Consider the following 114,452-nt stretch of genomic DNA (forward strand, 5'->3'; position numbering starts at 1 on the left):
TGACCCCCCATCTGATCGCGCTGCTGGAATCGGGCCTTTCCGTGGTGCTGGATTTCCCGGCCAACACGCTGTCGCTACGCAAATGGATGCGGGAAATTGCCGAATCCGCCTCTGTACTACCGCAACTGCATTACCTCGATGTCGCTGACAGCCGCTGTAAGGCCCGTCTGCAGGCCAGAAACGCCGGCGGAAACCATGACTTTGCCGCAACCGACGCGCAGTTCGAGCTGATTAGCCGCTACTTTGAAGCGCCGCAGGCTGAAGAAGGGTTTGAGGTGATAGTGCATTCGTCTGAAGATGAAGGAGAAGAGTAATGGCCGTCAGACTCGCTGCTGTTGAAGAGGTTGAACAGTTGTGGAATATACGTAATCAAGCACTGCGCGCCGGATGTAAGGGTGTCTATTCTGCCGAAGCATTACGGGCTTGGACACCAGAACAGATGCCAGAAGGATATCGTCAGGCGGTGCTCAACAACCCCTTCTTTGTCATTGATGATCCTACGAAGAGCTTCCCCGTGGCGACCGGCTTTCTGGACCTGGCAGAAAACAGCATCGAAGCCATCTTCACCCTGCCGGCGTATTGGGGAAAAGGTTATGCAGCGGAGATCGTCACCGCCTTAAAGCAGGAGGCAATAAAGCGTGGCATCAGGAAATTGACGCTCTCTTCCACACCAAACGCCCTGAGCTTCTATCAAAAACAGGGATTCACATTAGTTAAAGAAACCGTCTATCACTCGGCCAGCGCGGGCGCTCTGCCCTGCATTGATATGGTGATCAACATATGATGCCTTTAGGGAAATATCGTCAGTTTGACCTTAATGAACCCTTTGTGGCGACGCTGGGAGGATTTACCCCGCTCCTTTCTGTGGACGAAAAAAAAGGAGCCCTAAGGCTCCTCTTATCGCAGCAAACACACTTACATGTGTTTGATCATTGCGTCACCAAACTCTGAAGATTTCAGCAGCTTAGCGCCATCCATCAGACGCTCAAAGTCATAGGTCACGGTTTTGGCAGCGATTGCGCCTTCCATGCCTTTAACGATCAGGTCTGCGGCTTCGAACCATTCCATGTGACGCAGCATCATTTCTGCGGACAGGATCACTGAACCTGGGTTCACTTTATCCTGACCAGCGTACTTAGGTGCGGTGCCGTGGGTCGCTTCGAACAGTGCACACTCGTCACCGATGTTTGCACCAGGCGCAATACCGATACCGCCAACCTGCGCCGCCAGGGCGTCGGAGATGTAGTCACCGTTCAGGTTCATACAGGCAATAACGTCATACTCAGCCGGACGCAGCAGGATCTGCTGCAGGAACGCATCGGCGATCACGTCTTTTACAACGATCTCTTTACCAGTGTTCGGGTTCTTGATCTTCATCCACGGGCCGCCGTCGATCAGCTCACCGCCAAACTCTTCCTTCACCAGCTGATAGCCCCAATCCTTGAAGGCACCTTCGGTGAACTTCATGATGTTGCCTTTGTGAACCAGCGTCAGCGAGTCACGATCGTTGGTGATTGCGTATTCGATGGCAGCGCGAACAAGGCGTTTGGTGCCTTCTTCTGAACACGGCTTAACGCCGATACCGCACTGCTCTGGGAAGCGAATTTTCTTCACGCCCATTTCATCACGCAGGAACTTGATCACTTTATCCGCTTCTGCAGAACCGGCTTTCCACTCGATACCCGCATAGATATCTTCGGAGTTCTCACGGAAGATGACCATATCGGTCTCTTCTGGACGCTTAACCGGACTTGGTGTGCCGGTGTAATAACGCACCGGACGCAGGCAGATGTAGAGATCAAGCTGCTGGCGCAGAGCCACGTTCAGGGAACGAATACCGCCGCCGACTGGGGTGGTCAGTGGGCCTTTGATCGCCACGCGGTACTCTTTGATCAGGTCCAGCGTCTCTTCTGGCAACCAAACGTCCGGGCCGTAGAGCTCTACCGATTTTTCACCGGTGTAAATTTCCATCCAGGAAATTTTACGCTCACCGTTATAAGCTTTCTGCACAGCGGCATCGACAACTTTGATCATCACTGGAGAAACGTCCACACCAATACCGTCACCTTCAATGAAAGGGATGATAGGGTTGTTAGGTACGTTCAGTTTTCCATTCGCCAGGGTGATTTTCTGACCTTCCGCCGGAACAACTACTTTGCTTTCCATTAACCTCTCCTTCGAGCGCTTTTTTTGTTAATGATTTGTAAGATGCGCGTCAATACTACTTGAATATTCACGTCGCGCCAATCATCTCCGGATTGCGGTATAATGCGCTCATGGTTTTAAAGTGCAAAGCATATGCGAAAATCTTCCGTTAAGAATCACCGCGTTAAACGATTCAGCCCGTCCTCTAGCGCCCGTCAGGTCGATAAAGGTCCACGCCGTGTCATTATTTTTAACAAACCTTTTGATGTGCTGCCCCAGTTCAGCGATGAAGCGGGACGAAGTACGTTGAAGGATTTCATCCCGGTGGCCGGTGTTTACGCCGCAGGACGCCTGGACCGCGACAGCGAAGGGCTGATGGTGCTGACCAACGACGGCGCGCTGCAGGCCACGCTGACTCAGCCCGGAAAACGCACCGGGAAAATTTATTATGTTCAGGTGGAAGGCATCCCCGATATCAGCCATATTCAGGCGCTGCGGGATGGCGTTAATCTGAAAGATGGCCCGACCCTGCCCGCCGGCGCAGAGTTAGTGGCCGAACCGGAGTGGTTATGGCCGCGTAATCCACCGATCCGCGAGCGAAAAGCCATTCCCACCAGTTGGTTAAAGATCACCTTATACGAAGGGCGTAATCGCCAGGTCAGAAGGATGACCGCGCAGATTGGCTTCCCTACCCTGCGCTTGATTCGTTTTGCGATGGGCACGCAGCTGCTGCAGGATTTACCGCCGGGCGAATGGCGAGACGTCACCGCCGAATTTCCTCTTTGAGCCACTTAAGCCATTACCAGCAAGGAGTCAGCCATGTTCAAACCCCACGTCACCGTGGCCACCGTTGTGCAAGCCGAAGGGCAATTTTTAGTGGTGGAAGAGATGGTAAGAGGACGCGCGACCTGGAATCAGCCTGCCGGTCATCTGGAAGCTAACGAAACCCTGCTGCAGGCCGCGGTGCGCGAGCTGTATGAAGAGACGGGGCTGGAAGGCGTTCCGCAGGCGTTTTTACGCCTGCATCAATGGATCGCGCCGGATAATACGCCGTTTTTACGCTTTCTGTTCTCGCTGGATTTACCGAACGTGCTGCCGACTTACCCGCAGGATCGCGATATCGATCGCTGCTGGTGGCTGCCACCGGACGAGATCCTCAACGCGAAAAAGCTCCGTTCTCCGCTGGTTGCGGAAAGTATCCGGATTTATCAGCAAGGGCCGCGCTATCCACTGGAGGTGCTAAGCGCGTTTCAGTGGCCATTTAGCGAGGATGCGCCCGCGGCAGACGCGTGGTAGAATATGCCGCAATTTTACAGGGCAGCCTTTAACTGCCACTAAAGTCGGGTATTTCTCATGTCTCTAAGCCAGAAAAAAGTGATCGTCGGTATGTCCGGCGGTGTTGACTCCTCGGTTTCCGCCTGGTTACTGCAACAGCAGGGCTATCAGGTTGAAGGCCTGTTTATGAAAAACTGGGAAGAGGACGACGGTGAGGAATACTGTACCGCCGCGGAAGATTTGGCCGATGCGCAGGCGGTCTGCGACAAATTAGGTATCTACCTGCATACGGTAAACTTTGCTGCCGAATACTGGGATAACGTCTTTGAGCACTTCCTGGAAGAGTACAAAGCCGGACGCACGCCTAACCCGGATATTCTTTGCAACAAAGAGATCAAATTCAAAGCCTTCCTCGAGTTTGCCGCCGAAGATTTGGGCGCCGACTTTATCGCCACCGGTCACTATGTTCGTCGCCAGGATGTCGATGGCAAAAGCCGTCTGCTGCGCGGCCTGGACGACAACAAAGACCAGAGCTACTTCCTCTACACCCTTGGCCACGAGCAGATCGCGCAGAGCCTGTTCCCGGTGGGCGAACTGGCTAAACCGGAAGTGCGCCGCCTTGCCGAAGAACTTGAGCTGATCACCGCGAAGAAAAAAGATTCGACCGGCATCTGCTTTATCGGCGAGCGCAAATTCCGTGACTTCCTGGGCCGCTACTTACCGGCTCAGCCAGGTCCGATTTTAAATGCCGAAGGAGAAGTGGTCGGTGAACATCAGGGCCTGATGTACCATACGTTGGGACAGCGTAAAGGTTTGGGTATTGGCGGCACCAAAGCCGGCAGCGAAGAACCCTGGTACGTGGTCGATAAAGATGTCGCCAATAACATCCTGGTGGTGGCACAGGGCCATGAACATCCGCGCCTGATGTCTGTTGGCCTGGTGGCACAACAGCTGCACTGGGTGGACCGCGAAATCCTCACGGCGCCGTTGCGTTGCACGGTCAAAACCCGTTACCGCCAGGCCGATATTCCTTGCACCGTGACGCCATTAGGCGAAGATCGGATTGAAGTCCGCTTCGACGAGCCTGTTGCCGCTGTCACACCGGGCCAGTCTGCGGTGTTTTACCTTGATGAAATCTGCCTGGGTGGTGGGATTATCGAAGCACGCATGCCGCTGCTTTAAGCGCACGCTGCCCCTGAGAATGATATCAGCATACTGGCGTAACCCCTGAACAAGGGGATTTACAGGAGTTACCGTGGCGAAGAATTATTACGATATTACGCTGGCCCTCGCGGGCATCTGCCAGTCTGCTCATCTGGTCCAGCAACTGGCGCATCAGGGCCATTGTCCGGCAGAGCCGCTGAAAACCTCGCTGCAAAGCGTGGTCGATCTTAACCCGGCATCCACGCTGGCGATTTATGGCAATGATGAAGCGAATCTGCGCTTCGGTCTTGAGTCGCTGCTGGCGGTGTTAAACAGCAGCAGCCGCCACGGTGCCGGTGCCGAACTGACCCGCTATACGCTGAGTATGATGGTGCTTGAGCGTAAGCTCAGCGCCAATAAAACCGCGCTGAACGACCTTTCTCAGCGCGTCAGCCAGTTAGATCGCCAGTTGGCGCACTATGATTTAGATTCCGACACGCTGCTGAGCGCCATGGCGGCCATTTATGTCGATGTGATTAGCCCGCTCGGTCCACGCATTCAGGTTACCGGCTCGCCCGCCGTGTTGCAGAATGCGCAGATCCAGAGCAAAGTCCGCGCCACCCTGCTTGCCGGCATCCGTTCTGCGGTACTCTGGCACCAGGTCGGCGGCGGTCGCCTGCAGTTAATGTTTTCACGTAATCGCCTCGCCGCTGAGGCGAAGCAAATGCTGTCCCGTATGCCCGAGTCTTCACTCTAATTTGTTAACCGATCCAGGAGTTGCACTGATGGAATTATCCTCTCTGACTGCCGTCTCACCCGTTGATGGCCGTTATGGCGACAAAATCACCCCGTTACGTGGCATTTTCAGCGAATTTGGCCTGCTGAAATTCCGCGTGGAAGTGGAAGTTCGCTGGTTACAGAAACTGGCCGCCTGCGCAGAGATCAAGGAAGTTCCTGCATTTGATGCCGACGCAAACGCTTTCCTCGATGCGATTGTCAGCAATTTTAGCGTGGAAGATGCAGCGCGCATCAAAACCATCGAACGCACCACCAACCATGATGTGAAAGCGGTTGAGTACTTCCTGAAAGAGAAGGTGGAGCCAAACGCCGCGCTGCATGCGGTTTCTGAGTTCATCCACTTCGCCTGTACCTCTGAAGACATCAACAACCTGTCTCACGCACTGATGCTGGAAACCGCACGCCGCGAAGTGATTGTGCCCTACTGGACCCAGATCATCACCGCCGTGAAAGACCTGGCCGTACAGTACCGCGATATTCCTCTGCTTTCCCGTACCCACGGTCAGCCGGCCACGCCGTCTACGCTGGGTAAAGAGATGGCGAACGTGGCCTACCGTTTCGAGCGTCAGCTTCGTCAGCTGGAACGCATTGAAATGCTGGGTAAAATCAACGGCGCTGTCGGTAACTACAACGCGCACATTGTCGCTTACCCGGAAGTGGACTGGCATGAACTGAGCGAAAGCTTTGTCACCGGCCTGGGCATCACCTGGAATCCGTACACCACGCAGATCGAGCCGCACGACTATATTGCCGAGCTGTTTGACTGCATGGCGCGCTTCAACACCATCCTGATCGACTTCGATCGTGATGTCTGGGGTTATATCGCCCTGAACCATTTCAAGCAGAAAACCATCGCTGGCGAAATCGGTTCTTCCACCATGCCGCATAAAGTTAACCCGATTGACTTCGAAAACTCAGAAGGCAACCTGGGTCTGGCCAATGCCATGATGCAGCACCTGGCAAGCAAACTGCCGGTTTCACGCTGGCAGCGCGACCTGACTGACTCCACCGTGCTGCGTAACCTCGGCGTGGGTGTCGGCTATGCGGTGATCGCTTATCAGTCGACGCTGAAAGGCATCTCTAAGCTGGAAGTGAATCGTGACCGTCTGCTGGACGAGCTGGATCACAACTGGGAAGTGCTGGCCGAGCCAATTCAGACCGTGATGCGCCGCTATGGCATTGAAAAGCCGTATGAAAAGCTGAAAGAGCTGACCCGTGGCAAGCGTGTGGATGCCGCCGGAATGAAAGCGTTTATTGACAGCCTGGCGCTGCCGGAAGAAGAGAAAACCCGCCTGAAACTGATGACCCCGGCTAACTACATTGGCCGTGCGATTCAGATGGTCGACGACCTGAAGTAATACTGCCTCGCGGGCCGGCGCTAGTCGGCCCGCGTTAACCTGCTGTTTATCTGCTTTCACCTATACTCTGCAAAGACTTATAACAAGGCTCTGGGGCCGTAACACTGTCAGACAGAAAGGATAAATTATGCGCGTACTGGTTGTGGAAGATAATCAACTGCTTCGTCACCATCTCGCCGTACAGTTGCGGGATATGGGCCATCAGGTTGATGCCGCTGAAGATGCGAAAGAAGCCGACTATTTCCTCAACGAACACACGCCTGATATCACTCTGGTTGACTTAGGCCTGCCCGATGAAGATGGCATGGCGCTGATCCGCCGCTGGCGCAGCGAAGATGTTAAGCAACCGATTCTGGTGCTGACCGCGCGTGAAGGCTGGCAGGCAAAGGTAGAAGCGCTGGAAGCCGGTGCCGATGATTACGTCACCAAACCTTTCCATATTGAAGAAGTGGTTGCCCGCATGCAGGCGCTGATGCGCCGTAACAGCGGTCTGGCCTCACAAATTATTTCGTTAGCGCCTTTCCAGGTCGACCTCTCACGCCGTGAGCTGACCATTAACGACACCCAAATTAAGCTGACCGCGTTTGAATACACCATCATCGAAACGCTGATCCGCAATGCAGGCAAAGTGGTCAGCAAAGATTCGCTGATGCTGCAGCTCTATCCGGATGCTGAACTGCGTGAAAGCCATACCATCGATGTCCTGATGGGCCGTCTGCGCAAGAAAATGCAGGCTGAACATCCGCTGGATGTGATCACCACCGTGCGCGGTCAGGGCTACAGGTTCGATTTGTAAACAGATGCCAGATTTCCGCCCAAAAACGCCCTTCTCGCTCCGCGCCCGCTTCCTGGTGGCTACTGCTGCCGTGGTGCTGATCCTGTCACTTTCCTACGGGATGGTGGCGGTGGTCGGCTACGTAATGAGCTTCGATAAGAACACCTACCGGGTGATGCGCGGTGAAAGTAACCTGTTCTTCACCCTTGCGCAGTGGCAGGACGGTAAATTAACCATCGCCCAGCCAGAGCGGGTTTCGTTGAATTTCCCGACGCTGGTGTATATCTATAACGAGAAAGGCAAGCTGCTGTGGCAACTGCGCGACGTGCCGGAAATCCGCAATAAGATTAAGCGCGAATGGCTGAAAAGTTCGGATTTCTACGAGATCGATACCGACAACAGCACCAGTCGGGAAGCGTTGGGAAATAATACCGAAGCGCAGAATAAACTGACCGCTTACGACGATGATAATAACGACACCTTCACCCACTCGGTGGCGGTTAACCGTTATGATGCGACGCCGAACCTGCCTGCGCTGACCATTGTGGTGGTCGATACCATTCCGCAGGAGTTGCAGCATTCAGACGTGGTCTGGTCATGGTTCAGTTATGTGCTGTTGGTGAACCTGCTGCTGGTGATCCCCCTGTTATGGCTGGCCGCGCACTGGAGTCTGCGCCCGATCGGCACGCTGGCGGCGCAGGTTCGCGAGCTGGAAGGTGGCACGCGCGACACGCTGGATCCCCGCCCGCCTCAGGAATTGAAAAGCCTGGTGCGCAACCTCAACCTGCTGTTGGATAACGAGCGTCAGCGTTACACCCGCTATCGCACCACGCTCAGTGATTTAACTCACAGTCTGAAAACCCCGTTGGCGGTGCTGCAAACCACCCTGCGCTCGCTGCGTGGCGGTCAGAATCTGTCGATTGAGCAGGCCGAGCCGATTATGCTTGAGCAGATCAGTCGTATTTCACAACAGATTGGTTATTACCTGCACCGCGCCAGTATGCAGGCCGATCACAACGTGCTGAAGCGCGAACTGCATTCGGTTCCGGCGCTGCTGGACAGCCTGTGCTCGGCGCTGAATAAGGTTTATCAGCGTAAAGGCGTAGTGCTTACCTTGGATATCTCCCCTGAACTGACCTTTGTTGGCGAACATAACGATTTGATGGAAGTGATGGGCAACGTGCTGGATAACGCCTGCAAATATTGCCTGGAATTTGTCGAAATCAGCGTGCGTCAGACCGACGAAGAGCTGCATCTTATCGTTGAGGATGACGGTCCAGGCATCCCTGAAAGCAAACGGGACATGATCTTTATCCGCGGACAGCGAGCCGACACCCTGCGTCCAGGCCAGGGTCTGGGTTTAGCGGTAGCGAGAGATATTCTTGAGCAGTATGCCGGTGACATTGTCGCCTCCACCAGCGAGTTGGGTGGCGCGCGGATGGAAGTGATATTCCGGCGTCAGGAAGTCTTACACACCGACGAATAGTGACGACCGCCGCTTCCCTGAGCAGTGCCGAGCAAATGGGTTACCCCGACCCCGCCCGGCACTGTTATAATCGATTAAATTCAGCGTTTCAGGAACTCCCTTCATGGATTATCAACTCGATCTCAACTGCGCAGATTTTATTCAGCGTTACTGGCAGAAACGTCCGGTAGTGCTTAAGCGTGGCTTTAAAAATTTCGTTGACCCAATCTCCCCGGACGAACTGGCCGGGCTGGCGATGGAAAACGAAGTCGACAGCCGTCTGGTCAGCCATCAGGACGGAAAATGGCAGGTCAGCCACGGCCCGTTTGAGAGTTTTGATCACCTTGGTGAGAACAACTGGTCGCTGCTGGTACAGGCTGTCGATCACTGGCACGAGCCGTCTGCCGCGCTGATGCGCCCGTTCAGTTTCCTGCCTGACTGGCGTACCGACGATCTGATGATCTCCTTCTCGGTCCCTGGCGGCGGTGTGGGTCCCCACTTCGATCAGTACGACGTGTTTATTATTCAGGGCACCGGCCGCCGTCGCTGGCGCGTGGGCGATAAGGTGCCGTTAAAACAGCATTGCCCGCACCCTGACCTGCTGCAGGTTGAGCCGTTCGACGCGATCATTGATGAAGAAATGGAGCCCGGCGACATTCTGTATATTCCGCCAGGATTCCCGCATGAAGGCTACTCGCTGGAAAACGCCATCAACTACTCTGTTGGCTTCCGTGCGCCGAGCGGACGTGAACTGATCAGCGGCTTCGCTGACTATGCTATCGCCCGTGAGTTGGGCAGCCACCGCTTCAGCGATCCGGATGTGCCGGCACGTGAACACAAAGCTGAGATCCTGCCCGAAGAACTGGAAGGCATCCGCGCGATGATGATCGACGTGATCAACCAGCCGGAGCAATTCAACCAGTGGTTCGGTGAGTTTATTTCGCAATCGCGCCATGAGCTGGATGTGGCCCCGCCAGAACCGCCGTATCAGCCAGATGAGATTTACGATGCGCTGCAACAGGGTGATAAGTTATCGCGCCTTGGCGGTCTGCGCGTGCTGACCATCGGCTCTGCGGTGTTTGTGAACGGTGAGCAGATGGAATCTCCTCATCATGCAGCCCTGACCGCCATTGCTAACCTGCATCAGCTTGGCGCAGAGGACCTGGCCGAAGCGCTGGACGATCCGTCGTTCCTCGCCCAGCTGGCGGCGCTGGTCAACAGCGGTTACTGGTATTTCAGCGACGAAGAATAGTAGACAGCCCAGAATCTCAGGGCGTCTCAAAGACAAAAAGGCCGATCTCGCATCGGCCTTATTTATTATTTATTTCGCTTTTTCTGCCGTTAGCGCCGCGATGCGCATAATGACCGTCACCGCTTTTTCCATATTATCCAGCGAGGCAAACTCGTGCTTGCCGTGATAGTTATAACCGCCGGTAAACAGGTTCGGGCACGGTAATCCCATAAAGGATAACGCCGCGCCATCGGTGCCGCCGCGGATCGGCTTCACGTCCGGTTCGATATCGCACTCGCGCATCGCCTGCAGCGCCAGTTCGACAATATGTGGATGGGCCTCAACCTTCTCGCGCATATTGAAGTAGCTATCATCAATTTGAACGTCTATGCAGCAACCCGCCTGCAGATTTTTGCTTTGCGTTGCCGCAAGATCCCTTATCAACTGCTTACGTGCGGTGAAGCTTTCAAAATCAAAATCACGGATGATGTAGTGCAGCTCGGCTTTATCCACGCTGCCCTTGATGTTGTGCAGATGGTAAAAACCTTCATAGCCCGACGTGTGTTCCGGCACTTCTTTTTCCGGCATCGCCGCATGGAAGCGCATCGCCAAATCCAGCGCATTCACCATCACGTTTTTAGCGGTGCCGGGATGAACGTTATTGCCGGTAATTTTTACCGTGGCGGAAGCCGCGTTAAAGTTCTCAAATTCGAACTCGCCCATTCCGCCGCCATCCACGGTGTAACCCCATTCCGCGCCAAAGGCCGCTACATCAAAACAGCTGGTGCCTTTACCGATCTCTTCGTCTGGCGTAAAGGCCACGCGGATTTTACCGTGCGGAATATTCCCGGCTTTCAGCCGCGCCAGCGCCGTCATAATTTCGGCAACGCCGGCTTTGTCATCAGCGCCTAACAGGGTTTTACCGTCGGTGGTGATCAGCGTATGGCCAATCAGGCTGTGCAATACCGGGAACATCACGGGCGACAGAATTTCATCGCCGATGCCGAGGGCAATATCGCCGCCGCGATAATTTTCGACGATTTGCGGATTAACGTGTTTCGCGGTGAAGTCCGGCGAGGTGTCCATATGCGAAATAAAGCCAATCGTCGGCACGTCCCAGTCGACATTCGCGGGGAGCGTCGCCATCACAATGCCGTGATCGCTGAGCGTAATGTCGCTGAGCCCCAGGCTTGTCAGCTCCGCCTGCAGCACACGCGCCAGCTGCCACTGTCCTTCGGTGCTCGGCACCTGACGTGCGGCGCCTTTCGATTGCGTGTCATAAGAAACATAGTTTAAGAAGCGATCGAGTAAGTTATTCATCTGCCGTCCCTCTGAATGCGAATGCGTAGTATGTGAAACCTCACCCATCAGAATATTGCTCCAGGTCACTACTGCAGCAAGTTACCCGGCTGTTGTTGCCTTCTGACGGTATTTTAGTGGGTTTTGGGATAGTGGATCAGGCTTTGGAAGTGAACCACCCGATCGGTTTCATTGCGATAGCTGTGCGGACAGTCGGCCTGGAAGCGTAACCCTTCCCCGGTCTGCAAACTGTGCCAGCGATCGTTAACCTGCAGCGCTAGCCTGCCGCTGAGCACGATCACATGTTCAATCACCCCGTGGTCATGGGCCGAAGAGTCGCTGGACGCGCCCGCCGCCAGCTCGACGGCCAACATATCAAATCCCAACTGCGGATCGAAAGGAAACACCGGTGTGACCTGCATATTGCCGCTGTGTTGCTGCCAGCTGGCAATGGAGCCACTGCGTTGCACCTCTGCTGAAGATGGCGGCGTGGTGGCGGTCATAAAAAGTGAAAAAGGGACGTTAAAGCCGGTGGCGATTTTCCACAGCGTGGCCACTGTCGGGCTGGATTCGCCGCGCTCTATCTGCCCGAGCATGGCTTTACTGACGCCAGTCTGCTCCGCCGCCATCGTCAGGCTCCATTCGCGCGACGTTCGCAGTGATTTCAACGTGTGTCCAAGGTCGGGTTCCATCATTCCTCCAGTCAGTCCGGGGCTCAGTATAGCGCTTGTACGTTATAACGCACAGTGGTAGCGTGTGCGTTATAACGTACAAACAGGAACCTGCCATGCGCCCGCCGTTTTCCTTTCAGCATCTGACCTTCCCGGCCGTCGTGGCCGGTTTTGTTGCCGTTCTGGTGGGCTATACCAGTTCAGCGGCGATCATTTTTCAGGCCGCCGGTGCCGCCGGTGCCTCTGAGCTGCAAATCGGTGGCTGGCTAAGTATGCTCGGCCTGGCGATGGGCGTGACGTCACTGGGACTGTCGCTTTACTACCGCGCGCCGATTCTGACCGCCTGGTCAACGCCCGGCGCGGCGTTGCTGGTGACCAGTCTGCCAGGCACGCCGATTGCGCAAGCGATTGGCATCTTCATATTCGCTTCAGGGCTGATTTTCCTGTGCGGCGTGACGGGCCTGTTTGCGCGGCTGATGAACTATATCCCGCAGGCGATTTCTGCCGCGATGCTCGCCGGGATCCTGCTGCGGTTTGGTCTGGATGCCTTTGGCGCGCTGAAGCTTAACTTTCCGCTGACCGCCAGCATGTGTCTGGCGTACCTGCTGGCAAAGCGCTATCTGCCCCGCTATGCCATCGTGCTGACGCTGGTCGCCGGCCTGCTGATCGCCGGGTTCAGCGGTGAGATCCACTTCTCCCATCAGCCGTTGCGCTTTGCCCTGCCGCAATTTATTGCCCCAGAGTTTAGCCTCTCAACGCTGCTCGGCATTGGCATCCCGTTTTTTGTGGTGACCATGGCGTCACAGAATGCGCCGGGCATTGCCACCCTCAAAGCCGCCGGTTACCAGGTACCCATTTCCCCGTTGATGAGTTGGACCGGCCTGGCCTCGCTGCTTCTGGCACCTTTTGGCGGATTCTCGGTGTGTATTGCCGCGATCACCGCCGCGATTTGTATGGGGCCTGATGTGCATCCCGATCCTCAGCGGCGATACTGGGGTGCGGCCTGCGCCGGCTTTTTCTACCTGATGGCAGGATTATTTGGCGCCGCGATTGGACAGTTATTCAGCGCCCTGCCGCCGGCATTGATCCACACCATCGCCGGACTGGCGCTGCTGGGGACCATCGCTGGCAGTTTGCAACGCGCCCTTGCCGACGAGAAACAGCGGGAAGCGGCGGTGATCGCTTTCCTGATCACCGCGTCCGGGCTGAGTTTGCTTGGTGTCGGAGCCGCGTTCTGGGGCCTGGTGGGTGGCGTGATCACCCATCTGATCCTTTCTCTGCCGAAGAAAAAGCCCGTTGAGGTATAGTAGTTATCCCCGAGCGAGTGGTGGCAGCACGATGAAAAAGAAAGACTTTGTGACTCAGGATTTGCTGAGCAAAATCTATCAGCAACACGATCCGGCGCAGCGTAAGCTGCCGCCAGAGCGACAGCTGGCGGAAGAGTATGGCGTGTCGCGCTTTACCATCCGCCAGGCGCTGGAGAAGCTGGTGAGCATTGGCGTGGTCAATGTGGTGCAGGGATCGGGCATCTATATCAGCGAGCGCGCCCGCACCGATCCCCTGGTCTATAACTCGATCACCGAAAAGCGTTTCGACCAGATTGGCTTTAAGCTGATCAGCCTGCATAAAAAACTGCCGGATAAAGACGAACGTCAGGTGTTTGGCCTGGCGGCAGACGCGTGGATTTGGCAGTTTTGCCGGGTACGTTACGTGGATAATGTGCGCACGCAGATTGAGGTTTCGAAACTGCCGGTGGCGGATTTTCCGGATCTCAACCAGCACATTATTGAGAGTTCACTGCAGAAATACGTTTTGAGTCGCGGGTTCCGCATTTCGCATCTGCTGACCAGTTATCAGGCGATTGTGGTCAGTAAAGAGCAGGCAGCGTTGCTCACCTGCAAAAAAGGCATTCCGGCGATGCAGATCAACAGCCGGGGAATTCTGGAAGGCGGCCGCGTATTTGAGATCAGCGAGGTGGTGGATATCCATTACCACTGCACCTACGTCATCCCGTTCAATCACGACAGCCTGACCTTCCGCCAGTCTTCGGGTTAAGGCGTATGCATGGCGCCATTGGGTAAGCGGCTCTGCGTCCATTCATGCGCGCGATACGCTACCGGAAACGCTTCTGCGGCCTGTTGTTCAAAGCCCACCCCAATGCCCGGCCGGTCAATCGGATAGAGATAGCCCTGCTCCGCCTGTGCTGCCTGTGGGAAGACTTTCAGCGTATTGGCACCATACGGATTGAATTCCTGAATCGCGGCGTTATGCAGGTGGATATTCAGATGGGTATTCACCGCCGCGCCAATTGGCGTCATATCCGGCGGCCCATGCCAGGCCAGTCGTACGCCAAATGCCTGACAGAGCACCGCCAGTTTCAGCGCCGGGGTGATTCCGCCCAGTTGAGAGACGTGGCAGCGGATAAAATCAATGCGACGGTTAACCACTAAGTCGTGCCATTCGGCCGGATTGTTAAACAATTCACCCAGCGCCAGCGGCACGCAGGAATGGGCACGCACCTGCTCCAGCCAGCCGGATTGCTGAGGCGAGACAATATCTTCGATAAAGTACGGCTGATAAGGTTCAACGGCTTTAGCAAACTGGATCGCCTGCTGTGGGAACAGGCGTTCGTGGACGTCGTGCAGAATATGGAAGCGATTGCCGTACTTTTCCCGCAGCGCCTTAAACATCGCCACGGTGTTGGCCATATATTCATCCTGATCGTAGTAAGCGCCTGGCGTGGGCTGTCGGGTGCTGTGCATCCCTTCCGGCGTGCCGCCGTAAAAGCCAAGCTGGCAGCGAATATGACGATGACCGTCGGCGAGTAATGTATCGATCTGGGGATAGAGGCCTTCCAGCGTTTCCGCCGACGCGTGGCTGTAAACAGCGATGGCATCTTTCGATTTCCCGCCGAAGAGCTGATAAAGCGGCATACCGGCCAGCTGCCCTTTGATATCCCACAGCGCCATATCCACGCCAGAGACCGCATTGTTGATCACCGGACCATTCCGCCAGTAGGCATTCACCATCATCATCTGCCACAAATCTTCAATGGCATTGGCATCGCGGCCAATCAGCAATGGCTTAAGATAGTCATCCACCATGGTTTTCACCGCCAGTGGGCGTTGCTGGAAGGTTGCGCAGCCATAACCAATGATATTTTTATCGGTGGTCACACGGACCACAATCAAATTATGGCGGTCAGGTTTAGTGATAAAACATTCAATATTTTTAATCAGCGTGGGTGACATTAAAATAGGCTCCGGTCTGGATCAGGTGGTCACTGAAGAGGTTTACCCCGGTTAATGTGCAGTACTATGAAGCTATTTATCGGCTGGCGTAAACCCTTTTTTTCGTCTGTTTTTTTTGGTCTGAAAAGCGTCAATATTATCGCCAAAAACCAGACCAATTATTGATTAGCCTGACTTTTAACGCCTGCTGATGGCGAACTGTGAGCTGAATCAACATTTATTGGTTTGTTTTAGGTTGAGGGTTTCTCTACTATTTCGCCTGGAATATCAGATCGTTTCAGGAGCAGGCTTCATGGGAATTACCGCGACAAGTCAAAAGATAATAGAGCTGGTAGGGGGTGCCGGAAATATAAATAAAGTCTGGCACTGCATGACCCGTCTGCGTTTTGATCTGGTTGATAAGAGCAAAATACGCCAGGCCGATATTAAGGCGTTACCGGGAGTATTAGGCGCACAGATTCAGAGCGATCAGTTTCAGATCATTATCGGGCCGAAGGTCAATGAGTGGTATCAGGCGATTTTGCCTCAGGTGTCGCCGGATGCCGATCGACCAGCCGCCGCGGGAAAAGCCAGAAAAGGGCTGATTTCGCTATTTATGGATACGGTTTCGGGGGTATTTGGTCCGATTGTACCGGCCATCGCGGGTGCCGGGATGATCAAAGGTTTGCTGGCAGGATTGATTGCCCTGAAGGTGATTTCAGCCAGCAGCGATACGGTGGTGGTCATTGATTTGATTGCCAGCGGCGTGTTCTATTTTCTGCCGTTTTTCCTGGCGATTTCAGCCGCGAAGATGTTCAAAACCAACGAGTATCTGGCTGCGGCGGTTGCGGCCTGTCTGATGTATCCCTCGCTGATTGACGCAGCGAAAGCGTTGGCCAGCCATGCACCCGGCGCGGTGGACACCATTTACTTCCTCAACGTGGTGCCGGTATCGGTGTTTAATTACGCCTCCAGCGTGATCCCGATTATTTTCTCTGTGCTGGCGCTCAGTTATATCCATCGTTGGGTCGACCGGTTTATGCCGGACGTACTAAAAACGGTTTTCACCCCGACATTGACGCTGTTTATTGCTGCATTAGTCGCGCTGGTGGTGATTGGACCAATGGGCATCTGGCTGGGCAAGCTGTTGGCCTGGTTTATCGAAGGGTTATTTGGCATTTCGGCAAGCTTCGCGGGTCTGGTGGTCGGTGCCATTCGCCCGGTAGCGATTCTGACGGGAATGCATCACGCCATGACGCCGATTGCGTTGCAGAACTTTACCGATCGCGGCTATGACATGTTGATGCCAATGATGTTTATGGCAAACATGGCGATAGCCGGCGCGACATTCGCTATCTGGCTGCATTGCAAGACGCGTCAGGAGAAGTCCGTGGTGCTTTCTGCAGCGATATCAGCGTTATTGGGGATTACCGAGCCGGCGCTGTTTGGGGTGTTAACGCGTTATAAGAAAGCCTTTATCGCTGCCACCATTGCCAGTTCATTAGCCTCGGCCTTTATCGCCTTCTTCGGCGTGCGGTTATACGGTTATATCCTGTCGAGCATCTTCAGTTTGCCCGCCTACATCGGTCCCTATTTCGTTTTCGCCTTGATGGGCGTGGCGATAGCGTTGGTGTTGTCGTTTACGCTGACGATGTTGTTGGTCAGGAATAAACCATCGGAGAGTGCTGAGCAGGTGGTTGAGAGCGAGGCGTGATGGGGTTTTGGAGTTGAGGTTATGGGTGAGTGCGGTGGCACGGTGTCAGCACAGGTCAAAACCGGTTCCGGGGGTAAGGCGTCAGCATAGAGTGCCTTATCCGAGGCGCCGTAAATACATCCCTGTAGGCTTGGCTGCGGCATCCCTGCCGCAGACACTCGGCTAAGGCACTCTATGCCGCCACCCAATAGCATTGGTGTCGGTGGCTGTATTCGTGGACGCACAGATCAAGACCAGCTCGGTGGCACGGCATTGCTGCAGTGTTTCCCAGACGCACAATTCCAAAGTATGCCGCTGTAAACGGTTTTGACGTGTGCATCCCCATTTAAACAGGTGACACTGAAGCGTCGAGGAAGGGAGAGAAGGTTGATAGCGAGTCTTCGGCGACAGGGATGTCGCCGCTGAGCCCCCAGGGATGGGTTTACGGCGTCTTTGCGTTCAACCTTCTCTCCCTGACCGGGATACCGGGCCGCAAAGACGACTTACCATCCCCCAGCGACAAGCTCAACTGAACCTGCCGCCCGAACACCCAGACGACTTACTCACCCGCCTTCCCCACAGCCCCGGCTAATTACCGCGCGATTTTCGCCAGCAGATTGTGCACAAACTTCGGCACGACTTCACTCGCTAAACCGTAGTCTTTTTCTTCGAACTCACTGCCGACCTGGCTGGGCTCGAGGTTCAGCTCGACGGTATGCGCGCCCTGCAATTTGGCTTCGTGAACGAAACCTGCGGCGGGGTAAACGTGGCCTGATGTTCCGATGGCGACGAAATAGTCGGCCTCGCTCAATGCCGCGTAAATCTCGACCATCTGTAATGGCATCTCGCCAAACCAGACGACGTGGGGACGCAATACTGACGGGAACTGGCAACAATGACAGCGATCTTCTGGCTTAACGTCATCACCCCAATGCAGGATCTGCCCGCTGGTGGCACAACGCACTTTCAGCAACTCACCGTGCATGTGGATCACGTGACTGTTCCCTGCACGCTCATGCAGGTTGTCGATATTCTGCGTCACCAACAGGAAATGATCGCCCAACGCGGCTTCCAGTTCCGCCAGCGCTTCGTGGGCGGCGTTCGGCTGGATCTCCGGCTGTTGCAACTGACGACGGCGGGCATTGTAGAAGTCTTGCACTTTTTGCGGATCGCGCGCAAAACCTTCCGGCGTGGCCACATCTTCGACTTTATGATCTTCCCATAAGCCATCGGCCGCGCGGAAAGTCCGGATACCCGACTCGGCAGAAATACCTGCGCCGGTCAACACCACCACGCGTGGCAATGGATGTTGGGCTATCTCAATATTGCGATCGCGCTCAAAAATACGCTGACGAAAACGCTGGTGCACCTGGCGTCGGGTCTTCTTGTATCGCGCCAGACGCAGTCGGCGACGGGGAGTTCGCATCATAATTTCTCTATTCCTTAACGTGCAGGAATGCGGCACCGCGCATTCCACCTGCGTCTCCGTGACGCGCCTTTTCAAACCTCGGTGGTTTGGCAACCGGCAGCAGATGAGGGCTTACCTTCTCTGCCAGGCCGTCATACAGCGCGTCGAAATTGGACAATCCCCCCCCCAGTACCACCAGATGCGGGTCTACCAGCGTCAGCAGGTTACCCAGACAAACGGCCAGCAACTCCCGGTATCGGTCGGTATGGGCGATGGCTTGCGGATCTCCCTGATAATAGCGGGAGATAATCTCGGGTGCACTGAGAGCCTGCTGATTATGCAGCTGCCAGAGGCGGGAAAATCCCGAGCCCGACAGCCAGGAGTCAATGCACCCCGTCTTGCCACAGCCACATCGCGGCTGCACTACGTTTTGTCCCAGCACGTCCAGCGCATCAATCGGCAAACGCGTGTGGCCAAACTCGCCCACCACGTAATTGCGCCCGGTTAACGGCTTGCCGTCAACAATCAGTCCGCCGCCAACGCCAGTGCCAAGGATCAGCCCCATCACCACCGGATAGGCCTGAAACTCTTCATCCCAGGCTTCCGAGAGGGCAAAACAGTTGGCATCGTTATCGATGCGCACATCGCGACCCAGCCGTTGCGAGAGATCGGCCTGCAAGGTTCTGCCCGTCGCGGCGGGCACGTTGGCGGTAAACAGCGTGCCATCGTCCGGCACCGGGATCCCCGGCACGCCAATGCCCACGCTGCCCCGTTGACCACAAAAGGCATCGGCTTCTTCCGTTAGCGCAACCAGCAGATCCACCAGCGCCTGATAGTCGTCTTTTGGCGTGACGACCCGCTTAGTCCAGACCTGCTGAAGCTGAAGGTTATACACCCCCAGCGCAATCTTGCTGCCGCCAACGTCAAAACCGTAATACATGCTGTTATTGTCCGCTCAGTACACGCGCCGGGTCGATTTTGCTCGCCCGCCGTGCGGGATACCAACTGGCAATCAGACTCAGCACCAGCGAGGTGACCAACACGATAGCCACATCTGACCAGTGCACTTCTGATGGCAGGAAGTCGATAAAGTAGATATCGCCGGACAGGAAATGATAGCCGGTTAAGGTTTCAATTCCGCGAATCAGCGGCGTGAGGTTGAATGCCGCCAGCACGCCAACCACCACGCCACTGACGCTGCCGACCAGCCCGGCCATCAGGCCATACCAGACAAATATAGCGCGGATCAGGCCATCCTTCGCCCCGAGCGTGCGCAATACCGCAATGTCGCCACTCTTATCCTTCACCGCCATCACCAGCGTTGAAACGATGTTGAAACAGGCCACGCCAATCACCAGCACCATCGCCAGATACATAATGGCGCGGATCATCTGGATATCGCGATACATGTAGCCATAGGTGCCAATCCAGCTGCGGATATAGACGTAAGAATGCGTCACTTCACCGGCATCACGCACCAGCTTTTGCGCGGCAAACGGGTCGCTCATCTTCAGCGCAATGCCCGTGACGTTGTCACCCATGCCTAAATATTGCTGCGCATCGCCCAGTGGAACCAATGCCAGGCTGTGATCCAACATGCCGCTGAGCGCTAAAATGCCGCTCACCTGCAAACGTACGCGCTTCGGTTGCAGCAGCTTATGCTCGGGATCGCTGTTGGGGATCATGATGGTCAACCAGTCGCCCTGCTTAACCTTCAGGCTGGTCGCCACGCCCTGACCAAGAATGATTTGCTGTTTGCCGGCGCTGAAACTCTGCCAGGCATTGTTCTGCACATACTTCGGCAACGCGCTCAGGTTGTTTTCCTGCTGAGGATCGACGCCCTTCACCTGAACCGCCTGCAGCTTCGCGCCGCTTTCAATCAGCCCGGTGAAGTTGATGTACGGTGCAGCCGCAGCGATGCCTTTCACCTGCTCCACCTTCGGCAGCAGTTGCTGCCAGCCGGTAAAGGGCTGATTGACCGGCTCGATTTCGCCATGCGGCACTACCGCCAGGATACGGTTATTCAGCTCGCGCTCGAAACCGTTCATCGCACTCAGACCCACGATCAGTACCGCCACGCCCAGCGCAATACCGACGGTGGAAATCACCGAGATCAACGACACCATGCCGCTACGGCGACGCCCACGGCTGAACCGCAGGCCAAGAAGAAGAGAAAGATTGCCCGCCATTACGCCTTCCCTGCCAGTAACACGTCTCCGCTTAGCTGGCCGTCACGCATCTCCATCTGGCGGTTAAGCCGCTTCGCAAGATGTAAATCGTGGGTTACCACCAGGAAAGCCGTGCCCTGACGCACGTTCAGTTCGCCCAGCAGATCGAAAATGGCATCCGCGTTGCGGGCATCCAGATTACCGGTGGGCTCATCCGCCAGCACCAGGCGCGGATTGTTCACCAGCGCACGGGCGATGGCCACACGCTGACGCTCGCCGCCGGAAAGCTCGGACGGACGGTGTTTCGCACGCTTATCCAGACCCACGGCCGTCAGCATCTCCATCGCTTTGGCTTCGGCCTCGGCTTTGCCCACTTTGCCAATCAGCAGCGGCATCGCCACGTTTTCCATCGCCGTAAAGTCCGGCAACAGATGGTGGAACTGGTAAATAAAGCCCAGCTCGCGGTTACGCAGTTCAGCCTTCGCCGAGGAGCTCATGCCGTTAAGGGATTTGCCGTTAAACACCACATCGCCAGAGGTGGGCGTATCCAGCCCGCCCAGCAGATGCATCAGGGTGCTTTTACCGGAGCCGGAGCTGCCGACAATCGCCATCATCTCGCCAGGGGCCACGCTGAAGGAGACATTGCGCAGCACATCCGTCTGGACGCTGCCTTCCTGATAGCGTTTGCACAGGTCATTGCACTGCAACAGAATCGGGTTACTCATAACGTAAAGCCTCAGCGGGTTGTACGGCGGCGGCGCGCCATGAAGGATACAGCGTGGAAAGCAGCGCCACGACCATCGCCGTTACCACAATGGTGATCACTTGCGGAATGGAAATTTCTACCGGCAGCGCCGCGCCATCAAGGAACGCGCCAATCAACGGCATCAGGTTATTCAGCTGGCTGGCTAACAGCACGCCGAGCAGCGCGCCCAGCACCGAGCCGACAATGCCTGCGGTGGCACCCTGCACCATAAACACCATCACAATTTGCCGGCGGGTTAAGCCCTGGGTTTGCAGGATCGCCACTTCGCCCTGCTTCTCCATGATCAGCAGTCCCAGCGAGGTGATGATGTTAAAGGCTGCCACGGCGACGATCAGGCTCAGCAGCAGGCCCATCATGTTTTTCTCCATGCGCACCGCCTGGAACAGCTCGCCTTTACGCTCGCGCCAGTCTTTCCATACCAACCCTTCCGGCAGCTTTTGCTGGCTGAGGCTGTCAACCTGCAGCGGCTTATCCAGCCACAGACGCCAGCCGGTGATGTTGCCCGCCGGATAACGCATCAGTCTTGAGGCATCCTGCTGATTTACCAGAATCTGATAACCGTCCACCTCACTGTTGGCGGCGAAGGTGCCCACCACGGTAAACAGACGCTGGCTCGGCAAGCGGCCCATCGGCGTGAACTGGCTGGCAGAAGGCACCATCAGACGCAGCTCTTCACCGCGCTTCACGCCCAGCTGGGTCGCCAGCTGTTCACCAATGATCACGTTATATTTGCCGGGTTGCAGATCGGTCTGCTTGACGTTCACCAGATAAGGCGAAAGGGGATCCGGTTCATCCGGGTTGATGCCCAGCATCACGCCTACACCGACGCTGCGGGCGCTTTGCAGCACCACATCCCCGGTGGTCAGCGGCGTAATTTTCTTCGTTCCTTGCAGCTTGAGGCTGTCAGCCGGCAGCTGTTGCGGATTGATCGAGCCTTTGTCGCTGGTAATCAGCGCCTGAGGCATCAAATTGAGGGTGCTCTTCTCGAGCTCATGCTCAAAACCGTTCATCACCGATAACACGGTGACCAGCGCCAGCACGCCAAGCGTGATGCCGATGGCGGAGAGCCAGGAAACAAACCGGCCGAAGCGGTCTGAAGCTCGTCCACGCATATAGCGCAGACCGATAAATAACGCGACAGGTTGATACATGTAATCCGTCTTCTGGCAAAGCGTTGGCAAAAAGTGATCGAAGATAATAAAGGTTAGCCCGGCGTTATGGAACCTCTAAGCCGCTGACTGTGCAGCTTTGTTTTGTCAGCAACGGCAACAATGGCCCTCATCACCGCGATATCGCACAAAAAACAGCCGCTAATTGCTCAATTGTCAGACGTGAATCGGCTTACACTACTATTAACCCCTCTCAAAAAGAGGTAATACGTTAAGTGCAATATCGCCGTAGAGTCAGCCCAGGAGTGGTAAAAATGTCTAAATATCCTAAAGGCAGCATTGTCAGGCACAAAACCGGCGACATTAAAGGCATGGTAGTGAACGTGTTCGAACAGGGCGATTCACCCGCGGGTTACTACGTAAAGTGGGATGACGGCAACCACAGCTATCACGGTGAAAAAGAGCTGATCTGGGCAAACATTGACCGACCTAAGATGCACTACACCCAACAATCGCCGAAATAGAGGTATACTCCGGTTAGCTGAAGGGGAACACGGTTCCCTGCTCTCCATTTTGCGAAGAGACCGTCTGACTGATTATGCCTGAACACATTCGTTACACCCTGCCCGTAAAAGCAGGTGACCAGCGCCAGTTAGGTCAACTGACCGGTGCCGCCTGTGCGGTGGAATGCGCTGAAATCATCGAACGCCATCCTGGCCCGGTGATATTAATCGCCCCCGACATGCAAAATGCCCTCCGCCTGTATGATGAGATCAAACAGTTTACCGACGAGCCGGTGATGAGCCTGGCCGACTGGGAAACGCTGCCTTTTGACAGTTTCTCACCGCATCAGGACATTATTTCCTCACGCCTTTCCACGCTCTACCAGTTGCCGATGATGGAACGCGGTGTGCTGATCCTGCCGGTGAATACGCTGTTGCAGCGGGTTTGTCCGCACAGCTTCCTGCACGGGCACGCGCTGGTGATGAAGAAAGGCCAGCGGCTGTCGCGCGATACCTTGCGCAGCCAGCTTGAACAGGCCGGTTACCGTCACGTCGATCAGGTGATGGAACATGGCGAATACGCCACCCGTGGCGCGCTGCTGGATCTCTATCCGATGGGCAGCGATCAGCCCTACCGCATCGACTTCTTTGATGACGAGATCGACAGCCTGCGCTTGTTCGACGTCGACAGCCAGCGCACGCTGGAAGAGGTTCCGGCGGTCAACCTGCTGCCGGCGCATGAATTCCCGACCGACAAAGCGGCGATTGAGCTGTTCCGCACCCAGTGGCGCGAACATTTCGAGGTGCGCCGCGAGTCCGAACACATCTATCAGCAGGTGAGCAAAGGCACGCTGCCGACCGGCATTGAGTACTGGCAGCCGCTGTTCTTCGATCAGCCGTTACCGGCGCTGTTCAGCTATCTGCCGGAAAACACCCTGCTGGTGAACACCGGCGATCTGGAAGTCAGCGCCGACCGTTTCCTGCTGGATGTCACCTCCCGCTTTGAAAGCCGCCGCGTGGACCCTATGCGCCCGCTGTTGCCGCCAGAAAAGCTCTGGCTGCGCACCGATGAGCTGTTTAGCGAGCTGAAAAACTGGCCGCGCGTGCAGTTGAAAAGCGAAGAGCTGCCGAAGAAAGCCGCTAATACCAACTTGCAGTATCACCCGCTGCCGGATCTGGCGGTGCAGGCGCAGGCCAAAGTGCCGCTGGATACCTTGCGTCGCTTCCTGGAAGCATTCAGCGGCCCGGTAATCTTCTCGGTTGAGAGTGAAGGCCGCCGTGAAGCGCTGCAAGAGTTGCTGGCGCGGATCAAAATTTTGCCTCAGGGCGTGCACACCTTTGCCGAAGCCGAAGCGGCCGGTCACTATCTGATGATTGGTGCCAGCGAAAAAGGCTTCGTCGACGGTTTGCGCCAGCGGGCATTTATCTGCGAAGGCGATCTGCTGGGCGAACGCGTCAGCCGTCGTCGTCAGGACAGCCGCCGCACCATTAACCCTGATGTATTAATCCGTAACCTCGCCGAACTGCGTTCCGGGCAGCCGGTGGTGCACCTCGAGCATGGCGTGGGTCGCTATATCGGGCTGACCACGCTGGAAACCGGCGGTATCACCGCCGAGTACCTGATGCTGACCTACGCCGGTGACGCCAAGCTGTATGTGCCGGTGTCGTCGCTGCACTTGATCAGCCGCTATGCCGGCGGTGCGGATGAGAACGCGCCGCTGCATAAGCTGGGTAGCGATGCCTGGTCACGGGCGCGGCAGAAAGCCGCCGAGAAAGTGCGTGATGTGGCCGCGGAGCTGCTGGACATTTACGCCCAGCGTGAAGCCAAAAGCGGTTTTGCCTTTAAGCACGATCGTGAGCAATATCAGCTTTTCTGTGAGAGTTTCCCGTTCGAAACCACCCCCGACCAGGCGCAGGCAATCAATGCCGTCCTCAGCGATATGTGCCAGCCGCTGGCGATGGATCGTCTGGTGTGCGGCGACGTCGGCTTCGGTAAAACCGAAGTGGCGATGCGAGCTGCCTTCCTCGCGGTGGAAAACCACAAACAGGTTGCGGTGCTGGTGCCGACCACCCTGCTTGCTCAGCAGCATTACGATAACTTCCGCGACCGTTTCGCCAACTGGCCGGTGCGCATTGAGATGCTTTCCCGCTTCCGAACCGCCAAAGAACAAACGGCGATCCTTGAGCAGGCCAGAGAAGGCAAAATCGATATTCTGATTGGCACGCATAAACTGCTGGCCAATGAGATCAAGTGGCGCGATTTGGGGCTGCTGATCGTCGATGAAGAGCACCGCTTCGGCGTGCGTCATAAGGAACGCATTAAAGCGATGCGCGCCGACGTGGATATCCTGACGCTGACCGCCACGCCGATCCCGCGCACGCTGAATATGGCGATGAGCGGCATGCGCGACCTGTCGATTATTGCCACGCCACCGGCACGTCGCCTGGCGGTAAAAACCTTTGTGCGTGAGTTCGACGATCTGGTGGTGCGCGAAGCTATCCTGCGTGAAGTGCTGCGTGGTGGCCAGGTTTACTATCTGTACAACGACGTCGAAAACATCGAGAAAGCGGCTAATCGCCTGTCTGAACTGGTTCCGGAGGCCCGTGTGGCCATCGGCCACGGTCAGATGCGTGAGCGCGAGCTGGAACGGGTGATGAATGATTTCCACCATCAGCGCTTCAACGTGCTGGTGTGTACCACCATCATCGAAACCGGTATCGATATTCCGACCGCCAACACCATCATCATCGAGCGCGCGGACCATTTCGGTCTGGCACAGTTACACCAGTTGCGCGGCCGCGTGGGACGTTCACACCACCAGGCGTATGCCTGGCTGATGACGCCGCATCCGAAAGCGATGACGTCCGATGCGCATAAGCGTCTGGAAGCACTCGCCTCTCTGGAAGATTTGGGCGCCGGGTTTGCGCTGGCGACCCACGATCTGGAAATTCGTGGCGCGGGTGAGCTGTTGGGTGAAGGACAAAGCGGACAGATGGAAACCATTGGCTTCTCGTTGTATATGGAGCTGCTGGAAAATGCCGTTGAGGCGCTGAAAGAAGGCCGCGAACCGTCGCTGGAAGATCTGACCAACAGTCAGACTGACATTGAGTTGCGGATGCCTTCCCTGTTGCCAGATGAGTACATTCCGGATGTGAACACCCGTCTGTCGTTCTACAAACGCATCGCCAGCGCGCAGGAAGAAGGCGAGTTGCAGGATCTGAAAGTCGAACTGATCGACCGCTTTGGCCTGTTGCCGGATGCCGCACGTAATCTGCTGGATACTGCTTCGCTGCGCCTGATGGCGAAGAAAATCGGCATTCGTCGGGTGGAAGCCAGCGACAAAGGCGGCTTTATTGAGTTCGCCGAGAAGAATCTGGCTAATCCAGGCTGGTTGATTGGGTTGTTGCAGAAGGAACCGCAGCACTGGCGACTTGATGGCCCGACCAAAATCAAGTTTATCCGCGACCTGGCTGACCGCAAGTTAAGGATGAAATGGGTCGGTGACTTTATGGCTCAGGTACTGGCGAACGCCGCCTGAGCCTGACTCAGCAATAAAAAAAGCGGCTAATCAGCCGCTTTTTTTCTGTCCGCGAGATGCCCACAACGGTAAGCATCTTATCAGGCAGCTACGCGCGTCGCGTCAACTGTCGGATTTTACGCCTTGTCGTTCAGCACCAGCTGACCGTTACTGTCCAGCGGGATACGGGTGCCTGGGTCGTTATCCATACGGATTTTGCCCTGGTCGTTACCGATTTTATAGGTAACGTCATAACCCATCATTTTTTCCTGCTTGTCGTAAACGGTTTTGCAGCGCTGCTCGGTGGTAGTGTAGGTATCCCGATCCTGCAGTGCGCCCTGCACCTGATTACCACCGTAGCCACCGGCCACTGCACCGGCAACGGTTGCCACGTCGCGACCGCGACCGCCGCCAAACTGATGGCCCAACACGCCACCCGCTACCGCGCCCAGTACTGAACCGGCAATACGGTGCTCATCCTGCACGGCGCGACGGTGTGTCAGCGTCACGTTACGGCATTCCTGACGTGGGTTTTTGGTCGTTTCTTTGATTGGTGTTGCGGAAAGCACCTGCGCATACTGCGGGCTGCGATCAAAAACGTTCATGCCTGCAACAGCAGCGACGCCCAGGGCCGCTGCCACACCAATTCCGATACCTGCCAACATTGATTTATTCACAGGACGTTCTCCTGAAATTGTTACCGCGCAATTTAGCCTGCAGCCCATTCCGTGGCAGAGACCATTACCTGGCGTGCGCGACGCGCCATGTGGTGTTGGGGTAATTTTGCGCATCAGGACCAATTGTGACAATAAGAATACCGGACGAAATCACGTCCAGTTACCATAAGAGAAAGCTTTTAAGAGTGTTCCGATCGACGGCTTTGCGGGGCGGTAAAAGAAGAAAGGCTTATAGTAAACGCGTCACTATAAGCCTTGATGCTTGCAAATACTGTGGTACTACAACGACTAAATTGCGATCAATGCATTTTCAGGCGCGGACGGATCACCCGGTTAATGCTGCCAACCAGCATCATCAGGCCGGTTTTGAAGTAGCCATGCAGCGCCACCTGGTGCATACGGTACAGCGAGATGTAAACGAAACGCGCAATGCGCCCTTCCACCATCATCGAACCGCGCATCAGGTTACCCATCAGGCTTCCCACCGTACTGAAGCGAGAGAGCGACACCAGCGAACCGTGATCCTTATAGACATAGGATTTCAGGCTCTGGCCTTTAATCTGCGCCAGGATGTTACCCAGCACAAGCGAAGCCATCTGGTGAGCAGACTGCGCGCGCGGCGGCACAAATCCACCGGATGGCAGTGCACAGGATGCACAGTCACCAATGGCGAAGATGCTGTCATCCAGTGTGGTTTGCAGCGTAGGCTTCACCACCAGCTGATTGATGCGGTTAGTTTCCAGACCGCCAATCTCTTTCATAAAGTCAGGCGCTTTGATCCCCGCTGCCCACACCATCAGATCGGCATCGATAAACTCGCCCGATTTGGTGTTCAGTCCTTTTTTATCGGCGCTGGTCACCATGGTCTGCGTTAATACCCGCACGCCCAGCTTGGTCAGTTCCTGATGCGCCGCGGTGGAGATACGTGGCGGCAGCGCTGGCAGAATACGCTCACCGGCTTCCACCAGCGTGACGTTCAGCGCGCTGTTATCCAGCCCCTTGTAACCGTAGCTGTGCAGCTGTTTGACCGCATTATGCAGCTCGGCCGACAGCTCGACGCCGGTGGCGCCTGCACCAACAATGGCGATGTTCACTGTGTCCTGCGGCCCTTCGCTGGAAGAGAATTTCAGGAACAGGTTGAGCATTTCATTGTGGAAACGACGCGCCTGGTGCGGGTTATCAAGGAAGATGCAGTGGTCTTTTACACCCGGCGTACCAAAGTCGTTAGAGGTACTGCCCAGCGCCATCACCAGGGTGTCATAGGCCAGTTCACGTTCAGGGACCAACAGCTCACCCTGCGCATCGCGGATCTCAGACAGCTGCAGGCGTTTGCCTTCGCGGTCGATATCGGTCAGCGTGCCCAGCTGGAACTGGAAACCGTGATTGCGGGCATGCGCCAGGTAGCTCAGTCCATCAATCCCTTCATCCAGCGATCCGGTGGCCACTTCATGCAGCAGCGGTTTCCACAGGTGGCTGGTGTTACGATCGACCAGAGTGATTTCAGCCTTTTTCTTACGCCCCAACTTGTGACCCAGCTGAGTAGCAAGTTCAAGTCCACCTGCCCCTCCGCCAATAATGACAATTTTCTTCAGTGGTGTAGTCAATTGACCCCCTTAAATTGTGAACCGATCGTTAACTAAAGGTTAAATTAATATCCTTAGTAAACATAGGGTTGGCGAGTTTAATTCGCTATCTGCTGGCAGAATAGCACGGGGATGAAGCAGAGATCTCTTAAAATTGATGCAGGTCAATTTTTACCAACGATCTCAGAATAGTACGAAGAAATAAGGGGCAGGACGCAGCCGGATGACTGCGCCCTTAAGCGTTAACCGAGGGTTTTAAAGGCCTTGATGCGTTGCAGATGTTGCGCGATATTTTTGAATTTATGGCCCTGCACGTCGTCCCAGATAATCTCATAGGTGCTTTGCAACGCCTCTGCCGAACGCTGACTGTCCAGCGCGTCATCGTTGCGTGAGAGAATGGCCAGGCAGCGGTCACGGTTCTTCTCGCGGAAATTGCTGACGCATTTCGTCGCCAGATCGACATACTCTTCCGGGCGATTAATTTTCCCCACCATGTTCTCTTCAGGCCAGAGGTTCGGATTGAAGATGACCTGGCGGATATCGCTGAGAAAACCAATGCGCTCGGCCCAAAAGCCACCTAAGCCCACGCCGCAAATCAACGGCCTTTCATCGTCAGTGCTGCGCAGCAGTTTATCGGTCTCATTCAGCAGATACTGCATATCATGCTTGGGATGCAGCGTGCTGTAGCTCAGCAAGCGCACATCGGGGTCAATAAACTGCAGCTGGAGAACCTTTTCATGGTTCCCCGGACTGGTTGAATCAAAACCGTGCAGATAAATGATCATCGCCATCCTCGTTGAGAATTGCCGTCAGCTGCCTTTTTGCTCCAGCCAGCGCGATTGCAGCGCGGTCAGGGCCTTGTTCGCTTCTTTCCAGCGAGGCGAATCCAGCAGCTGCTGGCGGGTAAATGTTCCCCGATGATACAACCGGCTGACGCGTTCGGCGTTGATCGGCGACAGATTATCCAACACGCTGACCGCACCTTGACGGTTATTGCAGACCAGGATCATATCGCAGCCGGCATCCAGCGATGCCTGGCCACGCTCTGCGTAGCTGCCCATAATCGCCGCACCTTCCATCGACAGATCGTCCGAGAAAATCACGCCGTCATACCCTAACTCGCCGCGAAGCACGGTCTGTAACCAGTGGGACGATCCGCTTGCCGGACGGGGATCGATCTGAGTATAGATAACATGCGCCGGCATGATCGCATCCAATGCCTGCTCTTCAATCAGCTGTTTGAAAATCTGCATGTCGTGCTGGCGAATTTCCTGCTCGCTGCGGTCATCACGCGGCGTCTCTTTGTGCGAATCGGCACTGACCGCACCATGGCCGGGGAAATGTTTGCCGGTGGTTTTCATACCCGCGTCGTGCATCCCGCGGATAAACTGACGCGCCATGCGTAAAGCGATGGCCGGATCTTCATGGAAGCTGCGCTCACCAATGGCCGCGCTGCCGTGGCCGATATCCAGCACCGGCGCAAAGCTGATGTCGATATCCATGGCGATCATTTCTGAGGCCATTAACCAGCCAGCCTGCTGGGCCAGCTCGGCGGCTTTCACTTCGTCATTTAACGCGTAGAAAGACTGCATGGCGGGCAGGCGGGTAAAGCCCTCACGGAAGCGCTGAACGCGTCCGCCTTCCTGATCGACGGCAACCACCAGCCGGTTGCGCGATGCCGCGCGAATTTGCCTGACCAGTTCGGCCAGCTGCGCAGGATCGTGATAATTACGGCTAAACAGGATCAACCCGCCGACCAGCGGGTGCTGTAAAATCTCACGCTCTTCTGCATCCAGCTCGTAGCCGAGCACGTCTAACATTACCGGTCCCACACTTCACCTCTTAATCTGATAACACCCGCTGCCAGGCTTCTGCTGCCAGCGTGTAAAACATCGGTTGTTGAGTCTGCTGCCAGCGCAGCTCATACCAGCTGGCCATCAGCAGTCGCAGCCACGGCTGCCAGCGCTGCATCTGCTGCGTCAGCGCCTGCTGGTCAATATTCTGTTGCGCGGCATAGCAAGCCGTCAGCTGCTGTTGTTGTTGCTGGTTGAGGCCGTTGCCCGCCACTATCGCCGCCAGCTCCAGCGCCACATCGCCATCACTGGCGTATTCCCAGTCGATAAGCTGCAAGCTGTCCCGATGACGGATGACGTTGCCGCCATGGATATCCATATGCAGTAACGCCAGCCGCAGCGGCCTGGGCTCGCCCTGCTGTTGACACTTTTTAAGCGCCCGCAGCCAGCCATGATGGCGACGCGTCGGGCAACTTAACAGCCAGTACTGCTGTAACAGCGCCAGCAGAGAAAGCCGGTAGCCGCTCAGTGGCTGCGCGTGCAAGGTGGCCACCTTTAAGGCTATAGCCTCAAGGTGCTGAATAAACCCCTGCCGATCCAGCGCTTCGCCAGGCTGCCAGCCCAGCAGCAACCACTCTGCGTTAAAACCCTGCACCGCTGGCGCAAGACCACTGCCTGAGAGTTTGCGCAGAATATGGTACTCGCGACGGCGATCGACGCCGGGAACAGGCTCGGCTTTTCGCTGATGGCGAGCCAGCAAGGTCAGGTCGCCCACCACGACTTTTCCGGTCTGGCCGGTGAGTCCGGTCAGCGGAAAAAAAGAACCGGCGGATTGCGCCGCCGGAAACTGTTGGGTGATCAGCCTGCCAAGCGCCGGATCAATGCTGGACGACACCGTTGCCTGACCAGATGATTTCACCTGTCTGCACCAGCATCAGCTGCATTTGCAGCGAAGGCGTTTTCACATCGCCCTGCACGTTGCTGTACAACACATACTGCGCGCCAACAATACGCGCCAGACCCACTGCTTTACTGCGTGAGCCCAGGCTGTCTTCTGCCGACAGGCCCAGCGTCTGCTTGGCGGTCGCTAGCTGCTGCGGCGTGACCAGCGTGAACTGGGTATTATTATCCAGTGCCGTGTGCAGCGCAGCGGTAGCTTTAGAGATTTGCAGGCTGCCGTTGGTGCTGTTTTTCACCCCATCCACCAGCAGAACGCTGCCGGCGGTGACGCCATCGGCTTTCAGCATCTGCGCAATCAATGGCGAGACGCTGGCATCCCAGTTAATGGACTGGAACTTCGGCGGCTGTGGTACGGTTTCCGCTGGCGGTGGCTCAACAGGCGGTTGGACTGGCTGAGTCGGCTGTACCGGCTCGACCGGCGCAGGCTTCTGCGGTTGCTGCTGTTCATTCACACAGCCCGCCAGGATCAGCGCCAGTAACACGACACCCGAGAGTTTGATTAACTTCCTTTCCACGCAATAACTCCTAAAGATACAAATAGAGCCTGACTTTGCTCGCCGTCAGGTTACCGGTTTGCGATGATATTTCAATATTGCCATTGGCGGCCACGGTGGTGGTGCGCGGGGCTTCAAACGGGGTGATTTCCAGACCTTTGTCATCATACCAGTAGAAACGGTAGTGAACGGTCACCGGCTTCACCTGCTGGTTATAAAGCACCGAGGAGGCCCGCTGCTGCCCTTCATTTTCGGACATCACTGGCTGATCGGTGGTGATCCCGGCTGACAGGACCGATGACTCCATCACCAACGACTGCGAGGTATTGATGGTGGTGGGAGGGCTGCTGCATCCGCTGAGCAGCGCCAGTAACGTTATGCCTGTGGCAATCGCCCGCATAGTGAGGTGTGTCCGTATCAGAGGGCTAGTTAGCCAGCATTGGGCCTAAAGGACGACCACCGACGAGATGGAAGTGGATATGATAAACCTCCTGCCCGCCGTGTTTATTGCAGTTCATGATCAGACGGTAGCCATCTTCGGCAATGCCCTGATCTTTGGCAATTTTAGCCGCAACGGTGATCATCCTGCCCAGCGCCGCTTCATGGCCTGGCACCGCATCGTTGGCGGTTGGGATCACAATATTGGGGATGATCAGAATATGAGTGGGCGCTTTTGGCGAGATATCACGGAAGGCGGTCACCAGCTCATCCTGATAGACGATGTCAGCCGGGATTTCACGGCGGATAATTTTACTGAAAATCGTTTCTTCAGCCATCAGTCACTTCCTTAACGAAAAGTAGAGTTCAGGCAGTATGAGTGAGTTAGCCGTTTTCTTTCAACCTTCCCGTGACATTTCTTACGCTAATCGCCTGGCATGTCAGCATTCGGCTTGTACGGGCATGAAAAAGGGGAGCCTAAGCTCCCCTTTCGTCACGGAATAAACCCTTAACTGTTACGGATATAATCATCCATATCGGTTTTCAGGTTATCGGATTTAGTGCCAAAAATGGCCTGAACACCGGACCCGGCAATCACCACGCCCGCCGCGCCTAATTTTTTCAGGCCAGGCTGGTCGACTTTGGTCACGTCCGCCACGCTGACACGCAGGCGGGTGATACAGGCGTCCAGATTGGTGATGTTCTCTTTGCCGCCAAAGGCTGCGACCAGATTACCGGCCATCTCACTGGCGTTACCCACCGTTTGCTCCGCAGTTGTCTCTTCACGACCTGGCGTTTTCAGGTTGAATTTGGTGATCACAAAGCGGAATACGGTGTAATAAATCAGGCCATAAATGACGCCTACCACCGGGAACAGCCAGATTTTGCTGCTGTTGCCACTGAGCACCACAAAATCGATCAGGCCGTGAGAGAAGCTGGTGCCATCACGCATTCCTAACAGGATACAGATTGGGAACGCCAGACCGGCCAGCAGAATGTGGATGGCGTAGAGCACCGGGGCCACGAACATGAATGAGAACTCAATCGGTTCGGTGATGCCGGTCAGGAACGAGGTCAGTGCAGCGGAGATCATAATGCCGCCCACTTTGGCGCGGTTCTCTGGTTTCGCTGAATGCCAGATAGCGATAGCCGCCGCTGGCAGACCGTACATTTTAAACAGGAAGCCGCCGGAAAGTTTGCCCGCCGTTGGGTCACCCGCCATATAGCGTGGGATATCACCGTGGAATACCTGACCCGCCGCATTGGTAAACTCACCAATTTGCATCTGGAAAGGAACGTTCCAGATATGGTGCAGGCCAAACGGCACCAGCGTACGCTCAATCAGACCATACAGGCCGAAGGCAACAACCGGGTTCTGGTAAGCCGCCCACTGTGAGAAGTCCTGAATCGCCGTACCAATCGGTGGCCAGACAAAGGAGAGCGCCACACCGAGGAAGATCGCCGTGAAGCCAGAGATAATCGGCACAAAGCGTTTACCGGCAAAGAAGCCCAGATATTCCGGCAACTTGATACGGTAGAAGCGGTTAAACATGTATGCCGCAATCGAACCGGCAATGATGCCACCGAGTACGCCGGTATCCGCCAGATGTTTGGCTTCGATTTCCGCCGGCGGTAAATGCAGCACCAGCGGCGCGACCACCGCCATGGTTTTCACCATGATGCCATAGGCAACGACGGCGGCCAGTGCCGAAACGCCGTCATTGTTGGTGAAGCCCAGCGCCACGCCAATCGCGAAGATTAACGGCATATTGGCAAAGACTGAACCACCGGCTTCCGCCATGACGTGAGAAACCACGGCAGGCAACCAGCTGAAGTTGGCAGAACCAACGCCCAGCAGAATACCGGCTATCGGCAAAACCGACACCGGCAGCATCAGCGATTTGCCGACCTTTTGCAGGTTGGCAAAGGCATTTTTAAACATAGTGTGAAGCTCCTGAGTATGATTGCTGTTTTACGCGCGTTACGCGTGATAACGGAGGGGAGATCCCCGCTATTTTCGGAACGTCTTAGCGTTCTCGGTATTTATTACGAAGAGTAAAATAAATCGCTAAAATTTAGTTTGATGAGCATCACGTTTCATCGAAGCTTTGCACATCGTCTAGTTCAAATGGCCAGAAAATGCCAGGTTTTGCACAATAAAAAACCGCATCACCCAAAAGAGCGATGCGGAATTGCATCAACAGCCGCTGCCGGCTGACGTGAACGCCGTCGTTATGCGTCGGTTAACCGGGAGAGCGGCACGTGGAACAGATCGGAAAAGTTCTTTGTGGTGGCTTCAGCCAGTTGCTCAATGCTGACGCCTTTGACCACCGCCATATATTCGGCAACATCACGCGTGTAAGCGGGCTGATTTTCTTTGCCGCGGAACGGCACCGGCGCCAGATACGGTGAATCCGTCTCGACCAGCATACGATCGAGTGGCACGTAGCGTGCCGCTTCGCGGATGCTCTCCGCATTGCGGAAGGTGGCGATGCCCGAGAACGAGATATAGAACCCCATATCCAACAGTTTACCGGCCGTTTCACGATCTTCGGTGAAGCAGTGCAGCACGCCGCCACAGCCTTCCACCTTCTCTTCTTTCAGGATCGCCAGCGTGTCTTCACGCGCGTCACGCGTATGGACGATCACCGGTTTGTTCAGATCGCGTCCGATGCGGATATGCTCGCGGAAAGATGCCTGCTGCTGCTCCTTAGTCTCTTTCTGATAAAAGTAATCGAGACCCGTTTCACCCATGGCGACCACCCGCTGGTCTGCAGCCAGCTGGCGCAGTTCGGCAAAGTCATAGGGCTGTTCCTGATTCAGCGGATGAACGCCGCAGGAGTAGGCGACGTTCGGGCGATCGCCAATCAGCTCAACCATCGCTTTATAACCCGGCAGCGTGGTGGCAACCGCCAGCATAAATTTCACATCGCGCGCGGCGGCTTTCGCCAGCACGTCGCTGACATCGTTGTGCAAGGTGTCATAATCCAGTCCATCGAGATGGCAGTGCGAATCAACTAAAAACATAATTCTTCTCTATTCAGTCTGACCAGACGGCGCCGGGTTAAGCATTTGCTCCCATCCCAGCAGCTGGTCGGTCAGTAATAATTCACGGTTTACGGCAACCACGTTAAGCAGACGATCGCGACAGACCATCCACTGGCGCACGCTTTCATGCAGTGCGCTGGTCGGCAGTTGCAGGGCCATATCGGCAATCAGCGCTTGCCGATCGACATTGGCAATATACTGGCCGCCACCCTGCTGCCATTTCAATGCATCGACCAGTAAGGCACACAGCCAGCCGGTGCGCTGCGCGGCATCATCGGTGTTCAGCGCGGGCAGCAAGCTTAGCATATCCTCGCGCAATGCCGTCGGTAGCGCGTTACACAGCGACTGGCGGGCCGCCCAGCGCTTTTCCTCTAACAGACTGAGTGCAGCCGCCGGCGCACCGCCACTGAGACGTAAAGCGGTTATGCCATCCTGTTCCGTGGTGGAGACCTGCTTCAGCAGCCAGTTAAGGCTTTGCGCCTCATCCGGTGGAGAAAGGTGAAAGTTAAGGCAGCGACTGCGCAGCGTCGCCAGCAGTTGCGCAGGCTGCTGGCTGCAGAGCAGGAACCAGGTGTTTTTTGGCGGCTCTTCCAGCGTTTTCAGCAGCGCATTCGCCGCCGCTTCGGTCAGCTGAGCCGCATCCGGGATCCACACCACCTTCGCGCCACCCTGCTGAGCATGGTGGTAAAGCTTTTCGGTGATGCTACGCACCGCATCGATGCCAATCGAACTCTTGCCCTTTTCCGCTTCCAGGCTGTACCAGTCCGGATGGGTGTGCGCCTGCATCAGCTGGCAGGCATGGCATTCACCGCAGCTTTTCAACCCGTCACGGCGCTGGCACATCAGCCAGCGGCTGATGCCCCACACCAGCGAGGCATCGCCCATCCCCGGCAGCGCCTGCAGCAGCAATGCGTGATGACCACGCCCTGCCTGGTGCTGGCTGAGGATCTGACGATAGGGCTGATTCAGCCACGGATACCAGATCATCGCTGTTCCTTCAGCCATGCGACCAGCACCTGACGGATCGAGGCGCTGACCTGCTCAATGGACTGCGTGGCATCGACCGTTTGGATCCTGCTGTCGCTGGCGGCCAGCTCCAGGTAACGTTGACGGGTGCGGATAAAGAAGTTCAGCGACTCCTGCTCGATGCGATCCAGTTCACCACGGGCTCTGGCGCGCTGCAGGCCAATTTCTGGCGTCACGTCGAGATAGATGGTCATATCTGGCGCAAACTCGCCGAGCACGCTGTGTTTCAGCTGGCTCATCAGGGCAATGTCCATGCCGCGTCCGCCGCCCTGATACGCCTGGGAAGAGAGATCGTGACGATCGCCCACGACCCAGGCACCGCTGGCCAGCGCAGGTTTGATTACGTTTTCAACCAGCTGAACGCGCGCGGCATACAGCATCAGCAGTTCAGCCTGATCCGTCACCCGCTCACCGTCAATGCCCTGCTTGATCAGGTCACGGAGCTTTTCCGCCAGCGGCGTGCCGCCCGGCTCGCGCGTGAACACGATGTCACTGATACCCTGCTCACGCAGCGTGGCGACCACCACATCCCGGGCAGTGGTTTTACCCGCCCCTTCCAGCCCTTCGATGACGATAAATTTACTGTCCATTTTTTTCCTTCACCGCAAGACGCCACGCCTGAACCGCACGATTATGGCTGGCCAGATTAGTGGTAAACGTGTGTCCACCTTTGCCGTCTGCGACAAAATAGAGGAAGTCCGTTTTCACCGGATGTGCAGCCGCTTCCAGCGAGGCTTTGCTCGGCATGGCAATCGGCCCTGGCGGCATACCGGCAATGACGTAGGTATTATAAGGGGTTGGCGTGTCCAGGTCTTTACGCGTCAGGGTGCCTTTGTAGCTGTCGCCCATGCCGTAAATCACCGTGGGATCGGTCTGCAAACGCATACCGACGCGCAGACGATTGATAAACACCGAGGCAACCTTACTGCGTTCGTCGCTTAAGGCCGTCTCTTTTTCGACGATCGATGCCATGGTCACCAGATCGTTTTTGTCTTTATACGGCAGGCCGTCCATTTTGCCCTGCCACTGGTTATCCACCAGTTTCACCATCCGCTCGTTAGCCCGCTTCAGCAGCGCCACGTCGGTGGTATTGGCGGTATAGGCATAGGTGTCCGGGAAGAGCCAGCCTTCCACATCCTGTTCGGGTAATGACAGTGCAGCGGCAACGGTCGCCAGCTTATCGTCAGACAGCGTGTGCTTGATATAAGGCGCTGCACGCAGCTGTGCCAGCCACTCCTGCAAACGCTGCCCTTCAACCAAACGTAACGGGAACTGAGCTTCTTTCCCGCTGGCCAGCAGATCGAGCATCTGCCTGACGGTCATGCCCTGGGTGAAGCGATAGGTCCCGGCCTTAAACTTCGCCAGTTCCGGCTCCAGCTTTAACAGCCAGCCAAACCAGACCGTTTGCGGCACGATATGCTGGCGGTTAAGTTCGGCTTCCAGCACCACACGTCCGGAACCCGCCGGCAGCGTAAAGATCGTTTCTTTGTTGATGGTCAGCGCCGAGTCGGCAAACTGGCGTATCTGCCAGTAGCTGAAGGCGATGGCCGCCACGACGATGACGACAATCCCGGTGAAGAGTTTTCTTTTTACTGTCATGAAATATCCATGTTAATCGTCTTGAGGGTGTAACAGAGTAAACAGCTGCCGTGAGGAATAGTGCCAGTTCCCTATCTGCCGCACCGGCAGGATCGGCATCAGCGCATTGGTAATGATCGCTTCGTCCGCGTCGGCCAGTGTTTCAAGCGGCTGGCTGACTTCCTGCACGGCGGTCCCCAGCTCGCGCAGTCGCTGGATCACCCGCTGGCGTTGAATACCGTTCACCCCTGAATGGCTAAGATCGGGCGTAAACACCTGCTCTCCCTTACGCCAGAACAAATTTGCCGCACAGCATTCCACCAGGCTACCGTCAGTGTCAAGCACCAGCGCCTCGTCTGCGCCAGTCTGGTCAAGCTCTGTACGGATCAGCACCTGCTCAAGCCGGTTAAGGTGTTTGATACCGGCCAGCAGCGGGTTTCTGCCGAGGCGGATCGAGCTTAACGCCAGCGTCACGCCGGTGTGGCGCAACGGATGATAATGCGCGGGGTAGTCAGAGAGGAAGATCATCCGTGAGGGCTGTTGGCATCCGGCGGCACTGTAGCCCCGACCGCCCACTCCGCGCGAAAGGATCACTTTCAGCACGCCATCAGTACGGGTCGCTGCCGCAAAACGCATTTCATCCTGCAGCGCTGACCAGTCGACGTTGGCGATCATCAGGCGCTCGCAGCCGAGTTTAAGGCGCTGCACATGGGCCTCGGGCATCACGATTTCACCCTGCAAAATGCGGGCGGTGGTGAAACAGCCGTCACCGAACTGCACGGCACGATCGCGCGCCTGCAGGCTGTCCTGCCGCTCGCCATTAATCCAGACCATTGCTCCCCCTGAGTGAACATCGCACAGCGGTAAAGATACCCTTTATGCCGCTGCAGATTCATCCGATTGTCTGTGCATAATTGTATAGAGAGATAAAAAGCCCGACCCGCTGCGCGCTTAGCAACAAAAAAGGCCCGCAGAGCGGGCCTTCTTCAAGGTAAGGCAACAATCAAATTTTACGGAAAATCAACGAACCGTTGGTTCCGCCAAATCCGAAGGAGTTACACAAGGTGTACTCCAGACCTTTTACCTGACGGGCTGTGTGCGGGACAAAATCCAGATCGCAACCAACATCCGGGTTATCCAGATTGATGGTTGGCGGGATAACCTGGTCGCGCAGGGCAAGAATAGAGAAAATCGACTCTACGGCGCCTGCAGCCCCTAAAAGGTGACCGGTCATGGATTTAGTGGAGCTCACCATCACGCTGCCTGCACTGGCACCGAAGACCGTTTTCACTGCCTGGGCTTCAGCTTTATCACCGGCTGGCGTGGAGGTGCCGTGCGCATTGATATAGCCAATCTGCTCGGGTGACAACTGCGCATCTCTCAGCGCATTTTTCATTGCCAGAGCGGCGCCTGCACCATCTTCCGGTGGTGAAGTCATATGGTAAGCATCGCTGCTCATGCCGAAACCAACCAGTTCCGCATAAATTTTCGCGCCACGCTTTTTCGCGTGTTCGTACTCTTCAAGCACCACCAGACCAGCACCATCGCCCAGCACGAAGCCATCGCGATCGCGATCCCATGGACGGCTTGCCGCCTCAGGATTGTCATTGCGGGTTGAAAGCGCACGTGCGGCGCCAAAACCACCCATACCCAAAGGCGTACTGCCCTTCTCGGCACCACCTGCCAGCATCACGTCGGCATCATTGTAAGCAATGATACGTGCAGCCTGGCCAATGTTATGCACACCGGAAGTACAGGCCGTGGAAATGGCGATGCTTGGACCTTTCATGCCGAACATAATAGTCAGGTGACCCGCTATCATGTTTACAATCGTGGAGGGAACGAAGAAAGGACTGATTTTACGCGGGCCGCCGTGGATCAGCGAATCGTGGTTTTCTTCAATCAGACCGAGACCACCGATACCGGAGCCAATAGCGGCACCAATACGATCGGCGTTCTCATCAGTAATGACCAGACCGGAATCCTGCATGGCTTGAATGCCAGCGACAACGCCGTACTGAATGAAGGCATCCATCTTGCGCTGATCTTTGCGCGAGATAAATTCTTCACAGTTAAAATCTTTTACTAAGCCAGCAAAACGCGTTGCGTAGGCACTAGTATCAAAATGGTCGATCAGGCTGATGCCACTCTGACCGGCAACAAGAGCATTCCAGGTGGACTCTACGGTATTGCCGACAGGAGACAACATGCCAAGACCGGTCACAACTACACGACGCTTAGACACGTTCGTCCTCCAGGGAGGGAAAAAATGACAATGGAACAGTATGGGGTGTAAAGAAAAAACTCAGGCGGTCGAATGACCGCCTGGAGATGCTCACTTATGCCTGGTGATTATTGATGTAATCAATAGCAGCCTGAACAGTAGTGATTTTCTCAGCTTCTTCGTCCGGAATCTCGGTATCAAACTCTTCTTCCAGAGCCATTACCAGCTCAACGGTATCAAGAGAATCAGCGCCCAGATCTTCTACAAAAGAGGCAGTGTTAACGACTTCTTCCTGCTTAACGCCAAGCTGCTCGCCAATGATTTTCTTAACGCGTTCTTCGATAGTGCTCATACTATTAAATTTCCTATCAAAACTCGCTTTCGCGATGGTTTTCGTAGTGTATAAAATGGTGAAAAAGATGCAACTAAATCCCGGCTGGTCAAACCACGAATTTACGCTATTTTGCGGGTATAACCGCAAATAACGCAAATATATTTCGTGATTATCAGACCATATACATTCCGCCGTTGACGTGCAGCGTCTCACCAGTGATGTACGCAGCCTCGTCGGAGGCTAAAAATGCTACGGCATTCGCGATTTCCTGCGCGCCGCCGAGGCGACCCGCTGGCACTTCCGCTAGAATGCCCGCACGCTGATCTTCAGTCAGCGCGCGCGTCATGTCGGTTTCAATGAAACCTGGCGCCACGACGTTAACGGTAATACCACGTGACGCGATTTCACGCGCCAGTGACTTGCTGAAGCCGATCAAACCCGCTTTTGCTGCTGCGTAGTTTGCCTGGCCCGCATTACCCATCGTTCCGACTACAGAACCAATGGTAATGATTCGGCCTACGCGTTTCTTCATCATAGCGCGCATTACCGCTTTTGACAGGCGGAATACGGAAGTCAGGTTTGTGTCCAGGATATCCTGCCACTCATCATCCTTCATACGCATCAGTAGATTATCACGCGTAATGCCAGCATTATTGACTAAAATGTCCACTTCGCCAAATTCAGCACGAATATTTTCTAACACCGCATCAATTGACGCACTGTCAGTCACATTCAGCAGCAGGCCTTTGCCATTAGTGCCCAGATAAGCACTGATGGCGTCCGCACCACTTTGGCTGGTCGCTGTACCGACAACTTTCGCGCCGCGTGCTACCAGCGTTTCGGCGATAGCACGGCCTATGCCGCGACTTGCACCGGTAACCAGTGCGATTTTTCCTTCAAAGCTCATGTTCATCCTCGTCTACTGTTAAAGCGCCGCTGACAGGCTGGCCGGATCGTTTACCGGAGCCGCAGTCAGGGTGTCAACAATACGCTTCGTCAGGCCTGTCAGCACCTTACCAGGGCCAACTTCCAGCAGTGACGTCACGCCTTCCTGCGCCATAAACTCCACACACTCAGTCCAACGGACCGGGTTGTACAGCTGACGAACCAGCGCGCTACGAATGGCCTCTGCTGAGGTTTCGCACTGCACATCAACGTTGTTAACCACCGGGAATGTCGGGGCGTTGAAGGTCAGTTTTTCCAGCGCAACAGCCAGTTTATCGGCTGCGGGTTTCATCAGTGCACAGTGAGAAGGTACGCTCACAGGCAACGGCAGAGCACGTTTGGCACCGGCAGCCTTACAGGCTGCGCCAGCGCGTTCTACCGCTTCTTTATTTCCTGCAATCACAACCTGACCAGGCGAATTGAAGTTAACCGGGGAGACAACCTGTCCCTGAGCCGACTCTTCACACGCTTTCGCGATTGACGCATCATCCAGACCAATAATGGCCTGCATAGCGCCCGTGCCTTCTGGCACCGCTTCCTGCATCAGTTTGCCACGCAATTCAACCAGTTTGATCGCTTCATCGAAGGCGATCACACCTGCACAAACCAGCGCACTATACTCGCCCAGGCTGTGTCCCGCCAGCATTGCAGGCATCTTACCGCCTTTTTCCTGCCAAACGCGGAAAATAGCAACAGATGCGGCCAGCAAAGCCGGTTGGGTCTGCCAGGTTTTGTTCAGTTCTTCTACAGGTCCCTGCTGCACCAGTGCCCACAGGTCGTAACCCAGCGCAGCCGAGGCTTCGGCGAAGGTTTTCTCAACCAGCGGATTCTCTGCAGCCAGCTCAGCCAGCATGCCTACCGTCTGGGAGCCCTGTCCCGGAAAAACCATAGCAAATTGCGTCATTGTGAAATCCTTAATCAAAAACGAACCAGCGCCGAGCCCCAGGTGAATCCACCGCCGAAGGCTTCCAGCAGAATAAGCTGACCACGTTGAATGCGACCATCACGCACGGCTTCATCCAGTGCGGTAGGCACGGAAGCGGCGGAGGTATTGCCGTGACGATCGAGCGTAACCACGACTTTCTCCATGCCCATACCCAGCTTGCGGGCGGTGGCACTGATAATACGCAGGTTGGCCTGATGCGGAACCAACCAGTCAATGGCTTCACGATCGAGGTTATTGGCTTGCAGCGTCTCTTCAACGATATGTGCAAGCTCGGTAACAGCCACTTTAAACACTTCGTTACCGGCCATGGTCACGTAGGAAGGCTGCTGCTGGTTCTGACGATCCTGATTGGACAGGGTCAGCAACTGGCCGTAACGGCCATCAGCGTGGAGATGGGTCGAGATGATGCCTTGTTCTTCGCTGGCGCCTAACACCACCGCGCCTGCGCCATCACCAAACAGGATGATGGTGCCACGATCTTCAGGATCGAGCATGCGTGCCAACACGTCAGCACCAATCACCAGCGCATTTTTTACCGCGCCGTTCTTGATGTACTGGTCAGCCACGCTCAGGGCATAGGTGAAGCCTGCACAGGCAGCCGCAAGGTCAAAAGACGCGGCATCTTCAATCTCCAGCAGTTGCTGGATCATGCAGGCTGAGCTTGGGAAGGCGTGGCTGGAGGAGGTCGTCGCCACCACAATCAGTCCGATATCATTTTTATCAATGCCGGCCATTTCCAGCGCGCGTTCTGCGGCGTGGAAACCCATTGAGGCAACGGTTTCATCCGGCCCGGCAATGCGACGTTCACGGATACCGGTGCGGGTGACAATCCACTCGTCCGATGTATCCACCATTTTTTCCAGATCGGCGTTAGTCCGCACCTGTTCAGGCAAATAGCTGCCTGTACCGATAATCTTCGTATACATGTACGTCATTCACTCTTAGGTAATACAGCTTGAAGGCGGGCAGCAATCCGCTCTGGGACTTGCCGCGCCACCGCCTGCTCTGCCTGTTCGATCGCCGCAGCGAATGCGCGTTGATTGGCCGCACCGTGACTCTTAATCACCGTGCCGCGCAATCCTAACAGACAGGCGCCATTGTACTGGTCGGGGTTGAGGTGGCCGAAGCGCTTTTCCAGACGTTTTTTTATCAAACGTGCCAGCAGCGTCATCCACCAGGCCCTTTTTTTACCTTCGCCCTGTGATTTCAACAGCGAAAGAAACATTCTTACCACGCCTTCCATGGTTTTCAGGGTGACGTTGCCCACAAAACCATCGCAGACCATCACGTCCGTTTTCCCGGTAAGAAGATCGTTGCCTTCGAGGTATCCAATATAGTTAATTTCTGGCGATGCACGCAGGATAACTGCGGCATCGCGAATACTGCTTAACCCTTTGGTCTCTTCCTGACCAATATTCAGCAACGCCACGCGGGGAGAGTGTATCGACAGAACTTCTTCCGCCATCACCGCGCCCATCACTGCAAATTGTACCAGCATCGCGCTGTCGGACTCGACGTTTGCGCCCAGATCCAACACCACGGTTTTACCCTTGAGCTGATTCGGTAATACCGTCATCAGCGCCGGGCGCTCAATGCCGTCCAGCGGCTTGAGCATCATTTTTGCCAGGCCCATCAGCGCACCGGTATTTCCGGCGCTGATACAGGCCTGCGCCCGCCCTTCTTTCACCAACTCAAGCGCCACACGCATGGACGTGCCACGGCTGTGGCGAATGGCCTGTGAGGGTTTGGCATCACTGGCAATAACCGACTCAGCAGGGATCACCTGCAGACGTGCCAATAAGGCAGAATCAGCTTTTGCGAGAAATGACGAGATGTTGTCGGGATCGCCGACCAGAAGAAGATGCAGCTGTGTGTTAGAGGCCAGTGCCTGCATTGCAGCAGGCACTGTCACGCAGGGACCGAAGTCCCCGCCCATGGCATCTATCGCCAGGGTCAGACGTGGCAAAGTATCGCCTTGCGTATCCGCAAGAACTACTTAACGATGACCTTGCGACCGCGGTAGTAACCATCCGCAGTGATGTGGTGACGCAGATGCGTTTCGCCAGAAACTTTATCTACGGAAAGAGATGCTGTGGTCAGGGCATCGTGTGAACGACGCATGCCACGCTTGGAACGGGTTGGTTTATTCTGTTGTACGGCCATGGACCTTACTCCTATTACTTACGCTTTAAACTGGCTAATACGGCAAATGGGTTTGGTTTTTCTGCCTCTGCAGGCAGCTTGCCAAAGACCATGTCCGCCTCGGACACTTCACAGTGTTCAGAATCATGCACCGGAACGACAGGCAGGGCGAGGATAATTTCATCTTCAACCACCGCCAGCAGATCGATTTCACCAAACTCGTTGACCTCGACCGGCTCGTACGCTTCCGGCAGTGCCTCAGCCTGCTCGTCAGTAACGATCGGGCTGAAACAATACGTCACGTGGACCTGATGCGGAAATATCTTGTTGCAGCGTTGACAACACAGGGTTACGGAGACCGCCGCAGTACCGTTAAATACTGCTAACCGCTGATTGTCGATGGCGAACGACATCGAGCACTCTACATCACTGTCCACACTCACTACCGATTCGGTAATACGCTCCACCTGTTCAGGGGTGTAAACACCCTGATAATCAAGGCGCTTTTGAGCGGTACGAACCGGATCGAGAGTCAGGGGTAATTTTACTTTTTGCATAGGGCGCGCATATTAACTTTCAAACGAGATAGAGTCAAAGAAAAAGGCCGGTTTACAGCATCTTTCACCCAATATTCGCATCCAATGCGGCGCACAGTTTAAAATGCCTTGAACTGATTCGCTATCTATTCTGGAAAAAAATATGACACGACTGGTGCTTGCTTCAACCTCCCCTTTCAGAAAGTCCCTGCTGGAAAAGTTGGGGGTCCCGTTTATCACTGCCGCACCCGAGGTGGACGAAAGCGCGCAACTTGATGAATCCGCTACCGATCTTGTGATGCGACTCGCCGCTTCCAAGGCGCAGGCGCTGGCGGAAACCTACCCGGATCATCTGATTATCGGCTCCGATCAGGTCTGCGTGATTGACGGAAGAATAACCGGCAAGCCGCATACTGCTGACAATGCGCATCAGCAATTACGCCAGGCCAGCGGCCACAGCGTGATTTTTTATACCGGTCTGGCGGTGTACGACAGTGGTTCTCAGCAGTTACAGGTGATTTGCGAGCCGTTTAACGTCGATTTTCGTCCCTTGACCGAAGAGGAGATCGTGAGTTATGTGGCGAAAGAGCAGCCACTGAACTGCGCGGGGAGTTTTAAAAGCGAAGGGTTGGGGATCACGCTGTTCGACCGCCTTTCAGGCCGCGATCCCAATACCCTGGTCGGGCTGCCACTGATTGCGCTTTGCGAGATGCTACGTGCGGCCGGGATCGATCCGCTAAGGAATTGAAAAAGCGTCAGTGTTGCCCGTTGAATCGGGCAACACAGTGCAAAAGCGACGCTAAGTACTTTTGCACTGTCTATCCGCCACCTAATCCAAGGTTATTTCGCCGGTGCGGTTTTGCGCAGGACTTCCAGGCAGTGCTTCAGCTCATTGTCGAGCGGCGCTTCGACACGCATCACTTCACCGGTATTCGGATGGGTGAACTTCAACGCAGCCGCATGCAGGAACAACCTTTTCAGACCGGTACCGACAAGCTGTGCATCAAAATCGCGCTCGCCATAGCGATCGTCAAAAGCAATCGGATGGCCCGCGTGCAGCGTATGAACGCGGATCTGGTGGGTTCGCCCGGTGATCGGGCTGGCTTTAACCAACGTGGCATGCGCATAGCGCTCTTCAACCTTGAAACGCGTTTCAGACGGCTTGCCTTCGCTATTCACGCGCACAATACGCTCACCACTTTGCAGAATATTCTTCAGCAGCGGTGCCTGTACGGCTTTGATATGCGATGGCCAAGAACCCCGAACCAGCGCCAGATAATCCTTCTGCATCCCCTTCTCTCTCAACTGCTCATGCAGCGAGCGCAGTGCAGAACGCTTTTTCGCGACCAGCAGGATGCCCGAGGTATCACGGTCAAGGCGATGTACCAGTTCAAGGAAACGGGCTTCGGGTCTGAGGGCGCGTAATCCTTCGATTACCCCGAAGCTCAGGCCGCTGCCACCGTGCACGGCGGTGCCGGACGGTTTGTTCATCACCAGGATGTAATCATCTTCATAGACGATGGCGTGGGCTAAGGCCGCCACTTTATCCAGCTTCGGCGAAATCGCCTCTTCCTCACGTTCTGCCACGCGAACCGGCGGAATGCGGATCTCATCGCCGGCAACAAGCTTATATTCTGGCTTGATGCGACCTTTATTCACGCGCACTTCGCCCTTACGCAAAATGCGATAAATCATGCTTTTCGGCACGCCTTTGAGCTGCGTGCGTAAAAAGTTATCGATGCGCTGTCCTGCCTCATCGGCAGAAATCGTCACCATTCGTACTGCGGGAGTATTGGTTTTCATGGTCGGCGATTCTAAATAGAGCGCCAGGATAGCGCCACCTCTTTTTCTGTGCTTAACTGACGGTGACCCTTGTGGCTGATGATTTATGACCAGTTTTTGGGCAATTTGTGGAATTGAGATGCAAATCGCCATAAAAGCCGGAATAAACTTCACAGAGCCACTAAAGTCACCTTGCTATCACAAGGTTAGCAATGGAATAATGCTACTGTTTTTCCTCGCTAAACCTTGTGAAACAAGAAAAAAGCGTAATAAGAAAGTTTGCCGGATAGCCCATACACGCAGCAATGGCGTAAGACGTATTGTGCAATCAGGCATTTAGCGGGCTGCGGGTTGCAGCCTGGACGACAAGACGGGATTGGTTCACTCTGGTTACTCACTGGCGGTTCCCCCCTTTTTAAAAGCGCTGTTTTTCCATATGAAAAACAGGCTGCCGAGATTTTGCGCCCCTTAGCAGACCACAACCGTGAGGTTGACGTTTTTGCGATGAGACTCGGGGCCATCGGTTACTCGCGTCCAGCGTTACTATTGCCCGTAGCTTTGTCACTAATGTAAGAATAATGAGTAAGTTACGATGAAAAGAATGTTGATAAACGCAACTCAGCAGGAGGAGTTGCGTGTCGCCCTGGTGGATGGACAGCGCCTGTACGACCTGGATATTGAAAGCCCAGGACACGAACAGAAAAAAGCCAACATCTATAAAGGCAAGATCACCCGCATTGAACCAAGTCTTGAAGCAGCATTTGTCGATTACGGTGCTGAAAGACACGGTTTTCTCCCTCTGAAAGAAATCTCCCGCGAATACTTCCCAAGTAATTACAATTCCCATGGTCGCCCTAATATCAAGGACGTACTGCGTGAAGGTCAGGAAGTTATTGTTCAGATCGATAAAGAAGAACGTGGAAATAAAGGCGCCGCCTTAACCACCTTTATCAGTCTGGCCGGCAGCTATCTGGTGCTGATGCCGAATAACCCACGTGCTGGCGGTATTTCCCGTCGCATCGAAGGTGATGACCGTACTGAACTGAAAGAGGCGCTCTCTGCACTTGAGCTGCCAGAAGGGATGGGTCTGATCGTTCGTACCGCAGGCGTTGGCAAATCTGCCGAAGCGCTGCAGTGGGACTTAAGCTTCCGGATGAAGCACTGGGACGCGATTAAAAAAGCCGCTGACAGCCGCCCTGCTCCGTTCCTGATCCATCAGGAAAGCAACGTTATTGTCCGCGCCTTCCGCGATTATCTGCGTCAGGATATCGGTGAAATCCTTATCGATAACCCGAAAGTTCTGGAGCTTGCTCGTCAGCATATCGCTGCCCTGGGCCGCCCGGACTTCAGCAGCAAAATTAAGCTCTACACCGGTGAAATTCCGTTGTTCAGCCACTATCAAATCGAATCGCAAATCGAATCTGCCTTCCAGCGTGAAGTGCGCCTGCCTTCTGGCGGCTCGATTGTCATCGACACCACTGAAGCGCTGACCGCCATTGATATCAACTCCGCTCGCGCAACGCGCGGTGGCGATATCGAAGAAACGGCCTTCAACACCAACCTGGAAGCGGCAGACGAAATTGCCCGTCAGCTGCGCCTGCGTGACCTTGGCGGCCTGATCGTTATCGATTACATCGATATGACCCCGGTTCGTCACCAGCGTGCGGTTGAAAACCGTCTGCGTGAAGCCGTTCGTCAGGACCGCGCCCGCATTCAGATCAGCCACATTTCGCGTTTCGGCCTGCTGGAGATGTCCCGTCAGCGCCTCAGCCCATCACTGGGTGAGTCAAGCCATCACGTCTGCCCACGCTGTAGCGGCACCGGCACCATCCGTGATAACGAATCGCTGTCACTCTCTATTCTGCGTCTGATTGAAGAAGAAGCGCTGAAAGAGAACACCAAAGAAGTTCACGCAATCGTTCCAGTGCAGATTGCCTCTTACCTGCTGAACGAAAAACGCGAAGCGGTAAGCGCGATTGAAAAACGCCAGGGCGGCGTGCGGGCCATCATCGTGCCAAACGATCAGATGCAAACCCCACACTACTCCGTTCTGCGTGTGCGCACCGGTGAAGAGACACAAACCCTCAGCTACCACTTGCCGAAGCTGCATGAAGCCGAAATGGCGCTGCCTTCTGAAGAAGAGCACGCCGAGCGCAAACGTCCTGAGCAACCGGCTCTGGCCGCGTTTGTGATGCCTGATGCGCCACCAGCACCACAGGAAGCGGTTGTTGCTGAAGCGCCACCGGTGGCAGCAGTAGCAGCAGAGCCAGCCCCTGCGGCGGCGGCTAAAGCCCCTGCCGAAGCGGGAACCGGCCTGATGAGTCGCTTCTTCCGCGGCCTGAAGAAAATGTTTGCCGGTGAAGAGAAGCCAGTAGAACAACAGCCTCAGCCAGCCGTTGTGGTGGAAGAGAAAGCTCCTGAAGCGGCAGCGCCACGGGGTGAACGTCGTAATAACCGCCGTCAGAATAACCGTCGTGACCGCAATAACAGCGGCGAACGCGGTGAGCGCTATGGCGACCGTAACGAACGCAATGCCGATCGTAATGGTTCTGAGCGTAACGAACGCACCGAGCGTAATGGCAATGACCGCAACGAGCGTAATGACCGTAACGGTTCTGACCGTAACGAGCGTAACGCCGATCGCAATACTGACCGCAATGCGGATCGCAACGAGCGGACTTCTGACCGTCCGGAACGTAATGAGCGTAACGATCGCAGCGAGCGCACCCCGCGTAACGACCGTAACTCTAACCGCAATGAGCGCATGACTCGCGACCGCGATCCTGCTGCTGAAAGCCGTGAAGAGAACCGTCGTAACAAGCGTAATGCGCCGGCCGTTGAGTCTCCGGAAGATCTGCTGATGCAGGCTGTCGCCGAAGATGCACAACAGCAACAGCCGCGTCGTGAGCGTCAGCCACGTCGTCGTCAGGACGAAAAACGCGCGCCAGTGCAGGAAGAAAAAGCAGTTGAAATCGCTGAGATTCCTGAAACCGTTGTTGATGCTTCCGTTGATGTTGACAGTGATGAGCATGTTCAGGTTATGCCGCGCCGTAAGCCGCGTCAGTTGGATCAGAAAGTGCGGATCGAAACGGCTGAGCAAACTGCGGCTCGCTCTTTTGCGCCGACAGAAGACGAGGTTGCACCGGTACTGGAGCAGACTGCTGACTTCCCTGCGGCAGAACACGCCAGTGAAGCGGAAGAAGGCGAAGATCGTGACAGCAACAGCATGCCACGTCGTTCACGTCGCTCTCCTCGTCATCTGCGCGTCAGCGGTCAACGTCGCCGTCGCTACCGTGATGAGCGCTACCCGAACCAGTCGCCAATGCCACTGACCTTCGCGGCTGCGTCGCCAGAAATGGCTTCCGGTAAAGTGTGGATCACCTATCCTGTTGCTCAGGCAACGGATGAGCATGAACACGAGCAGTCTGTGGTGCCAGAGTACGGTCATCAGGATACGGCTGATGCGATTGCCGTGGCTGCAACAGCAGACGCTGCACAGCCTGCAGTGATTGCTGAAGCTCAGCCGGTGCATTTCTCTGAGCCACAGCCGGAAAATACCCCGGCAGTGACGCTGGTGAACACTGACGAAACGACTGCTATCGAAACAGCCGTTAATGAAGAGCCGTCTGTGGTGTCTGCCGCTGACGAAGTTATCGCTGATGCTGTGACTCAACAGGCTGTGCCAGCTGAAGAGGCTCCGGCAGTTCAGGCTGTCGACGCGGTAGAAGAGATTGTGGTTGAAGCGAAGCAGGCTGAAGAGCAGCGTGTGGCAGAAGAAGCCAGCCATCAGGCTGAAGAAGCCGCCTCTGACGTCAGCCCGGCGCTGGAACAGCAGGTAGAAGAAGTGTTGGCAGCACCGGAAGCCGTGGCCGATGTCACTGCAACCGAGCCGCATGCACCTGTTCCTGCCCGTGACGAGCCGGTTGAAGCCCCAGTTGCTCTGACTCCTGTTGCTGCACCGGTTGAAGCACCGGTTGCTCAGGCTCCTGTTGCTACGCCGGTTGAAGCACCGGTTGCTCAGGCTCCTGTTGCTGCACCAGTAGAAGCACCAGCGGCTCAGGCACCTGTTGCTGCGCCGGTTGAAGCCCCAGTTGCTCAGACCCCTGTGGCTGCACCAGTAGAAGCACCAGTTGCTCAGGCACCTGTTGCTGCGCCGGTTGAAGCACCAGCGGCTCAGGCTCCTGTTGCTGCGCCAGTTGAAGCACCAGCGGCTCAGGCACCTGCTGCTGCAGCGGTTACCGCTCAGCCCGCTTACAAGCACCACGCAACGGCGCCAATGACTAAAGCGCCTGCACCTGAGTATCAGGCTGAACCTGCGCGTGCAAGTGACTGGGTACGCCCTGACTATCAGTTCGATGGTCAGGGTTCTGCAGGCGGTCATGCTGCAACCCATCAGGCAACGGCTCCGGCAACTCGCCCAGAGTAACTGTCGCCTGACTGAAAAAGCCCTGGTCTTATGACCGGGGCTTTTTTTTTACCTCAATATATTCAGGGCAAAAAAAACCCGCTATCAGAAGGTTAACGCTGATAGCGGGAGAAACTGAACGTACCCGGTTTAAGCACGCTCAAAATTGGTGAAGCTTTAATTACATTTTGAACAGTGACATGCTGGACATGTCGGTAAAGACTTTATAAGAGGCCTGCAATGCCGTCTGCTGCATTGTGTAGGACGAGATGGCACTGGTGTAGTCAACATCGACCAGATTGCTCATCTGCGTAGCCTGATTCACCTTGGTGTCATCGCCTTTCGAGTCCAGGTTGTCCAGCTCGGTCAACTGCGTACCGAGTACGGAACGCACAGCAAGCACGTTGTTCAGCGAGTTCTTCAAGCCACGGTTGGTCTTATCCAGTGCCGCAGAAGCGGCATCTGACGTCGCCTGGTCCGCGCTTTCCAGCGGGGTGTTCAGCGCTTTAATCGCGGTATTCAGCGTGGTAAAGATATTGCTCTCACTGGCGCTGCCATCCGGCTCAGCCGTTGGGTTGCTGGTCAGTGACGTAAAGACCTGGCTACCGGTATGGTTGGTGACCATGGTGCGGTTAGAGTCGACTTTCTGGCTGATTGGCGTATCGCCACCGACATAGGTCACATCCCCGTTAGCATCCTGAGTGAACGGGGCTTTATCGGTCTGATAACCGGCAAACATGTAACGGCCGTTGCCGTCAGTGGTGTTCGCCAGGTTCAGCAACTGGTCACGGATCCCGGTCAACTGCTGCGCATAAGACGCGCGGTCATCATCAGACAGGGTGCCGTTTGCGGCTGCAACCACGATGGTTTGCGCCTGCTGAACAACGCTGGTCACCTGCTGCAGGTTGGTTTCTTCCTGCGAGATGTTGTTGGTAGCAAAACCCCTGGCCGTAGAATACTGGCTGGTTTGTGCCTGAGCCTGTGACAGCACCACCGCTTGCGCGGCAGCGACAGGATCATCAGACGGATTCACAACCCGCTTACCTGAAGAGAGTTGCTCGCCCACTTTCAACCAGCTGGCCTGAGAACTTGAGATCCCACGCATCTGTTGATCATAGATTTGGGCAGTACTGAGTCGCATCATGAACTCCTTATTCGGTCATCAGCTAACGGCGCTGATCAGCGCGTCAAAAATGGTGCTGGCGGTTTGAATGACCTGGGCATTGGCAGTGTAATACTGCTGATAACGCGTCAGGTTGCCGTATTCTTCATCCAGGTTTACGCCGGAGATTGACTGCTGCTGATTGGTCAGCTGCGTCACGACGTTGGTCTGGGTGGTGCTGGTGGTTTCCAGGTTACTGGTTTTGTTACCGATATCCGCGACCATACTGGCGTAGCTTTGCGTCAGCGTTTTTGATCCGGTAATGACGTTTTTGGTTTGCAGATCCAGCAACGACTGGGCGTTGGTATTATCACTGACACCATCATCGGCACCGGCTGCGGCAACTTTAGACTCATCGGTAATATTGACGCCCATGTTTACCACGACATCAGCAACCGGTTTCACCAGGAAGCTGTCATTTTTGGCCGGCGAACCACTGACCGTCAGCTGCAAGCCATCGAAGCTCAGGGTGGAGTTGCCGTTAGTGTCGGTGCCCATGGTCGGCGTGATGCTGGCGTTATCTGAATTGCGGGTCACGCTCCAGTTGGTGCCGTCGTAGCTGACCTTGTAGTTTGAGGCCTGAACCTTGCTGGTATCGGTCCATTGCGCACTCACTGAGGCGGTGGTGGTGTTCTTGGTGTTGGAGATAACCGCCGGGCTGCCCAGATTAAAGAAGGCTTCACCGGCATCACCGTTGCTGTCATAACCGGCTTCATGCTGGGTGTTAAAGCTGGAGCCCAGCGCCATCGCCAGCTGACCTAACTGATTACGGGTATTATCCAGGTCGCTGCGGAAAGCCAGTAAGCCGCCGAGTGAACCGGTGGTTACCAGCTTTTCAGGAATCTCACTGGTTGCGCCAGTGGTTGGATTCACCGACGCAATGGTCAACCGGCTTGGATCGCTGCTGGATGGGACGGCTGCCAGCGTGTTGTAGCTGTCGCCGGTGACCAGCGAGATGCCGTTGCCGATGCTGATGTTATAGCTGCCGCCGTCCTGCTGGCTGACGGTAACGCCCACCAGGTTATTCAGGTTGCTGACCAGCTGATCGCGCTGATCCAGCAAATCGTTCGGTGGGTTGCCGTCGCCAGAGCCTTTCAGCTTGGCGATCTGCTGGTTGACGTTGGCGATCTGTTTGGCGTAGCCATTGACCTGATCGACCGTGGACGTCACGGAGGTATTCAGGCTGCTGTCGAGATTGCGCAGATAGGTATCGGACACCTGCAGCTGGTTTACCAGGCCGCTGGCCTTGCCCAATACCGCCTGACGCGCAGACGCATCATCAGCATTGCTGACCAGCGTCTGAATCGAGGAGAAGAAATCCTGGATGTTAGTCGACAGCGTATTGGTGGTGCTGGAGAACATATCGTCAATGTTCGACAGCTGATTATATTGCGTGGTCAGTGCACTGGACTGCGTGCTGGCCGCGCGCAGCTGATTGGTGATGAACGCATCATATTCACGGTTGACGCTGGCAACGGAAACACCGTTACCGTAGTAGTTTGTCCCGCTTAGCGTGCTGCTGGCCTGAGCAAGGACGGTCGTCTGACGTGAATAGCCCGCAACGCTGTAATTACTGATGTTGTTACTGGTGGTATTCAACGCTGCCGAAGCCGCGTTTATCCCGCTTAATGCGGTATTAATTAAGTTAGACATGTCGGTTCCTTGTTTACCCTGACACAGCACGGGCCGGCATTAAAAGTCGCCGGGGTGCTTTAACACAAATCCGGCCTGAAAAGGTTATCGGTAAAACCGGGACAAACTTGAGTAAAAATCAGAACAAATCACCAATATCCTGGCTGTAAGCCTTGACGACTTTTTCGCCCATATTTTTAAACTGCTGGATCATGCCGACCAGCTTTTGGGCATACTTCGGATCGGTGGCGTAACCCGCTTCCTGCAAGGCTTTAGCGCCCTGCTCCGGCGTGGCGGCAGTGGTTACGGCGCTGTATCGCGGGTTATTCGCGATCAGCTTGACGTAGTCATTTAACGCATCGAAATAGGAGTCATACACGCGGAATTTGGCCTTCACCTTTTTCGCTTCGCCATTCTCATATTCGGTGGTAGTAATTTCGGTGGTTTTTCCCTGCCAGTTCGCCGAGGCTTTAATACCAAACACGTTATAGCTTGGCTTGCCTTCAGCGGTGCGGATCTGACGCTGTCCCCAACCGGATTCCAGCGCCGCCTGGGCGAGGATCAGGTGATGAGGGATGCCACTTTCCGCACTGGCCATCTTAGCGGGCTGGGAAAGCTGGGAAATAAAGTCGCTGCTGTCACCGCTCATGGTGGCATCAGACGCCGGCAGGCGCGGAACGGCCTTGCGCACCAGCTGCTCCATCGCCAGCGGCGGCAGCGTGTTGATAAAGCCTTTATCCAGCAACATCGGCACGGTACCGGCTTTCTCATCCAGCGGCGCCGCCTGCTCCATCTGCTTGACCATCATGTCGGCGAGGCCCAGCCCTTTAGATGCAATCTGTTGCCCAATCTGCTGATCGTACATCGAGGTATAAAGACGCGTTTGCTCGGTGCTCAGCAGGCCATCCTGCGGCAGCGCCTGACGCATACTTTTCAGCATCATTTGTACGAACATCCCTTCGACCTGCTTGGCGACTTCCTTTGCATGTGCTTTAGGATCGCCGCTGGCCTGGCGCTTCAGGTTGTTCAGTGAGCGGCTGTCATACGCCGCTCCCATCAGAGATTGGGAATCGCTCATCAGATAATTTCCAGTTTTGCGTGCAGGCAACCGGCACTCTGCATGGATTGCAGGATAGACATCAGATCGATTGGCGTGGCACCCAGCGCATTCAGGGCACGCACTACGCTGTTGAGGTTGGCGCTGGCATTGACGCTTTGCAGCGCTCCGCCACTCTGGCGCAGATCGATCTGCGTCTGCGGCGTCACCACGGTCTGACCACCACCAAACGGCGTATTCGGCTGACTGACGTTCTGCGACTGGTTGACGGTGACCGACAGGTTACCCTGCGCAATGGCACAGCTGCTCAGCTGCACTTCGCGGTTCATCACCACCGAGCCGGTACGCGAGTTGATGATCACTTTAGCGTCCATGATCGGTACGGAAACATCGATGTTCTGAATATCGGCCAGCAGGCGCACCTGCGAGGTGCCGTTAGCGGAAACCTGCACCTGTACGGTACGACCGTCCAGCGCCTGAGCCGAGCCATAACCACTGCGGGCGTTAATGGCATCGGTGATCCGCTGCGCCATGCTGAAGTCTTCTTCATTCAGGAACAGGTTGATCACGCTGGAAGTGCCGAAGTTGTTCGGCAGCTCGCGTTCAATGGTCGCTCCACCGGTGATACGACCGCCGTTTACCTGGTTGACGGTGACGCTGCTGCCGCCCGCGGACGCACCTGCCCCGCCCACCAGAATATTACCCTGCGCCAGCGCATAAACCTGGTTGTCGACGCCCTTCAACGGGGTCATCAACAGGGTGCCGCCGCGCAGGCTTTTGGCGTTACCCATTGAGGAAACCACCACGTCGATGTTTTGTCCCTGGCGACCGAAAGCCGGCAGCTTGCCGGTGACCATCACCGCCGCCACGTTTTTCAACTGCATGTTGGTGCCAGCCGGCACGGTAATGCCTAACTGGGACAACATGTTGTTCAGACTCTGGGTGGTGAACGGGGTCTGGGTGGTCTGGTCACCCGAACCATCCAGCCCGACAACCAGGCCATAACCGATCAGCTGGTTTTCACGGACGCCGCCGACGGTGGTCAGATCGCGGATGCGATCGGCGTTGGCGAAAGCACTGAAGCCAGCCAGCAGCAGCAGGGTGAAACGAAAAATCATCTTACGCATGGTGGAACCTCTTAATACGGTGACAGGTTCAGGAAGAACCTTTGTAGCCAACCCATCGTCTGCGCTTCATTGATGTAGCCGTTACCGACGTATTCAATGCGGGCATCCGCAACCTGAGTCGACACCACGGCGTTGCTGCCGCTGATGGTGCGAGGGTTAACCACGCCCGAGAAGCGGATAAATTCCGTTCCCTGGTTAATTTCAATCTGCTTTTCACCGACCACTTTCAGGTTGCCGTTCGGCAGCACCTGATTGACGGTAACGGTGATGGTGCCGGTAAAGGTGTTGTTGGCCGTGGCGCCACCTTTGCCTGCAAAGTCATTTTTGCCGGAGGCATCGATATTGGTTTTATCACCGCCCAACAGGCCGGTCAGCGAACTTGGCACGGTCAGACCGAGCGTGGTGCTGCCGTCGCGTCCTGCACTTGCCGTGGAGCTTTTGCTCGCACTGACGTTCTCTTGCAGGGTAATGGTCAGCGTGTCGCCAATGTTACGTGGGCGACGGTCTTCAAACAGCGGTTGATAGCCGTAGTTCATCGGCATCAACCCCTGGAAAATAGAGCCGTTAACAACCGGCGGCGAAGCAGGCAGCGGCTGGGCCGTTGTCGAACCTTCGACCAGTGGCGTACGGGGTACAAGAGCACAACCGTTAAGTGTCAGCAGCAACGAGGCTACCAACAAACGTCCAGGCATTGGGATTTGCTTCGCCATGGAATCACTACCTTTAATAATGAGAGTTCTTTTATTCAGGGTCGGGCGAACCCGACCACATTGGCATTACAACTGCGTCAGTTTGGCCAGCATCTGATCGGACGTGCTGATTGCTTTACTGTTGATCTCGTAAGCGCGCTGAGTCTGGATCATGCTGACCAGCTCTTCGGCGACGTTAACGTTGGAGGTTTCCACATAGCCCTGATACAGCAGACCGGCGCCGTTGTTGCCTGGCGTACTGTCGGTCGGTCCACCGGAAGCCTGCGTTTCCTGATAAAGGTTCTCACCCTTACTTTCCAGGCCCGCATCGTTAATAAAGGTACTGAGGGTTAACTGTCCAACCTGCACCGGCTGCGTCTGCCCCTGCTGCGTTACGCTGACCACGCCGTCACGGCCGATAGTCATGCTTAAGGCATTCGCCGGAACGGTGATCGCCGGCTGAACCGGGAAGCCGCCGTTGGTCACCAGCTGGCCGTTCTGGTCAGTCTGGAAAGAGCCGTCACGGGTATAGGCCAGGGTGCCGTCTGGCATCTGCACCTGGAAATAACCCTGACCGCTGATCGCCACGTCTTTCGACGAGTCGGTTTTGTTCAGGTTACCCTGAGTATGCAAACGCTCGGTGGCGACCGGACGAACACCGGTACCCAGCTGCATACCTGACGGTAAGGTAGTCTGCTCAGACGACTGGGCGCCTGGCTGACGAATTGTCTGGTACATCAGGTCTTCGAACACGGCGCGCTGGCGTTTAAAGCCGTTGGTGCTTACGTTTGCCAGGTTGTTCGAGATGACGTCCATGTTGGTTTGCTGAGCGTCAAGACCGGTTTTGGCAATCCATAGGGAACGGATCATAGTGATTTCCTCTGCGCTTAGCTCATTGACAGCAGCTGGTTAGCGCGTTGTTCATTCTCATCGACGCTTGAGATCACTTTCATTTGCATCTCGAAGCGGCGTGCGTTGGCGATCATATCGACCATGGTTTCAACCGGTTTGACGTTGCTGCCTTCCAGCACACCGGGCATCACCTGAATGGTGGGATCGGTTTGCAGGACGGCACCACGCTGTGCCTGAGCGGTCGCGGTGAGACGGAATAAACCGTCATCGCCGCGCGTCACTTCTGAACCGACAGCCTTCACCAGTTTCAGACGGCCCAACTGGACGGTGGCATTCGGTGGATCGCCCGGGTTCAGCGCGGTAATAGAGCCGTCAGCAGCAATGGTCACTTCCGAACCCTGCGGCACGGCAATCGGTCCACCATCGCCCATCACCAGGTTGCCCTGAATGGTCAGCTGACCGGCCGGGTTCAGTTCCATATTACCGTTGCGGGTATAGGCTTCCGTCCCATCCGGGGCGCGGACTGACAGCCAACCGTCTTCACGGACGGCCACGTCCAGTGGACGCTCGGTGTAGTCGAGAGTTCCCTGGGAGGTGTCTGCCCCAGGGGTAGAAGCCGTCACCAGCGTACGGGTTGGCAGCGACAGACCTTCCACCGGCACGGCGCGCAGCGCGTTCAGCTGCGCACGAAAGCCCGGTGTGGAGGCGTTGGCGAGGTTGCTCGCCGTCACTGCCTGCTGCTCGAGGGTCTGACTGGCAGCCCCCATTGCGGTATATATCGCGTGATCCATAAGACGATCCTGTTAGCCGGATTAACGCAAGTTGACCAGGGTGTTGAGGATCTGGTCCTGAGTTTTGATGGTCTGGGCGTTAGACTGATAGTTACGCTGTGCCACGATCATGTTCACCAGCTCTTTACTCAGATCGACGTTGGAAGACTCCAGCGCGCCTGCGGTCAGGGTGCCGAGGTTACCGGTACCGGCAAGCCCCACCAGCGCCTGGCCAGAAGAGTTAGTGGCAGACCAGACGTTGTTACCTTCAGACTTCAGGCCTTCCGGGTTAGCGAAGTTAGCCAGAGCGATCTGACCCAGCGTCTGCGTCTGCTCATTCGAGTAGGTGCCGACGACGGTGCCGTCGTTGTTGATCTGGTAGCTGGTCAGGTCACCTGGCTTGTAGCCATCCTGCGTTGGGTTACCGAAGGTGCTGGTGCCGGTGTTCTGCTGCTGGCTGCCGGCCAGGTTCAGGTTGAAGGTGCCTGCTGCCGAACCATTCAGCGTCGCGGTGGCGAGCTGTACTGTGGCGGTCGGGCTGGTCATCTGGCCGCTCGAGTTGAAGGTCACATTGTAGCTACCATCGGCGTTGGCACCGGCTCCTGCTGCGCTCTGGCCCGTGGTGCCATCAACCGGATACATTTTCCAGCTGTTATCACCGGTTTTAACGTAGTACAGGTTGATGTTGTGTTCGTTACCCAGCGAGTCATAGGTGGTCATCGTCGCTTTGCTGTTATAGGTATCAACGTCAATACTGGACAGGTCGGTATTGGTGGTTGCCCAGTCTTTGGTTGGCGTGCTGTCAGTGGAGTTCAGGTTAGCAACCAGCGCCGCAGCGGAAGTGGCTTTTGCTGACATCGCGGTGGTTGGCACGTTCAGCGCCACCGGGTTAGCACCGGTCTGCACGGTTGGCGGCGTACCGGTTGCCGGGTAGCCAGTCAACTGCAGGCCGTCGGCGTTAACGATATTGCGGTTAGCGTCCAGGGTGAACTGGCCGTTACGGCTGTAGTACACCGCGCCGCTGGTATCGGTCATACGGAAGAAGCCAGACTGGCTGATCGCCACGTCGAGGCCACGGCTGGTCGAAGTGGTGGTACCGTCGTTAAAGTCCTGAGTTACCGCAGCCACCTTAACGCCCAGGCCCACTTTAGAGTCAGCAAACATGTCGGCAAAAGAAACGGTAGCGGATTTAAAGCCGACCGTTGCGGAGTTGGCGATGTTGTTGCCGATTACATCAAGGTTACTGGACGCGGCGTTTAAGCCACTGACTGCCTGTGAAAATGCCATGTGTTCACTCCTGAAAGAGGGTTAAGTTGTTAAATAATCTGACGAACATTCGCGACGGTAGTGGTACCCATCGTGCCGAGGTCTAAAACGGCACCGCTTGTGTCGTTAGTCACCCCATTAACCAGCGCATAGTTCAGCGGCTGCGTAACCAGTTGCCCGGATGCGTTGCTGGCGCTCAGTGAAACGCTGTATTTACCGTCTGCCGCGGTGGTGCCATCGGCGGTGCTGCCATCCCATGAGAAGGTATGCACGCCGGCGCTCAGGCCGCCCAGATTGATGGTTTGCACCACCTTGCCGGATGAATCAGTAATGGTTGCGGTGGTCGCAGTAGACGCCTGCTCCAGGCTCACGCCAAACGGCGTGGTCTGCCCGCTGCCGACCAGCACCTGAGTACCATCGACCATCACACCGTGACCAATCAGCGTGGTCGCCTGCAAAGACTGTCCGCTGTTGATCTGGCCGGAAATCGATCCCAGCGTGGTGTTCAGTTTTTCAATGCCGCTCAGGGTATTGATCTGCGCCAGCTGGGTGGTCAGCTGACTGTTATCCATCGGATTGGTGGGATCCTGGTTCTGTAACTGGGTGACCAACAGCGTCAGGAAGTTACTTTGCAGGTCCGCTGCCGACGTGTCGGTAGTCGACGCGGCGGTAGTGATGGAGGAATTATCAAGTTTCTCATTGACGCCAACTGCAATGCCCATCAGCCTGCTCCTTATTGACCCATCGTCAGGGTTTTCATCATCATTTGTTTGACGGTATTCAACACTTCCACGTTGGCCTGATAGCTGCGTGACGCGGACATGGTGTTGACCGTTTCCCCGACTACATCGACGTTAGGCATTTTCACGTAGCCCTTGGCATCCGCCATTGGGTTGCCCGGTTCGTACACCAGCTTGGCTGGCGACGGATCGTCAACAACCTGAGCCACGCGTACCCCACCGGTCGGTGAGCCTGGAACCGCATCCGTCTGGAAAACGACCTGCTTGGCGACATAAGGCTGACCATCCGGCCCGGTCACACTGTCGGCGTTGGCCAGGTTACTGGCGCTGACGTTCAGACGTTGTGACTGGGCGTTCATGGCGGACCCGGCGATATCAAAAATATTCAGTAAAGCCATAAATTATTGCCCCTGTAGCACGGCCATCATGCTTTTGATCTGACCGCTGATCACGGTCAGGTCGGTTTGGTATTTCAGGCTGTTGTCCGCGAACTGAGTACGTTCGCGATCCATATCAACCGTGTTGCCATCCATCGCAGGCTGGTCCGGAACCCGGTACATCAGATCGATAGAGGCGGGCTGCAGCGTTTCCGCGGGAATATGGCGTGCTGACGTCACCGCCAGCGACAGTCCCGATCCTTCCGCACGCCCCTGCTCCATCACCTTATTCATCTGACTGGCGAAATCGATATCGCGAGCCTGATAGCCTGGCGTATCAGCATTGGCGATGTTGGATGCCAGGATCTCCTGCCGCTGGGCACGCAGGTTTAAAGCTTCGGTGTTAAACCGTAGTGCCGCGTCCAGTTTGTCGAGCATGCTTCCTCCGCAAAATGAAAATTCAGAGCTGACAGAATAAACAAGGCACGCAATAGTCATCGTCTGAATAGCGCTAAATTATGTTGCTATTTTGCGCCTTGACCTGAACGGGCCAGGAGTAGAATCAGTGCCAGTTTGATTTATGGGAGAAGCGAGAATGCGGGGAATGACAGCCTTGTGGGTGAGTTTGCTGGGACTGGTGACCCTGTCGGCCAGTGCGGGCGACTTAACGGCTCAGCTCAATCAATTTTTTAAATCCCGCTATGGGGAAACCGGCCAGAATGCCGATACTCTCTCCGTGGTGGTTAAAACGCCGCAGTCGCAGTGGCCGGACTGTGCCGAGCCGCAATTCTCCCTGCCAGGCAACAGCCGGATGTGGGGCAATATGAGCGTGGCCGCCAACTGCGATCAGAACCGTCGTTATATTCAGGTTCAGGTGCAGGTGACCGGCGACTATCTGGTCGCGGCCCGCCAGGTGATCCGCGGTGGCACCCTGACCGCCGACGATGTGAAAATTCAGCGCGGCAGATTAGATACCCTGCCCGCCAGAACGGTGATGTCGGCAGAGGAAGTGACCGACGCCGTGGCGCTGCGGGATATCATTCCTGGCCAGCCGCTGACGCTGATGATGGTCCGGCAGCCATGGCGGGTTAAAGCCGGTCAGAACGTGACGGTGACGGCCAACGGCGGCGGTTTTAGTATCAGCAGTGAGGGGCGCGCAATGAACAACGCCACCACCGCGCAGCTGGTTCGGGTGAGGATGAGTTCAGGTCAGATAGTCAGTGGAAAAGTCGGGGCGGATGGGATTATTCTTATAACGCTATAAAGCACTAAAGAAGGGTTCAGTTCTGCCGATAGTGTTAATAACAGACATAGTACACTTAGCTATCAGGTCGATACACCGCCTGATTATACAGGAGTCAAATAATGAGCATTGACAGAACTCAACCTCTGAAACCGGCAGCAACCGTGCAACCTCGCGATACCAGCGAAACAGCGGCACCCAAAGCGCGTCCGGCAGAAAGCAGCAAAACCACTGAAGCCGGCACTCAGGTTGTTCTGAGCGGCGCACAGTCTCAGCTGACCAAGGCCAGTTCACAAGACATCAACACCGCCCGTGTTGAAGAGTTAAAAACAGCTATTCGCAATGGCGAATTGAAGATGGATACCGGCAAAATTGCCGATGCCCTGATTCAGCAGGCAAAAGATTCTTTAGAAGGTAACTAAGTAAATGCAGAAGCTGCTGACCGCGCTTGATAAAATGCTGGAAGTGTTGAAAAGTCTGGCCGACGTAATGACAGCCGAGCAACAACAGCTCTCGGGCGGTCAGATCAACAGCAGCTTATTGCAACGCATTACCGAAGACAAAAACTCCCTGCTGGCGACGCTTAATTTTATTGAGCAAATGCGCCGTGATGCGGAAAAAGAGGCTGGGCTGCATGCCCCTTACAGCCTCAATCCTGATATGGGCCGCCGTTGGGCAGACATTCAGGAGCAGACCGTGAAGCTGCGCGATACCAATCTGCATAATGGATTGCTGCTGAATCACCAGATTGTCTTTACCGAGCAGGCGCTGGAAGTGTTAAAGCCGCACCAGACTCAGAAGTTTTACGGCCCGGATGGCCAGGCGACCACCAGCAGTTTTATCAGCCGTAAAGTGTAGGCTGGGTTTTCAAAAGTCAGGAAAACCCAGCCAGTCAACGGCCTGCATCAGCGATCTGACATTTGCACTTTATGGCCGGGTATTTTTATAGAGCACTATTGCCAGGCCTACCTTAAGGCCAGGAATACCCGGCTTGATTGCGTTTGACGAATGTTTATTCCTCGTACCCATGTAGCCGCCAGAAAGCAGTTCCCCCCTTCCCGCGCCTAAACGCCAGCCCGTAACACTTTCACCACAATCCAATCAGTCAGGCCAGATGAAACGAACTGCGCCAGCAAAGGAACTTGCTCTTTGTAATGTGGGCGTATAAAATTTTATACATAAACACGGTGTAAAGGGACGCTCAAGGATGGGTGAAAAAGCAATTGACTGGCGAGGTTCATCGTACAACGACCTCTTAGCGTTTCCCGATGATGCCAAAAGGATCGCCGGTTTTGAACTGGGAAGAGTACAACATGGTGAAGACCCTCGTGATTTCAAAAGAATAAACGACTGGGGTGCCGGTGTTATTGAAATACGGCTTGAGGATAATGTAAATCAGTATCGCGTTGTTTATGTTGCAAAATTTGCAGAGGCAGTCTACGTGCTACACAGTTTTTAAAAAAAAACGCAGAAGACGAGTCCATCTGACGTAGCAATAATTAAAGCACGCTATAGGGCCGTAGTTGCTGAGCGGAGAGAATTATGACTGATAAAATTGATACCACGTCACGCCACATCACTAAAGCTGGCGGTAATATTTTTGCGGAACTGGGTTTTGAACCTTCTGAAGCAGAAATGCTACTGGCCAAATCCAAAGACGATATTGCTCAAACCAAGGCCATGAAAAGGCAATTAATGAGCGTGATCTCAGATTGGATGGAAGATAAGGGGCATAAACAGAGTGAAGCAGCAAAATTGCTCCATATATCACGGCCTCGTGTATCAGATGTGGTTAATCAGAAGACAGAAAAATTTACGTTGGACTCTTTAGTGACGATGGTTGCCAATACAGGCAAACACGTCAAGATGACTATCGAGTAAAAAATAAACCCCGCCTGAGCGGGGTTTTGCGTTTTATCAGACCTGAGTTTGACGGGCAAAGTCCTTAACGCGGAAGCCGAGTATTGCCAGCACCGCAAAGAACACCGCGCCGCCAACGGCACAGACGCCGGCCAGACGTAACAGCCGCGACAGCATATTACCCGTCGCCCAGTCAGGCATCACATGCAACATGCCCAGCAGTGCCGCCGCCATTACCGCCACACCGATAAACAAACGCAGCAGGAAACCGCTCCAGCCAGGCTGAGGATGGAAGATCTTCTGCTTACGCAACTGCCAGTAAAGCAACGCCGCATTCAGGCAGGCACCGAGACCAATCGACAGCGACAGACCGGCATGTTTCAGCGGGCCAATAAACGCCAGGTTCATCAGCTGCGTCATAATTAAGGTGGCGATGGCAATCCTGACCGGCGTTTTGATGTTCTGACGCGAATAGAAGCCCGGTGCCAACACCTTCACCACAATAATGCCCATCAGACCGACCGAATACGCCACCAGCGCGCGCTGGGTCATGGAGGCATCGAACGCGCTGAATTTGCCGTACTGGAATAAGGCAACGGTTAACGGTTTCGCCAAGATACCCAGCGCCACCGCACAGGGTAACGCCAGCACAAAACAGAGCCGTAATCCCCAGTCCATCAGGCGCGAATATTCATCGTGATTGCCGCTGGAGAAACTTTTTGCCAGCGAAGGCAGCAGAATGGTGCCCAGCGCCACGCCCAGCACGCCGGACGGGAACTCCATCAGACGGTCTGCGTAGTACATCCAGGAGACGGAACCCGACACCAGGAAAGAGGCAAAAATGGTGTTGATAATCAGCGAGATCTGGCTGACTGACACCCCGAGGATCGCCGGGCCCATCTGGCGCATCACTCGCCAGACGCCAGCATCTTTCAGGTTCAGACGCGGCAGCACCAGCATGCCAATCTTCTTCAGGTGCGGCAGCTGATAGCCTAACTGCAGCACGCCGCCCGCAACGACCGCCCACGCCAACGCCATCACCGGCGGATGGAAATGCGGTGCGGCAAACAGGGCAAAACCGATCATGCTGACGTTGAGCAAGGTGGGTGCGAACGCCGGAACGGAGAAGCGGTTCCAGGTATTCAGAATGGCCCCGGCCAGCGAGGCAAGAGAAATCAGGAAGATATAGGGGAAAGTCACGCGCAGCAGCGCGGAAGTTAAGGCAAATTTATCCGCCGTATCGGCAAAGCCTGGCGCGGTCACCAGAATCACCCAGGGAGCCGCCAGCATCCCGGCGATGGTGATAATCGCCAGCGCCAGCGTCAGTAACCCGGAAACGTAGGCCACGAAAACTTTGGTCGCTTCTTCGCCCTGCTTGCTTTTGTATTCGGCGAGGATCGGCACGAAGGCCTGGGAGAACGCGCCTTCAGCAAAAATACGCCGCAGCAGGTTAGGCAGTTTGAACGCCACAAAGAAGGCGTCCGTCGCCATTCCCGCCCCAAAAACTCTTGCCACAATGGCATCGCGGGCAAATCCCAGCACGCGCGAAAACAGGGTCATGGAGCTGACCGCTGCCAACGATTTCAACAGGTTCATGTTCTTCCGGTTTTTTGGCTTGAAATATCTCGGGCACAGTTTACTGATGTTGCGGCAAATCACCACACTGCTTTGTTACAGCGGATTATTCCCGGTCAATCTCTCGCCAGAGCTTTTCCACCACCCGCTGCGCCATCAGCGCCTGCTCTCCGGAGGTTTGCGGCATTGTCTGATTTTGTGCGCAGGCGATAAAGTGCTGCGCCGCGCCGGCAAAGCCTCGCTGCTCAAGGGTGGTTTGCCAGCCGGGTATCGGATCGATCACCAGCTTACCGGCCGTTTCCTGATGGAAATCGCGCATCTCATCGACCAGCAACAGGCTGCCATCGGTCACGGCACGCACCGATTCACGCTGGCTGCCGGCACGGCGATGCATGCTGGTGGTGATGTGAATGTCATCCTGGGAAAAATGGTGTTCGGCATACAGCATTTCGCCGGCATCGGTGGTCTGCAGGCTGCCGCTCTGCAGTTTCCCTCTGCCGCCGCTCAGCCACAATGCGGTGTCGACCACATGCAGGTAGTCGTCCAGCAGCGTGAAAAACAGATCGTGTGGCCCCACGCTGTCACTGCGGTGCTTATCCATGCGCAGCGACGCCAGGCTGCCAAGATGATCCTTCAGCTGCAGATAACGCGGCGCAAAGCGACGGTTAAAGGCCACCATCAGCTTGCGTCCCCGTCGGTGAGCCAGTTCGACCAACTGTTCCGCCTCGCTGAGTTTCGCTGCCAGCGGTTTATCGACGCAGACATCCACATCCGCCATCAGCAGTTCTTTAACAATGCTGAAGTGGCTGGCGGTTGAGGTATGCACAAAGACCGCATCGCTGGCTGCCGCCACCTCAGCCACGCTGCCCATCAGAGGAATGCGATAGCTGTCGCAAATCACCCGTGCTTTTTGCTGATTGGGTGAGAACGCGCCGGCAATCTCCCAGCCGGCGGTTTGCGTGACCACCGGCAACCACGCCTTTTGCGCGATGCCACCGAGACCAATAATGCCCACTTTCAATGCCGTCATCTCAGTCTTCCCCGGTTAGTCGTGCCAGAACCTGCTTAATCTCAGCCATTTCTCTTTCCAGCTCGGCGACACGTTCACGCAGGTCGTCATTTTCCTGTGAGACGTCGTTTGACGCTAAGGCGGCCTCATCGACTTCGCCACTGAACAGATGCATAAAGCGGCTTTCACGCTTGCCGGGCTCACGCGCTAATCTGACCACAAACGGGCCGTCTTCACGCGAAGCCAGCGCCTGCAGCGCCTGTTCCACTTCGGCCATATCGGCAAACTCATGCAGGCGCGTGCTGCGGATGCGCAACTCGCCAGGCGTTTGCGCGCCGCGCAGCAATAAGGTGGCGATCAGCGCCAGTTCACCCGCCGTAAATTTCAGCTGACCAAACTCGGAATTACAAAAACGGTGTTCGTATTTCACTACCCGCTGACCAGAACCGCTTTGCGGGGTGGCCAGATGCTTTTTCACCAGCATATCCAGCGTGTCCTGCACGCTAACTTCACTCAGCGACAGCACCGGCTCACGGTTGGATTTTTGATTACAGGCCGTCACTACGCCATTCAGTGACATCGGATATTGATCGGGCGTGGTGACCTGCTTTTCCAGCAGGCAGCCAATAATGCGGGCCTCTACGGCCGAAAGGTGAATTTTCATTAAGTTATCCGCGACGTTCAGGTGTCCATTCTTTGGCGGTCAGCGCAGTCAGCACGTGATCCTGCCAGCGTCCATCAATCAGTAAATACGCTTTGGCATAGCCTTCTTTTTCAAAACCCAGCCGGGCCAGCAAATCGCCGCTGCGTTGGTTATGCGGCATATAGTTGGCCATAATGCGGTGCATGCGCTGCTGGCGCTGCATATAGCGGATCGCAGACTGCAGGGCTTCAAACATCATCCCCTGCCCTTGCCATTTCTCGCCCAGCGAATAGCCCAGATAACAGGCATGAAATGAGCCGCGCACCACGTTGCTGAAATTTGCCACGCCACGCACTTCATTCTCTTCAGGATCCATCACCACAAAATAGAACGCATTGCCCTGTTTATGCATTTCGGCAATCAGGCCCAGACGCGCCTGCCAGCCAGACGGATAACAGTGGCTTTCATCACGGATCGGTTCCCAGGGTTTCAGGAAAGCCCGGTTTTCAGCATAGTAATCCGCCAGACGCCAGGCATCGCGTTCATGAACAAGACGAACCACCAGCCTGTCTGTAGTCAGGCGGACTTTCGGGGCAGCGGAACGATAGCCAAACATCTTCTCTCCTGATCCGGCCGATAAAGGATTTAAGCGGGTCAACCCGCACAGCAGAACTGCATAGCCTGGGCCAGATGGCCGACATTTTCTGCGCTTACAAACCACTATAACCGCCAGGGCAGTGACCGGTAAAATAATGCGCATAAAATTTCCGAAAATCTCTTTTGCACAAGTAATGTCCGGTCGCAGTTTGCCCTGTGCTGGGATCTCTTCCATACTTCCCTAATGCATTCAAATGATTGATGGCGGCCCGCCCGCCGTCACCGCTGTAAGGAGGCGTTCTTGAAACTTTATATCTACGATCACTGCCCGTTCTGTGTAAAAGCCCGCATGATTTTCGGCCTGAAAAATCTGCCAGTCGAACTGGTGGTGATGCTGAGCGACGATGAAGCCTTGCCGAAGAAGCTGATTGGGCAAAAGATGGCGCCTATCCTGATGAAAGAAGATGGCAGCTGCATGCCGGAAAGCCTGGATATCGTGCATTACATTGATAATAAGGATCGCGAGCCGCTGGTGACCGGTAAAACCAATCCGGCGATTTCTGACTGGCTGCGCCACATCAACAGCTATCTGAATAAGCTGTTGCTGCCACGCATTGCTGAGGCACCGTTTGCTGAATTCGCTACGCCGGAAGCCCGCCGCTATTTCAAAGAGAAGAAAGAAGCGAATCTGGGCAGTTTCGCCGAGCTCAAGCTGCATGCCGAAGGCTACATCAAGAACGTGAACGACGACTTACGTAAGCTGGATAAGCTGATTGTGAAAGCCAATGCGGTCAACGGTGAGCTGTCGATGGATGATATTCATCTGTTCCCGGTGCTGCGTTCGCTGTCGCTGATCGCAGGCGTGGAGTACCCAAGCCGCGTGGCGGACTACCGTGACAATATGGCCAAACAGACGCAGGTCACGCTGTTGTCCTCGATCGCGTCCTGATTTTCCAAGGGCCACATTCGTGGCCCTGCTGCATTTCCTCACACTTTTTTTCCTTTCCGTTTACCCTTTGTCCTGGTGACTCCATTGCCATTGTCGGGCACTCTATTGCCTCACGTCAGAAGGGTTGCTGACGATTTGTAGACAGAGGATAACCATGAACAAAGCATTTTTCGGGCTATGCGCCCTGCTGCTGGTGGGTTTACTGACCGGCTGTAATCAACTGACGCAGTACAGCATCAGTGAACAGGAAGTGAACCAGGCGCTGGCAAAACACAATAACTACGAGAAGCAGATTGGCGTGGCCGGTCTGGTCGATGCCCACATTGTGCTGACCGATCTCAGCAGCCAGATTGGCCGCGCAGAGCCGAATAAGGTGACTCTTTCAGGCAACGCGAAGGTCAACATCAGTTCGCTGTTCGGCCCACAGCAGGCGAACATGACCTTGACGATGAAAGCGCAGCCATTCTTTGATAAAGAGCAAGGCGCCATCTTCCTGAAGGATATGGAACTGGTCGACGTTCAGGTCCAGCCTGAAAAGATGCAGGGCATTCTGAAAACCCTGACGCCTTACCTGAACCAATCGCTGAAAGATTACTTTAATCAGAAACCGGCTTATGTGCTGAGCACCGATCGCAGCAAGGCCGAGTCGCTGGCCAAACGCTTCGCCAAAGGGCTGGAAGTGAAGCCAGGCGAGCTGATTATCCCTTTCGTTAGCCAGTAATCCTGCCGTTTCAGCACGCGCTGTGCCCTTTGTCGGCTCAGCGCAGGCTGAAACGCTAATTTCCTCCCGCTGCACACAAAGCAGGTGCATTCGCCTGCCTTTATCCCTATGCTTAGTACCCGGCTAAATCGCCAACCCGATTTCACTTCTGCCGGAGCAGCAAAATGACCGCACAACCTCAGCAACTTATCATTCGCCGTCCTGACGACTGGCATATTCATCTGCGTGACGATGAGATGCTGAAAACCGTGCTGCCCTTTACCAGCGAGGTCAATGGCCGGGCGATTGTGATGCCGAACCTGGTGCCACCGGTCACCAGCGTTGCTGCCGCCATTGCTTACCGCAATCGTATTCTGGATGCCATCCCTGACGGGCATCACTTCACCCCACTGATGACCTGCTATCTGACCGATTCACTGGATGCGGATGAAGTGGAAAAAGGCTTCACCGAAGGCGTGTTTACCGCCGCCAAGCTGTATCCGGCACATGCGACCACGAACTCCAGCCACGGCGTGACCAATATCGCCAGCATCGCCACCGTGCTGGAGCGTATGCAAAAGATCGGTATGCCGTTGTTGATCCACGGTGAAGTGACCGCCGCCACGATCGATATCTTCGATCGTGAAGCGCGCTTTATTGAAACGGTGATGGAGCCGCTGCGTAAGCAGTACCCGGAGCTGAAAGTGGTGTTTGAGCATATCACCACCAAAGAAGCGGCTGCCTATGTCGAGGAAGGCAATCGTTTCCTCGCCGCGACCATTACCCCACAGCATCTGATGTTTAACCGTAACCATATGCTGGTTGGCGGCGTTCGCCCGCATCTGTATTGCCTGCCGATCCTCAAAAGGAATGTGCATCAGGAAGCGTTACGTAAGGTGGTGGCAACCGGAAACGATCGCTTCTTCCTGGGAACCGACACCGCGCCACACCTGCGGCATCTGAAAGAAGCCAGCTGTGGCTGTGCCGGTGTGTTCAACGCCCCGTCTTCTCTGCCGGCTTATGCCACGGTGTTTGAAGAGATGAATGCGCTGCAACATTTCGAAGCCTTCTGCTCTGAAAACGGCCCACGTTTCTATGGCCTGCCGCTGAACGAAGGCACCATTACGCTGGTTCGCAAGCCGTGGAAAGTCGCTGACAGTATTGCCCTTGGCGAGCACACGCTGGTGCCTTTCCTTGCCGGTGAAACCCTGAACTGGACCGTCGAGCTGTAATCCAATCGAACGCCCTGCATTAAATGATTGCCTCCCGTGAGATTACTGTATATATTTACAGTATCTTATTCGGAGGCTTTTATGCGTATTGAAGTCACTGTAGCAAAAACCACTTCTCTTCCTGCTGGCGCAATTGATGCGCTCTCTTCTGAGTTGGTTAAACGTATCGACAAACAGTTCCCTGAATCCAGCAACAGCGTTTCGGTTCGCTATGCGGGAGGAAATAATCTGACGGTGATGGGCGGTGGCAAAGAGGCCAAAGATCGCATCACTGAAATTCTGCAGGAAACCTGGGAAAGTGCCGACGACTGGTTTATTACCGACTAGCGCTTTTCTCTCCTTTTTTGCCGTTGTTTGCCGGGTTTCGCCATCCGGCTTTTTTATCTTTTTTGCGCATTATTTGTTCATTGCACCCGCTTATATAAAATCTTTAATCAAACTCTCTTCTCCTTTCGCCATAAATTTTCCGCCTGCGAGAATTAAAATCCCTGTTATAATTACTTTGCTCTATGAAAAAAAGCCGCATTGAACCTCGATAAATCACTTCGTTGTCATCATTAACACGAGTAATAAGGGGGTTATAATGGACAGAAACAAAGACGTAATCCAGACACATCCCCTCATTGGGTGGGATATCAGTACTGTAGATTCTTACGATGCCATGATGATCCGTCTTCATTCACTAACGTCAAACGAGCAGCAGAATGAAGACGCGGAAGTAGGTCAGACTTACTGGTTAACCACTGATGTTGCCAGGCAATTTATCTCCATTCTCGAAGCTGGCATAGCGAAGATTGAAGCAACAGACTACGTAGATCGCGATTATAAAAAGCATTAAATCCTGTTGGTTTACTCTCTAAGGCACCCTAAGGGTGCCTTTTTCATTCCTGCTACATTTTGCTATCCTGCACGGATTGCCTGATCAACAAAGGAACCGGTGCAGATGGTTTACGATTTAATTGTGGTGGGAAGTGGATCGGTAGGTGCCGCCGCCGGCTGGTATGCAACGCAGGCCGGCCTGAAAGTGCTGATGATTGACCGCGCGCATCCGCCGCACAGCGAGGGTAGCCACCACGGTGAGTCTCGCCTGATCCGCCATGCTTATGGTGAGGGTGCCCGCTACGTCCCAATGGTTTTACGCGCGCAACAGCTGTGGGATGAGCTGGAAACCGCCTGTGGTGAACGCATTATGCACCGCAGCGGTATCATCAATCTGGCCCCGGAAACCTCTGAATTTATTCGTAACGTCAGCCAGAGCGCGCAAGCCTTCTCCCTGAACGTTGAAACCCTGAGCGGTGAGCAGGTGATGGCTCGCTGGCCGCAGATAACGGTTCCCGATGGCTATACCGGCATTTTTGAACCGCAGTCCGGTTACCTGAAATCTGAAGTGGCGGTCCGCCAGCTGATCCGCCTGGCGCGCGAAGCGGGTTGTGCCCAGCTGTTCAACTGCGGCGTCGACGCGCTGGAAGAGCGTGATGGATTGCAGCATGTGCATACGGCAGATGGCACCTACAGTGGCCGTAAGCTTCTGCTGAGCGCCGGCACCTGGGTAAAAACCTTGCTACCCGAGTTGCCCATCGCGCCAGTAAGAAAGGTGTTCGCCTGGCATCAGGCCGATGGCCGCTACAGTGAAAATAATAAATTCCCGGCTTTTACCTGCGAAATGCCGGACGGCAGTCATTTTTACGGTTTCCCGGCGGATAATAACGCACTTAAAATTGGCCGTCATGACGGCGGGCAGCTGATTAGCGCACCTGAAGAACGTAAACCCTTTGGATCGGTAAAAGAAGATGGCAGCGAACTGTTTTCTTTCATTCGCCATTTCCTGCCGGGTGTTGGCGTTTGTCTGCGCGGCGAAGCCTGTACCTATGATAATACGGTGGATGAAGACTTTATTATCGACACGCTTCCCGGCTCGCCCGATCGGCTTATTATTAGCGGGTTAAGCGGCCACGGATTTAAATTTGCCAGCGTATTAGGTGAGATTGCCGCTGGGTTTGCGCAAGGGAAAAATACCGAATTTGATTTATCGCCCTTCTCGCTTTCGCGCTTTAAATAATTTTTTCAGGCAATAAAAAAACCGGGTCAGGCCCGGTTTTTTATTGTCTGGCTTATCGCTTAACGCGTCGCGTCAGCCTCTTTCTTCTGCTGACGAAGACGTAGCTTCTTCACCAGCGAGTGTGCCTCGGCTTCGGTGGCCACCGCAGGCGCAGATCCTGACAGCGGTTTACGGGCGGTTTCACGCAGCGTAAACACCGTCAGCACCCCAATCACACCAGCACCCATCAGATAGTAGGCCGGCATCATCAGATTATGCGTTTTCTCCACCAGCCAGGTGGTGATCAGCGGTGTGGTGCCGCCAAACAGTGAAACGGACAGGTTGAAGCCGATGGCCAGCGCGCTGTAGCGGATATCGGTAGCGAACAGCGCCGGTAAGGTCGCCGGCATCGAGCCGCTGAAACAGGTATGGATCACCCCAAGGATAATCAGACCGAGGAACACCAGGTAAAGATTGCCGGTGCCAATCATCATCATGCAGGGGATCGCCATCACAATCAGCCCGATTGCGCCAGCCCAGATCACCGGACGACGGCCCAGACGGTCATTCCAGTGTCCCCAGAACAGCGTCAGCGGCATCATCACAAACATCACCACCAGGATCAGCAACAGGCTGCTGATTTCGCTCAGGCCGAGGATACCGGTCAGGTAGCTTGGCATATAGGAGGTCAGCATGTAGTTCGACACGTTGAACAGCAGCACCAGGCCGATACATTTCAGCATCTGCTTACGATACTTGCTCAGCATCTGCCACAGGGTCAGACGGGGTTTGCTCTGCTCAAGGGCTTCCTGCTTCTCCATATGCTTCTGGAACGCCGGCGTTTCTTCCAGCTTCAGGCGGATATACAGACCAAACAGGCCTAACGGCGCGGCGATAAAGAACGGGATACGCCAGCCCCAGTCCAGCAAGGTCTGTTGCGGCATAGCAACGGTCAGGATGGTGACCAGTCCGGCGCCCAGCAGATAGCCGCCCAGGGTACCAAATTCGAGAAAACTGCCCATAAACCCGCGACGGTTATCGGTGGAGTATTCGGCAATAAAGGTCGCCGCACCGCCGTATTCGCCACCGGTTGAGAAGCCCTGCAGCAGACGAGCGGCCAGCAGCAGGATTGGCGCGAGAATGCCTATCGAGGCATAGGACGGAATGATGCCGATACAAAAGGTACCGATAGACATCATGATCATGGTGATCGCCAGCACTTTCTGACGGCCGATTTTGTCACCCAGCGGGCCAAACACCAGTCCACCAATCGGACGAACCAGGAAGGCTGCCGCAAAGGCACCAAAGGTTGCCAGCAGCTGCGCCGAAGCGTCACCGCCCGGGAAGAAGACTTTCCCCAGGGTGACTGCCAGGTAGCTGTAGACACCGAAATCGAACCATTCCATGGCATTACCCAGGGCTGCGGCGCCCACCGCGCGTTTAAGCATGTCGCCATCAACAATGGTGATGTCGTCTACGGTCAGCTCTTTCGGCTTCTTATGCCGTGAGAAAAGCTTCTTAAGCTTGTTATTTGAATCTGATGCAGTGCTCATACGGTCTCCGGAGTGACTGAATGTAGAGAGCAGCGTCATAGCTTTCGTTGCCGGGATGGAAGTAATGAAGGGAAAGAAAGCTATAAAGCAGCGGGATAAGACGATGATTTACACATAAACAACATCTCTTTACGGTAACTGACTCTATACGACAGACCGGATTTTTTCAAGTTTGTGACCGTTATCGCTGAATTTATCCTCAAAAACCATACAGACCTCCAGAGAAATGCCGATTCTCAGACATCTGCGCCAGAGTCCGCAGGCAGGATGCTGGCATTCTCTATTCATTTACATTACGCCTTAAGCAGACACATCAAAAATTATTACCTATTTTAGGGCGTAATATTGACGAAAAGTGACAAAACACTGACGAATACTTAATTTACCATCAAATAAACAGACATTAAAAACTTCACTTCGCCCCACAACCAATCCCACATAAATAAGCCACATAACGCTAAACCAACCTTCTTAAAACCAAATTTAATGATAATAATCCGATTTAAAATTCAATATTTTTGAATGATAATCACTATTTGTTTACTACGGGTAATTAGTTGTTGATTTTATGTTTCGGATTATCCAGTCTTGGCAAAAATTGATTGCAGGATGTAAGCATGCGCTGGAAAAACACCCCCACCCGCTTTGGCACCGTCAGCGTAATGCTGCACTGGCTGGTGGCCATTGCCCTCTACGGCATGTTTGCGCTCGGCCTGTGGATGGTCACTCTCGGCTATTACGACAGCTGGTATCACCCTGCCCCGGAATTGCACAAAAGCATTGGCATCACCCTGTTTGCCGTCATGGTGTTGCGGGTCATCTGGCGATTCATCTCCCCGCCGCCAAAGCCGTTAAGCAGTTACTCCGCACTGACCCGTGTGAGCGCCGTTGCGGTGCATCTGCTGCTGTACGGCATCCTGTTCGCCATTTTTATCAGCGGCTATTTGATTTCAACCGCCGATGGCAAACCGATTGAGGTCTTTGGCGTGCTCTCCGTACCGGCCACGCTGGAAGGCTTTGGCGAGCAGGCCGACCTGGCCGGCGATATTCACCTGTGGCTGGCCTGGAGCGTGGTGATCCTCTCCGCTCTGCATGGTCTGGCCGCCCTGAAACACCATTTTGTCGATCGCGACAGTACATTGAAGCGGATGCTGGGTAGCCGCGTTGATTAACCTCTGAAAGGAACAGAACTATGTTGAAGAAAAGCCTGTTAGCACTGACCACTGCCGCACTGCTGGCGAGTGCGGCAAACGCCTCAGCCGCTGACTATAAAATTGATAAACAGGGGCAACATGCCTTTGTGCAGTTCCGCATTCAGCACCTTGGCTATAGCTGGCTGTACGGCACGTTCAGAGACTTTGACGGCAGCTTCACGTTTGATGAAGCCGATCCGTCGAAAGATAAGGTCAATGTGACCATCAATACCAACAGTGTCGACACTAACCATGCGGAACGCGATAAGCATCTGCGCAGCGCGGAATTCCTTAACGTGGCGAAATTCGCTCAGGCGACCTTTGTCTCAACGGGTGTGAAAAAGGATGGCGACGAGCTGGATATTACCGGCAACCTGACGCTGAACGGGGTGACTAAACCGGTGACGCTGGAAGCGAAAAAGCTGGGTGAAGGCAAGGATCCGTGGGGAGGTTATCGTGCGGGCTTTGAAGCCGAAACCAAAATTGCGTTGAAAGATTTCAACATTAAAACCGATCTGGGGCCAGCCTCACAGGACGTGCAGCTGATGATCTCGGTAGAAGGGATCCGTCAGTAACTGACGTATAACCACCCGGCCGGATGTCTGACACCCGGCCGGAGGGTATTACTCTGCTGAGGGGATTTTCAGCGTCATCGTGAGCTTGCCACGTGACTTATTGAACACCTTATTGCCATTTTCACGGCCAGCACGGCGGGCGCGCTGCTCTTCAGGCGTTAATGCCAACTCTTCCATGCAGATTGGGCTACAGCATTCTTTATACTGCTCGGCACAGCTGGCGCACTGGATAAACAGCAAATGGCAGCCATCGTTTTTGCAATTGACGTGAGTGTCACAGGCGGCACCGCACTGGTGACAGTGAGCAATCACATCGTCAGAAATGCGTTCACCCATCCGCTCATCAAAGACAAAGTTCTTGCCCTTAAAGCGTACCGGCAAGCCCTGCTCACGCGCACGACGGGCATATTCAATAATGCCGCCTTCAACGTGATAGACGTTTTCAAAGCCGTTATGACGCATCCACGCACTGGCTTTCTCACAACGGATCCCGCCGGTGCAATACATGACGATTTTTTTCTCTTTATCGTCTTTCAGCATCTCAACCGCCATCGGCAGCTGATCGCGGAAGGTATCGGCCGGGATTTCCATCGCGTTGTCAAAATGCCCCACTTCGTATTCGTAGTGGTTACGCATATCAACAAACACCGCATCCGGATCGTCGAGCATCGCGTTAACTTCGTTGGCCTTCAAATAGCCGCCAATATCGCTGGCATCGAAGGTATCATCGGTAATGCCGTCGGCGACAATGCGCTCGCGCACTTTCAGGCGTAATACCCAAAACGATTTTCCGTCGTCATCCAGCGCGATATTCATGCGCAGATTATCCAGCGCCGGATGGAAAGCATACAGCATCGCTTTCATCGTCTCGTACTGGCTGGCAGGCACGCTGATCTGGGCGTTAATCCCTTCACTGGCAACGTAAACGCGCCCAAAAACTTTCAGCTTAGTCAGCGCAACATACAGCGCATCGCGGAAGGCTTTGGCATCGTCGAGGGTAAAATATTTATAGAAAGAGACTGTGGTACGCGGTTCGCTTTCAGCCAACATCCGCGCGCGCAGCTCTTCATTGGAAACAAGGTTATGTAACACTGGCATGGTGTACGTTCCTGCGTTCAAGAGAGAAATTTTGCGGGCGCTATCATACCTGAATAGCAGAAAAATCAAACCGGAAACCGGTAAAAGCGGTGAAAAGGTCCGATGCCGATGTCTTGACGGCTTCAGGTAAAAGCATGGCCTGCTCAACGCCATAATAAAATTTGCCTATAGTTAGCCTTTGTCACTGACATTGTTAACCCACCGGAGAACCTGCATGAGCCAGCTTTTCAGTCCGATATCCCTCGGTAAGCTAACCCTCGAGAACCGCATCGCCATCGCACCAATGTGCCAGTATTCCGCCGACCACGGCAACGCAACCGCCTGGCACCGCATCCATCTTGGCCATCTGGCGCTTTCTGGTGCGGGCCTGTTGATCATTGAAGCCGCCGCGATTGAAGCCGCGGGCCGCATCACGCCGCAGGACTTAGGGTTGTGGAATGATGAAACTGAACAGGCGTTGGGTTCGGTGTTAAAAGACGTGCGTCAGCACTCCTCCATGCCGATTGGTATCCAGCTTGCCCACGCCGGACGTAAAGCCTCTACCGATGTGCCATGGCGTGGCGGCGGTTTCCTGCAGCCTGAAGCAGGCGGCTGGCAAACCTCTGCGCCTTCTGGCGTACCGTTTAATCAGACCGACGGCACGCCCGTGGCGTTGACCAAAGCGCGCATCGAAGAGATCAAACAGTCCTTTGTTGACAGTGCCATTCGCGCCGATCGGCTTGGCCTGGATTTGATTGAAGTCCACGCCGCACATGGCTATCTGTTGCATCAGTTCCTGTCGCCACTGTCGAACCAGCGTGATGATGTCTACGGTGGCTCGCTGGAAAACAGAATGCGCCTGACGCTTGAAATTTTCCGCGAAGTCCGCCGCGTCTTCCCGGCAAACAAACCGGTTGGGGTACGTATCTCCGCTACCGACTGGGTGGAAGGCGGTTGGGATGTGGAACAATCCATTGCGTTAAGTCAGGCGCTGGAGGCCGAAGGCTGCGCGTACATCCACGTGTCAAGCGGCGGCCTGTCACCGGCGCAGCAAATTAAAGTCGGGCCGAATTATCAGGTGCCTTTTGCCGCGGCGATCAAAAAAGCCGTCACGATCCCGGTTATTGCGGTGGGTATGATCACCGAGCCGGAACAGGCCGAAGCGGTGCTGGTTGAACAGCAGGCCGATATGGTCGCGCTGGCGCGCGGTATGCTCTACGATCCTCGCTGGCCATGGCACGCGGCGGCGAAACTCGGTGCGAAGGTGCATGCACCAGAGCAATACTGGCGCTGCGAGCCTCATGAAGTCAAAGGGCTGTTTAAGCAGTAAGCCTTATCGGGGTCGCTACAGCCTGTTTATGCTGCTGGCGACCCAAATCAACGTTACCACAGCGGGTTATTTCAATCTGTCCTTAAGAAATGGCACAATAGGCCATAATTAAAAGTTCTTGGGCAGCATAATACTGCCCTTTTTATGCGATCTGGACTCTCATGACTCAACTGCCTCAATTTACGCGCGCGTTGTTGCATCCTCGTTATTGGCATACCTGGTTGGGTATTGGCTTTCTGTACCTGCTGGTCCTGCTGCCTTACCCGGTCCTCTATTATATTGGCTGCGGCCTGGGACGCCTTTCAATGCGTTTCCTGCGTAAGCGCGTGAATATCGCTCACCGTAATCTGGAGCTGTGCTTTCCAACCATGCCGGAAGCAGAACGTGAAGCGATGGTGGTACGTAATTTTGAATCCGTTGGTATGGGACTGATTGAAACCGGCATGGCCTGGTTCTGGCCGAACTGGCGCATTAATAAGTGGTTCCACGTTAGCGGACTTGAACACATCGATAAGGCACACGAAGACGGCAAAGGCATTTTGCTGATTGGTATGCACTTCTTGACGCTGGAGCTGGGCGCCCGTATTTTCGGCATCCATAATCCCGGCATCGGCGTGTATCGTCCCAATGACAATGCGCTGCTGGACTGGTTACAGACCTGGGGCCGCATGCGTTCCAATAAAAGTATGCTGGATCGTAAAGACCTGAAAGGCATGATCCGCGCGCTAAAAAGCGGCGACATCATCTGGTACGCGCCGGATCACGATTACGGCCCGAAGAGCAGCGTGTTTGTGCCGTTCTTTGGCGTCGATAAGGCCGCTTCAACCAAAGGCAGCTATGTGCTTATCCGCAGCGGTCATCCAGCGGTAATTCCGTTTGTGCCACGCCGTTTGCCGCATGGCAAAGGCTATGAAATGGTGATCCTGCCGGAAGAGAAAGACATGCCGCTGGATGATGAAGCCGCCACGGCGGCCAGGATGAATCAGGTGATTGAACGCGGCGTGCTGATGGCACCGGAGCAATATATGTGGCTGCATCGCCGCTTTAAAACCCGTCCCGCCGGTGAATCCTCCCTTTATTAAATCTGGTGGGTCGCAGGGTTTTCCTCGCCTGCTACCCAACTGAAACCCTTTTTCAACGCTGTTTCTTTTCCTTATGCACCCCCTGTTAATGCAGATTTTTTGCGCGCATAATTAGCCTGCTAATAATAAAATCTACCCTACAGGTCTTACACTGAACTATGGCTACTGCTGACGTTCCGCTCTCCTCGATCAACTGGCAAAAAAATCTGTTTGTCGCCTGGTGCGGCTGCTTTCTTACCGGTATCGCCTTCAGCCTGGTGATGCCGTTCCTTCCGCTGTATGTCGAATTGCTGGGCGTTACCGATCCTCATTCACTGAATATGTGGTCGGGACTGGTGTTCAGCATCACCTTTCTGTTTTCAGCCATTGCCTCCCCTTTCTGGGGTGGTCTGGCTGACCGTAAGGGCCGTAAGATCATGCTGTTGCGCTCGGCGTTGGGCATGTCTGTCGTGATGGTGTTGATGGGCCTGGCGACGTCAATCTGGCAGTTCCTGGCGCTGCGTGCGGTGCTGGGCTTGTTGGGAGGATTTGTGCCCAATGCCAATGCGCTGATAGCGACGCAGGTTCCCCGCAACAAAAGCGGCTGGGCGCTCGGCTGGCTCTCCACCGGTGCCGTCAGCGGCGCGTTGATTGGCCCGCTGATCGGCGGATTACTGGCGGACAGTTTTGGTTTGCGTCCGGTGTTCTTTATCACCGCTTCGGTTCTCTTCGTCTGCTTTATCATGACGCTGTTTGCCGTGCGCGAAGAGTTTGTGCCGGTGCAAAAAAAGGACATGCTGCACGCCCATCAGGTGTTTACCACCCTGAAAAACCCCAGGCTGGTGCTGACGCTGTTTGTTACCACGATGATTATTCAGGTGGCGACCGGCTCAATAGCGCCAATTCTGACGCTGTACGTGCGGGATCTGGCCGGAGATTTTCAGAACCTGGCGTTCGTCAGCGGGCTGATCGCCTCAGTGCCCGGCGTTGCTGCGCTGATCAGCGCGCCACGGCTGGGGAAATTGGGCGACCGGATTGGACCGGAACGTATCCTGGTGGCGATGCTGCTGGTGTCGGTGCTGTTGTTAATCCCGATGTCGATGGTGCAGAATCCGCTGCAGTTGGGTATTTTGCGGTTCCTGCTCGGCGCCGCAGATGGTGCGCTCCTTCCTGCGGTGCAGACGCTGCTGATTTATAACGCCAGCAATCAGGTGGCGGGACGAATATTCAGTTATAACCAGTCCTTCAGGGATATTGGCAACGTCACCGGGCCACTAATGGGCGCTGCCGTGTCGGCCCACTGGGGATTCCGCGCCGTGTTCGTGGTGACCGCCTGCGTGGTGCTGTTTAACGCCATCTACTCGTGGATCACCCTGCGCCGCCGCGTGGATCGCAGTTCGATGCTGGATGAGTGAATTTGCTGGCAGGATCGCGCCGAGTTTGTGCTCAATCCCGCCCAGTCCTTTCATTAACCTGCTGAAACGCCTGCACAAAATTCCTTTCATCTTTTTTTATCCTCAGATGTTTCCCCTCAGCAATCTTCGACTATCCTTTCTAAAACCTGAATCAGTTGTTATGGAGAAAAACCCACATGAGCATGTTCGCAACGCTTGAAGAAGCCATTGATGCCGCACGTGAAGAGTTTCTGGCTGCAAACCCGGAAATGGAAGAAGAGGACGCCTCAGTGGGCCAGTTCAACCTGCAGAAATATGTGATGCAGGATGGCGATATCATGTGGCAGGCCGAGTTCTTCGCTAACGAAGGCGATGAAGGGGAATGCTTATCCCTGCGTGGCGGCGAGGCTGCCCAGGCGATTTTTGATGACGATTTCGATGAGATTGAAATCCGTCAGGAATGGCTGCCTGAAAATACGCTGCACGAGTGGGATGAAGGTGAGTTCCAGCTTGAGCCGCCTACGGATACTGAAGAAGGCAAAGCGGCAGCGGATGAGTGGGAAGATGACAACAGCGAGTCTGAACGCTACCAATAGTCCCTGCTCCGGCCCTGTGTGCCGATCTAAGCGCTGAAGTAGGCCCGGCTGAACTGCCGGGCTTTTTATTCGTAAGGACCGTGGTGCGCGTCGACAGGCAGCAACAGCGTATCCACCACCAGTGACAGCGGCAGGTCGATAATGGTCAGAAAGCGCCATGGCGTGTCACGCACATCCCACTGCACCCCAGGATAATACTGGTTGCCGTGTCCCTGTCCCGGAAACGTCCGGCTGATAATACTGCCGCAGCCCGTCAACAGCACCACGATCGCTCCCGTCAGAATGCCGCGGTAAATAAGCTTAATCATAAACACCTTTAACTGAAGAAAAACGCGCCATTGTAGAGTAACTGCGCGAACGCTATCTGGCAAAAAACGCAAAATTTCCGTAAGCGTTGCGTAAAGCGCCACCGGCGTTGGGCATAAAAAAGGCCGGGAAACAATTCCCGGCCTTTATGCTTTTTAGCGTTTACACCGTTTCAGGCTTGGTGTTCTTCAGCGCCTGCGGATTCATTTTCAACGACTTGTAGTAATCGAACCAGTCGTGATACTTGTCAGCATGCGCCCACAAGCGGTAATGCATCCTCGACAGCGTCACCGGGTCGCTGATCAACGCCAGACGGCGATCGCGATCCAGCTTGGCCGGCGATTCACTGAGTGCCTGATCAACCTGACGGTCGCGGGCGAATTCCAGCACATCACTTTTCAGGTGGCGGGAGGTCGCTAACGCACTGGCCAGGGCGTTGAACGATGGGTCAAACACGGCGTGCATAAAGCCATCTTTCAGCGCGCGCTCACGGTTCACTTCCACGTAGCGATCGGTATCCACCAGCTCTTTCGGCGGATCGTACTCTTCCGGGATAAGGAACAGTTTGGCGCGTTTCGACGCGGCACCGGTCGTTGAACGGCTGGAGAACACCGACACGAATGGCGACAGGATCAGCGAGAAGACGATTGGCGCCAGCCACCACAGGAAGTTCAGGTCAAGCCAGCCCATTCCTGCAGCCCAGACAATACCGAGAGCCATCTGCGAACCGTGACGTTTGAAGGCTTCGCTCCATGGCGTTGCATCATCATCACGCTGCGGAGAGTTCCACACCACTTCCCAACCGAGGAATGCGCTTACCACGAACACCGTATGGAACAGCATACGTACCGGTGCCAGCAGTACCGAGAACAGCATTTCCAGGAACAGAGATACCGTTACGCGGACCACGCCACCGTAAGGCTTCGCCCCTTTGAACCACACCAGCATGATGCTGAGCAGCTTCGGCAGGAACAGCAATACCATGGTGGTGGAGAACAGCGCTATCGCCAGTTCCGGACGCCACTGCGGCCAGACAGGGAACAGCTGCCGGGGCTGCAGGAAGTACTGCGGCTCCATCAGCGTATGCACCACCTGCAACGCGGTTGACAGTGCCAGGAACATAAACCACAGCGGCGCCGACAGATAGGACATCACACCCGTCAGGAACACCGCACGGTGAACCGGGTGCATCCCTTTCACCAGGAACAGACGGAAGTTCATCAGGTTACCGTGACACCAGCGGCGGTCACGCTTCAGCTCATCCAGCAGGTTAGGCGGCAGCTCTTCATAAGAACCCGGCAGATCGTAAGCAATCCACACGCCCCAACCGGCACGACGCATCAGCGCGGCTTCCACGAAGTCATGGGACATGATCGAACCGGCGAATGACCCTTCACCCGGCAACGGTGCCAGCGCACAGTGCTCGATAAACGGCGCAATACGGATGATGGCGTTGTGCCCCCAGTAGTGGGACTCACCCAACTGCCAGAAGTGCAGGCCAGCGGTAAACAGCGGACCGTAGACGCGGGTCGCAAACTGCTGACAACGGGCATACAGCGTATCCATGCCTGACGCTTTTGGCGACGACTGGATAATACCGGCGTTCGGGTTGGCTTCCATCATGCGCACCAGACCGGTAAGACACTCACCGCTCATCACGCTGTCCGCATCCAGCACCACCATGTAGCTGTACTGGCTGCCCCAACGACGACAGAAGTCATCGATGTTGCCGCTTTTACGCTTCACACGGCGACGGCGACGGCGATAGAAAATGCGCCCTTCCCCGCCAACATCACGCACCAGATCCATCCAGGCTTTCTGTTCCGCTATGGCGATATCCGGGTTGTAACTGTCGCTGAGAATATAGACGTCAAAATTCTTCTCTTCGCCGGTTCTGGCCACCGATTCCCAGGTAGCACGCACACCGGCAAAAACACGTCCGACATCTTCGTTACAGATCGGCACGATCAGCGCAGTACGGTGCTCCGGATTGATGGGCTCATCGCCATTCAGCCCGTAGGAAATACTGTACTTATCCTTGCCGATCATCAGCTGCAGGAAGCCCATCAGCGCGGTCCAGAAGCCAGCGGAGACCCAACAGAACAGTACCGCGAACAGGAACAGGATCCCCGTTTGCAGTACGTAAGGCAGGATCTGCAGCACCGACTGCTGCCAGTTCTGGTTGATCATCTCCAGCGGATCGATCATCGCCCAGCCCTGGTAAGGCAGAATGGTTTTCATGTACCAGGTCGCGACAACGGTCTGTGCGATGGTCAGCAACAGCAAGATGTAGCGACGGATCGAACCAACATGACGCCACTTATCTTCCTGCCGCTGTTCTTCAGGATCGGCATAACGATGAGTGGTTTTGCGGCCACGAACGGAATCCCAGGCGCGCGCAACCGGGTTGGTGCGCCAGGCTTCCGGGTACATGGAAGAGCGAGTATGGCGAGGCATGGCCTTCAGCGTGGTGCGGTCAAGTTCATCAGTATCGAACTGTTTCCCTTCCCCGACGGACTCCGGCCAGCTCATTTCGATACGCGACTTAACCGACTCCAGTGGCGCATCGTCAGGACGACACTCTACCGGGCCGCCATCCGCAAGCGACTGGTGCAGCTGGCTGAACGCCTCTTCAGGTTGTTCAGGCAGCGATTCACGCAGCGCCCCCTTCCGCTCGGCGGAAAGGGGCAGCGCATCGATATAGTCAGTGGGTAAAACTGTAGGCTTATTCATTGGCAGGCAACTGATAGCTCCAGGTTTCTGTCAGCGTCTTATCACCGCTCATCAGCGCAGCACGCATCTCGGTCGCTTGCTTGTTGTCTTTGACGCGTAAACGCATCATCAGACGCCAGCCTTTCGTTACCGGATTATAGCGTACGCTGTTTTCCACCAGCTCACCGTTGTTACCGATGCTGACCTGAGGCGTTACCTGGGTATTCTCCGGCAACTTGCTCATGTCCTGACCGGTGAAGTCCACCACGAAGGCGACCGTGCCATCCGGCTGGCGAACCAGGTTAGACTGCTTCACATCGCCCGTTGAGCGCAGCGTACTTTTCACAAACGCCACATCTGGCGAATGCAGCTGGCTCTCGTCGCGAGTGAAGTGCAGACGGTATTTAAAGTTCATCTCTTTGCCCGGATCCGGCAGGTTTTCCGGCGTCCAGAAAGCAACGATGTTGTCGTTGGTTTCATCAGCCGTTGGGATCTCGACCAGCTCTACGCGGCCTTTACCCCAGTCACCCTGTGGTTCGATCCAGCCACTTGGACGCAGATCGTAACGATCGTCCAGGTCCTGATACTGATCGAAATCACGTCCGCGCTGCAACAGTCCGAAGCCTTTCGGGTTCTCAACGGTAAAGGTGCTCACCGCCAGATGTTTCGGGTTGTTCAGCGGACGCCAGATCCACTCACCGTTGCCGGCGTGGATAGAAAGACCGTTGGAATCATGTAACTGCGGACGGTAGTTGGTGTTTGGCGAAGGTTGGTTCGGCCCAAACAAGAACATACTGGTCAGCGGAGCCACGCCCAGCTTGCCCACTTTGTCGCGCAGATAGACTTTAGACTGCACGTCAACCGTGCTTTCTTTGCCTGGGGTGATCAGGAAGCGATAGGCTCCCGTCGCCCGTGGCGAGTCCAGCAGCGCATAGATCACCAGATGCTTATCAGACGGTTTTGGACGTTCGATCCAGAACTCTTTAAAGCGTGGGAACTCTTCGCCAGATGGCAATGCAGTATCAATAGCCAGACCACGAGAAGAAAGACCATAAACCTGGCCGGCGCCAATCACGCGGAAGTAGCTCGCGCCCAGGAAGCTGGTGATCTCGTCATCTTTCTTGTTTTTACTGTTTAGCGGGTACAGCACTTTAAACCCGGCAAAACCGAGGTTTTTAACCGTTTCCGGATCGTGCTTTACGTTGCCAAAGTTAAAGTAATCTGGTGAATATTTAATCTGTCGAACCGTCGAAGCGGTGACTTCATTAATCTGCACCGGTGTATCGAAGTACATTCCTTGATGATAGAACTCAAGCTTGAATGGGGTCTTCAGCTTACTCCAATAGGCTTTATCGCGATTGAACTGAATCTGCTGATAATCCGCATATTTCATGTCCCGCAACTGGGAAGGCAAATTGCTTTTCGGCGCTTCGTACCCTTTCCCTGCCAAATCTTTAGCCTGCTTTGCTACGTCATCAATGTTGAAAGCCCAGCTGGAGCTGGCATACATCGACAGCAAAACTGTTACGCCTAACCAGCGCAATTTCATCAGTTTTGGCTTATTTTTCATTTTAATCAGCACATCCCCCCCTTTCGTGTGCTTAAATCAATCCTATCCATCTTAATGGATTATTCAGCATTCCGACAGCTCGGCAATCATTTAGTTCCTCGTGTTACCTGCGCTAATCGCCTTATTCTCAAGTGTTTAACGGATCCAGATTAGCCTGATAGTATACCCGCGATTTCTACCCTAAAGTGAGCGTAAGGCTTTAGCGTGGCTCAGGGCGAGCCAACGCGTTAACGTGTTGAATATTGGATATATATGACTAAAAACACACAGGAAAGAGAATACTTTTTCGACTCGATCAGGGCCTATTTGATGCTGTTGGGCGTGCCATTTCACGTCTCCCTGATTTATTCCACCCAGATCTGGACGGTGAACAGCCCGGCCCCATCTGAGTGGCTGACCCTGTTAAATGACTTTATTCATGCTTTCCGTATGCAGGTATTTTTTGTCATTTCCGGGTATTTTTCCTACATGCTTTATTTGCGATACAGTTCGAAGCACTGGCTGAAAGTCCGGCTTGAACGTGTCGGCATCCCAATGCTGGCGGCGGTTCCGCTGCTTACGCTGCCGCAGTTCTACCTGATAAAAGACTGGACCAGCAAGATTGGCGACTGGCATGACTTCAGTTTTTACCAACGGTTTAATGCGCTGGCGTGGAATTTAATTTCCCATCTTTGGTTCCTGTTGGTGCTGGTGGTATTGACCGTTGTCGGAATTTGGGCCTTTAAATGGCTGCGCGATGGCAAAGGCTCAAAAACAGACTATTCCGACACAACCTGGAGCAAATTATCCCTCGCCATCCTGCTTTGTAGCCTGGCCTGGGGAGCCATTCGTCGTCTGCTGTTTATTTTTGCCCCCGATTTGCTGGGCGATGGCCTGTTTAATTATGCGGTAATGCAGTCGCTGTTCTTCCTGCCTTTCTTTATGTTGGGCGCCATGTCGTGGAAGTATCCGGCGATTAAAGCCCTGTTCATCAAACCGGTGCCCTGGACTTTTGTCGGTTCAGCGCTGGCGTTTGTGGCTTACGTGGCTAACCAGACTTACAACAAAGGCGAAGGCTGGCTGTACGAGATTGATGCGGTGGTGTCGATGATGATGGGGCTGTGGATGGTGAACGTGGTGTTCTCGCTGGGACATCGCTTCCTGAACTCGCATTCCCCACGCGTAACCTACCTGGTGAATGCCTCACTGTTTATCTACCTGGTGCACCATCCGTTGACCATTATCTACGGCATCCTGTTCGTACCCGAGATCGGCAGTAACACCCTTGGCTTCTTTGCCGGGTTGGTCTTTGTGTTTGGTATCGCGTTTATGCTGTACGAAATCCATCTGCGCGTGCCGTTACTGCGCTTCCTGTTCTCAGGAAAACCCCAGCGCAAAAAGACTGCCGCTGAAAAAGTCAGTTAAAAAAAACGCCCGTTCATCTGCTGAACGGGCGTGTTATCACCTCAAAGTAGCCATTCAATCGGCAGCCGCCAGACCAGACGAACCAGCAACCGCTGCATAAAGCGCGTTCGGGGTTCATGCTTATGCACAATCTCTTTCTCTCCTTCTCCCGGATACTCCACCCAGTTTACCCGACCCCACTTGTCCAGACGTAAGGTCCAGGCCCGGTCGCGCATCCGGGTGATAAAACGCTGGTGAATACTGGAAGCCAGATATTCGCTCTCAATCACGAAGCCCATTTCGGTGTTGAGCATGGCGGAACGCGGGTCAAAGTTGAACGAGCCGATAAACACCTTTTCGTTGTCGACGCTAAAGGTTTTCGCATGCAGGCTGGAACCAGAATTACCGGTTAGTCCCCGGTCATGCGGCTTATCGCGGTTATCGGTATGCGGTTTCAGCTCATATAAGGTGATGCCGTGGCGCAGCAACTTCTTGCGCCATTTGGCGTAGCCGGCATGCACCACCGAGACGTCATTGGCCGCGAGAGAGTTGGTCAGAATGGCTATCTTCACCCCCTTGCGCACCAGCGACAGCAGCTGCGCCACGCCGGCTCGCGTCGGGACAAAGTAGGCCGAGATAATATCGAATTGCGTTTGGGGTTTGCCAATCACCTCCAGCATGCGTTGAGGCAACAGGCTCCCGGCTTTCGCCCGGCCTAATCCTTTACGCGGATCGTCACTCAGCAAGCGGGTGTTGGCCCAGATTAGCCGCAGGTCGCCACTTTCCAGCTGTGCGACGAATGGCGAAGCGTGAATCCGTTCCAGATAGCGCTCAACCTGCGGGTCGCTGTGCCAGGCTTCTGGTAATGACACCGCACTGTTGGCCGCCGCGTCATCGAGATCAACCACTTTGCTGAAGGGTTCAACCGCGCGGCTTTTCCAGTAACGCTCAAAGTCCTTCGTCACCTCGGCCACCACCGGGCCAATCGCCAGCACATCGAGATCGGAAAACAGCGGCTCTTCTCCCGCGCCAAAATACTCATCGCCCACATTTCGTCCGCCAACAATGGTGGCTTCTCCGTCTACGGTGAAACTTTTGTTGTGCATACGGCGATTGAGCCGGGCAAAGTCGGTGAGATAGCCCAGCGCTCTGAGCGTGCGGAACGAAAAGGGATTGAACAGCCGGATCTCGATATTCGGGTGCTTGCTGAGCTGGCTGAGGGTTTCATCCAGCCCCATGGTGTTGTTGTCATCCAGCAGCAGCCGGACCTTAACGCCACGTTCCGCGGCTTCCAGTACCGCGCTAAACAACAGTCGCCCGGACATGTCGTTCTGCCAGATGTAGTACTGAATATCCAGCGTGTGCTCGGCCATGGTCATCAGCAGATAGCGGGCCGCAAACGCGTCCAGGCCATCTTCAAGCGGGTGAATGCCGCTGTGGTCGGGATGATTGTCCACCAGCGGAGAGACGGCACGGGTCAGACGCGTCTGCTCAAAATCAGGCTCGTCAGGTTCGGGGGTATAGGCTTCGGCCATCAATGGTCCTTAGTTCGAAGGAAAGGTCCTGCTGGTTCTATTATCAATGCTGTTTGCCTGTATTGTCATGCGACTGTTCTGATTGCGGCCTGCAATGGCATTTAGTCTAGACTTAGCCCAGTGCGTTGCGATAGCCCTTGTGATGAGGAAATGCCATGAATAGCGAAACGCGTCAAGACTCTCCCCTGCGCCACAGGCCACAGCTGTTTAAAAGTTTCTTTCAGGGCAGCTTCGCCTGCTCAACCGCCTGCCGCAGCGAAGGCAAACGCCTGGACCTGGTGATCAACAGCGGCCATGACACCCTGTTAGAGAAGGATTACGCCCATCTGGCGGCTGAACATCTTTATACCGCGCGCGATGGCGCACGCTGGTATTTAATCGAGAAAACCGCCGGAGAATATGACTGGTCAACATTTTTACCGATGTTACAGGCCGCCAAACAGCACGAAATTGAGATGATTTGGGAGCTGGCCCATTTTGGCTGGCCCGACGGACTGGATATCTGGCAACCGCAGTTTATCGATCGTTTTGCGGCGTTCTCACGCGCTGCCGCCCGTCTGATGCGCGATGAAGGGTTTACCGCCCCTTTCTTTACGCCAATGAATCAAATCTCTTTTTGGTCATGGGCCGGTGCCGATGTCGCCTGGTTTAACCCCAATGTGACCGGTCGCGGCCGCGAGTTAAAACAGCAGCTGGTACGGGCGTCTGTCGCCGCCATGCACGCCATCAAAGAAGAGCTTCCGGCGGCGCGATTTGTGCTGACCGATCCGCTGGTGAACGTCGCCGCGCTGGAGAGCAGCGAGGCCAGTCGTCAGGATGCCAGCCGCCAGCACGAGGCGCAGTATGAGGCCTGGGATATGCTCAGCGGTCGGCTGAATCCGGAACTGGGAGGCGATCCGGCGCTGATGGATATTATCGGCCTGACCTGGTATCCCGATAATCAGTGGTTTGTTAATGGCGATCCGCTGGAGGCCCACCATCCCGATTACCGCCCGCTTTCATCGCTGTTGAGCGAGGTATGGCAACGTTATCAACGCCCATTGCTGATTGCGGAAACCGGTGCGGAAGGCGACGCCAGGGTGCCGTGGCTAAAAAGGGTGATTGAGCAGGTCGGGATGGCGATGGATCGGGGATGCGAAATCGAGGGGATCTCACTGTTTCCGGCGGTGGACTACCCTTCCTGGGCGGACGACCGGCGTTCGCCTGGCGGCCTGTTCGGCCTGCCAGATGCCAACGGCAACCGAACCATTTATGAGCCGTATGCGCTGGAGATCCGCAGCCAGCAGATTAAATTTAAGCAGAGAGAGTAATCAGGTCATGCACAGGGTGATCACCAGCACAAACATGATCAGCGTGAAGGAGGTCAGGGCCAGAACCACAATGGCAAACTGCGCATCATCAAGCGGAAAGCGGGGCTCTTTAGGGTAATCGTTTTCAGGACGTTCGCTCATTTTTCTTCATCATTTGCTGGCCAAACGTCCTGTGTTTAACGCCAGTATTTTCTTATGGACTGTACTATAGCACAGTCGCCCGCTGATAAAATGAATAGTCCCGGCGGTTCAGGCAAATAGCGTAAGAATTCTGTAAAGAAAAAAGGCCGCTTTCGCGGCCTGTGATTTAAAAATCGTAGGAGAGGGAAAGTTTCAGCTCTCGCGGGTCGCCCTGATAAATGTAGGTCCCGTAGCTTTCCACTCCGGACCAGTATTTCTCGTTGGTGACGTTTTCCACGCCCAGCCGCCAGGTCAGATCGTTCTGCTGCACCTTCATTCGGTAGCGCATACCCAGATCCAGCGTGGTATAGCTGTCCAGTTTCTTGGTATTGGCTTCGTCAGCATACTGCGAACCAGAATGCGTGACGCGGGCCAGAGCGGTCAGACCTTCGATCGGTTTGATGTCGTATTCCGCACTCAGCACGGTATAGAAGTTGGCCACGCCGATGGCATTTTTGCCGTCCCAGGTGCCATCTTCCGTTTTACTCATTTTCGGATCCAACCAGGTGGCGCTGCCGTTCAGACGCACACCGTAGATCGGCTCACCAAATACGTTCAGCTCCACGCCGCGGTTACGCTGTTCGCCGTACAGGCCAAACACGTTGGTTTGCGGGTTGATGATACCGGTTGGTTTTTTGATTTCAAACAGCGCCAGCGTGCCGCCTATGTTGCCGTAATCTACCTTCATCCCCACTTCATTCTGCTTCGACAGGGAAATGCCGGTTACCTGACCGACGTTGACCGCCCCGCTGCTGGCGGTGTCACCCGGCTGCAGCGCTTCAATGTGGTTAGCATAGAACGAGACGGTCTCCCATGGCTTAACCACCAGACCGTAGCCCGGCGTCCAGCGGGATTTGGTGAAGCGCGCATCGGTATCTTCCTCTGCGGTGCCGTAGGCATAGTTACGCACCACCACTTTCTGATGACGGGCACCGACGGTGAGCAGGATTTTGTCGTCAACAAAGCCCAGCGTATCCGACAGCAGCAGCCCTTCCGTCCGCACGCGGCTGGTTGGACGCGGGTCATCAAGATCGCCACCAAAGTAGGTGTTAGTTGGCGCGGCCACCGGCGAGGTGTCATAAATATTGGTGGCTTGCGGGGTCAGCGCCATGCCGTAAGAGGTCTTTTCACGCTTGGTCAGCGCGGAGTAGCCGACGTTAACGCTGTGGCTGACAAAGCCGGTATCGAACTTACCGCGAACGCCGGCCATACCGCTGAAGGCATCAACGATTTTGTTGGTGTCCATGCGGCCGATAGTGGCCGTGCCGTCTTCATCCTTCAGTGATGGTGAAGCATACGCGCCGGTTTCGTGCGAGTGCTGGCCACCCATTGCGCCGTAAAGCGTCCAGTCTGGTGCAATATCATATTCCGCACGCGCCATACCAAATTCGCTTTCCAGGTTGCTGTAAACCCAGTCCTGGCTGTAGTTGCTGGTCGCACGCGGGACTTCAGGGATAAAATCCACGCCGCTGACGTTCACGCCAAGGCGGCCACCGTGGTATTCCTGCTTCTGATAACCCATGTCCAGCGAGGTGCGCAGCTTATCACCACGATAGTCCAGCCCAACTGACGCCACGGTGGCGCGGCGTTTCTCATTGTCGATCGCCGTTTCGCCTTCACGGTGCAGGACGTTTACCCGCACGCCCCACTGGTTATCGTCACCAAAACGCCGGCCCGCATCCAGCGTGGTACCAATCTGTGAAGAGGAGGTGTAGTCAACGCCAATGCGGGTCAGCGGCGTGTCTTCCGCATGCTTTGGCTCAAGGTTGATCATCCCACCCACGCCAGACGAGGCAGAGCCGTTGATCAGCGCGTTGGATCCTTTAAACACTTCAACGCGATCAATCATCTGCGTAGAGACAACCTGACGCGGCATCACGCCCGCCAGACCGCCGAAAGTCATGTCGTCGCCGTCCAGATCAAAACCACGGATGCGGTAGGTTTCGGCAAAGTTGCCGTAGCCCTGCACGTTCTGCACCGAAGCGTCGTTGGCGACAACGTCTTTCAGCGTGGTCGCCTGCTGATCCTGGATCATTTTGTTGGTATAGCCGATAACGTTAAACGGCACGTTTTTGGCGTCCTGCTCGCCCAGCATGCCCACACGGCCGCCGTTGGCGATCTGGCCATCAAGATAGGCGGGTAACAGCTGGTCGCCGCCCGCTTTGAAATTGTCATCGGGTTTCGCCACCACCGTCAGGGTTTCTTCGGGGGTTGCCGATTTTTTACCGGCGGTACTGTCGGTGGTTGCTGCCAGAGCGGGCGCAGTCGCTGTGCTAATCAACGCTGCCAGCAGCGATAACCGGAAGCGATTCTGAGTGGAAGAAGAGGCCATTACATTTCCCTGATAATTAATACAATTGATAATAATTATTATTCGGATTGCGATTATCCTCAGGGAAGTCCGAAATGCAAGCTGAAAATGTCAGCAGGACACGCATCGCGGCAAATCGTTCAACTGATTTATTTTCAGCCAGTTAGCGTTTAGAAGATGAACTATTAAGGCGTGATGAAGTATTGAACGGATGGTTGAGAGGGTTAAAAGCGCGAGTCTGACTGGGGTTGAAGGGGTAAGGCCACCGCGCTCCGCCGGGAAGCTGGCGGATATGAGGTGGCCGTGTTATCGCGATGCTATTCGGTCCAGCGACGGAAAATCAGCGAGGTGTTAATGCCACCGAAGGCGAAATTGTTCGACTGAACGTAGTCGGTTTGGATTTCGCGCGGCTGGTGCATGATGTAGTCCAGCTTACCGCAATCCTCTGACGGCTCGGTCAGGTTCAGCGTCTGAGCAAACCACCCTGCCCGCATCATTTCAATGCTCAGCCACGCTTCCAGCGCACCGCAGGCACCCAGCGTGTGGCCGAAATAGCTTTTGAACGAGGAAATCGGTGTCCGGTCGCCAAATATCGCGGCGGTTGCCTGACTCTCGGCAATATCACCGCGCTCGGTGGCGGTGCCATGGGCATTGATATAGCCGATGTCTTCCGCTTTCAGTCCGGCCATCCGCAGCGCCCCTTCGATGCAAATCTTCATCGTTTCCCGCTGTGGCTGGGTGATATGTGCCGCATCGCAATTGGTATAGAAACCCACGATCTCCGCAAAGATGGTTGCGCCACGCGCCTGGGCATGTTCCAGCTCTTCCAGCACCAGCGTTCCGGCACCCTCGCCGATCACTAAGCCATCGCGCTGCTTATCAAACGGCGACGGCGTGGTCTCTGGCGCATCATTGCGCTGGCTGGTGGCGAACAGGGTATCAAACACCGCCGCTTCTGACGGACAGAGCTCTTCGGCTCCACCGGCGACCATCACCGTCTGATAACCGTGACGGATCGCTTCCCACGCATAACCGATCGCCTGGCTGCCCGAGGTACAGGCGCTGGACGTCGGGATGACCCGTCCGCGCAGACCAAAGAACAATCCGGCATTGACCGCTGCGGTGTGCGGCATCATTTGCACATAGGTGGTGCCGGTAATGTTATTGGTGTGCTTCTCGGTCAGCATGGTGGCGAATTCACTGACCGGCCCGGTGCTGCCGGTCGATGAACCGTAGGCAATGCCGGTTTCGCCATTGGTCAGCACGGCATTGCCCAACAAACCGGCCTGCTCCAGCGCCAGCTCACTGGCCCGGGTTGCCATCAACGACACCCGGCCCATCGAGCGAATGCGCTTACGCGTATAGTGTTCCGGCAGGGTGAAATCATCCACCGGCGCGCCCAACAGCGTATTCAGACCGTCATAAATCTGCCACTCGGGCATTTGTCGGACCGCATTGCGACCAGCCCGCATCCTGTCGGCAATCTCTGGCCAGCTGTTACCAAAGGCGGTGACGCCGCCCATCCCTGTAATCACCACCCTGCGGTTCACAGCATACCTCCATTGATTGAAATCACCTGACGCGTGACGTATGCGGCGATATCGGACATCAGATAGCTTGCCAGCCCGGCCACTTCATCAGCCTGACCCATGCGCTTCATCGGGATCATCTTCATCGCCTCTTCAACCGCCACCGGCTCCATCTGGATCATCCCGGTATCAATCAGGCCGGGTGCGATGCAGTTAACGGTGATTTTGCGCTTCGCCAACTCAATCGCCAGCGCTTTCGTGGCGCCAATAATGCCCGCTTTGGCCGCGCTGTAGTTCACCTGGCCGCGATTGCCCATCAGGCCCGAAACCGACGAAAGCGTAACGATCCGGCCGCCTTTGCGCAGACCAATCATCGGCATAATGCACGGATGGATCACGTTATAAAAACTGTCCAGATTGGTATGGATCACGCTGTCCCAGTCATCTTCGCTCAGGGCGGGGAACGCGCCATCGCGGGTGATCCCGGCATTGCTGACCACACCATAAAAGGCACCATGTTGTTCAATATCCTCTTCAATCAGGGTGCGGCACTGTTCGCGGTTGGCAATATCAAATCCGATACAGCGCCCCTGACCGCCAGCCTGCTGTATCAGGCGCAGCGTCTCTTCCGCGCCCGCGCGATCGCTGTGGTAGTGGACCACCACCGTGAAACCATCGGCAGCCAGGCGGCAGGCAATCGCCCGTCCAATCCCCTTGCTGCCACCCGTGACCAATACTGAACGCGTCATCCGTTATTACCCTGTTGCAAAAGTTGGTGGAGTTCTTCCCGGTCAGGTTGATAAGTGTTCAACCTGCCGCTAGCGTAACGTTCGCCATCAATCGTAATCACGCCGTCGAAACTGCCGATTTTCTCGTCGCGCATCAGTAGCGTGACGGTGATTTCCAGCGTGGCGCCGGCCGGAAATACCGCAGCCTGACAGCGATAACCGCGTCCGCCTAATAACATGCCCGGCGACGGCTTGCTGTCGTGGCGCTGGCGGCCATGCCAGCCGGACCAGACGCCGATGGTTTGCGCGATAATTTCGATGCCAAACCAGGCGGGCAGATCGCCATCCGGCGTCAGAAACGGTGCCAGCACGCCGTCGCCGACCGTCACCTGACAGCTGGCCTGCTCTTCACCAACGGAGAGCACCTTTTCAATCAGCACCATCGGCGCATCGTGGGGCAAATACTCTGCCGCGCCTTTATATTCAACCATCACTCTTTCCTAAAATCAGGCAGGTATTATTGCCGCCAAAGGCAAAAGAATTACTCATCACTGCCGTTCCCTGCAACGGACGCCCCTGCAGTAACACACCACAGGCAGGCAGCGTATCATCCTGCTCGTTGTCGGTGAAATCCTGCGCCGGCAGCGGAACGGATTGCGTCAGGATCAGCCAGCTTATCGCCGCTTCACAGATCCCGGCCGCGCCCAGCGTGTGGCCGGTCAGATGCTTGGTAGAGCTGCAGGGGATTGCTGTACCAAACAGTTTGCTGACCACCCCGGCTTCAATCTGATCGTTAAGCCGCGTCGCGGTGCCGTGCAAATTGATGTAGCCCAACGCACCCGGCGCCAGCTGCGCCTGCTTAAGCGCCATCTCAATGGCACGGATCGCGCCTTCGCCTTCAGGATGGGGAGCCGACATATGATAAGCATCTGACGACTCGCCTGTGCCTAATACGGCAACTTTCTGCGGAACGTTAGTCAGCAACATTAATGCGGCACCTTCGCCGATAGTGATGCCGTTACGCTGCTTGCTGAACGGCGCACACCGATCCGCCGACAGGGACTCGAGACTGTCAAAACCGTTCATCGGCATGCGGCTTAAGGTATCCGCGCCACCCACGATTGCCACATCCGCCATCCCTGACGCAATCAGCCGCTGACCGCTGATGATCGCCCGGGCGCTGGAAGAACAGGCGGTCGAGAGCGTATATGCCGGGCCGGTTAACTGCAGATGCTGGGCCAGAAACCGCGACGGATCGCCCAGCTCCTGCTGATAGTAGTGGTAGCCCTCGGCGTTTTCGGCCACCTGAAGGTCGGCCTCATGCAATCCCGAGGTGCTGGTGCCGAGCACCACTGCCACCCGGTCGGCACCAAAGGTGCTGATGGCGTCATCAACCTGCGGCTGAATTTGCCGTAACGCGGCAAGCAACAGCTGATTATTGCGGCTGCGGTGCGCAGCCAGCGCCTCCGGGATCGGCGGCAAGGCCGCGTCAATCCGTCCACTCCAACAGGGTTTGCCCTGCAACAGCCAGCCGCTGTCGGGGCGCATGCCTGGCGCATGATTCTTCGCCAGATTTTCCGCCGTGGCGGTCATGTCGTTACCCAGTGCGCTAAGCATGCCGACTGCCGAAATGTAGATCATCAGGCGTCCAGATGTTGAATAAGAATTTGATAGCCAAACGCAAACTGCTGAATGCTGATCGGCTCACGTTGCGTCCCGCGTTGCAGGTAGCGGATCTCAGTAATCAGCTTGCCGTGATTGTCACGCAGCTGGCGGCGATCGCCGCTGTCTTTAAGGGTCCAGCCCTCAGGCAAGTGCCGCTGCCAGGCGGCGATCGGCCAGTGGCTCAACATAATATCGGCCAGCACCTGGCTGGCTGGCGGCATCTCAGGCAGCACCATGGATTGCTCGGTGTGGATGCCGGTGCCATCGTAAGTGACCCTGAACAAGCGGATCCCCAGCGAGGAGAGCCCGGCCAGCGTCAACTGCTGTCGATCGGCGCTCAGTAATACCAACAGCGACTGCTGTTTGCCTTTAAAGGTGCCGGTCAGCAGCTGCTGCTGATTGAATGCCGGATCGATCCCCGGTGCCGGCAGCGTCACTTTTACCCCTGGCTTGAGCCAGGCTTCGGGCTGACTGCTATCGGGTTTACCGGCACATCCGGCCAGTAACATCACGGCCAGCGCGGCCGCCGCGATTACTTTCATCTTTTTTTCCTTTTTGGCGGCATCGCCAGCGGAGCCAGCAGGAAGGCGGTAAATATGCCGCTGCACAGCACAATGCCAAAACTGGCAATCGCCTGGGTGCTGCTGAAGACCAGCATGCCCAGCGTCAGTAAAGTGGTCGCCATCGCCAGCGTGACGGCCAGTAACGAGGTTATCGGCGTGCCGCGCGGATTACTGAAGAACAGGGTGTAATTAATGCCGATACCCAGTACCAGCACCAGCGCCAGCAGCGAAAACAGATTCAGTGAATGGCCGGACAAGGCTAAGGCAGCCAGGCCGCCGCCCAGTGAGAGGATCGACGGCAGAACGCTGATTGCGCCCTGACGCAGGCCGAGGCGCAGCATATAGCTTAGCGCGATCGCCACCAGTGCCGCGACCAGCAGCCAGCCCAGCAGCGTGCGATAGAAGGCGAACAGCCGATCAAAGCTGGCCTTGCGATCGATCCAGCTCACCCCAGGCAAGCTTTTTGCCAGTCCGGCCAGCGCGGCGCTATTTTTCACGCTTTCGATCGGCACCAGCACCCCGCTACGTCCGGCGGGGACGGTCAGCCACAACAGACGCCAGCCTTCGCTGTTCGGGCTGGAAAGCCATTGCTGCAGCGTAAGATGGGTTGCTGACAGATCCGGGTTGGCGACCTCTACCCCAGCCTGACGCAGTTGCGCCATCACGCCCGGTGCCGCACGTTGCAGCAGCTGATGATCTTTCTGCTGCATCGCCAGTGACGACAGCGGCAACAGGCGATAATTGCCCAGCCACTGCTGACTTTTGGCCTTTGCCAGTTGTGGCGCCAGCGCTTCAAGACGTTGCAGGGTCTGTTCCGCGCTGTCGCCATAGACCACCATCCAGGTTTGGTCGGCGCTCTGACCGGTTAACTGGGTGATCTGCTTTTCCTGTGCCATCAATGCCGGCGGCAGCGTCTGCAGTTGGGAAATATCATCATCGATATGCAGTCTGCATAGCCCTGCCAGCGAAATCGCGGCGACCAGCAGCGGCAGCCCGACGCGAACGGTGCGATTGCGCCGCCAGCTGCCCAGCCAGCGTCCCATCAGGGAAATGGCAGGCACCGGCCGCACCGGCAGCCCTTTCACCAACAGCGGATACCAGCAGATCACCGTCAGGCACGACGCGGTCAGCCCGACCGCAGCAAAGACGGCCAGCTGTTGGATGCCCGGGAACGGCGCAAATACCATGATCAGCCAGGCAATGGCGGTGGTGCCCAGCGCCAGCAACAAGGCGCGGATTACCTTATTCAGGCTTTCGGCTGGCGTGGCGTCTGCGCCATGCACCATCCGTTCGGTCAGATAGTACAGCGTGTAGTCGGCCGAGATGCCTACGATGCTCAGGCTCATCACCAGTGTCATCAGATGCAGCTCACCAAACACCAGCAGCGTCACGGTAATGCCCGCCAGCGCACCGATGCCCACCGAGAGAGCACACAAAATCAGTGGACGCGGAGAACGGAACACCGAGAACACCAGCAGCAGCACGCCAATAATCGTCGCTACACCGAGGGTAGAAACATCATGCTTCGCCTGCTGGCTGGCAAAATCACTGAAATACACCGTGCCGCGTGATAGCAGCTGTGCATCAGGATATTTCGCCTGCAGACGGGCTTTGAACGCCGTAAGCTGCGCCACCAGCGCATGGCTTTGCTGCATATCAAAGGAGCTACCTTTCAGTTCCGCGTGCAGGAAATACCAGACCCTCCCCTGCTTATCGGTGGTGGTCAGCCAGCCCTGGCTCAGCCCAAGCTGACCGCTGTTTTGCTGCATCGCCAGTTGCGCGCCGCGCACCAGCAGCAGCGGATCGTGAGTCAACTCCTTGCCGCTGACGCCGGCAAAGGCCGAATAGAGCTGGCCGAGCACCCAGTCGCCTTGCGCGGCACCCGCCTGTTGCAGCCTGGCGCGGGTGGCCGGATCGATCAGCGCATTGCGGTTCTGCCAGGCAAATTTGCCCCAGGCTTGCTGTCGTTCATCGGTCATTGGCCCCTGAACGTTCTCCAGTACCGGCAGACTCTGCAACTGCTGAAGCATCCAGTTGGCGACCTGAGGATCGTTTTTGTCACCGGCACTCACCAGCCACACCAGTTGACGATCCAGGCGTTGCATAAAACCCTGTTGCAGATCGCTGGGAATGTCGCCCATGGTTTGCTCGGGCAGCAAAGCCAGCACGCTGCTGTTGATGGTCGCTCTGGGCAGTAGCATCACCAGCACCGCCGCAAGCAGCAGGCAAATCGCCAGCCAGGCGAGAGCCAGTATGCGCGGTGACTTAGAAATCAAAACGCTTCTGCTCTTCATCGGTCAGGCTGGCAGGCGTCAGGCGCTGGTGACTCAGCGTGATGTCGGTGTTGTCACCCTGACGATCGTTCAGCTTAATCACATCCAGATACTCCGCGCCCTGCAGGGTGATGGTGTTGAACAGTTTATCCAGCGGCGAGGTTTTCGGCGTCAGCACCAGCTGCCATTTCTGCTGGCCGAGATCGCTGAAGTCCAGCGAAAAATTCTGCTCCAGTACCTGGCGATCGGCCTGGAATAGCGCCCGCATCAGATGGTTAAACTGGAACATCTGCGGATTGCTGTCGGCGGTGATAATCTGCGGCGCCTGGCCGTTCATCACCTGCACCATGCGCTTGTCATCCAGCACCAGCGTCAGCGGGAACGGTTTGGCCTGATGCCACCACAGCCCTTTATCCTGCGCGATCAGCAGTTCACCGCTGGATTTCAGCGGTTGCGCCATCCCTTTGATTTCACGCAGCTGGCTGAAGTCCGCCCGCACCACCGGCTGGCTGGCGAAACGCTGCTGTAAATCGTCCAGCGTGACGGCCTGAGCGGCGGCGCTGAGTAACAGCAGTCCCGCAAGCAGAGACTTCATCATGGCTGCACTCCCAGGCGCTCAAACAAAATCGGCGGCGAGACAAAGCTCAGCTCATGGCTGCCCTCTTCCACCGCCACCTGAATGGTGTAGCCGGTGGTGGTCCGCTGGCCGCTGTGGGCATCGAAAATCTGGTAGTTAATCCGCAGGCGGTTTTCAATCTCGTCCAGCGTGGCGCGCACGCGGATGGTCTGCTCAAAGGTCAGCGCCGCGCGGTATTTCACCCGGGTATCCACCACCGGCCACAGATAGCCGGAGGCTTTCATTTCGCGGTAGCCGTAGTTGAACGTGCCGAGCAGTTTTTCGCGGGCAATCTCAAAATAACGGAAATAGTTGCCGTGCCAGACCACGCCCATCGCATCCACATCATGGAAAGGAATGGTCAGCTCAACATCAACAGTAAAACGCGGGTCGTTAAACACTGTTACTCCTCTTTATCTTGCGGTTGATCCGGCAGCTGCCAGAAATCAAAAAAATTAAACCAGTCCAGCGGCGCGATCAGCGCATGATGCTCCAGCCTGGCGGCATAACGATCGACCGCGTCCTGCAATGCCTGTTGCCGGGTGGCCCGGGGCAACAGCAGCGGATCGGCAAAGGGTTCACAATGCAGCTTCAGTTGCCCCTGCTCGCGCAGGGCAAACATCAGCAGCACCGGACAACGCAGTGCGGCAGCCAGCACAAAGGGCCCCTGCGGAAACGGGGCCGGCTTGCCAAGGAAGTTGCTCCAGATCACCCGTCTTACGCCGCCGCGCTGACGGTTCACCGCCGTGCGGTCGCCAACGATAGCCACCCATTCGCCCGCGTCCAGCTTCTGCTGTAGCAGGATAGCGGTCTCAGGGCCAATGTTGCTGACCGGGATCACATGCTTGCTGGCTTCTGGCGCAATCTCATCCATTACCTGACGGAAACGCTCGGCGTTATCGGTAAACACCAGCGCATTGATCACCAGCCCGCTGACCTGTTGCGCCAGCGCGCGGCAGGCTTCGATATCACCGAGATGCGACGCGAGGATCAGTCTGCCGCCAGTCTGGCCCGCAGCCAGCGCCTGCTCTGCACCCGCAGCAAAATCGATCTCTTTGCCCCAGCGCAGATCGCCGCGCCAGCTGGCGATCTTCTGCAGCATCGCCTCGCCGAAGCGCAGGAAATGATGAAAGCTGGTCATGCGCGCGGGCAATGGCTGGTTTTTTTGCGCCGCAACCGTTTTCACCGTCTGCAACCACTGGCGTGAAGCCTCGCGCTGCGGGCCGCCGCTTAACCAGTAGAAGCCAATCACCGGCCAGAGAAACAGCGTAAAGATGCCGCGACCAAAAATGCGGTAGATCCACAGCATAAACTTGAGGCCCGCCAGCCCTTTTCGCTCCTTCGTCTGCGCCCAATGCTCGCCACACGGGCGCCTGAGCAGCGACGGGATGCGCGGCAACATGCCGAAGAACAACCGGGTATGCATCCACGAGATACGCACATTATCGTGCAGGGCATCAAAGTGTGACACCCCGTCCTGCGGATAGGTCACGCGGGTGGCGATAAAGCGGCTTGGGGTTCCGGCCCAGTACAGGCGCACCATGATTTCGGTATCGAAATCCATCCGCTGACCGATGGGATGACGGGTGGCCAGTGCCAGCGTGGGGGCCAGCGGATACACGCGGAATCCGCACATGCTGTCCCTGATTGAGAACGACAACGTTTCGACCCAGACCCAGAAATGGGTGATATAGCGGCCGTACAGGCGGGATTTTGGTATTGAATCGTCGTACACCGGCTGGCCCGAAATCAGGCATTGCGGATGCTGCCGGGCTTCAGCCAGCATCTGCGGGCAGTCTTCAATCTGGTGCTGACCATCGGCATCTACCTGCAGCGCATGGCTGAATCCCGCCTCCGCAGCCACCTGCAGCCCACGCATCACCGCCGCGCCCTTGCCCTGGTTTTCAGCCAGACGGATCAACGTCACCTGCGCGTTGCGTAATGGCTCAAGCTGGAGGCGTGTCGCTTCATCACTGCCGTCATCAACGATAAATACCGCAAGATTAAACGGCGCCAGCCTGGCCAGCACCGAGGCCATCATCGCACCGTGGTTGTAGCAAGGGATCACCACGCAGGGCGAGAAGTTTGCCGTTAGCACAGCGCGATTTTCCCGCTACTGGCACGCAAAGGCTGTTCACCGTCGAGGATGTGGTAGTCGAAAAGCAGCCAGTTTTTCGCTTCCTGCCAGCTGAGCGTCAGCCTGAGGGTTTTCCCCGGCAGGATCGGCTGCTGAAATTTGATATTTTCGATGGCGGAGAACTGTTTGCCCGGCGCCAGCAAAGCGATGCCGTAATGCATCACCCAATCCAGCTGGGCAACGCCGGGCAGGATCGGTTGCGCGGGAAAATGTCCCTGAAACCAGAACAGATCGGCATCAACGAGCAATACCAGTTCCGCCTGATCAGCCTGTTGCTGGCAGGAGAGTTCAACGGGCAGCATAAAATAACTCCTGTATTTGCGGCCAGGCACGCTTGCTCTGACTGTTGTGCGGGATCGTCTCTACGATCCGCCAGTAACGCGGCATGGCCACGGGCTCCAGCCAGCGATGCAGCTCATGACGCCAGTCGCGCTTGAGCTGGATCAGCTGCTGCTCACTGTAGGCGGCATTCAGCACCAGTACCACGCCAATGCCACTGCGCTCAGGGCGGCTGACCGAAAGTGCGACGGCATCAACCACCTGCGGCAGCGCCAGCAATCGTCGTTCAATCTCACTGAGCGAGACGCGCTTGTCTTCAATTTTCACAATGCGATCGTAGCGGCCACACAGCTGAAAGCCCACGGCGGTAAACTGCAGTTTATCGTCCAGCTGCAGCCCTTCTGGCTCCGATATCAGCGGAGACGTGGCCCACCAGCGCTGCTGATGATCCTGCCTGAACTGCACGCCGCTGAACGGCTGCCAAAGTTCGTCTTCTGCTGCGCGGCTGCGGGTCGCCAGCACGCCGGTTTCGGTACTGCCATAAATCTCATCCACCGGCAGCTTAAGCCAGCTGTTCACCTCCTGCGCGCTGGTCCACGGCAGTACGCCGCCCGCCGAAACGATCAGTCGGCAATCCGGTGCGGCAAGGGTGCGATCCAGACGGCGCAAAAAGGCCGGACTGCTGATTAATGCGAATTTCAGGTGCGGATCCTGCGCGGACAGCTGCTCGCTGTAAAAGACCTGGCGGCAGTCAAATACCAGACCGAGCGCTAACGGCAAAATGAGTCGGAACGTCAGACCATACAGATGTTGATGGCTGACCGTGGCGATCACGGTGCATCCCTCAAGACGCTCGCCCCAGCGATCCGCCAGCCAGCGGGCTTCTTCATCCAGGCAGCTCACGGGTTTAACGATTTGTCGCGGCGTTCCGGTCGACCCGGAGGTGAATAAGACGATACAGGCTTGCGGGTCAATCGGCGGCAACGCGGGCAGAGGCTCATTACCGGCCGCAGATTCAGTCAGGTTGACCACCGGGCAGCTGAGCGCCAGCGGCATGTCGGTTAACACCGCGTCAAACTCGCTGCTCTGTTCCTGCAACAAAGATTCGCGGCAATGACCGGGGACCACCGGGACTTTGCCGGCATGCAGCGCGGCCAGCAGCGCGATGCTGAACAGGTAGCTGTCCTCAAAGCACAGCGCCCACTTCTGTTGCGGCCGGGCCAGCAACGCGTGGCCCAGGATCAGCACCTCACGCTGCCAGTGCTGGCGCGTGAACAGTTGAGATCCCCGGCGGGCGATTGGCCCTTCAGCGGAGTACGTCAGCCATTGTGCGACAGGCAGCGCCTGGCTCATGCCTGCTTTCTCATTCGCTGACGCAGCAGCCATTCGCTCGCCATCAACAGTCCCATCAACAGATAACTGACCAGCCCGTTCCACCACGTCCACCAAAGAAGATTGTTAATCAGGCAGGTCACCAGCGCGACGCTGCCATTAAAAATGAAGAACAGACACCAGATTTGCGTCACGCGCCGGGTCCATCGGATCGCGCGCGGCGGCAGATCGGGTTCACGCAGCCGCGCCAGCCGTTCAACCAGCGGCATCCGGCTGAATAACGAACTGCCAAACAGCAGCAGCATCAGCCCATTGACCATCACCGGATACCACAACAACAGATGATGATCGCGAAGGAACAGGCTGCTGAGGCTCAACCCTGCCCCGGCCAGCGCCAGCCATTTCCCCACCAGCGAAAGCGCGCCATGTTGCCCGCGTAATGCCAGCCAGCGCAGTAAAAACAGGACCGCGGCCAAAGGCAACAGCCAGCGCCAGGCCGGATGCGTCAGAGAGAGCCAGACCAGAAACGGCCAGGCAATCATCATCACCGCGCTGACAGCCTGCAACAGCCGCTGCATGTAAGCCGGATTACCCTTCGCGGATCAGTTGGTCAACCGCGTCGACCACATCCTGCACCGTGCGCACGGCTTTAAACATCTCAGGCTTGATTTTGCGCCCGATGCGTTTCTGCAAATGCACGACCATGTCCACCGCATCAATGCTGTCCAGTTCCAGGTCTTCATACAGCCGCGACTCAGGCTTAATGTCATCCGCATCTAATTCAAAAAGTTTTACCAGCAGCCCGGTAACTTCCTGATAAATTTCATTCTTATCCATAAATAACTCGCGATGTTAAGGATCAGGCACCCAGCTTGCGCTGGCTGAGGATAAAGGCCGCCAGCGTGAAGACGGAATAAAAATGCTGACGCATCTCCTCGCTCTCGGCGGAGAGCACCACGCCGTAGCGATTTTTCACCGCCAGGCCAAGTTCCAGCGCATCGATTGAGTCCAGCCCCAGTCCGTCGCCGAATAACGGGGCTTCGCTGTCGATCTCTTCCGCGGCAATCTCTTCCAGATTGAGGGTGTCGATGATCATCTGTTTTATTTCAAGCGCTAGCTCTTCCATACCTGTTTCCGAATAATTATTGATGTTCTGGGGTTAATGCCTGTTGCAAATAGTGGGTCAGATGGCGGGCGGCCAGCGCCTGTGCATCTTCATCCCCTGCCATAAATTGCTGACTGTCGATGCGCTGCCCCACCGTGACGGTGAACAGCGGCTTTTCCGGCGGGACCTCGTACCAGCGGCTCTGTTTGTCCAGCATTCGCTGGCTGCATCGGATGTGCACAATACGCAAATCGCACTGGCAGCGCACGGCAATATTTGCCGCACCGCGCTGGAGTTTCAGCGGCTCACCATAACGTGTGCGGGTTCCCTCCGGGAAGATCATGATTGCTTCGCCCTTCGCCAGACGCTGCTGACAATCGGGCAGCAGGGTTTCGGCCTGGCTGTTAACCAGGTAGTTAGCTGAGCGCACCACGCCACGCAGAAAAACGTTGCGCTGCAAATCGGCCTTCACCAGGCAATCCACGTCCGGCATCACCGATGCCAGCATCACGTAGTCGATTAACGAGGGATGGTTAGCCACCACCAGGCAGCGGCGATCGCTGCGCAGGATTTCAGCCCCTTCAATGCGGTAATCCAGCACGCCCAGAAAGGTCATGGTGCGCATAAAGAAGCGAAAGCTGCAGGAAATACTGCGGCGGGCCCACTGGCGTCGGCGTTCAGGGTTGCGCTGCACCAGCAGCAGCAAATTGAACCACACCAGCGACAGCATCAGACCACCGAGGCCAAACAGGGTGAAACAGATCCCCGTCATCGCAATGCGCCAGGCGCGGTTAAAGGTCGACGTACCTGACCGGCGGCTAAAGGTTGAGTCAGTCATAGCGACACTCCCAGGCCCAGTTGAGCCGATCGCCTTTCAGAGTAAAAGCACAGGTTCGGGCCAGCCAGGCATGGATAAACAGCAGGCTTTGCGGCAAACCGCCCGCTTCCTGATTGTCGGCCGGGCTGGACTGGCAGCAACAGGCGTCACCCGCCGCCAGTAATAAGGCGACGGCATAAGGACTGTGCATCGCGCCCTCAGCGACATGAGGGTGATAAAATTCGGGGATCGCGCCGTCAAAATCCACCAGCAATACCTGCTGGTAACCGGCGGAATGCAGCGCGCTGACTTCGACCAGCCCCTGCTGAAAAGAGTCCACGCCCGCGGCCAGTGAGGTACTGACCAGCGGCGCGGCGGCGGCAATCGTCAGGCTGCCGACGGCGGCATTGTGTACCGACATAGCGAAATCAGTGGGTGAAAGGCTTTCTTCCTTCGCCAGAGAGGTAAGGATCCGCAGATTTCGCTCCAGTTCGCCGTGGCGGCTGGTAAACACAATGGCATCGACCCGCTGGCGCGCCATCAGGGCCAGACCACTTTCTACGGCTGCGCGGCTTCCGCCCATCAGTCGTCGGGCCGTCATCATCGGCAGAAAGCGTGTTTTGGCCATCGGCCGGGAGGCATCAATCTCGGGAGTCTGGCAGGCCCACTGTTGCCAGTCGGCCTGCTCGTTCAGTCCCGGTGCGCTGGCCTGCCAGTCGAGGGGTGTAAAAGCTAATTTCATACGTCCAATCTTCTCAAGGCGTTCCGCTAACTGCAGGGCAGAACATTCCGCTAAGCATAGCGCCAGCCTGGTCCGAAAAGCACTCGGATTTACCCGCAATTGCGGGGAGTCTCTGGTTTATCCCAACGGGCTGTCTGAAAGGATTGTCGGCAGACAATCCTTATTCTTTAACACTACTGATGCATTTTTTGAGGATAAACAGATCGTTTGCTTATTTAGCAGCCTGAGACGCGAGGCGCAGCTTAATATCCTGGTCGAGGTTGCTGATCCAGTGATTATAATTTTTGTGGATTTGACCGCGTCTCGCTTTCAAATTACTGCTGCTGACATAATTGATGCTGTAGCTGCCGGAAGAATAGGTCACCCGAATATCCGCCGTGTGTCCACGCTGTGACAGATGGCCGTTGATAACCCCCGGTGCGGCTGGCGTCATCACCCATTGACGGGACAGGCCGGCCTGAATGATGGCGTCTTTCAGCTGTTCATTGCTGTACTGTAAGGAAACAGTTTCATTGATGTTATGAACAGGTTCGGTGCGGGCACAACCCGCCAGCGCAAATACGATAGCCAGCGCAGGAATAACACGATTCTTATACATAGATAACCCTAAAATTTGTTTAAAAATAGGCAGTGTGTTGTTAAAAACGTCGCAACACCAAAATCAATTAACGGCCATTAGTGGCGTTTATTTAATATAATGGCGCGCATAATAGCACCCGTTGCTAAAGAATGCGAAGCGCAAAAGTCCACAAATAGTACAGGCCTACTTTAATCAGCATGAATAACTGTTACGGAGGATTCTGGGTGGATTTTTCGCCACCACAGATCGGAAAGGCAGTATTTAAAGAGGAAAATCAGCGGACGCTGTCCCTGTCCGCCTGCGAAATGGTTATTGCGGATTCCAGCCGCCACCTAACGCGCGGTAGAGATCAATCTGTGCCAGCAGTAAATTGTTTTTCACCTGTACCACGTTCAGCTGAGTGGTGAACAGGGTGCGCTGCGCATCCAGCTCATCAAGATACGACGCATAACCATTCTGATAGCGATTACGGGAAATACGCAGTGCTTCGCTGACGACCTGTTGCTGCTGTTGCAGCTCTGCCAGCTGCTGCTTATAGCGATCTATCGCATCCAGATCGTTATTCACTTCACTGAAGGCGTTGCGGACCACCTTTTCATAGCTGTACAGCGCCTGATTCCGTGAGGCCATCGATACATCCACCTGAGCGGTTAACGCTTCCCGGTTCAGCAACGGCGCAAGCACGCTGCCACCAATGCTCCACAGGCGGAAAGGATCGTCGATCAGCTGATGCAGCACGGAACTTTGCATTGTGCCGGTGGCGGTCAGATTCAGCGACGGCAGTAATTTGGCCCGGGAGGATCCCAGCGAGCTGTCGGCCGCCAGCAGCAGACGTTCAGCCTGAACAATGTCCGGCCGGCGCTGCAGCAGTTCGGAAGGCAACACTGATGGCAGCGTTTGCGGCGCAACGTGATGACCTTGTCGCGCAATCGCTCTTGGGTTCATCCCCACCAGAATGCTTAACGCGTTTTCTTGCTGTGCGATCTGATGCTGCAACACCGGGACCTGGGCTTTCGCCGTTTGCAGTTCGGATTCTGCCTGCACCCACTCGAGTTTCGAGGTATAGCCGGTTTCATACTGGCGCTGGGCCAGTTTGGAGGAATCTTCCCGCGAGGCAAGCGTCGCCTGCGTAACCTGCAGCTGTTCATCCAGCGAGACCAGCGTCATGTAACCGGAAGCCACCGAACTGGCGACGGTTAACTCAGCGGCAGAGGCGGCAGCCTGTTGGGCGGCCAGCGTGGCTTTTGCGGCATCAATACTGCTGCTCCGCGCGCCCCACAAATCCACCTCATAATTCGCCTGCAGCAGCCCCTGGAACACCGCGTATTCGTAAGGTTGGCCGGTCACCGATGAGAGCGCCCGCGCATGGGAGGCCGCAACGCCGGCATCTAAGGTGGGAAAGTTGTCCCCCTGCGCCCCACGCAATTCCGCGCGATACTGATCGACCCGCGAACGGGCAGTAAGAATATCGAGGTTATTGCGCAACGCCTGCTCAACCAGACGGTTCAGATCCGCATCACCAAAGGCGCGCCACCAGTTGGCTTCCACCGCAGAGGATGGCCCGACCTGATTTCGCCATTGCTGAGGGATCGGCAGCGATCCCGGCGCTTTGTCGACTTCCGTTGCACAGCCTGCCAACAGCGCGGTCAACAATGCCGCCAGCAGTGAGGTTGACCAGCGCATTACTTCGCCTCCTGCGCGTCATGCTCGCCTGACGTATCAATATTCACTTCGACGGACATGCCCGGACGCAGGTGTGCAGCATTATCGCTGGTGATTTTGATGCGCACCGGAATACGCTGAGCAATCTTTACAAAGTTCCCGGTGGCGTTATCCGGCGAGATGGCGCTGAATTCAGACCCGGCGGCAGGCGAGATATATTCAACCTCACCCTCAAAGCGCTCTTCGTTCAGCGCATCGACCGTAAAGTTCACCGGCAGGCCTGGCCTGATGCGCGCCATCTGGGTTTCTTTCATATTGGCGACCACCCACAGCTGTTTTGGCACTACCGAGGTCAGCCGCGTGCCCGCCGTGACATATGCGCCCTGGCGCACAGAAATCTGTCCCAGCTGGCCGTCGCGTGGGGCGATGATTTTGGTGTTAGCCAGATCGATCTGCGCCAGCTCGAGCGCCGCCTCCGCACTGGCGACATCGGCTTCTAGCGAAGCACGATTGACGATCACCGTTTGCAGATCCTGACGCGAAACGTCCAGCGTCGCTTTCGCCTGCTGTACATCGGCCATGGTCTGGCTGTTGCTGGCGCGGGAGGCATCGCCCTCACGGATCGATAACGAGCCGTCAGAAACCAGATTTTCGACGCGCTTCAAATCCAGTCCGCTTTTGACCGCCTGCGCTTTGGCATTTTGCAGCGCGGCCTGATTCCGTTCGATCACCGCCTGGGCGCTGCGGCGCTGCTGAATATTGTTGGCCAGCGCCGCTTTTTTCATCGCCACCTGCGCTTCCGCCTGGTGCACCTTCTGGTTATAGATGCGGTCATCAATGGTCATCAGCAGATCGCCCTGTCGGACGGGCTGATAATCCAGCACGTCAACCGACGTCAGGTAACCGTTCACCTGCGGGCTGATAAAGGTGACCTGACCCCGGACATAGGCGTTTTCGGTCGACTGGATCTGGCTGGTAAACGGGGGAAGTTGCCAGGCATAAAGGATCACCAGTACGCCGACTAAGGCAATGCCTGCGCCAAGGGCGATCGAGATAATACGCAGTCTGTTGGTTCTTTCACGCTCAGAGATTTGGCTCTGTTCCTGCTGACTCATTATTGCCCCGTGCTAATCGAAGATGTGGATTGTTGCATTGCGCGCAGTTCGGCTGCTGCTTCACGTTTTGACTGCTGCCAGTTGAGATAGCGCAGCCGTGACAAACGCCACAGCACCCAGATCAGGGTGATAAACGCCATGCCCGCCGTCAGCAGATAGGTATCGTTATAAGCCAGCACATTGGCCTGCAGCGTGGCGACGGTTTGCAGCTGCACCGCGCCCTCCGCACTGCGCAACGCGTTGTCGCCAATAAAGCTGTTAAACAGATTGGTGTACTGGGTCAGCCTGTCGGTGACATTCGGATTGAGATACGACAGCTGATCGGCCAGCAGGCTGGAGTGATATTTTTCCCGCCAGGTCTGGAACGTTCCCAACAGGGCCGAGCCCATCAGGCCGCCAATGTTCTGGCTCATGCCAAACAGCACCACCAGACTGACCAGGTTTTTGGGTTGCGTCACCACGCTGCCAATATTCAGCAACAGCGCCGGGGCAATAAAGAAGGTGCTGCTAAAGCCCAGCAGGAACTGGCTGAAATACATGTTGTTTGCACGCGTCAGCGGGCTGGACTGTGAATCCATCAATGAGGCCACGATGATCAACAGCAGCGACATGACAATCGGCCAGCTCAGGTGCTTAACGTTGATGGTCAGGGCGCTGACCACAATCCCCGTCACCACGCCCGCCAGGATCGCCATCGCAAGGTGCTGCATCTGATCGTTCAGCAGGCCGACCTGCTGCAGATAGCCAATTGCGCCAGTATTCTGCTCCGCCAGCGTGACGCGCAGCATGATCATCACGATGCCCAGCCGGAAAATCGCCCCGGTTCGCAGCCATCGGGTATTGATCAGCGGGTTACTGCGGTTATGTTCAAGCACCACGGCGGCAATCACCAGCACCAGCCCCAGTGCCAGGCAGATGCCCAGCCACGGCGTGCTGGTCCACCATTCAATGCGGCCCAGCGACAGCACGCCGCAGAACAGCGCCATGCCGGGCGCCATCAGCATAAAGGTCAGGAAGTCTTTTTTCTCAAAGACCTTGATGCGATCGCCGGGTGGCAGTTTTAAGACCAGCACCGCGCCCAGGCAAATCATCGCCAGGCCCAGCTCAAACAGATACAGACCGCGCCACTCATCCAGCTGCAAAAGCTCTGTCGAGAACAGACGTGCCAGCGGGATCGCCAGTTGCGATGCGCCTAAGCCAATAGTCAGGGCTTTCAGGCGGTGTTTCGCCGGCCAGGCCTGCACCTGGTAATAAATGCCCAGCGAGCTGAGCGCCGCGCCGACCATGCCGTGGGCGGTGCGAACAATAATGGCCGAGCTGAGGTCATTGACCAGCAGATGGAAAAACGACACCAGCACATACAGTACCAGGAAGGCTTCGGTGAAGGCGCGGAGGCCAAATTGCTGGCGGAATTTGACCAACAACAAGTTGATGGAGATGTTCCCCATCACATACACCGCGGGCAGCCAGGCAATTTCGTTGCTGTAGGCACCGAACACGCCCTGCAGATTAGTAAGATTCGCCGTCACCAGCGCATTACTTAGCGCGCCTGTAATAGAAATTAACAGGCCGATGATGCCAAAGGCGATGCGTTTATGGGTGGGATGCAGCGGTGTGGAAGGCGATCCCGGCAGCATCGGTTTTTCGCCTGGTGCCCACTCGCGCGGCGCGAAAGGATCGGGTCGGGTACCGCGCATGTTATTTCGCCTCGGTGGCTTTCAGCAGACGCTGTAGCACGCGTTGGGTAATGGCCAGTTCATCGCTGTTGATGTCGGCCAGCAGTTCATTGCGCAGGCTATCCGCTTCGACCTTCAGCTTTTGATACAGCGCGTTACCTTGCGGCGTGACGTGCAGCAGACGCTTGCGCCGATCCTCTTCCGGCTGAAAGCGTTGGACCAGCTGTTGCTTAACCAGGCGATCGATCAGGGGAACCACGCTGGCATCTTCCAGCCCCAGCGCCTGAGCCAGCTCTTTCTGGGTGATTGGCGTTTCCTGAATGGCAATGGTGGCCACCGCCATCCAGCTGCTCATGCTCAGTCCGTTGTCTTTCATTCGGCGATCGATCGCCTGACGCCAGGCATGGGCCGTCAAATGGAGTAAGCGGGAAAAGTTGACTTCCTGAGCGTTCAAAATATAGAGGCCTGATAATTAGAGGTCTAACTAAATAATGGCGGTAATTATATGCAAGGATCATAGTCGTTAGAAAGCGAAAGGTGTGACAAAAACGTAAATAAATGGAGAAATAGTTACGTTTTTAGACCCGCGTTTTCGCTATGAGGTCATCAACAAACGGTTGCCAGGGTTTACTGCAGAATTTACCCTGCTCAGGACAACGCCACGGGAGCCAGAGTGATGAATACGCCAGGTTGGGTGCAGCTTTCCAGAGATAATGAGATGCCGGTGGAAGCGATCCGTGCCCATTTCACTGGTCATGCCTATGATCCGCACTGGCACGATACCTACCTGGTTGGCGTGACCGAACAGGGAGTGCAACAGTTTCACTCCCGCCGAAAGAAACATCAGAGTCGGCCCGGTACGGTTTTTCTGCTTGAGCCGGGTGAGCTGCACGATGGTGATGCCATTGATGACATCGGCTTTACCTACCGGATGCTGTATATCGATGCCGACTTTATGCGCCAGCAGCTGGCAGCCGTGTTTGGCAATGTTCCGGACAGCTTTGAACTGAATTTTGCCCGCACGCTTTCCGGCGATCGCCGACTGGCCCACGCAACGTTCCATGCCTTTCAGTGCCTGTATGACCGCGAGTTAAAGATTGTGAAGGAGGCGGCAATGCAGCAGCTGTTTGCCGCACTGACCCAGCATCAGCACTGGCGACAGTCGATGGTTACCCCGAAGGTTGAAACGTCGCTGGCGCTGAAGGCCAGAGACTGGTTGAGCGATCATCTGCACGACAATATTGGTCTGAGTGATATGGCGCAGGCATTAGAAGTCGATCGCTTTCGTCTGTCTCGTGAGTTTCAGGCCCAGTTTGGCCTGCCGCCCCATGCCTGGCTGATCCAGCTGCGCCTCACCCATGCACGCCGGTTACTGGCTGAGGGCGTTTCACCGGCGAACGTGGCTGCCCAGCTGGGCTTTGCAGACCAAAGCCATCTCGGTCGCTGGTTCCGTCGCGCCTATCAGTTAACTCCGGCTCGCTATCAGCAAGGCTGTACGCCGCTTTAAATTCAACTTGCCTCTCTGCACAAATCTTCCAGACGGCGCTTGAGCAATCCCCTACCCTGCTGTTTTTACCTGCCTAAAGAAGAGCCCAATGAACGATTTACGCTGTGTAGTTATCCTGAATGCCGACCTGCCCGCCGGCAAAGCCGCTAATGCGGCGGCGGTGATTTCCCTTACTCTCGGGCAGCGCCATCCCCAATTTGTCGGGACAGAGCTGGTTGATGGCGATGAAAAAGCCTGGCCAGGACTGATCCCGGTGGGTATTCCGGTGCTGTCGGCCAGTGATGAACAGCTGGCATCATTGGTCGGTCAGTGTGCCGAACAGGGTTTCGATACCATTTTGTTCCCGGTTGAAGGACAGATGACCGTCGACTACGCCGCATTTTCAGCAGCCGTCAGACAGATCCCGACTGACCAACTTCAGCATTTAGGCCTGGGCATCGTTGGCGAGAAAAAAGCGCTGCGTAAACTCACCGGAAAGCTAAAGCTATTTGGTTAAACCCTTGTGACTTGCTGATTTCATTTTTTGCCGTCGAGCGCTTATCCCGCCCTGATAATAATGATTATCAGGGCCTGCATTTAATGCTTTATGCGTAATATATAATTATTATCATCGCGCGCTGCGGATTTTTATTTATGACGACAACACACCTCCGCAAAGGCTTATTTATCCTCCCGTAATTCGTTTGGCAATGTCATAAATACAGGTTGAATATCAGCACATTAGCTGTCACACCCACGCCCACAGGCAATCTTCCTACCGCAGACTCAGGAAAGTCTGCAGATGCGAAAAATTTGCAGGGGAATGCGCTTTGGCTATAATAGTCGCCCTGACTTTAATAGTGTTGAGAAGTTTTATTAAAGTATGTGATTTCGCATCATGGTTGAAGACGGCGTACAGGCCCTTCAACCAAACCGGTAAAGTTTCACAGGAGGAGAAGCAATGGACGATGTAGATTTAGCGCAAGAACGTGAGGAAGCCCTTATCACGGCAGCCATGTCAGCCCGGCAGCCGGTGATCACCAGTCCTGACGGCAAATGCATCTGGTGTGAAGATGA

The 114,452-nt window shown here is 55.6% G+C and carries 115 protein-coding genes (2 of these 115 only partly in view); 39 read left to right on the forward strand and 76 right to left on the reverse strand.

Annotated elements, in window-relative coordinates:
* Together AC0IXH_RS08530 and AC0IXH_RS08535 are read left to right on the forward strand one after the other, a co-directional pair.
* Positions 1-314: the 3' portion of a P-loop nucleotide/nucleoside kinase family protein gene (locus tag AC0IXH_RS08530; RefSeq protein ID WP_471720331.1), read on the forward strand. 214 nt of this gene lie to the left of the window's left edge; 314 of the gene's 528 nt are visible here — the last part of the coding sequence; its start codon lies beyond the left edge, outside the window; its stop codon occupies positions 312-314.
* Positions 314-784: a GNAT family N-acetyltransferase gene (locus AC0IXH_RS08535; RefSeq protein WP_346594857.1), complete on the forward strand. Its 471-nt coding sequence runs from the start codon at positions 314-316 to the stop codon at positions 782-784. Before AC0IXH_RS08530 ends, AC0IXH_RS08535 begins: the two co-directional genes overlap by 1 nt.
* A 131-nt stretch (positions 785-915) precedes the next feature.
* Here the strand turns inward: AC0IXH_RS08535 and icd are convergent, their stop codons facing one another.
* Positions 916-2,166 carry an NADP-dependent isocitrate dehydrogenase gene (gene icd, locus AC0IXH_RS08540; protein ID WP_013201718.1) on the reverse strand — a complete coding sequence of 417 codons (1,251 nt, stop codon included), beginning with the start codon at positions 2,164-2,166 and terminating at the stop codon, positions 916-918.
* A 132-nt stretch (positions 2,167-2,298) separates the two neighbouring features.
* On the opposite strand from icd, the gene rluE reads away from it, so the two are divergent.
* The 8 genes from rluE to AC0IXH_RS08580 all read left to right on the forward strand — a co-directional run bounded on the left by rluE (position 2,299) and on the right by AC0IXH_RS08580 (position 10,211).
* Positions 2,299-2,931, forward strand: coding sequence for a 23S rRNA pseudouridine(2457) synthase RluE (gene rluE, locus AC0IXH_RS08545; RefSeq protein ID WP_134823903.1), 633 nt, complete (start codon positions 2,299-2,301; stop codon positions 2,929-2,931).
* A gap of 33 nt (positions 2,932-2,964) precedes the next feature.
* Entirely contained in the window at positions 2,965-3,441 is a 477-nt protein-coding gene (locus tag AC0IXH_RS08550; RefSeq protein WP_346598382.1) for an NUDIX hydrolase, read from the forward strand.
* A 57-nt stretch (positions 3,442-3,498) separates the two neighbouring features.
* A complete protein-coding gene (gene mnmA, locus AC0IXH_RS08555; protein ID WP_134823902.1) occupies positions 3,499-4,602 on the forward strand; it encodes a tRNA 2-thiouridine(34) synthase MnmA in 1,104 nt (367 codons plus the stop codon).
* Between the two features lie 73 nt (positions 4,603-4,675).
* Positions 4,676-5,320 (forward strand): high frequency lysogenization protein HflD, encoded by a 645-nt coding sequence (gene hflD, locus AC0IXH_RS08560; protein WP_013201714.1) that lies wholly within the window; start codon positions 4,676-4,678, stop codon positions 5,318-5,320.
* A 28-nt stretch (positions 5,321-5,348) separates the two neighbouring features.
* The gene (gene purB, locus AC0IXH_RS08565; RefSeq protein WP_013201713.1) at positions 5,349-6,719 is read left to right on the forward strand and encodes an adenylosuccinate lyase; all 1,371 of its coding nucleotides are present in this window, start codon (positions 5,349-5,351) and stop codon (positions 6,717-6,719) included.
* Positions 6,720-6,846: 127 nt separating this feature from the next.
* Positions 6,847-7,515, forward strand: coding sequence for a two-component system response regulator PhoP (gene phoP / locus AC0IXH_RS08570; RefSeq protein ID WP_013201712.1), 669 nt, complete (start codon positions 6,847-6,849; stop codon positions 7,513-7,515).
* 4 nt (positions 7,516-7,519) lie between these two features.
* Positions 7,520-8,980 (forward strand): two-component system sensor histidine kinase PhoQ, encoded by a 1,461-nt coding sequence (phoQ, locus tag AC0IXH_RS08575; RefSeq protein ID WP_013201711.1) that lies wholly within the window; start codon positions 7,520-7,522, stop codon positions 8,978-8,980.
* 103 nt (positions 8,981-9,083) lie between these two features.
* The gene (locus AC0IXH_RS08580) at positions 9,084-10,211 is read left to right on the forward strand and encodes a ribosomal protein uL16 3-hydroxylase (RefSeq protein ID WP_013201710.1); all 1,128 of its coding nucleotides are present in this window, start codon (positions 9,084-9,086) and stop codon (positions 10,209-10,211) included.
* Positions 10,212-10,280: 69 nt separating this feature from the next.
* Here AC0IXH_RS08580 and pepT read toward each other — a convergent pair whose 3' ends face one another.
* Positions 10,281-11,510 (reverse strand): peptidase T, encoded by a 1,230-nt coding sequence (gene pepT / locus AC0IXH_RS08585; protein WP_013201708.1) that lies wholly within the window; start codon positions 11,508-11,510, stop codon positions 10,281-10,283.
* Between the two features lie 113 nt (positions 11,511-11,623).
* A complete protein-coding gene (locus tag AC0IXH_RS08590; RefSeq protein ID WP_471720332.1) occupies positions 11,624-12,181 on the reverse strand; it encodes a helix-turn-helix domain-containing protein in 558 nt (185 codons plus the stop codon).
* A gap of 95 nt (positions 12,182-12,276) precedes the next feature.
* Here AC0IXH_RS08590 and AC0IXH_RS08595 point away from each other — a divergent pair, with 95 nt between their 5' ends.
* Together AC0IXH_RS08595 and AC0IXH_RS08600 are read left to right on the forward strand one after the other, a co-directional pair.
* Positions 12,277-13,467, forward strand: a complete 1,191-nt coding sequence (locus AC0IXH_RS08595) for a benzoate/H(+) symporter BenE family transporter (RefSeq protein WP_013201706.1) — start codon at positions 12,277-12,279, stop codon at positions 13,465-13,467.
* Positions 13,468-13,498: 31 nt separating this feature from the next.
* Positions 13,499-14,215, forward strand: a complete 717-nt coding sequence (locus AC0IXH_RS08600) for a GntR family transcriptional regulator (protein WP_471720333.1) — start codon at positions 13,499-13,501, stop codon at positions 14,213-14,215.
* Here the strand turns inward: AC0IXH_RS08600 and AC0IXH_RS08605 are convergent.
* Positions 14,212-15,411 (reverse strand): enolase C-terminal domain-like protein, encoded by a 1,200-nt coding sequence (locus tag AC0IXH_RS08605; protein ID WP_013201704.1) that lies wholly within the window; start codon positions 15,409-15,411, stop codon positions 14,212-14,214. The two genes, AC0IXH_RS08600 and AC0IXH_RS08605, sit on opposite strands and share 4 nt — an antisense overlap.
* A 292-nt stretch (positions 15,412-15,703) precedes the next feature.
* Here AC0IXH_RS08605 and AC0IXH_RS08610 point away from each other — a divergent pair, with 292 nt between their 5' ends.
* On the forward strand, positions 15,704-17,104 hold the full coding sequence (locus AC0IXH_RS08610) for a PTS transporter subunit EIIC (RefSeq protein WP_346594864.1): 1,401 nt from the start codon (positions 15,704-15,706) through the stop codon (positions 17,102-17,104).
* Between the two features lie 571 nt (positions 17,105-17,675).
* Here AC0IXH_RS08610 and cobB read toward each other — a convergent pair.
* Genes cobB through lolC form a run of 5 tightly spaced genes read right to left on the reverse strand, consistent with a single transcriptional unit; the run spans position 17,676 to position 22,576 of the window.
* Positions 17,676-18,509 (reverse strand): Sir2 family NAD+-dependent deacetylase, encoded by an 834-nt coding sequence (gene cobB, locus AC0IXH_RS08615; RefSeq protein WP_471721138.1) that lies wholly within the window; start codon positions 18,507-18,509, stop codon positions 17,676-17,678.
* Positions 18,510-18,519: 10 nt separating this feature from the next.
* A complete protein-coding gene (nagK, locus tag AC0IXH_RS08620) occupies positions 18,520-19,431 on the reverse strand; it encodes an N-acetylglucosamine kinase (RefSeq protein ID WP_471720334.1) in 912 nt (303 codons plus the stop codon).
* Between the two features lie 4 nt (positions 19,432-19,435).
* A complete protein-coding gene (gene lolE, locus AC0IXH_RS08625) occupies positions 19,436-20,680 on the reverse strand; it encodes a lipoprotein-releasing ABC transporter permease subunit LolE (protein ID WP_013201700.1) in 1,245 nt (414 codons plus the stop codon).
* On the reverse strand, positions 20,680-21,384 hold the full coding sequence (lolD, locus tag AC0IXH_RS08630; protein WP_013201699.1) for a lipoprotein-releasing ABC transporter ATP-binding protein LolD: 705 nt from the start codon (positions 21,382-21,384) through the stop codon (positions 20,680-20,682). Before lolD ends, lolE begins: the two co-directional genes overlap by 1 nt.
* The gene (gene lolC / locus AC0IXH_RS08635) at positions 21,377-22,576 is read right to left on the reverse strand and encodes a lipoprotein-releasing ABC transporter permease subunit LolC (protein ID WP_013201698.1); all 1,200 of its coding nucleotides are present in this window, start codon (positions 22,574-22,576) and stop codon (positions 21,377-21,379) included. Before lolC ends, lolD begins: the two co-directional genes overlap by 8 nt.
* A gap of 272 nt (positions 22,577-22,848) precedes the next feature.
* Here lolC and AC0IXH_RS08640 point away from each other — a divergent pair, with 272 nt between their 5' ends.
* Together AC0IXH_RS08640 and mfd are read left to right on the forward strand one after the other, a co-directional pair.
* On the forward strand, positions 22,849-23,058 hold the full coding sequence (locus tag AC0IXH_RS08640; protein ID WP_013201697.1) for a hypothetical protein: 210 nt from the start codon (positions 22,849-22,851) through the stop codon (positions 23,056-23,058).
* Positions 23,059-23,132: 74 nt separating this feature from the next.
* Positions 23,133-26,576 carry a transcription-repair coupling factor gene (mfd, locus tag AC0IXH_RS08645; protein ID WP_346594868.1) on the forward strand — a complete coding sequence of 1,148 codons (3,444 nt, stop codon included), beginning with the start codon at positions 23,133-23,135 and terminating at the stop codon, positions 26,574-26,576.
* A 116-nt stretch (positions 26,577-26,692) separates the two neighbouring features.
* Here mfd and AC0IXH_RS08650 read toward each other — a convergent pair whose 3' ends face one another.
* The 22 genes from AC0IXH_RS08650 to yceD all read right to left on the reverse strand — a co-directional run bounded on the left by AC0IXH_RS08650 (position 26,693) and on the right by yceD (position 45,300).
* The gene (locus AC0IXH_RS08650) at positions 26,693-27,232 is read right to left on the reverse strand and encodes a glycine zipper 2TM domain-containing protein (protein WP_013201695.1); all 540 of its coding nucleotides are present in this window, start codon (positions 27,230-27,232) and stop codon (positions 26,693-26,695) included.
* Positions 27,233-27,531: 299 nt separating this feature from the next.
* Complete coding sequence (locus AC0IXH_RS08655) at positions 27,532-28,836, reverse strand: NAD(P)/FAD-dependent oxidoreductase (RefSeq protein ID WP_013201694.1); 1,305 nt, start codon at positions 28,834-28,836, stop codon at positions 27,532-27,534.
* 221 nt (positions 28,837-29,057) lie between these two features.
* A complete protein-coding gene (ycfP, locus tag AC0IXH_RS08660; protein WP_013201693.1) occupies positions 29,058-29,600 on the reverse strand; it encodes an alpha/beta hydrolase YcfP in 543 nt (180 codons plus the stop codon).
* Between the two features lie 24 nt (positions 29,601-29,624).
* Positions 29,625-30,635, reverse strand: a complete 1,011-nt coding sequence (gene nagZ / locus AC0IXH_RS08665) for a beta-N-acetylhexosaminidase (protein WP_346566121.1) — start codon at positions 30,633-30,635, stop codon at positions 29,625-29,627.
* Positions 30,636-30,657: 22 nt separating this feature from the next.
* On the reverse strand, positions 30,658-31,527 hold the full coding sequence (gene thiK, locus AC0IXH_RS08670) for a thiamine kinase (RefSeq protein ID WP_471720335.1): 870 nt from the start codon (positions 31,525-31,527) through the stop codon (positions 30,658-30,660).
* Complete coding sequence (lpoB, locus tag AC0IXH_RS08675) at positions 31,487-32,083, reverse strand: penicillin-binding protein activator LpoB (protein WP_013201690.1); 597 nt, start codon at positions 32,081-32,083, stop codon at positions 31,487-31,489. The genes thiK and lpoB overlap by 41 nt, the downstream gene beginning before the upstream one ends.
* Before the next feature lie 10 nt (positions 32,084-32,093).
* Positions 32,094-32,462: a YcfL family putative periplasmic lipoprotein gene (locus AC0IXH_RS08680; protein ID WP_013201689.1), complete on the reverse strand. Its 369-nt coding sequence runs from the start codon at positions 32,460-32,462 to the stop codon at positions 32,094-32,096.
* Between the two features lie 25 nt (positions 32,463-32,487).
* The gene (hinT, locus tag AC0IXH_RS08685; protein WP_013201688.1) at positions 32,488-32,838 is read right to left on the reverse strand and encodes a purine nucleoside phosphoramidase; all 351 of its coding nucleotides are present in this window, start codon (positions 32,836-32,838) and stop codon (positions 32,488-32,490) included.
* Between the two features lie 170 nt (positions 32,839-33,008).
* Positions 33,009-34,442, reverse strand: a complete 1,434-nt coding sequence (ptsG, locus tag AC0IXH_RS08690) for a PTS glucose transporter subunit IIBC (protein ID WP_134823889.1) — start codon at positions 34,440-34,442, stop codon at positions 33,009-33,011.
* Positions 34,443-34,732: 290 nt separating this feature from the next.
* Entirely contained in the window at positions 34,733-35,527 is a 795-nt protein-coding gene (locus AC0IXH_RS08695) for a metal-dependent hydrolase (RefSeq protein ID WP_346566118.1), read from the reverse strand.
* Positions 35,528-35,536: 9 nt separating this feature from the next.
* A complete protein-coding gene (gene holB, locus AC0IXH_RS08700) occupies positions 35,537-36,535 on the reverse strand; it encodes a DNA polymerase III subunit delta' (RefSeq protein WP_346566248.1) in 999 nt (332 codons plus the stop codon).
* Positions 36,532-37,164, reverse strand: a complete 633-nt coding sequence (tmk, locus tag AC0IXH_RS08705) for a dTMP kinase (RefSeq protein WP_013201684.1) — start codon at positions 37,162-37,164, stop codon at positions 36,532-36,534. Before tmk ends, holB begins: the two co-directional genes overlap by 4 nt.
* Positions 37,154-38,173 (reverse strand): cell division protein YceG, encoded by a 1,020-nt coding sequence (gene yceG, locus AC0IXH_RS08710; protein WP_013201683.1) that lies wholly within the window; start codon positions 38,171-38,173, stop codon positions 37,154-37,156. Before yceG ends, tmk begins: the two co-directional genes overlap by 11 nt.
* Before the next feature lie 12 nt (positions 38,174-38,185).
* Complete coding sequence (gene pabC / locus AC0IXH_RS08715) at positions 38,186-38,986, reverse strand: aminodeoxychorismate lyase (protein WP_346594875.1); 801 nt, start codon at positions 38,984-38,986, stop codon at positions 38,186-38,188.
* Between the two features lie 169 nt (positions 38,987-39,155).
* Positions 39,156-40,397 carry a beta-ketoacyl-ACP synthase II gene (fabF, locus tag AC0IXH_RS08720; protein ID WP_013201681.1) on the reverse strand — a complete coding sequence of 414 codons (1,242 nt, stop codon included), beginning with the start codon at positions 40,395-40,397 and terminating at the stop codon, positions 39,156-39,158.
* Between the two features lie 94 nt (positions 40,398-40,491).
* A complete protein-coding gene (gene acpP, locus AC0IXH_RS08725; protein WP_013201680.1) occupies positions 40,492-40,728 on the reverse strand; it encodes an acyl carrier protein in 237 nt (78 codons plus the stop codon).
* 154 nt (positions 40,729-40,882) lie between these two features.
* Positions 40,883-41,617 carry a 3-oxoacyl-ACP reductase FabG gene (gene fabG / locus AC0IXH_RS08730; protein WP_013201679.1) on the reverse strand — a complete coding sequence of 245 codons (735 nt, stop codon included), beginning with the start codon at positions 41,615-41,617 and terminating at the stop codon, positions 40,883-40,885.
* An 18-nt stretch (positions 41,618-41,635) separates the two neighbouring features.
* Complete coding sequence (fabD, locus tag AC0IXH_RS08735; protein WP_053145597.1) at positions 41,636-42,559, reverse strand: ACP S-malonyltransferase; 924 nt, start codon at positions 42,557-42,559, stop codon at positions 41,636-41,638.
* A gap of 14 nt (positions 42,560-42,573) precedes the next feature.
* On the reverse strand, positions 42,574-43,527 hold the full coding sequence (locus AC0IXH_RS08740; RefSeq protein ID WP_013201677.1) for a beta-ketoacyl-ACP synthase III: 954 nt from the start codon (positions 43,525-43,527) through the stop codon (positions 42,574-42,576).
* A 5-nt stretch (positions 43,528-43,532) separates the two neighbouring features.
* Positions 43,533-44,567 carry a phosphate acyltransferase PlsX gene (plsX, locus tag AC0IXH_RS08745; protein ID WP_013201676.1) on the reverse strand — a complete coding sequence of 345 codons (1,035 nt, stop codon included), beginning with the start codon at positions 44,565-44,567 and terminating at the stop codon, positions 43,533-43,535.
* Between the two features lie 26 nt (positions 44,568-44,593).
* A complete protein-coding gene (rpmF, locus tag AC0IXH_RS08750) occupies positions 44,594-44,764 on the reverse strand; it encodes a 50S ribosomal protein L32 (RefSeq protein WP_013201675.1) in 171 nt (56 codons plus the stop codon).
* Between the two features lie 14 nt (positions 44,765-44,778).
* Complete coding sequence (gene yceD, locus AC0IXH_RS08755; protein WP_471720336.1) at positions 44,779-45,300, reverse strand: 23S rRNA accumulation protein YceD; 522 nt, start codon at positions 45,298-45,300, stop codon at positions 44,779-44,781.
* 142 nt (positions 45,301-45,442) lie between these two features.
* Between yceD and AC0IXH_RS08760 the strand changes: the two genes are divergently transcribed.
* Positions 45,443-46,027: a Maf family protein gene (locus AC0IXH_RS08760; protein WP_013201673.1), complete on the forward strand. Its 585-nt coding sequence runs from the start codon at positions 45,443-45,445 to the stop codon at positions 46,025-46,027.
* A 92-nt stretch (positions 46,028-46,119) separates the two neighbouring features.
* Here the strand turns inward: AC0IXH_RS08760 and rluC are convergent, their stop codons facing one another.
* On the reverse strand, positions 46,120-47,082 hold the full coding sequence (rluC, locus tag AC0IXH_RS08765; protein WP_471720337.1) for a 23S rRNA pseudouridine(955/2504/2580) synthase RluC: 963 nt from the start codon (positions 47,080-47,082) through the stop codon (positions 46,120-46,122).
* 571 nt (positions 47,083-47,653) lie between these two features.
* On the opposite strand from rluC, the gene rne reads away from it, so the two are divergent.
* A complete protein-coding gene (gene rne / locus AC0IXH_RS08770) occupies positions 47,654-51,487 on the forward strand; it encodes a ribonuclease E (protein ID WP_471720338.1) in 3,834 nt (1,277 codons plus the stop codon).
* Positions 51,488-51,647: 160 nt separating this feature from the next.
* Here the strand turns inward: rne and flgL are convergent, their stop codons facing one another.
* The 11 genes from flgL to flgB all read right to left on the reverse strand — a co-directional run bounded on the left by flgL (position 51,648) and on the right by flgB (position 61,576).
* Entirely contained in the window at positions 51,648-52,607 is a 960-nt protein-coding gene (flgL, locus tag AC0IXH_RS08775) for a flagellar hook-associated protein FlgL (protein ID WP_013201670.1), read from the reverse strand.
* A 21-nt stretch (positions 52,608-52,628) separates the two neighbouring features.
* Positions 52,629-54,281 (reverse strand): flagellar hook-associated protein FlgK, encoded by a 1,653-nt coding sequence (gene flgK / locus AC0IXH_RS08780; RefSeq protein ID WP_053145608.1) that lies wholly within the window; start codon positions 54,279-54,281, stop codon positions 52,629-52,631.
* A gap of 118 nt (positions 54,282-54,399) precedes the next feature.
* Entirely contained in the window at positions 54,400-55,338 is a 939-nt protein-coding gene (gene flgJ, locus AC0IXH_RS08785) for a flagellar assembly peptidoglycan hydrolase FlgJ (protein WP_013201668.1), read from the reverse strand.
* Positions 55,338-56,444, reverse strand: coding sequence for a flagellar basal body P-ring protein FlgI (locus AC0IXH_RS08790; RefSeq protein ID WP_134823882.1), 1,107 nt, complete (start codon positions 56,442-56,444; stop codon positions 55,338-55,340). Before AC0IXH_RS08790 ends, flgJ begins: the two co-directional genes overlap by 1 nt.
* 11 nt (positions 56,445-56,455) lie before the next feature.
* Positions 56,456-57,154: a flagellar basal body L-ring protein FlgH gene (locus AC0IXH_RS08795; RefSeq protein WP_013201666.1), complete on the reverse strand. Its 699-nt coding sequence runs from the start codon at positions 57,152-57,154 to the stop codon at positions 56,456-56,458.
* Between the two features lie 66 nt (positions 57,155-57,220).
* On the reverse strand, positions 57,221-58,003 hold the full coding sequence (gene flgG / locus AC0IXH_RS08800; RefSeq protein ID WP_471720339.1) for a flagellar basal-body rod protein FlgG: 783 nt from the start codon (positions 58,001-58,003) through the stop codon (positions 57,221-57,223).
* Between the two features lie 17 nt (positions 58,004-58,020).
* Positions 58,021-58,776: a flagellar basal body rod protein FlgF gene (locus AC0IXH_RS08805; RefSeq protein WP_151037781.1), complete on the reverse strand. Its 756-nt coding sequence runs from the start codon at positions 58,774-58,776 to the stop codon at positions 58,021-58,023.
* A 21-nt stretch (positions 58,777-58,797) separates the two neighbouring features.
* Positions 58,798-60,042: a flagellar hook protein FlgE gene (gene flgE, locus AC0IXH_RS08810; RefSeq protein WP_471720340.1), complete on the reverse strand. Its 1,245-nt coding sequence runs from the start codon at positions 60,040-60,042 to the stop codon at positions 58,798-58,800.
* Positions 60,043-60,071: 29 nt separating this feature from the next.
* The gene (flgD, locus tag AC0IXH_RS08815; RefSeq protein WP_013201662.1) at positions 60,072-60,743 is read right to left on the reverse strand and encodes a flagellar hook assembly protein FlgD; all 672 of its coding nucleotides are present in this window, start codon (positions 60,741-60,743) and stop codon (positions 60,072-60,074) included.
* Between the two features lie 11 nt (positions 60,744-60,754).
* On the reverse strand, positions 60,755-61,159 hold the full coding sequence (flgC, locus tag AC0IXH_RS08820) for a flagellar basal body rod protein FlgC (protein ID WP_455915176.1): 405 nt from the start codon (positions 61,157-61,159) through the stop codon (positions 60,755-60,757).
* 3 nt (positions 61,160-61,162) lie between these two features.
* Positions 61,163-61,576, reverse strand: a complete 414-nt coding sequence (gene flgB / locus AC0IXH_RS08825; protein ID WP_013201660.1) for a flagellar basal body rod protein FlgB — start codon at positions 61,574-61,576, stop codon at positions 61,163-61,165.
* A gap of 157 nt (positions 61,577-61,733) precedes the next feature.
* Here flgB and flgA point away from each other — a divergent pair, with 157 nt between their 5' ends.
* The 5 genes from flgA to AC0IXH_RS08850 all read left to right on the forward strand — a co-directional run bounded on the left by flgA (position 61,734) and on the right by AC0IXH_RS08850 (position 64,262).
* Positions 61,734-62,402 (forward strand): flagellar basal body P-ring formation chaperone FlgA, encoded by a 669-nt coding sequence (gene flgA / locus AC0IXH_RS08830; RefSeq protein WP_134823879.1) that lies wholly within the window; start codon positions 61,734-61,736, stop codon positions 62,400-62,402.
* 101 nt (positions 62,403-62,503) lie between these two features.
* The gene (gene flgM / locus AC0IXH_RS08835) at positions 62,504-62,803 is read left to right on the forward strand and encodes a flagellar biosynthesis anti-sigma factor FlgM (RefSeq protein ID WP_013201658.1); all 300 of its coding nucleotides are present in this window, start codon (positions 62,504-62,506) and stop codon (positions 62,801-62,803) included.
* A 4-nt stretch (positions 62,804-62,807) separates the two neighbouring features.
* Positions 62,808-63,239, forward strand: coding sequence for a flagellar export chaperone FlgN (gene flgN / locus AC0IXH_RS08840; protein WP_013201657.1), 432 nt, complete (start codon positions 62,808-62,810; stop codon positions 63,237-63,239).
* A gap of 349 nt (positions 63,240-63,588) precedes the next feature.
* Positions 63,589-63,840 carry a type II toxin-antitoxin system RelE/ParE family toxin gene (locus AC0IXH_RS08845; RefSeq protein WP_346566110.1) on the forward strand — a complete coding sequence of 84 codons (252 nt, stop codon included), beginning with the start codon at positions 63,589-63,591 and terminating at the stop codon, positions 63,838-63,840.
* An 83-nt stretch (positions 63,841-63,923) separates the two neighbouring features.
* Positions 63,924-64,262 (forward strand): helix-turn-helix domain-containing protein, encoded by a 339-nt coding sequence (locus AC0IXH_RS08850; RefSeq protein ID WP_013201656.1) that lies wholly within the window; start codon positions 63,924-63,926, stop codon positions 64,260-64,262.
* Positions 64,263-64,298: 36 nt separating this feature from the next.
* Here AC0IXH_RS08850 and murJ read toward each other — a convergent pair whose 3' ends face one another.
* The 4 genes from murJ to rimJ all read right to left on the reverse strand — a co-directional run bounded on the left by murJ (position 64,299) and on the right by rimJ (position 68,084).
* Positions 64,299-65,837 (reverse strand): murein biosynthesis integral membrane protein MurJ, encoded by a 1,539-nt coding sequence (gene murJ / locus AC0IXH_RS08855; RefSeq protein WP_105759262.1) that lies wholly within the window; start codon positions 65,835-65,837, stop codon positions 64,299-64,301.
* A gap of 85 nt (positions 65,838-65,922) precedes the next feature.
* The gene (locus AC0IXH_RS08860) at positions 65,923-66,846 is read right to left on the reverse strand and encodes a Gfo/Idh/MocA family protein (RefSeq protein ID WP_013201654.1); all 924 of its coding nucleotides are present in this window, start codon (positions 66,844-66,846) and stop codon (positions 65,923-65,925) included.
* A gap of 1 nt (position 66,847) precedes the next feature.
* Entirely contained in the window at positions 66,848-67,489 is a 642-nt protein-coding gene (locus AC0IXH_RS08865; protein ID WP_471720341.1) for a DUF480 domain-containing protein, read from the reverse strand.
* Between the two features lie 4 nt (positions 67,490-67,493).
* Positions 67,494-68,084: a ribosomal protein S5-alanine N-acetyltransferase gene (rimJ, locus tag AC0IXH_RS08870; protein WP_013201652.1), complete on the reverse strand. Its 591-nt coding sequence runs from the start codon at positions 68,082-68,084 to the stop codon at positions 67,494-67,496.
* Positions 68,085-68,366: 282 nt separating this feature from the next.
* Here rimJ and grxB point away from each other — a divergent pair, with 282 nt between their 5' ends.
* From grxB to solA, 6 genes are all read left to right on the forward strand, one after another.
* Complete coding sequence (gene grxB, locus AC0IXH_RS08875) at positions 68,367-69,014, forward strand: glutaredoxin 2 (RefSeq protein WP_013201651.1); 648 nt, start codon at positions 68,367-68,369, stop codon at positions 69,012-69,014.
* A 154-nt stretch (positions 69,015-69,168) separates the two neighbouring features.
* Positions 69,169-69,735, forward strand: coding sequence for a lipoprotein (locus AC0IXH_RS08880; protein ID WP_013201650.1), 567 nt, complete (start codon positions 69,169-69,171; stop codon positions 69,733-69,735).
* A gap of 164 nt (positions 69,736-69,899) precedes the next feature.
* Positions 69,900-70,946: a dihydroorotase gene (gene pyrC / locus AC0IXH_RS08885; protein WP_151037792.1), complete on the forward strand. Its 1,047-nt coding sequence runs from the start codon at positions 69,900-69,902 to the stop codon at positions 70,944-70,946.
* 81 nt (positions 70,947-71,027) lie between these two features.
* A complete protein-coding gene (dinI, locus tag AC0IXH_RS08890; protein WP_013201648.1) occupies positions 71,028-71,273 on the forward strand; it encodes a DNA damage-inducible protein I in 246 nt (81 codons plus the stop codon).
* A gap of 256 nt (positions 71,274-71,529) precedes the next feature.
* Complete coding sequence (gene bssS, locus AC0IXH_RS08895; protein WP_013201647.1) at positions 71,530-71,784, forward strand: biofilm formation regulator BssS; 255 nt, start codon at positions 71,530-71,532, stop codon at positions 71,782-71,784.
* A gap of 105 nt (positions 71,785-71,889) precedes the next feature.
* Positions 71,890-73,005, forward strand: coding sequence for an N-methyl-L-tryptophan oxidase (gene solA, locus AC0IXH_RS08900; protein WP_105759267.1), 1,116 nt, complete (start codon positions 71,890-71,892; stop codon positions 73,003-73,005).
* 59 nt (positions 73,006-73,064) lie between these two features.
* Here solA and proP read toward each other — a convergent pair whose 3' ends face one another.
* Complete coding sequence (gene proP, locus AC0IXH_RS08905; protein WP_013201645.1) at positions 73,065-74,537, reverse strand: glycine betaine/L-proline transporter ProP; 1,473 nt, start codon at positions 74,535-74,537, stop codon at positions 73,065-73,067.
* A gap of 617 nt (positions 74,538-75,154) precedes the next feature.
* Here proP and AC0IXH_RS08910 point away from each other — a divergent pair.
* Together AC0IXH_RS08910 and AC0IXH_RS08915 are read left to right on the forward strand one after the other, a co-directional pair.
* Entirely contained in the window at positions 75,155-75,709 is a 555-nt protein-coding gene (locus AC0IXH_RS08910; protein ID WP_105759269.1) for a cytochrome b, read from the forward strand.
* A gap of 23 nt (positions 75,710-75,732) precedes the next feature.
* Positions 75,733-76,305 (forward strand): YceI family protein, encoded by a 573-nt coding sequence (locus tag AC0IXH_RS08915; protein ID WP_471721139.1) that lies wholly within the window; start codon positions 75,733-75,735, stop codon positions 76,303-76,305.
* Positions 76,306-76,353: 48 nt separating this feature from the next.
* Here the strand turns inward: AC0IXH_RS08915 and trhO are convergent, their stop codons facing one another.
* Positions 76,354-77,403 carry an oxygen-dependent tRNA uridine(34) hydroxylase TrhO gene (gene trhO / locus AC0IXH_RS08920; protein ID WP_134823874.1) on the reverse strand — a complete coding sequence of 350 codons (1,050 nt, stop codon included), beginning with the start codon at positions 77,401-77,403 and terminating at the stop codon, positions 76,354-76,356.
* Between the two features lie 214 nt (positions 77,404-77,617).
* Between trhO and AC0IXH_RS08925 the strand changes: the two genes are divergently transcribed.
* From AC0IXH_RS08925 to AC0IXH_RS08940, 4 genes are all read left to right on the forward strand, one after another.
* Positions 77,618-78,712 carry an NADH:flavin oxidoreductase/NADH oxidase gene (locus AC0IXH_RS08925; RefSeq protein ID WP_346566104.1) on the forward strand — a complete coding sequence of 365 codons (1,095 nt, stop codon included), beginning with the start codon at positions 77,618-77,620 and terminating at the stop codon, positions 78,710-78,712.
* A 161-nt stretch (positions 78,713-78,873) separates the two neighbouring features.
* Positions 78,874-79,794 (forward strand): Kdo(2)-lipid IV(A) acyltransferase, encoded by a 921-nt coding sequence (locus AC0IXH_RS08930; protein WP_013201640.1) that lies wholly within the window; start codon positions 78,874-78,876, stop codon positions 79,792-79,794.
* 158 nt (positions 79,795-79,952) lie between these two features.
* On the forward strand, positions 79,953-81,188 hold the full coding sequence (gene mdtG / locus AC0IXH_RS08935; protein ID WP_471720342.1) for a multidrug efflux MFS transporter MdtG: 1,236 nt from the start codon (positions 79,953-79,955) through the stop codon (positions 81,186-81,188).
* A 176-nt stretch (positions 81,189-81,364) separates the two neighbouring features.
* Positions 81,365-81,763, forward strand: coding sequence for a MysB family protein (locus tag AC0IXH_RS08940; protein WP_151037796.1), 399 nt, complete (start codon positions 81,365-81,367; stop codon positions 81,761-81,763).
* 65 nt (positions 81,764-81,828) lie between these two features.
* Here the strand turns inward: AC0IXH_RS08940 and AC0IXH_RS08945 are convergent, their stop codons facing one another.
* The 3 genes from AC0IXH_RS08945 to mdoG form a co-directional block, all read right to left on the reverse strand.
* Entirely contained in the window at positions 81,829-82,071 is a 243-nt protein-coding gene (locus tag AC0IXH_RS08945; protein WP_013201634.1) for a YceK/YidQ family lipoprotein, read from the reverse strand.
* Between the two features lie 160 nt (positions 82,072-82,231).
* Positions 82,232-84,802, reverse strand: a complete 2,571-nt coding sequence (mdoH, locus tag AC0IXH_RS08950; RefSeq protein ID WP_151037797.1) for a glucans biosynthesis glucosyltransferase MdoH — start codon at positions 84,800-84,802, stop codon at positions 82,232-82,234.
* Complete coding sequence (gene mdoG / locus AC0IXH_RS08955) at positions 84,795-86,333, reverse strand: glucans biosynthesis protein MdoG (RefSeq protein ID WP_173363026.1); 1,539 nt, start codon at positions 86,331-86,333, stop codon at positions 84,795-84,797. The genes mdoH and mdoG overlap by 8 nt, the downstream gene beginning before the upstream one ends.
* Before the next feature lie 270 nt (positions 86,334-86,603).
* Here mdoG and mdoC point away from each other — a divergent pair, with 270 nt between their 5' ends.
* Positions 86,604-87,755: a glucans biosynthesis protein MdoC gene (gene mdoC / locus AC0IXH_RS08960; RefSeq protein ID WP_471720343.1), complete on the forward strand. Its 1,152-nt coding sequence runs from the start codon at positions 86,604-86,606 to the stop codon at positions 87,753-87,755.
* Between the two features lie 41 nt (positions 87,756-87,796).
* On the opposite strand, the gene AC0IXH_RS08965 is transcribed toward mdoC, so the two are convergent.
* Positions 87,797-89,269, reverse strand: coding sequence for a phospholipase D family protein (locus AC0IXH_RS08965; RefSeq protein ID WP_013201630.1), 1,473 nt, complete (start codon positions 89,267-89,269; stop codon positions 87,797-87,799).
* 155 nt (positions 89,270-89,424) lie between these two features.
* On the opposite strand from AC0IXH_RS08965, the gene AC0IXH_RS08970 reads away from it, so the two are divergent.
* Positions 89,425-90,579: a beta-glucosidase gene (locus tag AC0IXH_RS08970; RefSeq protein ID WP_471720344.1), complete on the forward strand. Its 1,155-nt coding sequence runs from the start codon at positions 89,425-89,427 to the stop codon at positions 90,577-90,579.
* On the opposite strand, the gene AC0IXH_RS08975 is transcribed toward AC0IXH_RS08970, so the two are convergent.
* The 23 genes from AC0IXH_RS08975 to AC0IXH_RS09085 all read right to left on the reverse strand — a co-directional run bounded on the left by AC0IXH_RS08975 (position 90,580) and on the right by AC0IXH_RS09085 (position 112,343).
* Positions 90,580-90,720, reverse strand: a complete 141-nt coding sequence (locus AC0IXH_RS08975) for a hypothetical protein (protein WP_167738402.1) — start codon at positions 90,718-90,720, stop codon at positions 90,580-90,582.
* A 166-nt stretch (positions 90,721-90,886) separates the two neighbouring features.
* The gene (locus AC0IXH_RS08980) at positions 90,887-93,091 is read right to left on the reverse strand and encodes a TonB-dependent receptor (RefSeq protein ID WP_471720345.1); all 2,205 of its coding nucleotides are present in this window, start codon (positions 93,089-93,091) and stop codon (positions 90,887-90,889) included.
* A gap of 296 nt (positions 93,092-93,387) precedes the next feature.
* The gene (locus AC0IXH_RS08985) at positions 93,388-94,620 is read right to left on the reverse strand and encodes a beta-ketoacyl-ACP synthase (protein WP_471720346.1); all 1,233 of its coding nucleotides are present in this window, start codon (positions 94,618-94,620) and stop codon (positions 93,388-93,390) included.
* Positions 94,617-95,348, reverse strand: coding sequence for a 3-ketoacyl-ACP reductase FabG2 (locus tag AC0IXH_RS08990; RefSeq protein WP_053145657.1), 732 nt, complete (start codon positions 95,346-95,348; stop codon positions 94,617-94,619). The genes AC0IXH_RS08985 and AC0IXH_RS08990 overlap by 4 nt, the downstream gene beginning before the upstream one ends.
* Positions 95,345-95,818, reverse strand: a complete 474-nt coding sequence (locus AC0IXH_RS08995; protein WP_471720347.1) for a hotdog family protein — start codon at positions 95,816-95,818, stop codon at positions 95,345-95,347. The genes AC0IXH_RS08990 and AC0IXH_RS08995 overlap by 4 nt, the downstream gene beginning before the upstream one ends.
* The gene (locus AC0IXH_RS09000; protein WP_471720348.1) at positions 95,811-96,968 is read right to left on the reverse strand and encodes a beta-ketoacyl-[acyl-carrier-protein] synthase family protein; all 1,158 of its coding nucleotides are present in this window, start codon (positions 96,966-96,968) and stop codon (positions 95,811-95,813) included. The genes AC0IXH_RS08995 and AC0IXH_RS09000 overlap by 8 nt, the downstream gene beginning before the upstream one ends.
* Positions 96,968-97,534, reverse strand: coding sequence for a DUF3261 domain-containing protein (locus AC0IXH_RS09005; protein WP_013201623.1), 567 nt, complete (start codon positions 97,532-97,534; stop codon positions 96,968-96,970). The genes AC0IXH_RS09000 and AC0IXH_RS09005 overlap by 1 nt, the downstream gene beginning before the upstream one ends.
* Positions 97,531-99,849 (reverse strand): MMPL family transporter, encoded by a 2,319-nt coding sequence (locus AC0IXH_RS09010; protein ID WP_041691963.1) that lies wholly within the window; start codon positions 99,847-99,849, stop codon positions 97,531-97,533. The genes AC0IXH_RS09005 and AC0IXH_RS09010 overlap by 4 nt, the downstream gene beginning before the upstream one ends.
* A complete protein-coding gene (locus AC0IXH_RS09015) occupies positions 99,821-100,423 on the reverse strand; it encodes an outer membrane lipoprotein carrier protein LolA (protein ID WP_173363025.1) in 603 nt (200 codons plus the stop codon). The genes AC0IXH_RS09010 and AC0IXH_RS09015 overlap by 29 nt, the downstream gene beginning before the upstream one ends.
* Positions 100,423-100,845 (reverse strand): acyl-CoA thioesterase, encoded by a 423-nt coding sequence (locus AC0IXH_RS09020; protein ID WP_013201620.1) that lies wholly within the window; start codon positions 100,843-100,845, stop codon positions 100,423-100,425. Before AC0IXH_RS09020 ends, AC0IXH_RS09015 begins: the two co-directional genes overlap by 1 nt.
* Positions 100,846-100,847: 2 nt before the next feature.
* The gene (locus AC0IXH_RS09025) at positions 100,848-102,542 is read right to left on the reverse strand and encodes a glycosyltransferase family 2 protein (RefSeq protein WP_471720349.1); all 1,695 of its coding nucleotides are present in this window, start codon (positions 102,540-102,542) and stop codon (positions 100,848-100,850) included.
* Positions 102,536-102,883: a 3-hydroxyacyl-ACP dehydratase FabZ family protein gene (locus tag AC0IXH_RS09030; RefSeq protein ID WP_041691962.1), complete on the reverse strand. Its 348-nt coding sequence runs from the start codon at positions 102,881-102,883 to the stop codon at positions 102,536-102,538. Before AC0IXH_RS09030 ends, AC0IXH_RS09025 begins: the two co-directional genes overlap by 7 nt.
* A complete protein-coding gene (locus AC0IXH_RS09035) occupies positions 102,870-104,213 on the reverse strand; it encodes an AMP-binding protein (protein ID WP_013201617.1) in 1,344 nt (447 codons plus the stop codon). Before AC0IXH_RS09035 ends, AC0IXH_RS09030 begins: the two co-directional genes overlap by 14 nt.
* Positions 104,210-104,770 (reverse strand): COG4648 family protein, encoded by a 561-nt coding sequence (locus tag AC0IXH_RS09040; protein WP_013201616.1) that lies wholly within the window; start codon positions 104,768-104,770, stop codon positions 104,210-104,212. Before AC0IXH_RS09040 ends, AC0IXH_RS09035 begins: the two co-directional genes overlap by 4 nt.
* Positions 104,771-104,780: 10 nt before the next feature.
* On the reverse strand, positions 104,781-105,029 hold the full coding sequence (locus AC0IXH_RS09045; RefSeq protein WP_013201615.1) for an acyl carrier protein: 249 nt from the start codon (positions 105,027-105,029) through the stop codon (positions 104,781-104,783).
* A 22-nt stretch (positions 105,030-105,051) separates the two neighbouring features.
* Positions 105,052-105,318 (reverse strand): phosphopantetheine-binding protein, encoded by a 267-nt coding sequence (locus AC0IXH_RS09050; RefSeq protein ID WP_013201614.1) that lies wholly within the window; start codon positions 105,316-105,318, stop codon positions 105,052-105,054.
* Positions 105,319-105,334: 16 nt separating this feature from the next.
* Complete coding sequence (locus AC0IXH_RS09055) at positions 105,335-106,135, reverse strand: lysophospholipid acyltransferase family protein (protein WP_013201613.1); 801 nt, start codon at positions 106,133-106,135, stop codon at positions 105,335-105,337.
* The gene (locus AC0IXH_RS09060) at positions 106,128-106,856 is read right to left on the reverse strand and encodes a beta-ketoacyl synthase chain length factor (protein ID WP_013201612.1); all 729 of its coding nucleotides are present in this window, start codon (positions 106,854-106,856) and stop codon (positions 106,128-106,130) included. The genes AC0IXH_RS09055 and AC0IXH_RS09060 overlap by 8 nt, the downstream gene beginning before the upstream one ends.
* Before the next feature lie 211 nt (positions 106,857-107,067).
* On the reverse strand, positions 107,068-107,454 hold the full coding sequence (locus tag AC0IXH_RS09065) for a hypothetical protein (RefSeq protein WP_013201611.1): 387 nt from the start codon (positions 107,452-107,454) through the stop codon (positions 107,068-107,070).
* Between the two features lie 291 nt (positions 107,455-107,745).
* On the reverse strand, positions 107,746-109,119 hold the full coding sequence (locus tag AC0IXH_RS09070; RefSeq protein WP_013201610.1) for an efflux transporter outer membrane subunit: 1,374 nt from the start codon (positions 109,117-109,119) through the stop codon (positions 107,746-107,748).
* Positions 109,119-110,213 (reverse strand): HlyD family secretion protein, encoded by a 1,095-nt coding sequence (locus AC0IXH_RS09075; protein WP_206402986.1) that lies wholly within the window; start codon positions 110,211-110,213, stop codon positions 109,119-109,121. The genes AC0IXH_RS09070 and AC0IXH_RS09075 overlap by 1 nt, the downstream gene beginning before the upstream one ends.
* The gene (locus AC0IXH_RS09080; RefSeq protein ID WP_346566084.1) at positions 110,213-111,910 is read right to left on the reverse strand and encodes an MFS transporter; all 1,698 of its coding nucleotides are present in this window, start codon (positions 111,908-111,910) and stop codon (positions 110,213-110,215) included. Before AC0IXH_RS09080 ends, AC0IXH_RS09075 begins: the two co-directional genes overlap by 1 nt.
* A 1-nt stretch (position 111,911) precedes the next feature.
* On the reverse strand, positions 111,912-112,343 hold the full coding sequence (locus tag AC0IXH_RS09085) for a MarR family winged helix-turn-helix transcriptional regulator (RefSeq protein ID WP_013201607.1): 432 nt from the start codon (positions 112,341-112,343) through the stop codon (positions 111,912-111,914).
* Positions 112,344-112,565: 222 nt separating this feature from the next.
* Between AC0IXH_RS09085 and AC0IXH_RS09090 the strand changes: the two genes are divergently transcribed.
* From AC0IXH_RS09090 to AC0IXH_RS09100, 3 genes are all read left to right on the forward strand, one after another.
* Complete coding sequence (locus AC0IXH_RS09090; protein WP_013201606.1) at positions 112,566-113,396, forward strand: AraC family transcriptional regulator; 831 nt, start codon at positions 112,566-112,568, stop codon at positions 113,394-113,396.
* Positions 113,397-113,484: 88 nt separating this feature from the next.
* The gene (locus AC0IXH_RS09095) at positions 113,485-113,892 is read left to right on the forward strand and encodes a DUF2000 domain-containing protein (RefSeq protein ID WP_013201605.1); all 408 of its coding nucleotides are present in this window, start codon (positions 113,485-113,487) and stop codon (positions 113,890-113,892) included.
* Between the two features lie 444 nt (positions 113,893-114,336).
* Positions 114,337-114,452, forward strand: the 5' portion of a protein-coding gene (locus AC0IXH_RS09100) for a DUF2116 family Zn-ribbon domain-containing protein (RefSeq protein ID WP_013201604.1). Its footprint extends 97 nt past the window's final position; 116 of the gene's 213 nt are visible here — the first part of the coding sequence; its start codon is at positions 114,337-114,339; the stop codon falls past the right edge of the window.

The organism is Erwinia sp. AC075 (genome assembly GCF_979253995.1).

Bases quoted from the DNA above. Each gene is read 5' to 3' on its own strand.
- flgA (WP_134823879.1), top strand. From the start codon at position 61,734: ATGCGGGGAATGACAGCCTTGTGGGTGAGTTTGCTGGGACTGGTGACC.
- AC0IXH_RS09045 (WP_013201615.1), bottom strand. From the start codon at position 105,029: ATGGATAAGAATGAAATTTATCAGGAAGTTACCGGGCTGCTGGTAAAA.
- AC0IXH_RS09090 (WP_013201606.1), top strand. From the start codon at position 112,566: ATGAATACGCCAGGTTGGGTGCAGCTTTCCAGAGATAATGAGATGCCG.
- AC0IXH_RS08995 (WP_471720347.1), bottom strand. From the start codon at position 95,818: ATGGTTGAATATAAAGGCGCGGCAGAGTATTTGCCCCACGATGCGCCG.
- AC0IXH_RS08550 (WP_346598382.1), top strand. From the start codon at position 2,965: ATGTTCAAACCCCACGTCACCGTGGCCACCGTTGTGCAAGCCGAAGGG.
- ptsG (WP_134823889.1), bottom strand. From the start codon at position 34,442: ATGTTTAAAAATGCCTTTGCCAACCTGCAAAAGGTCGGCAAATCGCTG.
- AC0IXH_RS08945 (WP_013201634.1), bottom strand. From the start codon at position 82,071: ATGATTAAGCTTATTTACCGCGGCATTCTGACGGGAGCGATCGTGGTG.
- flgJ (WP_013201668.1), bottom strand. From the start codon at position 55,338: ATGAGCGATTCCCAATCTCTGATGGGAGCGGCGTATGACAGCCGCTCA.
- purB (WP_013201713.1), top strand. From the start codon at position 5,349: ATGGAATTATCCTCTCTGACTGCCGTCTCACCCGTTGATGGCCGTTAT.
- AC0IXH_RS09060 (WP_013201612.1), bottom strand. From the start codon at position 106,856: ATGAAATTAGCTTTTACACCCCTCGACTGGCAGGCCAGCGCACCGGGA.
- flgL (WP_013201670.1), bottom strand. From the start codon at position 52,607: ATGCGACTCAGTACTGCCCAAATCTATGATCAACAGATGCGTGGGATC.
- phoQ (WP_013201711.1), top strand. From the start codon at position 7,520: ATGCCAGATTTCCGCCCAAAAACGCCCTTCTCGCTCCGCGCCCGCTTC.
- lolE (WP_013201700.1), bottom strand. From the start codon at position 20,680: ATGGCGGGCAATCTTTCTCTTCTTCTTGGCCTGCGGTTCAGCCGTGGG.
- AC0IXH_RS08805 (WP_151037781.1), bottom strand. From the start codon at position 58,776: ATGGATCACGCGATATATACCGCAATGGGGGCTGCCAGTCAGACCCTC.
- AC0IXH_RS08610 (WP_346594864.1), top strand. From the start codon at position 15,704: ATGGGAATTACCGCGACAAGTCAAAAGATAATAGAGCTGGTAGGGGGT.
- phoP (WP_013201712.1), top strand. From the start codon at position 6,847: ATGCGCGTACTGGTTGTGGAAGATAATCAACTGCTTCGTCACCATCTC.
- nagK (WP_471720334.1), bottom strand. From the start codon at position 19,431: ATGTATTACGGTTTTGACGTTGGCGGCAGCAAGATTGCGCTGGGGGTG.
- AC0IXH_RS09000 (WP_471720348.1), bottom strand. From the start codon at position 96,968: ATGATCTACATTTCGGCAGTCGGCATGCTTAGCGCACTGGGTAACGAC.
- rimJ (WP_013201652.1), bottom strand. From the start codon at position 68,084: ATGTTTGGCTATCGTTCCGCTGCCCCGAAAGTCCGCCTGACTACAGAC.
- AC0IXH_RS08930 (WP_013201640.1), top strand. From the start codon at position 78,874: ATGACTCAACTGCCTCAATTTACGCGCGCGTTGTTGCATCCTCGTTAT.
- AC0IXH_RS08795 (WP_013201666.1), bottom strand. From the start codon at position 57,154: ATGGCGAAGCAAATCCCAATGCCTGGACGTTTGTTGGTAGCCTCGTTG.
- AC0IXH_RS08595 (WP_013201706.1), top strand. From the start codon at position 12,277: ATGCGCCCGCCGTTTTCCTTTCAGCATCTGACCTTCCCGGCCGTCGTG.
- AC0IXH_RS08845 (WP_346566110.1), top strand. From the start codon at position 63,589: ATGGGTGAAAAAGCAATTGACTGGCGAGGTTCATCGTACAACGACCTC.
- icd (WP_013201718.1), bottom strand. From the start codon at position 2,166: ATGGAAAGCAAAGTAGTTGTTCCGGCGGAAGGTCAGAAAATCACCCTG.
- pabC (WP_346594875.1), bottom strand. From the start codon at position 38,986: ATGGTCTGGATTAATGGCGAGCGGCAGGACAGCCTGCAGGCGCGCGAT.
- hinT (WP_013201688.1), bottom strand. From the start codon at position 32,838: ATGGCTGAAGAAACGATTTTCAGTAAAATTATCCGCCGTGAAATCCCG.
- flgK (WP_053145608.1), bottom strand. From the start codon at position 54,281: ATGTCTAACTTAATTAATACCGCATTAAGCGGGATAAACGCGGCTTCG.
- AC0IXH_RS08940 (WP_151037796.1), top strand. From the start codon at position 81,365: ATGAGCATGTTCGCAACGCTTGAAGAAGCCATTGATGCCGCACGTGAA.
- lolD (WP_013201699.1), bottom strand. From the start codon at position 21,384: ATGAGTAACCCGATTCTGTTGCAGTGCAATGACCTGTGCAAACGCTAT.
- AC0IXH_RS09075 (WP_206402986.1), bottom strand. From the start codon at position 110,213: ATGAGTCAGCAGGAACAGAGCCAAATCTCTGAGCGTGAAAGAACCAAC.
- AC0IXH_RS08680 (WP_013201689.1), bottom strand. From the start codon at position 32,462: ATGCGGGCGATTGCCACAGGCATAACGTTACTGGCGCTGCTCAGCGGA.
- AC0IXH_RS09070 (WP_013201610.1), bottom strand. From the start codon at position 109,119: ATGCGCTGGTCAACCTCACTGCTGGCGGCATTGTTGACCGCGCTGTTG.
- AC0IXH_RS09040 (WP_013201616.1), bottom strand. From the start codon at position 104,770: ATGCAGCGGCTGTTGCAGGCTGTCAGCGCGGTGATGATGATTGCCTGG.
- rluC (WP_471720337.1), bottom strand. From the start codon at position 47,082: ATGAAAACCAATACTCCCGCAGTACGAATGGTGACGATTTCTGCCGAT.
- AC0IXH_RS08790 (WP_134823882.1), bottom strand. From the start codon at position 56,444: ATGCGTAAGATGATTTTTCGTTTCACCCTGCTGCTGCTGGCTGGCTTC.
- AC0IXH_RS08740 (WP_013201677.1), bottom strand. From the start codon at position 43,527: ATGTATACGAAGATTATCGGTACAGGCAGCTATTTGCCTGAACAGGTG.
- AC0IXH_RS09065 (WP_013201611.1), bottom strand. From the start codon at position 107,454: ATGTATAAGAATCGTGTTATTCCTGCGCTGGCTATCGTATTTGCGCTG.
- proP (WP_013201645.1), bottom strand. From the start codon at position 74,537: ATGAGCACTGCATCAGATTCAAATAACAAGCTTAAGAAGCTTTTCTCA.
- flgG (WP_471720339.1), bottom strand. From the start codon at position 58,003: ATGATCCGTTCCCTATGGATTGCCAAAACCGGTCTTGACGCTCAGCAA.
- rne (WP_471720338.1), top strand. From the start codon at position 47,654: ATGAAAAGAATGTTGATAAACGCAACTCAGCAGGAGGAGTTGCGTGTC.
- AC0IXH_RS09030 (WP_041691962.1), bottom strand. From the start codon at position 102,883: ATGCTGCCCGTTGAACTCTCCTGCCAGCAACAGGCTGATCAGGCGGAA.
- mnmA (WP_134823902.1), top strand. From the start codon at position 3,499: ATGTCTCTAAGCCAGAAAAAAGTGATCGTCGGTATGTCCGGCGGTGTT.
- nagZ (WP_346566121.1), bottom strand. From the start codon at position 30,635: ATGTTAGACGTGCTCGGCTACGAGCTGGATGCAGAAGAGCGTGAGATT.
- pyrC (WP_151037792.1), top strand. From the start codon at position 69,900: ATGACCGCACAACCTCAGCAACTTATCATTCGCCGTCCTGACGACTGG.
- AC0IXH_RS08640 (WP_013201697.1), top strand. From the start codon at position 22,849: ATGTCTAAATATCCTAAAGGCAGCATTGTCAGGCACAAAACCGGCGAC.
- flgE (WP_471720340.1), bottom strand. From the start codon at position 60,042: ATGGCATTTTCACAGGCAGTCAGTGGCTTAAACGCCGCGTCCAGTAAC.
- yceG (WP_013201683.1), bottom strand. From the start codon at position 38,173: ATGACAGTAAAAAGAAAACTCTTCACCGGGATTGTCGTCATCGTCGTG.
- AC0IXH_RS09035 (WP_013201617.1), bottom strand. From the start codon at position 104,213: ATGAGCCAGGCGCTGCCTGTCGCACAATGGCTGACGTACTCCGCTGAA.
- AC0IXH_RS09050 (WP_013201614.1), bottom strand. From the start codon at position 105,318: ATGGAAGAGCTAGCGCTTGAAATAAAACAGATGATCATCGACACCCTC.
- AC0IXH_RS08590 (WP_471720332.1), bottom strand. From the start codon at position 12,181: ATGGAACCCGACCTTGGACACACGTTGAAATCACTGCGAACGTCGCGC.
- AC0IXH_RS08975 (WP_167738402.1), bottom strand. From the start codon at position 90,720: ATGAGCGAACGTCCTGAAAACGATTACCCTAAAGAGCCCCGCTTTCCG.
- mdoC (WP_471720343.1), top strand. From the start codon at position 86,604: ATGACTAAAAACACACAGGAAAGAGAATACTTTTTCGACTCGATCAGG.
- AC0IXH_RS08925 (WP_346566104.1), top strand. From the start codon at position 77,618: ATGAGCCAGCTTTTCAGTCCGATATCCCTCGGTAAGCTAACCCTCGAG.
- flgN (WP_013201657.1), top strand. From the start codon at position 62,808: ATGCAGAAGCTGCTGACCGCGCTTGATAAAATGCTGGAAGTGTTGAAA.
- AC0IXH_RS08860 (WP_013201654.1), bottom strand. From the start codon at position 66,846: ATGACGGCATTGAAAGTGGGCATTATTGGTCTCGGTGGCATCGCGCAA.
- flgM (WP_013201658.1), top strand. From the start codon at position 62,504: ATGAGCATTGACAGAACTCAACCTCTGAAACCGGCAGCAACCGTGCAA.
- AC0IXH_RS08600 (WP_471720333.1), top strand. From the start codon at position 13,499: ATGAAAAAGAAAGACTTTGTGACTCAGGATTTGCTGAGCAAAATCTAT.
- mdtG (WP_471720342.1), top strand. From the start codon at position 79,953: ATGGCTACTGCTGACGTTCCGCTCTCCTCGATCAACTGGCAAAAAAAT.
- pepT (WP_013201708.1), bottom strand. From the start codon at position 11,510: ATGAATAACTTACTCGATCGCTTCTTAAACTATGTTTCTTATGACACG.
- AC0IXH_RS08970 (WP_471720344.1), top strand. From the start codon at position 89,425: ATGAATAGCGAAACGCGTCAAGACTCTCCCCTGCGCCACAGGCCACAG.
- AC0IXH_RS08865 (WP_471720341.1), bottom strand. From the start codon at position 67,489: ATGAAAATTCACCTTTCGGCCGTAGAGGCCCGCATTATTGGCTGCCTG.
- AC0IXH_RS08605 (WP_013201704.1), bottom strand. From the start codon at position 15,411: ATGTCACCCACGCTGATTAAAAATATTGAATGTTTTATCACTAAACCT.
- fabG (WP_013201679.1), bottom strand. From the start codon at position 41,617: ATGAGCTTTGAAGGAAAAATCGCACTGGTTACCGGTGCAAGTCGCGGC.
- yceD (WP_471720336.1), bottom strand. From the start codon at position 45,300: ATGCAAAAAGTAAAATTACCCCTGACTCTCGATCCGGTTCGTACCGCT.
- AC0IXH_RS08580 (WP_013201710.1), top strand. From the start codon at position 9,084: ATGGATTATCAACTCGATCTCAACTGCGCAGATTTTATTCAGCGTTAC.
- AC0IXH_RS09005 (WP_013201623.1), bottom strand. From the start codon at position 97,534: ATGAAAGTAATCGCGGCGGCCGCGCTGGCCGTGATGTTACTGGCCGGA.
- AC0IXH_RS08695 (WP_346566118.1), bottom strand. From the start codon at position 35,527: ATGTTTTTAGTTGATTCGCACTGCCATCTCGATGGACTGGATTATGAC.
- fabD (WP_053145597.1), bottom strand. From the start codon at position 42,559: ATGACGCAATTTGCTATGGTTTTTCCGGGACAGGGCTCCCAGACGGTA.
- rpmF (WP_013201675.1), bottom strand. From the start codon at position 44,764: ATGGCCGTACAACAGAATAAACCAACCCGTTCCAAGCGTGGCATGCGT.
- cobB (WP_471721138.1), bottom strand. From the start codon at position 18,509: ATGCGAACTCCCCGTCGCCGACTGCGTCTGGCGCGATACAAGAAGACC.
- rluE (WP_134823903.1), top strand. From the start codon at position 2,299: ATGCGAAAATCTTCCGTTAAGAATCACCGCGTTAAACGATTCAGCCCG.
- flgB (WP_013201660.1), bottom strand. From the start codon at position 61,576: ATGCTCGACAAACTGGACGCGGCACTACGGTTTAACACCGAAGCTTTA.
- flgD (WP_013201662.1), bottom strand. From the start codon at position 60,743: ATGGGCATTGCAGTTGGCGTCAATGAGAAACTTGATAATTCCTCCATC.
- solA (WP_105759267.1), top strand. From the start codon at position 71,890: ATGGTTTACGATTTAATTGTGGTGGGAAGTGGATCGGTAGGTGCCGCC.
- AC0IXH_RS08980 (WP_471720345.1), bottom strand. From the start codon at position 93,091: ATGGCCTCTTCTTCCACTCAGAATCGCTTCCGGTTATCGCTGCTGGCA.
- ycfP (WP_013201693.1), bottom strand. From the start codon at position 29,600: ATGATCATTTATCTGCACGGTTTTGATTCAACCAGTCCGGGGAACCAT.
- acpP (WP_013201680.1), bottom strand. From the start codon at position 40,728: ATGAGCACTATCGAAGAACGCGTTAAGAAAATCATTGGCGAGCAGCTT.
- AC0IXH_RS09095 (WP_013201605.1), top strand. From the start codon at position 113,485: ATGAACGATTTACGCTGTGTAGTTATCCTGAATGCCGACCTGCCCGCC.
- lolC (WP_013201698.1), bottom strand. From the start codon at position 22,576: ATGTATCAACCTGTCGCGTTATTTATCGGTCTGCGCTATATGCGTGGA.
- AC0IXH_RS09010 (WP_041691963.1), bottom strand. From the start codon at position 99,849: ATGAAGAGCAGAAGCGTTTTGATTTCTAAGTCACCGCGCATACTGGCT.
- mfd (WP_346594868.1), top strand. From the start codon at position 23,133: ATGCCTGAACACATTCGTTACACCCTGCCCGTAAAAGCAGGTGACCAG.
- AC0IXH_RS09080 (WP_346566084.1), bottom strand. From the start codon at position 111,910: ATGCGCGGTACCCGACCCGATCCTTTCGCGCCGCGCGAGTGGGCACCA.
- AC0IXH_RS09055 (WP_013201613.1), bottom strand. From the start codon at position 106,135: ATGACTGACTCAACCTTTAGCCGCCGGTCAGGTACGTCGACCTTTAAC.
- AC0IXH_RS08535 (WP_346594857.1), top strand. From the start codon at position 314: ATGGCCGTCAGACTCGCTGCTGTTGAAGAGGTTGAACAGTTGTGGAAT.
- AC0IXH_RS08880 (WP_013201650.1), top strand. From the start codon at position 69,169: ATGAACAAAGCATTTTTCGGGCTATGCGCCCTGCTGCTGGTGGGTTTA.
- mdoH (WP_151037797.1), bottom strand. From the start codon at position 84,802: ATGAATAAGCCTACAGTTTTACCCACTGACTATATCGATGCGCTGCCC.
- AC0IXH_RS08990 (WP_053145657.1), bottom strand. From the start codon at position 95,348: ATGACGCGTTCAGTATTGGTCACGGGTGGCAGCAAGGGGATTGGACGG.
- AC0IXH_RS09015 (WP_173363025.1), bottom strand. From the start codon at position 100,423: ATGAAGTCTCTGCTTGCGGGACTGCTGTTACTCAGCGCCGCCGCTCAG.
- AC0IXH_RS08850 (WP_013201656.1), top strand. From the start codon at position 63,924: ATGACTGATAAAATTGATACCACGTCACGCCACATCACTAAAGCTGGC.
- AC0IXH_RS08910 (WP_105759269.1), top strand. From the start codon at position 75,155: ATGCGCTGGAAAAACACCCCCACCCGCTTTGGCACCGTCAGCGTAATG.
- holB (WP_346566248.1), bottom strand. From the start codon at position 36,535: ATGATCTGGTATCCGTGGCTGAATCAGCCCTATCGTCAGATCCTCAGC.
- bssS (WP_013201647.1), top strand. From the start codon at position 71,530: ATGGACAGAAACAAAGACGTAATCCAGACACATCCCCTCATTGGGTGG.
- AC0IXH_RS08965 (WP_013201630.1), bottom strand. From the start codon at position 89,269: ATGGCCGAAGCCTATACCCCCGAACCTGACGAGCCTGATTTTGAGCAG.
- flgC (WP_455915176.1), bottom strand. From the start codon at position 61,159: ATGGCTTTACTGAATATTTTTGATATCGCCGGGTCCGCCATGAACGCC.
- trhO (WP_134823874.1), bottom strand. From the start codon at position 77,403: ATGCCAGTGTTACATAACCTTGTTTCCAATGAAGAGCTGCGCGCGCGG.
- AC0IXH_RS08760 (WP_013201673.1), top strand. From the start codon at position 45,443: ATGACACGACTGGTGCTTGCTTCAACCTCCCCTTTCAGAAAGTCCCTG.
- tmk (WP_013201684.1), bottom strand. From the start codon at position 37,164: ATGGACAGTAAATTTATCGTCATCGAAGGGCTGGAAGGGGCGGGTAAA.
- dinI (WP_013201648.1), top strand. From the start codon at position 71,028: ATGCGTATTGAAGTCACTGTAGCAAAAACCACTTCTCTTCCTGCTGGC.
- murJ (WP_105759262.1), bottom strand. From the start codon at position 65,837: ATGAACCTGTTGAAATCGTTGGCAGCGGTCAGCTCCATGACCCTGTTT.